We start from the raw sequence: 113,415 nt of genomic DNA, 5'->3' as shown, positions 1-113,415 counted from the left end.
GTTTTCGGCACGCCGGAGGGCGACGCCACCTTCAAAAGATACCGTCACGGCAATCCGCCCCGACTGCAGCCGTTTTCTACGAATCCCGATCATGAGACCATTCAAATGTCGAGCGAGACGCTCGTCGTCGGTCGCGTCGGCCGCGTCATCAACGATTTGGGCTAATTCATCAAGGACCAATCTGGCAACACCAGAACACCATTTTAGTTATCGTCACCGTTTTGGTGATTTGAGAATTGACCAAACACCATATTGGTGAGATTTTGTTTCCCGTGAAACAAACGGGGAACCCCTATGCGACGTCCTTCCTGCAATCGCCTTCCCGCCATCAGCCGCTCAGCTGCCGCTCAAGCAAAAGTCCCTGAATACATTGATACCGCGCTGGTGAAGCCGCGTTCGCCACTGTCTCCGAGCGAGACGGTCAAGCGCATGGCCGACGATATGCGCGCCGCGTCCTACCGTGAGGGCGGCATCACCGAAGACGATCTCGAGCGGCTCGGCTTCACCCGCGCGCAAATCAAAGCCCACGTAGCGGACGCTCGTGCGCTGGCGCATCAGCTCGCCGGACCGAGCCTGTAAGAGCGGCCCTTCCCTGATGAAGCGCCTTCAACGCAATCACTACATTGCGCTCGCGCTGCTCGAATACAGCCCATTCGAGCGGCACCCGCGCGGCGGCTGGCGGTTCGGCGCCAGGAGGATCACGAGCGAAATGGCCGACCGCCTGATCGCCGGCGGTCGCGCGGAAGTCGTGGGTGACAAACTGCAACTGACGAAGCCGGGATCTCGTGCATGACCGCGCAGATCACCGAGAAACGCCTGCTCGATGCAATCGCGCTCGTTTCCGAGGTGATCATCCTGCATGGGGAGAAATATGCGCCACTACTTGATCGCCTCGAGCAAGAGCTCGAGGCGATCAAACATTACGAGAGTCCCGTCAGCCGCGCTCGGCGTCATCTTGCACGACTGGATTCGACGCAGAGCATTTAATTCCGTTTGTTTGCTGTCCGTGGGATCAGTCTGGCGATAGTGGCCGGCCACGATCCCGCGCAGCCTTCGCCCGCGCTGTGACGACGTCGTTGCAAGCGATGCATCGGTTTTCGAACAGAAGGCGGTTGTCGTGGTCCTTTTTCCATCCGCTGAGCTTCTGACATTCCCGATCGATATGTTCATTGCTGAACAGAACGTAGCTGGTTGTGTGGGCGAATTTGTTGCGAATGTCTTTGATGGCCCGCAGATCGTCGTATGTTGTTTTGTCGATCAGTTCGAAAATGTATGCGATATCGATTTTCGCAGAGAATTGACTCAGTGGCCCGTAGCCATCGAATATCTTGGCGCGCATCGTATTAGACAAAGGGCGACACACAGCGGTTAGCATATCCTCAAGATTGGCTTCCAGGCCGCCGGCCATCATGAGGGCAAATGCACCATCCAAATGCTCGCCTAGGTATTGGATGGTCTCATCAGGCGTTGCCTCCTCGATCGGGAAGTCTTCATCGGAGAGATGATGATCATCTTCGCCCATAGATCAAAGCCTTAAAGAACAAGATTGCTGCTGACGAAAAAGACCTTCATGCGTAAGGCTGCAACCCGCGATGCTTGAGGCAAGCCAGCATTCGCTGGATCTGGACATCGTTTAATCCACCGATGACAACGTTTGCCGAGCGAACGTATTCAGGGGCGACGAAGTATTTCGGTCCCCAGAGCAGCTGCATCCGACTATTGAGCGACAATGCAAAACGTGTCGGCTTGTGAAGCCCCAGCGATTTGTATTCGTTCGATGGAATGATGAGATCGGCAGCGAAATGGCTGCTATCGAATTCACCGGTACCGTACGTACAAATGACGGCGCCGAGCTGTTCTTTTTGATTGATGCGGACGTCTAACACCAGTGAGGGGCGCGCGACCGGCCCGGGCGCGAGTCCGCTCTCCGGATAAAGACACCAGACAACATCATATTGCCGAGGGAGTGTGCTAAGCGGATATCCGATATGCCCCATATAGGGGCAATATCACGACTTCCGGTTGACTGAAATCCACTCACCACTTTTAAACAGGTCAGCACACTCCGCGTTAGCGGCATCGACTTGAGCCTGTGTGGGTTCGGAGTAATCGACTTTGTACTTTCCAACTGCCGGCGCGTCGGAGCCGACGGTCAACGTATCCGCCTTTTTAGACGGACTAACCCACTCGGAAATGTCGGCAACGGTAGCCTGAAGAAAAGCCATCAGAGCGGCCATGTCGCGTCTTTCAAGCGCATTTTCTGATTCTTGATTCTGCGCATTCGAGTTAAGGAAGTCTTACGCTAGCCGTAGATCCAGTTCGATCCAACAAGGGCGGCCTCTGATGTAAGACCCTGTATTACAATTATGACCCCGGTGTGCTGCTGTCGCAACAACACAAACGGGTTACTGTGACATGCGTCACATATGATCTCGCTTCATGGTTTCAACGCCAAAACTTTGCTGCCGTTCCTTGCAGCTTCGCAGACGAACAAGAGGCGAACCTGAATGGTCGGGGCGCGTCCAACAAAATGTCCAACACGAGAATTGCCGGAGCGTCAAGTAATTGATATTGCAAGGAAATTAAAGCCAATGATGCGCAATGGCGCTCCCTAGCGGAATCGAACCGCTCTCTCCACCGTGAAAGGGTGGCGTCCTAACCGATAGACGAAGGGAGCAAAACCCCCGGCAAATCAATACGTTAGACGTTAGACATGCCGTACTGGCCGTGACCTGCAACCGGCCGCGACGGGCGAACGTATAGTGGCGATTGGCCGGACGGGCAAGCGTTCAGAACGCTTTTCCCGGACTGCCCGCCCAGGCCACCTGCGGGAGATTACCTGCACGACAATCCGGCCTCGATCGAGGTCCAGAAACCGCAATGCAGCGGCACATGCGCATGGGCCCGCGAACCGCCCCCATGAATCAGGATGGCGGCGGCAAGCGCGATGACGATGGCGGGAACAATGAGTTTTCGGAGCGACATGGGCCTGCGCATCGAACCACATCGTGGCCTAACTAAGGCCTGCAGGCCGAGTTGATGTCTGGCAACGGCGCGCTAGCGATTGGTCACGCTCGCGACGTCCTGACGATCGGTCGGCTGCGCCGCCGCCACCGCTGGCTTCTGCTTGATGCAGGTGCTGCAGATCACGAGCTTGCGCGCCAACCGGTTGTCGGCATCCTCTTCCGAAAGTTGCGTCTCTGCCGCCGCCGGTGACGCATTCCGCGCATGGCGTCGCGGCTGCGGCTGATTGGGATCCTGCCCAGCGCCATCCCAGGCCAACGGACCTGTTCCCGGCGAGGGAGCCGTCATGCTGTATTGCTGCGAGTATTGCGCGCAGGCGCCGAGCGCGATCGGAAGAAACAGCACGGCGGCCTTGCGAGCCCAGTTCCTGAATGCAGACATGATCACACTCACACGCTATTCGTACCGCGACATCAGTTCTGCGAACTAAGAGCAGAACCGCTAAGAAATCGTTCACCCTGATTGTTCCGTCGCATCCAACCGCGACCGCATCAAGACGGGATTGAGGCACCAAGACGCTAATCCGGAGTAGTCCAACCATGCCAGGCATCAACGGTCGCTTCGACGGCAAGCGCGTGCTCGCCGATCTCAACGCGCTGCGCGCGATCGGCGCCTACAGGACTGGCGTGCACAAGCCGACTTTCTCGGAGCCGCATCTGCGCTCGCTGGACTGGCTTGCGACGCACCTGCCCGATGCCGGCCTCGCCGCGACGATTGACGGCATCGGCAACGTGTTTGGCATCAGCACGAAAGCGGGACCGAAGCTGCTCGCGGGCTCGCATCTCGAAAGTCAGAACCATGCGGGCTGGCTCGATGGGCCGCTCGGCGTGATCTATGCGCTCGAAGCCGCGCGCGTCATCAACAGCGATCCCGGCATCGACGGCGCGGTCGAGGTCGCAGCATGGTGCGACGAGGAAGGACATTTCGGCAGCTTCCTCGGCAGCCGGTCGTTCGCAGGCGCGGTGACCGAGGCCGACATCGATGCGGCACGCGACCGCTCCAGCGATCGCACAATGCGCCAGGCGTTGCACGATGCGGGCTTCGCCGGCCGCCCGCGCCTCAGCGCCGAACCTCGCCGCCATATCGGTTATCTCGAAGCGCATATCGAGCAAGGCGACACGCTGGAGAGCAGCCGGCTCAAGATCGGCGTCGTCACCTCCATCGTCGGCATCTGGCAATATCGCATCACGTTCACTGGCGAGCAGAACCATGCCGGCACCACACGAATGGCCGTGCGCAAGGATGCGGGCCTAGAGCTGGCGCGGTTCTGCATCGCGATCGACGACGGCTTCCCTGCCCTGTGCGGACCGCGCACGGTCTGGACCACCGGCCGCATCACGCTGGACCCGGGCGCGCCGAGCATCATTCCAGGCCACGCCGAGATGCTGTTCCAGATCCGCGACGACAATCCCGAGGTGATCGCGCGGCTCGAGGCGCATCTGCATCGTCTGGCAGAAGATGCCACCGCGCAGGGCCGCTGCGGCGTGAAGGTCGAGCGCATCCGCACCGGCGTGCCCGCGATGATGACGCCTGCCTTCCAGGACGCGATCGAGGCCGCGAGCGCCGCCTGCGCCGGCGGCAAATCAATCCGGATGCCGAGCGGCGCCGGCCATGACGCCCAGGTCCTCGCCACCATCATGCCGGCGGCGATGCTGTTCGTGCCGTCGATCGACGGCATCAGCCATCACTGGAGCGAGAACACCCACGACGCCGACATCGTGACGGGCGCCGAGGTGTTCGTCGAAACCTGCCGCCGCCTGCTGGCAAGTTAGAGTGTTTTCAAGCGAAGTGGACACCGGTCCGCGTGAAGAAAACGCGTCAAAACAAGAATCAAGAGCTTCGGTTCTGATTCAATCAGAACCGAAAGCGCTCTAGCCACCTTGCGAACGCCGCCCCGCGGCATTGTCGCCATCAGGTTGGGCCGCGCCGATTCCGGATCTCTGCGGAGCCAACGCATGTGAGCTCTGCGCGGTCCCTCTCCGCACGGTGAAGAACACGTACAACAAGCAGACGTCGATCAGGATCGTTGCGGCCATGACGCTGTAGGCCCACGGGCTTTCCACCAGCTTCACTTCGACCAACACGCGAGACAGTCCGAATCCGACGACCCACGCATCGAAGCTCATGCAGATCCGGCGAAACGTCTCGGCATCCAGCCGCCGGATCAGCCAGGCACCGAACGGTATGCCGACGGCAACGCAGGGAACGAGCACGAACAAGATGCTCCGGCTCTCTTCGATGAACAGACCGAGCTTGTAGTACGCGATCGCGGTCAAGCCGGACTCCGTCACCCGAACCAGCGCGAGGCCGGCCCGAAACTCGTCTTTGACCAGGCCCTGATTGTTGAAAAGGATCGCCAGCGGTGGTCCCGAGATGGTCGTGACCGAGTACAGGACACCGAGCGCCGTTCCAAACGGCAAACCGACGAGCCATCTCGACTGGATCGGCCTCCGCCAACCGGCCGCCTGCAGCAGGATCAGCGGCAGAATGATCGAGTAGGTGGCGAATTTGATCCAGCCGGGTTGCAGCGACGTCAGAGCAAAGGCGCCGACTGCAATGCCGGGCAGCATGCCGATGAGAATAGGCAGCACGCGCCGCCACACGGCCGGAACGCCGCTCAGGTTGATGCACAGAACATACAGGTTGACGAAGACTTCGACGATGACGACCGCAGGATTGAGAACGCGGTTGGTATAGAAGACAAGCGCGACCGGCACGGTGAGCGAGGAAAACCCGTAACCCAGCGCACCGTTCACAAAGGCCGCAAACAGGGCGATCACGGCAAGAACGATCACAGCAGAATCAATCGAAGACATCTTTGGCTTTTACCGGATCAGTCGCTTTGCCCGCGACATTATAGCCCATGGAAACAGGCGCGGTGCCGAAACTTGCCGCCGCCACGTCGTGCCACGGCCACGCGCCGTGAGGTTCGCCCGATCCACGGGTCGACGACCTCGTCATGCCGTGAGCCACCTTGTCGATGCACCCCCATCTCACTCCGACACGCCATCGCCGCGCGGCTTGCGACATCAAAGCGAACTGGCTGGACCGACTGATCGTCACTCGATCACGGTTCGGGTACTGGGCACTGCGCCTGGAACGCCGCAGGGGCGTTTTCGCCGTCAGGAACTGCCCGGCAGCCGGTCGCCGCCCTCAGCTTTCAGCCGATCGAGGCCCGCGCCGCGTTTTCGCCGGCAACCGTGGCATATTGGACACGAGAAGTGCGTCAGCCGAGCCGATTTCCCAGTTGCCCGATTTGCAATCCGCTGAACTTGCTGCCATTTCTTCGGTACGCATCGCTTTGGTGCCGTAAAAGGGGCCGACCGGCTCATGTTGTTGCTTGAGTCGCTTCCGACTGTGATTGGCGCCGCCGCCATCGCGCCCGCCCTGCTGGTGTTGTGGCTGGTGATTGCCGCCGACGAACGCCCCGGACCGCCGGTGCAGGTGTGGCTCGCCTTCGTGCTCGGCGCGGCGAGCATCTCGCTGCTCGGCCTGGCGCGAATTCCGTTCAATGCGCTGCTCGCCATTCCCGACAATCCCTGGGCGACCCAAGCGGTGCGCGCGCTGTTCGGCGTCGCAGCGCCGGAGGAGATCGTCAAGGTTCTCGTCATCGTCGTGATCTCGACGCGCCGACGCGCCTTCGCAGATCCAATGGATACGGTGGTCTATGGCGCGGCCGCGGGCCTCGGATTTGCGGCTTACGAGAACCTCGCCTACCTCGTCCAGCACAAGGACATGTGGCGGGCGCTCGCGGCGCTGCGCAGCGTGCTCACGGTGCCGTTCCACGGCGCCCTCGGCATCATCGCCGGCGCTTACCTTGCCATTGCGCGCTCCGGCGGCGCGCTTGGCGCCTACCGCGGCCACCGCGACTGGGCGCGCATCACCAACTGGACGCTGGTGCTGGTCGCGCCGGTTTTGCTGCACGCAGCGTTCGATTTTCCGCTGCTCGCGCTGCAGCGCATTCCTGATCTCAGCTCGACCACGCACCTGCTGCTTGGTTCGGCCAGCGTGCTGATCGGCTTCTCCTCGATCGGCTTCGCAATCCGCCTGGTGCGCCGCCTCGGCAGGCATCATTCCCCGCGCACCGACGTTGCGCGCGAGCGATTGAGCCAGTTGCGGCGGATGTGGGCACTGCTCTTGGTCGGCGGTGGCACCGGCTTTGCCGGGGTCGCCTTCCTGCTCACCTCGCTGCATCACTGGTACGTCAACCCCGAGCGCAATGCGTCGTTCATCCTGGTCCCGATCGGTTTCACCTCGATCCTGATCGGACTGGCGCTGCTGATCGCGACCACTGCCGTCTATTTCCTTGGCCGCAACCGGATGCGGACCGCCGCGGAGGGCTTTCCGTCGGCGCCGGGCCAGAGCTAGGATACGCCGCACGCTCGCAGACTTGGCCGTTGCAGACTTTTCGGTTGCCGATCTGGAGAGCGGCGATGACCCTATCCAACGATCTCGGCGGGATGGGCGATCGGCCTGCTGGTCGGCCTCAATCTGACGTTCGACGGGGCGACGCTGATAGGTATGGCGTTGGCGGCGCGCAACACCTGACGGCCAACTGGCTGCCCTCGCGGATTTGGGGGGTGACAGGCAAAAATCCCTGCGCTATAGAGCCGCCCATGATCACCGTCGCAACCAGCTATTTTTGGTACTTTAGCTACGACAGCTCGCTGGCGGCAGGAGGATCGCGCTCAATCTGAAGAATTGCAGCAAACGTCCAAAACAAGCCGCCAGACCTGGCGGCTTTTTTATGCCGGCAGGTCCGAAAAATCCAAAGGAGCCAGCCGTGTTGAGTACGACAGACGATCTTCGCATCAAGGAACTGAAAGAGCTGAGTACGCCCGAAGAGGTGATGCGGGAGGTCCCGCGCACCCTGACGGCGACCCGCGTCGTGATGGGCGCCCGCAACGCCATCCACGCGATCCTCAACGGCACCGATGACCGCCTGCTGGTCGTCGTCGGCCCTTGCTCCATCCACGATCCCGCGGCGGCCGTCGATTACGCCGAGCGTCTCGCGACCTTGCGCGAACAGTTCGCCGACCGCCTCGAGATCGTGATGCGGGTCTATTTCGAGAAGCCGCGCACCACCGTGGGCTGGAAGGGTCTGATCAACGACCCCGACCTCGATAACAGCTTCGACATCAACAAGGGCCTGCGACTTGCACGCAACGTGCTGTCGGCCGTGAACAATCTCGGCCTGCCGGCCGGCACCGAATTCCTCGATATGACGACGCCGCAATACATCGCCGATCTGGTCTCGTGGGCCGCGATCGGCGCGCGCACCACCGAGAGCCAGATCCATCGCGAGCTGGCGTCCGGCCTGTCCTGCCCGGTCGGCTTCAAGAACAGCACCGACGGTGGTGTGCGCATTGCGGCGGACGCGGTGAAATCAGCGTCGCACCCGCATCACTTCATGGCGGTCACCAAGGGCGGCCGTTCGGCGATCGCTGCGACCAGCGGCAACGAGGACTGCCACGTCATCCTGCGCGGCGGCCGGGCACCGAACTATGATGCAGCGAGCGTCGATGCGGCCGCCGCCGAGCTCGGCCACGCCGGTGTCGCGCCTCGGCTGATGATCGACACCAGCCACGCCAACAGCAGCAAGAAGCCGGAGAACCAGCCGCTGGTTGCCGCTGACATCGCCCAGCAGGTCGCAAGCGGCGAACAGCGCATCATCGGCGTGATGATCGAGAGCAACCTTGTCGCGGGACGCCAGGACGTCGTGCCGGGCAAGCCGCTGACCTACGGCCAGAGCATCACCGACGGCTGCATCGACCTCGCGACGACGGCTGACGTCTTGAAGCAGCTGGCCGATGCCGTCGACGCGAGGCGCAGCGTGCGGCGTGACGGTCTGCAGGAGCGTTCGGCCTGACGCGGCCGGACGGATTGAGCGCTTGCTAGCGGTGCGCACCAGATCGCGCTCCGCTAGCTCTCCGGGGCATTGGCGAGTTGGTACCCGTTCCAGCGCGAGGCGCACAATTGGGGTGCCATACGACGGGTTTAGGGTGTCTAATGGCCGCTGGGCTCTGGATCGGAAAAGGAGTTCCGAATGGGCGTAAACATCGAGCAGAAGAGCTACGAGATGCCCCCCGCAGGAGGGGATCAGTATAGCGCAATTTCTCACCGTTGCCGACATCGAGCGATCGGCTCGCTACTACGAAAAGGTTTTCGACGCACGCATTCTGAGCCTCGGAGACGGCAACGCGCCAGGGTACCTTCAGCTCGCAAATATCTGGATGATTTTGAACGTCGGGGGCGGACCCACACCGGACAAGCCGACGGTATCGCTCAGCGTTCCGGACCCGAACCACATCAACAGTTTCCTGAATATCCGCGTTGCGGACATTCAAGCCTGCTATCACCTATGGAAAGGTCGAGGAGCCGAGTTCATCACGGAGCCGTTGGAGAAGTACGGCGAGTGGCGCTGCTACATCCGTGATCCCGATGGCTATCTTATCGAGGTGGGACAGAGCACCACCCTCAAGTATGGCTAGCCGATCGCCCAGAGTGAGGATTTAGCGCTTTCGAACGGCGCAGGAGGGGGCGTAAAGCTTTGCCCCCACACCTTGTCGCGTGATGCCTGTGCCGCTCAGCGCAAATCCGGCACCGTGCCGGCGCTGCTGCTGGCCTAGCAGCCGCGGCAGATGCTCTTGATCTTCTTGTCGAGCGCAGCGTCTTCCTTGTTCGCCGTGCTGTTCGGATCGCTGATATTCTTCTCGTTGCCAACGTCGCCGCGGCGTGGCTGACGATGTCCGACCGGCGCCTCCGGCAGCGGCGCATTCTTCTGCATGGAGGACGAACCGCCCTGTTGCTGCGCCCATGCCTGGGACGTTCCAACCTGGGGCGCTCCAACCATCATCAGAGCCATCAACAAAACAGTCTTCCGCATCTCGCGTCTCCGCTTCTCAACCCTATTGCGCCCGTTCCGGCACCGCGACGGTAGCACAGTTGCGTCGCCCCTGCGCTGCGCAATCCTGAACCTTCCGTATATCGGCCATCGTGCCAAGGAGCCAGATTCCCGCCGCGACCAGCGCCACAAAGAAGCCGAACATCACAGCATTTTCCATGCTGCGGCTGCCCTCGTCGTCGGGCGGCTCCTGCCGTCCGTCCCCGGCCCCGCTCATCGCGGCTCACGGTTGCGGCGGGTAAAGATGAACGTCACCGCAATAATCGACGATACGGTACTGCCGTTCCAGCGGATCTTCACCTTCGCGGGAAGCCGGCTGCGACAAATAGGTCGGGCCGATCGGCGCCTTGCCGTAGCCGCCGGGGATGTCGAGCACGTAATCCGGCTGGCACAGTCCGGAGACGCGCCCGCGCAACGCCCGCATCAATTCCTGCCCGGCTTCGATCGTGGTGCGCAAATGCGCGGTGCCGGGTGCAAGGTCGCCGTGATGCAGATAATAGGGCTTGATCCGGCATTCGACGAAAGCGCGCATCAGCGCCGCGAGCGTCGCAGCATCGTCGTTGACGCCGCGCAGCAGGACGGACTGGCTCACCAACGGGATGCCGGCGTCGGCAAGGCGCGCGCAGGCGGCGCGGGCATTGGCGCCCAGCTCGCGCGGATGGTTGGCGTGGATCGCGATCCAGGTCGTCGCCCCCGCAACCCGCAGCGCCGCGATCATGTCCGAATTGATGCGTTCGGGATCGGCGATCGGTACACGGCTGTGTAGGCGGATGATCTTCACATGATCGATGCCGGCGAGATCGGCCATGATCTCGGACAGCCGGCGCGGCGACAGCATCAAGGGATCGCCGCCGGTCAGGATGACTTCCCAGACTTCTTGATGGGTACGGATGTACTCCAGTCCCGCGCGGTAGGCGTCGTCGGACAAGGCCGAGGCCTTGCCCGGCCCGACCATTTCGCGCCGGAAACAGAACCGGCAATAGACCGCGCAGACATGGACGAGCTTGAACAACACCCTGTCCGGATAGCGATGCACGATGCCTGCGACCGGCGAATGTGCATCGTCGCCGATCGGATCGGCGTTCTCGCCCGGCTGCTCCACGAGCTCGTCAGCGCTCGGGATGAACTGCCGCGCGATCGGGTCGTTGGCGTCGGCTGGATCGATCAGCGCCGCGAGCTCCGGCGTCACCGCGACCGCGTAGCGCGCAGCCACCTGTTCGAGCTCGGCGAGTGCTGCGACCGGCAGGAGGCCGGCATCGGCCAGCTCGCGCGGCTGGCGCAGCGTTGCCGCCAGTTTCGGATCGATCCTGTTCATGTCTCTCCTGCAGGCGGCGTCCAGACCACCTGGTCAACTCGTGGCGCGCCGCTCGCCAGCATCACCAGCCGGTCGAAGCCGAGCGCGACGCCGCTCGCCTCGGGCATCTGGCTGACGGCGGCAAGGAAATCGTCGTCGAGCGGATAGCGCTCGCCGTAGCGGCGGGCCTTCTCGTCCATCGCTACGGTGAAACGATGGCGCTGCTCGGCCGCGTCGGTCAACTCGCCAAAGCCGTTGGCAAGCTCGACCCCGCAGGCATAGACCTCGAACCGCTCGGCGACGCGAGGCTCGCCGGCCTTCGTGCGCGCCAGCGCGGCCTCGGGCGACGGGTATTCGAACAGCACCGTCAGGCGGCCCTGTCCGAGATTGGGCTCGACATGCTCGACCAGCACCTTGCTGAAGATGTCCGACCAGGTGTCGTCATCGGCGATCCGCACCCGCTCGCGCGCGGCCGACGCCAGCGCCGCGCGGTCGCCCTCGCCACCCGATATCGTCGCCAGCAGGTCGATGCCGGCGAAGCGCTCGAAACCTGCGGCAACCGTCAGCAGCTCCGGCTCGGCAAAGGGGTCGGCGATCTTGCCGCGGAAGGAAAACCGACCAATCCCGGTCGCCTGCGCGGCATGGGCGATCACGACGATCGTGTCGGCCATGATGGCGTCATAACCGGCATTGGCGCGATACCATTCCAGCATGGTGAATTCGGGCAGATGCAGGTCGCCGCGCTCGCGATCGCGGAACACCCGCGCGAACTCGTAGATCCTGGGCTCGCCGGCCGCGAGCAGCTTCTTGCAGGCGAACTCGGGAGAGGTGCGCAGATAGCGTGGCGCCGATGCGCCATCGGCCTGCCTGAGTTCGGTACGGGGGGCGTGCAGATGGGTCTCATTGCCCGGCGAGATCTGCAGGATGGCGGTCTCGACCTCGGCAAAGCCCTGCTCCTCGAACCAGGCCCGGAGCGCCCGCGTGATCGCGGTCCGCGCCTGCAGGAACGGCCTGCGGTCGGCGTAGCGCGACGGCGTCCACCAGGGCGATGGCTGGTCATGGGTTGTCATCGGCCGGCCGGCCCTGCGGATGCTGATTCAACATTAGCAAGCCACCGCCCCGAATGAAGAGCCGGGCGCAAATCCTTGATTCCATACAAATACATGGTCGGCACGGCCTTGGTCTCAGTGAAACGCGGCAAAGCGTGTCCCTTCTTGTCGAAAGAAGCCGGCATTGTCCATGTGCAGCCTCGGCTCAACCCGCGCAAGCAGCCCGAATTCGGGCGGCGGGAACGGCCGGCAAACTGCCGAATTCGGCCGCAAAAGGCTGGCATCTCAGGGACAAATCAGTATGTTGCAGCCCGAAATCGCCGCCACGGCCGAGGGGCTGCCGGTCCGGTTTGCGCCCCCGCTTCTCAAATTCAGGAAAACACCTTTGAAAGTCATCGCCAGTTCCATCCGCAAGGGCAACATCATCGAGCAGGATGGCAAGCTCTATGTGGTCCTCTCCGCCGAAAACATTCATCCCGGCAAGGGCACCCCCGTCAGCCAGATCGAAATGCGCCGCATCGGCGACGGCGTGAAGGTGTCGGAGCGCTACAAGACCACCGACCAGGTCGAGAAGGCCACCGTCGAGGACCACAATTACAACTACCTCTATGAAGACGCCGACGGCTTCCACTTCATGAACAACGACAACTACGACCAGGTCCAGGTCTCCAAGGAGATCGTCGGTTCGTCGTCGCCGTATTTGCAGGAGAACATGACCGTGAAGCTGTCGATGCACGACGGCAATCCGGTCGCGATCCAGCTGCCGCAGCGCGTGACGCTGGAAGTGGTGGAGACCGAGCCCGTGACCAAGGGGCAGACCGCCTCGTCGTCGTACAAGCCCGCGATGCTGTCCAACGGCATCCGCACCGGCGTGCCGCCGCACGTTGCCACCGGCACGCGCATCGTCGTCATGACCGAGGACGGCTCCTACGTCGAGCGCGCCAAGGATTAAGAGGAAGGATTGAGCAGAAGGATTGAGCGCCGAACGCGCGGTGGCAGTCGTGATGAATCATCACCGCGCATCAGGTTGTTGTTCAAGCTCAAATTTTCCGGAAAACTGCTACGCACTTTTCCGGAACTTGCTCTAATCTCTTGCGATCAGCCATGAATCGGGGAGTGCAGTGAACAGGAAGGTCGTCAGCTTCATCAGTTGCTGGCTGGCAGCCCTGCTCTTGCCTCCTCCCGGCGCTCATGCCGACGAATTCCGGACGCCCTCGATCTCGGCCATGCGGGTCGAATGGCGCTCCGTGCTCGACCAGCTCCGGCAAGAGATCACCACCCATCCGGCCATCGCCTCCAGCTTCACCTTCGCCGGACAACGCCGCGTCCCGGCCACCGATCCGCGGTCAACGCCCGCGCTGGTGCAGCTGAACGCGGTGACGTCACCGCTGTTCCCCGGCATTGCGCAGAGCCCGATCCCGGTGCTGCTGCCTTTCGACCCCGCAAGCTATCTCGACGCACGACAGAACGGCGCAGCGGCCGGCCTGTCGGTCGCACGCTACCAGGCCGACTTCCGCGCGGCCGATGTCTTCCATGCCGGCGCGTCCGGCTATGACGCGGTGTTCTCGCTCGACCCGGGTGCCGGCGACGGCATGCCGCCGCGGACGTTTGCAAAGCCGGTCGAGGTGCAGATCTCGGGCTCGATTCTGGTCTACGACCTCGCCGACCGGCTCGCCGGCAAGGGCGAGCCGGTCAAGACGCTGGCCGCGCAGTTTCCCGACCTGCGCCGCTTCATCCGCGAAGGCTACGTCCGCTACGCCTTCACCCGCTTCGGTATTCCCTATGTCGTCTCGATCCAGTGCCTCGACAGCGCGCCGCGGCCGAAGCGGCTGGCCTGCCGCGAGGCCTATCCGGTGGCCGAGCGCTTCCTGAAGGCGTTGCGCATCGCCGGCGGCCAACCGTCGCGGCCGCGCAGCGACATCACCTCCGGCATCGCCGAACGGCCGATGGTTCAATCGGCTGACTTCACCTACCGCCCGAGCGGCGACATCGTCGCGGGCAGCGGCGGCCGCAGGCAGCAAGGTGGCCACGCCGACTTCACGGTGTACTCGCAGATCCGCTTTCCGCTCGACAAGGCGCCGGCCTTCGCGCACTCGCAATCCTTCGCCAGGCGCAAGGCGGGCGCGACCGTCGACGAATATCCCTGGCAGGACAATTTCTGCGAGGCGCGCAGCTTCGAGGTCGGCCAATGCGCCAGCGGCTACGGCCATCAGGGCCAGGATATCAGGCCGGGCGCGTGTCCGGCCGACAGCAAGGACGGTTGCGATCCCAGGCAGCAGGCGGTCGTCGCGGTGCGCGACAGTATCGTGATCCGCTCGACGCAGCAGCAGGCCGCGACATTGCAGGTCAACACAAGCACCGAGCACGTCCGCTTCCGCTACATGCACATGAACCCGTCCGTGATGGATGCCGACGGCGTGCTCAACGGACGCCGCCTCAGCGAGGGCGAGAAGATCGGCGTGGTCTCCAACTATCTCGACCATCCCAACGGCACGTCACGGCACCTGCATTTCGACGTGCAGGTGTTCACGCGCGACGGCTGGCTCTGGGTCAATCCCTACACCACGCTGGTGTCGGCCTATGAGCGGCTGATCCGCGGCCGCGGCCGCGAGATCGGACCGGAGCCCGGACCTGCGGCCGCGGTGGCGCACGCCCTGCCCGACGACGTCGTGCATCGCATCGACACCCAGGAAGGCGGCGGCAATTAGGGCGAGCGACGCGGACACCGATTCGGGGCGCGCACTGCCAAAATATCGAAAACAACCCCATGCAAAGGTGCCGGCGGCTGCCGTCAGCAGGCACGACAACTTGACACGTCGGGCAACTCAGCGGCATATTCCATTATTCCGAAATCGTGCAAACGCCGCTCGCCCCCGGGGCCATGGCGCTCCGCGCCACATCGGTCGCGTCGTTGGTCCGCATGGTGAGCCGCGTCCGCCTATTTCTTCCAGGGCGTATCGCCGCGTGCCGCGGCATCGGCGAAGATGCCCTGCTCGTAGTCGATGAAAGCGCGGACCATTGCGCGATAGGCCGCTTCCGCAACCTTGGGCGACAGCCCGTCCGCTTCCGCAAGCGCCATCGCCTTCTTCACCACTGCCTCGGCGCGCTCCGGCGCTTCGACCTGCGCGGGGTTGGCCTTGAAGCGGGCGGCTTCATGGACGTAGCGGCCGCGCTCGGCCATCAGGCGCACGATCTCGCGGTCGAGCCGATCGATATTGCTGCGCACCTCGCCGAGCGTCTTGCAGCAGGCGCCGTTGTCGACGGTGGGACTGCCCCACAACGCCGGCGCGTTGGTCGCGGGTTCCTCGGCCCACGCCACCGCAGGGATCAGAAGTGTCAACAGAACCACCGGCAATCGCATCGAACGCCTCCCAGAAAGCCGAGCACGACGGGCGATTGTTAAGCCGACTTTATGCGCGGATGGAAGCCACGATGGCGGTGGAGCGACCGCGGCTCCCATTGCGAAGCTGATCGATGCGATCAGCCGATCTCCATTCCAGCCAACACTTCACTGACCTTCTTCTGGGCGTCCGCCGGCAACGGCAAGATCGGACGCGGAGGCTCGGCCGCACATATCCTCCTGAGATTCGCGATCGCGTAGGCGACCCGCACGCTCGAGAATGTCTTGAGCAACTGCCAGATCGGTTGCAGATGCGCGTCAAGCTGCCGCGCCCTGGCGGCATCTCCACTTGCCACAGCACGGACGATGTCAACGCAAACGCTGGGAAAAACTCCTGCGAGCACGCTGTACCAGGTCTCGCCACCCGCCAGCAGCGCCTCGGTGCAATTCCAGTCGGCACTGTAACCCAACGAAAAGCCGCTCGGTACGACGGCGCGCAATTCGGCGATATGGCCCGGCACTGCGGCAGCGTCCAGCGCGGGACTCTTCACGGCCACGATTCCCGCAACGTGACTCAAGCGGCCGACCAAGGCCGGCGTGAATCGAAAATGCGTCGTGCCCGGATTGTCGTAGATGCAGATCGGCAATCCGCTTTCACGCGCCACCGTTTGAAAGTGCTCGAAGACCTCGTCATCGGTCAGCGGCGTATAGGACACCGGCGCCAGCAGGCCTGCCGCCGCGCCGGCATCCCGCGCATCCTGCGCAAGCTTCACCGCATCATCGGTGCGCAGCGCGCCGACGCCGACCAGGAGCGGCGTCTTGCCATCGGCGAGCGCGGCAGCCACCTGCACGGCACGCCGTCGCTCGTCGCGGTTGAAATACGGATATGAGCCGGTGCTTCCGAGCAGCCCGATCGAATTCACCTTCGCCGCGATCAAGGGCTCCAGCAAGGCGCGAAGCGCTCCCGCGTCGACCTGCCCATCCCTGTTCGAGGGCGTGATCGGGAAGGCGGAAAGCCCCTTGAGATTGACCATCGGTTGCTCCTGTTTGGTGACCGCCGCACGAGCGGCGAAATCACATTGTGGGCGTCACCGCCGCGCCATCAATCACCGCGCCCAATTCTGCTTGCAAGGTCCAGTTTGCCACGGACTTCGCAGCAAACTGGTCCAGTGCGCGGCCGCGCCTGCGATCTTTGGAATTGGGCCGGCGTCGATCGGAATTGCCGGCGGCTATTCCAGCATCGTGGTCAGTTGCGCGCCTTCGTCCGCGACGAACACCGCGATCAGTTCCGCCGGCTCCGTGGTGCTGGCATTGGCCGAGACCATGTGGGTCGAGCCCGGCGGCTCGAAGAAGGACTGGCCGACCTTGAAGGTCTCGACCGGCCCCCCGCCGAGCTGGGAACGGATCTCGCCCTTGGTGATGTAGGCCGTCACCGTACCCGAATGGCGGTGCGGCGGCGTGAAGCCGCCGGGACCGTAGAACACGCGCACGACGGTGACACGCTTGCCCGGCACGTTGGGCAGCGCGTGCGAGGTGATGACCTCGACCTTGTCGAGCGGCGACGCCGCGTTGGCACTCGCACAGAGTGGTGCGATCACAGCGGCGATCGCATCTATCGGGGTCGGCAAGGCCTTGCCGATTACGAAAGCTGACGCCAGCCCCGCAATCACGGCCAGCCAGACCGCCCGCGGCGGCCGCGCGTATGAAACAGATGGTGTCATCGCTATCGAGGTCATCGGTCGTTCTCCCTGTCAATTGCTGTTTGTTCAGTCTCACGAAGCTGCCGCGGCCGCCCGCTGCCGGCGCGGCGGCGGCGTCCAGCGATAGGCGGCGCCGAACCGGTTCCAGACATTGATCGAAGCGATCGCCGAGGTCAGGTAGGTCAGTTCCTTTTCGGAGAATTCGGCGGCGGCCTCGGCATAGACTGCGTCGCTGACGCCGTTCGGCATGGTCGTCAGCGCTTCGGTCCAGGCCAGCGCCGCGCGCTCGCGCGCCGAGAATTGCGGCGCCTCGCGCCACACCACGACGAGGTTGAGCTTGTCGACGGGTACGCCGAGGCTCTCGCCCTGCATGATGTGATACTGCACGCAGAAGGCGCAGCCGTTGATCTGCGAGGCGCGCAGCTTGACCAGTTCGAGCAGCTGCTTGTCGAGACCGGCCTTCGCCGCGAACTGGCCGAGGTCACGCACGACGGCGAAGACATCGGGGGCGAGCTTCTCGAAGTCGGTATATTCCTTGCGGGCATGTGACATTGGCGCGGCCTCATGTTATCAGTGTACTGACATATTATCAGAGCTCTGATATGGAGCAAGACGCAGACATTCGCGAAGGCAACATGGCGGGAATGCAGAAACGAGGGAAATCCGGTGCCGCCGAGCGGCGGCAGGCGGGGAAAGCGGCGGCGCGCAAGGCAGCGATCGGGACAGGATCGGCCGCAGACGCCCCGCCCGCCTCCGCCGTCCCGCCGCCCGGCGAAGGCAAGCGCGGCGAACAGGGCTATCTCGCCTACCTGCTGCGTCAGGCGCATGCGGCCTCACGGCTGTCGATGGAGCGCGAGCTGGCGGGCCTCGGCGTCACCTCCCCGCAATTCGTCGTGCTGACAATGCTGAAGGCCTATCCGGGGCTCTCGGGCGCTGATCTGGCCCGGGTCGCGCTGCTGACGCCACAGACCGTGAGCGTGATCATCCGCAACCTCGAGCGCGACGGCGCGATCCGCAAGACACCGCATCCGGTCCACGGCCGGGTGCTGCAATGGACGCTGACCGGCCATGGAACCACGCTACTGGAGAAATGCCGGCATATCGCCCAGGCCCAGGAGCGCAGGCTCGCCACCGGCCTCGACGCCCGGTCGGAGCAGATCGTCCGGCAATGGCTGTCAAAAATCGCCACAGATTTGCAGGATAGTTAGTTCTTGCGGCGTCATGGCTTTTGGCCCACCCGGAAGGCGCCGCTAGACTGGGCGCATGAAACAGCCTGATTCTTTAAAATCCCCTGCCCGCCGCGCCGTGCTGAAGGCAACGCTCGCGGCAGGCGTGACGCTCGGCACTCCGCTCGGCGCGCTGGCGGCCGCGCCTGCGGGATTCGACCAATGGCGCGATAATTTTCGCGCCCGCGCATTGGCAAAGGGCATTTCGGAGGCGACCTGGAATCGCTGCATGGGACGGGTCGAGCCCGACATGAGCGTGTTCAAGCAGATGCGCAACCAGCCTGAATTCCATGAGCAGATCTGGCAGTACATCAACCGCCGCGTCTCGGACTGGCGGGTCATCCACGGCCGCGAGGCGCTGAAGAAGAACGAGGCGCTGTTCGCCCGGATCGAGCGCGACTTCGGCGTCGAGCGCGGCACGCTGCTCGCGCTGTGGGGCGTTGAATCAGCCTATGGCGATCCGCTGGTGCAGCAGAACCACATGACGCCGGTGTTTCCCTCGCTTGCGGCGCTCGCCTGGAACGAGCCGCGCCGCAAGGCCTATTGGGAAACCGAGCTGATCAACGCGATGAAGATCGTGCAGCGCGGCTGGAGCACGCCGGCCGAGATGAACGGCTCCTGGGCCGGCGCGATGGGCCATTCGCAGTGGATGCCGGAAGTCTGGCTCAATGTCGGCTTCGACTATGACGGCGACGGCAAGGTCTCGCCGTTCGGCCGCCCCGACGACGCGCTGGGTTCGACTGCGAAATATCTCGTCAATCGCGGCAAATGGCATCGTGGCGAGCACTGGGGCTACGAGGTCCGTGCGCCCGGCAGCGGTGCCGGCGGCAGCCGCACCTACGCGGCCTGGGCCAGCGCCGGGGTGACCCGCGCCGACGGCCAGCCATTTCCGCAGCCGAACGCGTCGGCGCAGCTCTGGATCCCGGTCGCGGGCGGCCCGGCCTTCCTGCTCGGCCCGAACTTCAATTCGGTGAAGAGCTACAATCCGTCGATGAACTATGCGCTGGCGATCTGCCATCTCGGCGACCGCTGTCTCGGCGGACCGCCTTTCATCCAGCCGTTCCCGGGCTCGGAGCGCGCGCTAACGCTCGCCGAGGTGCAGGAGATGCAGACGCGGCTGACCAAGGCCGGTTTCGACACCGGCGGCACCGACGGCCGCGTCGGCAACGACACCATGCAGGCGATCAAGGATTTCCAGACCAAGACAGGCCTGTTGCCCGCCGACGGATACGGCGGGCTCAAGGTGCTGGCGCGGTTACGTCAAGGCGGTTAGCCATCCACTGTCGTTGCGAGGAGCTCGCGACAAAATTGCGAAGCAATTTTGCGCTGAAGCGACGAAGCAATCTATCTGTCCGCTTGCGGCACCATGGATTGCTTCGCTTCGCTCGCAATGACGGAGACTATTTCGGCTGCCGCACCACGCCGCCGGCATTCATGCCGCCGTCGATCACGAGCTCGGTGCCGGTGACGTAACGCGATGCATCCGAGGCGAGATAGAGCACGCCCTGCGCGATCTCGATCGCCTGCCCGGCGCGGCCGAGCGGCGTTGCAAACCTTGCGCGCTCCTCCGGATCGATCGGAGCGTTCTGGCCGGCGCCCGTCGCGCCGGTCGGGATCTTGCCCCAGATCGGCGTGTCGATGATGCCGGGATGCACGGAGTTGACGCGGATGCCGTCGTTCACCTGCGCGCATTCCATCGCGATCGACTTGGCGAACAGCCGTACCGCGCCCTTGGTCGCGCTGTAGCCGGAGAGCGTCGCCGCACCGCGCAGGCCGGCCAGCGACGACATCATGATGATGGAGCCGGCGCCAGTTTTACGCATCAGCGGCAGCGAATGCTTCACCGACAGGAATACGCCGTCGATATTGATGGCGGTCTGCCGGCGCCAGTCTGCAAGCGACATCTCGACGATCGACGGCGCCCCGATGCCGATGCCTGCGTTGGAGACCATGATGTCGAGGCGGCCATAGCGCTTGCCGATCTCGGCGACGACCTCGATCCAGCGCTCCTCGCTGGTGACATCCTGCGGCAGGAAGACCACCTCGCGACCAGCCTTCTTGAGCCGCGCGGCGAGCTCAGGGCCCCTCAACTCGTCGATATCGGTCGCAATGACCGTCGCGCCTTCCTGCGCGAACAATTCGACGATGGCCTCGCCGATACCCGACGCGCCGCCGGTCACCAGCGCGACCTTGCCTTCAACCTGTCCTGCCATGTTCACTCCCGACGTTTCTTATCTGATCACCGCCGGGCCCTGATCCGGTACCGCGACGTCGAGCACACGGAATTGCACACGTTCGGTGCCTTGCCAACGGTCGACTGCAAGAGAGCCCGCCACGTGCAATTGCTGGCCGCGATTTTGCGTCAAGGCGCTGCCGAGCTTCTGTCCGACCGAGCGGAATGCGATACCGTTGACGATGGAACCGTCGCCGGACTTGAAGCGCAGTCGCAGATGCGCCTGCCCGACCTCGTCGGCATAGACCAGTTGATGCGACGGCAGCGCGATCACCGGCTCCGGATTGGCGGCACCGAACGGACCTGCGCGATTGAGCGTCGCGGCGAATTCCGGCGTCACCGCGCGCGCAGTGACTGCGCCATCGATGAGCAGCTCGTTCTCGTGGCGCGAGTTGGCGACGTCGGCGGCCAGCGCGCTCTCCATGTAGGCACGGAATTCGGCGAGCTTCTCCTTGCGTAGCGTGACGCCGGCGGCCATCGCGTGCCCGCCGCCTTTCATCAACAGACCGTCGTGCACCGCCTGCCGTACGGCCTTGCCGATATCGACCCCGCCGATCGAGCGGCCCGATCCGGTGCCGATGCCGCCCGGCTCGAGCGCGATCGCAAAGGCCGGCCGCGCGAACTTCTCCTTCAGCCGCGCTGCGACCAGCCCGACCACGCCGGGGTGCCAGCCTTCCGCCGCGGTGACGATGACAGCGCCTTTGTCTTCGAGCCCGAGCGAGGCCAGCGCCTCGGCTTCGGCCTGCGCCTCGGCCGCCTGCTCGATCACCCGCCGCTCGGCATTGAGGCGATCGAGCTCGGCCGCGATCCGCGCGGCCTCCGAGACATCGCCTTCGAGCAGCAGCCGCACGCCGAGATCGGCGCGCCCGATGCGGCCGCCGGCATTGATGCGCGGCCCCAGCATGAAGCCGAGATGCCAGGCCTCCGGCGGACCATTGAGCCGCGCCACATCCATCAGCGCGGTATGGCCGACATGGTCGCGGCGGCGCATCGCGATCAGGCCCTTGGCGACGAAGGCCCGGTTCAGCCCGATCAGCGGCGCGACGTCGGCGACGGTGCCGAGCGCGACGTGATGCAGCACGCTGAGCAGATCCGGCTCCGGCATCTCGCCCGTCCAGAAGCCGCGCTGGCGCAGCTCGCGGTTCACCGCGACCAATGTGACGAACACCAGGCCGACGGCCGCGAGGTGGCCGAGGCCCGAGAGATCGTCGGGCCGGTTCGGATTCACAAGCGCGTCGACCTCGGGCAACTCATCGCCGGTCTGGTGATGATCGATCACCACCACCGACATGCCGAGCTTCTTGGCTTCCGCCAGCGGCTCGATGCTGGTGGTGCCGCAGTCGACGGTGACGAGCAGCGTCGCGCCCTTCGCCGCCAGCGCACGGACGGCGTCGACGTTCGGCCCATAGCCCTCGAAGATGCGGTCGGGAATGTGGATCAGCGGGTCCAGCCCGCAATGGCGCAGATGCCAGGTCAGCAGCGCCGCCGAGGTCGCGCCATCGACGTCGTAGTCGCCGAAGATCGCGACCTTCTCGCCGCGCACAGCGGCATCCGCGATCCGCTTGGCCGCATGCTCCATCTCGGTGACGGTGTGCGGATCCGGCATCAGCTTGCGGATGGTCGGGTCGAGGAAGTCGGCAACCTCGTCGATCGCGACGTCGCGCCCGGCCAACACCCGCGCCAGCATTTCCGGCAGATTGTGCCGCTGTACGATCGCGAGCGCCCGCGCCGCCCCGCGCGCATCCAGCCGGTCGCGCCACAGCTTTCCGGTCAGCGACCGCGCCACGCCAAGGAACGCCTGTGGCGCCTCGACGGGCAGTGCGGATGCGTGCAGCGTCATGATTCCCTTCCGATCAAGCGGGAATCGTAGCGCCTCAGTGAATCCCAAGCCAGTTCTAGCAGCCCATCCGGGTGGCGATTTCCCCGAAATCCTTGGCCACAATGTCCCAGTTGCCGGTGGCCTCGAAATCGACTTTCTGCAACGGGCCGTATTCGGTCGGCCGTGCGACGAACGCCGTCTTCAGGCCGTGCTTCTGCGCGTGCTTCAGGTCGTAATTGTGCGCGGCCACCATCATCACCTGCTCCGGCGGCAGGCAGAGCAGCTTTGCCGCGCCGAGATAGGTTTCCGGATCGGGCTTGTAGTGCTCGAACAGTTCCGCCGACATCACGAGGTCCCAGGGCAGACCTGCGAACTTCGCCATGTTGGTGAGCAGCGCGACGTTGCCGTTCGACAGCGGCGAGATGATGAATTTCGTCTTCAGCCGGGTCAGGCCGGCGACGCTGTCGGGCCAGCCGTGCAGGCGATGCCAGCCCAGCGTCAGATGCTGCAAATCGGCCTCGGTGAGGCCCTTCACGTCGAACTGCGCGACCAGCTTCTCAAGTGAGCGCCGGTGCAGGACATCGAGGATGACGTAGCCGTTCTGCGGGTTCTTGCGCACCTCGTCCATTGAGGCCGTATAGACCGCACGCCAGCCGTCGACCAGCGCGGTCCAGTCGGCCTTGATGCCACGCGTCTCGCCCCATTTGGTGAAGTCGTTGATCAGGCTGGTGCGCCAGTCAACCACGGTTCCGAACACGTCGAACACCAGTGCCTTGACGCCGGAAAGATCGGACATGGGTGCCTCCCGCTTTTGTTGTTCTTATTTCTTAATCGTCATTCCGGGATGCGCCTATTGGCGCAGGCCCGGAATCCATACTCATTATCGTGGTTATGGATTCCGGGCACGCGCTTCGCGCGCCCCGGAATGACGACCACTGTTGGGCTCGTCTCAATCCAGGTGGAATTTCTCCAGCTGGCGGTGTTCGGCCTTGATGTAGCGCACGGTGCCGGTGACGGAGCGCATCACGACCGTCTCGGTCTCGATCACGTCCTTCTTGAACTTCACGCCAGTCAGCAGCGAGCCGGTGGTGACGCCGGTGGCGGCGAACAGGCAGTCGCCCTTGGCCATGTCCTCGATGCCGTAGATCATCTTCGGATCGAGCACACCCATCTTGTGCGCGCGCTCGCGCTTCTCCTCGGTGTCGAGGATCAGGCGGCATTGCATCTGGCCGCCGATGCAGCGCAGCGCGACCGCCGCCAGCACGCCTTCGGGCGCGCCGCCGGTGCCGATATACATGTCGACGCCGGTCTCGTCAGGCTTGGCGCAGTGAATGACGCCGGCGACGTCGCCGTCGGTGATCAGCTGCACGGCAGCACCGGTCGAGCGCACGCTGTTGATGATGTCGGCATGGCGCGGACGGTCGAGCACCAGCACATTGATGGCGGTGGGATCGACACCCTTCGCCTTGGCGAGCCGGCGGACGTTGTCGGCCGGCGGCGCGTCGAGCTCGATCACGTTCTTGGCGTAGCCCGGACCGATCGCGATCTTCTGCATGTAGACGTCGGGTGCGTGCAGCAGCGTGCCGCCATCGGCCATCGCCATGGTGGCGATCGAGCCCGGCATGTTCTTGGCGCACAGCGTGGTGCCTTCGAGCGGATCGACGGCGATGTCGACCTTGGGGCCGGCATTGAGGCCGACCTTCTCGCCGATGAACAGCATCGGCGCCTCGTCGCGCTCGCCCTCGCCGATCACGACCGTGCCCTCGATCGGCAGCTTGTTGAGCTCGCGCCGCATCGCGTCGACCGCGGCCTTGTCGGCGGCCTTCTCCTGGCCATGGCCGCGCAGCCGCGCGGCCGACACCGCCGCGCGCTCCGTCACGCGCACGATTTCGAGCGTCAGGATGCGCTCGAGCAGCATCTGCGGCGGAACGGAAATATGGGTCGACATCGGCGTACTCCTTAAAGCCTCGGGGACAGGCCAGCCTGCCCGCATCAATCGTCTCACGCCCGACCCGTTCAGGCCACGCGCTAGTTTTTCTCGATCCGGATCACCTGCGGCCGGCCGCTGATGACCTTGTCGCGCTGCACTGCGGCCAGCGCACGATGCACCGCATCCTCGCTGGTCGCATAGGTAATCAGAATGACCGGGACCGGTGAAGGTTTTTTGGCTGCACCGTTCACATCGACGCCATCCGGGTGCCGTTGCACGATGGACTCCAGAGATATCTTCTGTTCCGCGAGCCGGGTGGCGATTGTTGCGGCAGTGCCTGCAAGATCGCGCGCCATCAGGCGGATATAGTAGCCACCCTCGTGGCGTTCCATCGGCGCCTTGGTGGTGTCGCGCAACCGCTCCACCGGACGCCCGAACGGCTTGGCGCGGATGCCGCGGGCGACATCGGCGATGTCGGCGACCACGGCCGAGGCGGTCGCGCCGCCGCCGGCGCCGGGGCCCACCAGCGTGATCGGGGGAATCCCCTCGCCGTCGATCGCCACCGCGTTGGTGACGCCCATCACCTGCGCGATCGAGGATGATTTCGGCACCATGGTCGGATGCACGCGCTGCTCAATGCCCTTTGCCGTGCGCACGGCAACGCCGAGCAGTTTTACGCGGTAACCGAGTTCCGCGGCGGCCTTGAGGTCTTCCGGCGTGATCGAGGAGATGCCTTCGACATAGACCGCGCTTTCCGCGACCTTTGTTCCGAAGGCGAGGCTCGCCAGGATCGCCAGCTTCTGCGCGGTGTCGTGACCATCGACGTCGAATGACGGGTTGGCTTCGGCGTAGCCGAGCCGCTGGGCGTCCTTCAGGCATTCCTCGAACGACAAACCCTCCTGCTCCATCCGGGTCAGGATGTAGTTGCAGGTGCCGTTGAGGATGCCGTAGACGCGGTTGACGCTGGTGCCGGCGAGGCCCTCGCGCAGCGTCTTGATGACCGGGATCGCCGCACCGACCGCCGCCTCGAAATTCAGCGCGCCGCCGTGCTTCTCGGCGGCGGCGGCGAGCCGCAGCCCGTGCTTGGCGATCAGCGCCTTGTTGGCGGTCACGACCGACTTGCCGGCCTTCAGCGCGGTCTCGATCGCGGACAGCGCGGGATCGCCGGCGCCGCCCATCAACTCGACGAAGCAGTCGATATTGGGATCTTCGGCCAGCGCCTGCGGGCTCTTCGCCCAGGCGATGCCGCGCAGGTCGAGGCCGCGCTTCTTGGCTTTCGAGCGCGCCGTGACGGCGACGACGCGAATACCGCGGCCGCTGCGCTCGGCCAGCGCCCGTCCTTGCGTTTCGATGAGGCGGACGACATCGGCACCGACGGTGCCGAGCCCCGCTATGCCCACGTTCAGGGGTGCGACCATGGATTTAAGGGACCTGGAGATTAAGCAACCTGGAAGGATTAGCGTCGGTTGGCGAGAGGAACGACGTTGTGCAACGTTTCGATGCCGCTTTCAAGGAAGCGGCGCACGCCGCGCGCGGCCTGCCGGATGCGCTGCTCGTTCTCCACCATCGCGATGCGGACATAGCCTTCGCCATGCTCGCCGAAAGCAACGCCGGGCGACACCACGACGCCGGATTTCTCCACCATCAGGGTCGCGAACTGCATGCTGCCGACCGCCTCGAACGCCTTGGGCAGCGGCGCCCAGGCGAACATCGAGGCCTGCGGCGGCGGAATGTCCCAGCCGGCGCGGCCAAATGACTCAACCAGCGCATCGCGGCGCTTGCGGTAGGTGTCGCGCATCTCGCGGATGCAGTCGTCGGGACCGTTCAGCGCGGCGGTCGCCGCCACCTGGACCGGCGTGAAGGCGCCGTAATCGAGATAGGATTTGACCCGCGCAAGTGCCGCGATGATGCGCTCATTGCCGACCGCAAAGCCCATGCGCCAGCCGGCCATCGAGAACGTCTTCGACATCGAGGTGAATTCGACGGTGACGTCGATCGCGCCGGGCACCTGCAGCACCGACGGCGGCGGATTGCTCTCGTCGAAATAGACTTCGGCGTAGGCGAGATCGGACAGGATGAAGATGTCGTGCTTCTTCGCGAACGCGACCAGATCCTTGTAGAAGTCGAGGTCGGCGACATAGGCGGTCGGGTTCGACGGATAGCAGACGATCAGCGCGATCGGCTTCGGAATCGAATGCTGGATCGCCCGTTCGACCGCCTCGAAGAACTGCGGCGTCGGCTCCGATGGCACCGAGCGGATCACGCCGCCCGCCATCAGGAAGCCGAACGCATGGATCGGGTAGCTCGGATTCGGGCACAGCACGACGTCACCGGGCGCGGTGATCGCCTGCGCGACGTTGGCGAATCCCTCCTTCGAGCCGAGCGTCGCAACCACCTGGGTATCGGGGTTCAGCTTGACGCCGAAGCGGCGCGCATAATAGGCGGCCTGAGCCTTGCGCAGGCCGTTGATGCCACGGGAGGCCGAGTAGCGGTCGGTCCGCGGCTTGCCCAGCGTCTCCTTGAGCTTCTCGATGACGTGGGCCGGGGTCGGCAGGTCCGGGTTCCCCATCCCCATGTCGATGATGTCGGCCCCGGCATTGCGCGCGGCCGCCTTGGCCTGGTTGACCTTCTCAAAGACGTAAGGCGGCAGACGGCGAATGCGGTAAAAATCTTCCATGGGACCCTTGCTCCGACAACCGTGATGCCAGAATCGTCCCCCTTGGTCTGCTTGCGGAAGCCGGCTCGGCCTCTTACAGAAATCGCACTGAATCAATGACTTAGAGCGAATTCAGGCGCACGATCGGGGGGCTGCGGCCGGATCTGCGGTTGAATTGGGTTTCTTTTAGCACGGACGCCGGGCGGCGCCAGCGCTGATCGGCCAAACTGGCGCACTCACTTCCCGCTTTGGGCGGCCGTCGCGGCCTGTGCCTGTGCCTGTGCCTGGCGCTCACGCGCGGCAACCAGCTCCTGCTCGATCTTGGCCTGATCCGCCGGCTTGATCGTCGGATCGGCGCGGTCGGGCGGTAGGTCGTGGACCGGGAGGTAGCCGTTGGCGTCCTTTTGCCGCGCCGGCGCATCGGCCGGCATCGCCATATCGGCAATCGTGCTCGAGCACCCGCTCAGCGCCAGCATCGACGCGAGCAGCGCTGCGGCCGCGAGCCCCCTGTTCATTCGATCGATCGGCATGCGCCGAATTGTCCCCAACAAGCTAGCGCGCACGTCGCACATTGCCGACACGGGTCGCACTGGTACGAGCCTTGCAGCGTCCCCGCTGCATCTAATCCTGGCTTTAGACGTTTCAAACCATTGTCGCCCGAAACGCTTAAAGCGTGAACACCAAAAGCGACCCCTGAGGCTTCAATATGACGGAACAAAGATTTTTTTATCGCACCGCAACAGAGCGAAACATCGGCTTTTGACCGATTTTCGCTACCGCACCGCGCGATGACGCCCCCCTAACGACGCGATATTGTCCCTCAGATGAGCAACGTCAGTACCGACACCCAAGCCACCCCGAAATTCAACGCCGAAGCCTTCGCCATGAACATCGCCCGGGCGATGGAGAGCAGCGGCCAGGCGCTGGCGGCCTATCTCAAGCCGCGCCAGACCGGGGAAGTCCGCGACAAGCCGCCGAACGAGCTCGGTGAGGTCATCAAGACCTTCAGCGTGATCGCCGAATACTGGCTGGCCGACAAGGAACGCGCCTCCTTGTTGCAGATGCAGCTCGGCAAGGATTACCTCGATCTCTGGGGCTCGGCCGTGCGCCGCATGGCCGGCGAAGCCGACGCCAAGCCGGCGATCGCGCCGGCCCCGCGCGACAAGCGCTTCCAGGATCCGGAGTGGAAGTCGAATCAGTTCTTCGACTTCATCCTCCAGCTTTATCTGCTGACCGCGAAATGGGCGCAGCAGCTGGTCCACGACGCCGACGGGATCGATCCGCACACCCGCAAGAAGGCCGAATTCTACGTCCAGCAGATCACCAACGCGCTGGCGCCGTCGAATTTCGTGCTGACCAATCCGGAAGTGCTGCGCGCTACCGTAGAGACCAATGGCGACAATCTGGTCCGCGGCATGAAGATGCTGGCCGAGGATATCGAGGCCGGGCATGGCACGCTGCGGATCCGCCAGTCCGATTCGAGCAATCTCGAGGTCGGCATCAACATGGCGACGACGCCGGGCAAGGTGATCTACCAGAACGACCTGATGCAGCTGATCCAGTATTCGCCCGCGACGGAGAACGTGCTGCGCACGCCGCTCCTGATCGTGCCGCCATGGATCAACAAGTTCTACATCCTCGATCTGCGCCCTGAGAAATCCTACGTCAAATGGTGCGTCGACCAGGGCATCACGGTGTTCGTGATCTCGTGGGTCAATCCCGACAAGGAGCTCGGCAAGAAGACCTGGGCCGACTACATGGCCGAGGGCCCGCTCACCGCGATGGACGTGATCGAGAAGGTCACCGGCGAGTTGAAGGTGCACACCGCCGGCTATTGCGTCGGCGGCACCATGCTCGCCTCGACGCTGGCCTACCTAGCCGAGAAGCGCCGCCAGCGCGTGACGTCGGCGACGTTCTTTGCCGCGCAGGTCGACTTCACCCACGCCGGCGACCTCCTGGTGTTCGTCGACGAGGACCAGATCTCGGCGCTGGAACGCGACATGCAGGAATCCGGCGTGCTCGAAGGCAGCAAGATGGCGATGGCCTTCAACATGCTGCGCTCCAACGACCTGATCTGGTCGTATGTCGTGAACAATTATCTGAAGGGCCAATCGCCCTCCTCGTTCGACCTGCTGCACTGGAATTCGGACGCGACGCGGATGCCGTCGTCGAACCACTCCTACTATCTGCGCAACTGCTATCTGGAGAACCGGCTGTCGACCGGCACGATGGTGCTCGACAACACGCTGCTCGATCTGTCCAAGGTGAAGGTGCCGGTCTACAACCTCGCGGCACGCGAGGATCACATCGCGCCGGCGGAATCGGTGCTCTACGGTTCGCAGTTCTTCGGCGGCCCGGTGAAATATGTGCTGTCCGGCTCCGGCCATATCGCCGGCGTGGTCAATCCGCCGGCCTCGAAGAAGTACCAGTACTGGACCAACGACAACATCAAGGACATGAAGCTTGCCGACTGGCTGAAGGGCGCCGAGGAGCACAAGGGTTCGTGGTGGCCCGACTGGCGCGGGTGGCTGGAAAGCCATGATCCGGAGACGGTGCCGGCACGCATGGTGGGCTCGAACGGGGCGTCGGTGCTCGAGGACGCTCCGGGCAGCTATGTCCGCGTCCGCGCGTAGCGCGAGTTCTTCCACTCAGCTATAAACAGTTGGTCCCGACGGTCGGGAATCGAATTCACGTGAGGGGGAGACGATGACGCGCGAACTGTTCTGGCTGTCGCTGACGGTGATCCTGACCGGGCTGCTGTGGGTTCCCTACATCATCAACCGCTGCCAGGTGCGCGGCCTCTCCGGCGCCATGGGTAATCCCTCGCGCAACGACAAGCCGCACGCCGAATGGGCCAACCGGCTGATGTTTGCCCATGATAACGCGGTCGAGAACCTCGTGATCTTCGCGCCGCTGGTCTTGATCCTCAACGCGGCCGACTATTCCACCAAATGGACCGTGCTGGCCTGCGCCGTCTATTTCTGGGCCCGCGTCGCGCATCTGATCGTCTACACGCTCGGCCTGCCGGTGTTCCGCACCCTGGCCTTCACGGTCGGCTTCATCGCGCAGGCGGTGCTGGCGCTCGCGATCTTCAAGATCCTCTGAGCAACACATTAGCGCCGGCGGGGCGGTCACGGCCGCGCCGGCGCTATTCCTCGTCTTTCCGCACCACGATATGCAGCATCGTCGCGGGCGCCTCATCGAAGCTCTTGATCTCGCTGGTGTCGGACGAGACCTGGACCCACGCCCCTGACGACGCGTAGGTCGCCGCCAGCCAGTCGGCCGCGGGATAATTGTAGTAGCGACCGATGCTGTCGCGGCCATCGCCATGGCCGATCTTGTAGCTCGCGTAGAAGATGCCGCCGGGTTTCAGCGCGCGATGGATGCGGCCGAGGGTGCCGGCCAATTCGTCGCGCGGCACATGCAGCAGGCAGGCGCTGGCCCAGACGCCGTCATAGGCCCCACGATCCTCGAGCTCATCGAAAAGCATCGCCTCGACGGGATGGTTGATGCGCCGTGCCGCGACCTCAGCCATCTCGGGTGAACCGTCGGTCGCGCGCAGCACGAAGCCTTCGGCAAGCATGACCGCGGCATGATTGCCGGCGCCGCAGCCGAGTTCGAGGATCGCGCCGCCCGGTGGCAGCAGCTTGAGAAAGCCGATCAGCCGGGCGGACGGTGCTTTCGCCCACCCGGCATAGGCCTCGGCATTGCGCCGATAGAATTGCAGCGTGGCGTCGTCCACGATGCGCCCCTCGCCGTCAGTTGTCGGAAAGCCCGAGCATCAGCCGCATGTTCTGCACCGCGGCGCCCGAGGCGCCCTTGCCCAGATTGTCGAGCCGGGCGACCAGCACGGCCTGGCGGTGCTTGTCGCTGGCGAAGACATAGAGCTCGAGCTGGTTGGTCTCGTTGAGTGCTTCCGGCTCGATCTTGCCGCTCTTGCTGGCCTCGTTCTGCAGCGGCATCGCCGAGACGTATTTGCTGCCCGCGTACCACTTCGCCAGCACAGCCTGCAGGTCGGCGCCCGTCGGCTTGCCCGGCAGCGCGTCGAGCTGCAGCGGCACCGAGACCAGCATGCCCTGCCGGTAGTTGCCGACCGACGGGACGAAGAGCGGCCGCCGCGTCAGGTGCGAATAGAGCTGCATCTCCGGCACGTGCTTGTGCTCGAAGCCGAGCCCATAGAGATGGAAGGCCGGCGCCGAGCCGTCCTCGAAGCTCGAGATCATCGTCTTGCCGCCGCCCGAATAGCCGCTCACCGCGTTGATGGTGACGGGATAGTCGGCCGGGAGCAGGCCGCCGTCGACGAGCGGCCGCAGCAGCGCGATCGCACCGGTCGGATAGCAGCCGGGATTGGAGACCTTCGGCGCGTTGCGGATCTTGTCGGCCTGGTCGGGCGCGAGCTCCGCGAAGCCATAGGCCCAGTCGGGCGCGACCCGATACGCCGTCGACGCGTCGAGCACCTTCGGCGCCGAATTGCCCATCGTGTCGATCAGCGCGACGGTTTCCTTGGCGGCCTCGTCAGGCAGGCAGAGGATTACGAGATCCACCTCCTCCATCAGCGCGCGCTTGGCAGCGGCATCTTTCCGCTTGTCCTCGGCGATGTGCTTCACCGCGACGTCGCCGATCGCGTGCAGCCGCTCCTGGATGCCGAGGCCGGTGGTGCCGGACGCGCCGTCGACGAACACGGTGGCCTTGGTCGCACCGCTCTTGGTTTTCGGCTGGTTGGTGTCGGTGACGGTCATGGCATGGTCCTTTCGAGATCGTTCGTTTCGTTTAACACATCTGGCCGCGCCTGCGCCGCCAACCGGGACGGGCAGTTATCCCTGGATTGAGCGCACCCTCGCCCACGACAACAACCCCTGCTCATGGAAACAGCGCGATCTGCTCCAGCCCGGTGGTTTCAGGCAAGCCGAACATCAGGTTCATGTTCTGGATCGCCTGTCCGGCCGAACCCTTCACAAGATTATCGAGCGGCGAGAGCACGATGGCGCGGTTCTTGATCCGGTCGGCGACGACGCCGATCTGAACGTAATTCGAGCCGCGTACGTTCTGCGTCTGTGGCAGCACGCCCTTCTTCGTCACATAGACGAACGGCTCGTTGGCGTAGGCCTTTTCCAGCTCGGCGCGCAAATCGTCCGGCGTAGCCCCGTTGAGCTTGACATAGGACGTGCAGAACTCACCCCGCGCCATCGGAATGAGATGCGGGGTGAAGTTCACTGTCACAGCCGAGCCAGCGGCTGCGCCGATCTCCTGCTCGATCTCCGCCGAGTGCCGATGGCTTCCGATCGAATAGGGCGACAACCCTTCGCCGGCCTCGCTGAACAGCGTGTTCTGCTTCAGTCCGCGTCCGGCGCCGGTGACGCCGGACTTTGCGTCGATGACGATGTCGTCGACGTCAATCAGCTTTGCCTTCGCCAGCGGAACAAGCGCCAGCAGCACCGCCGTCGGATAGCAGCCGGGACAGGCCACCAGCCGTGCGGCCGTGACCTTCTCGCGGTAGAGTTCGGTCAGCCCATAGACGGCCTCGTCCTGCAATTCGAGCGCCCGGTGCTCGTGGCCGTACCATTGCGCGTAGCTGTCTTTGTTGCGCAGTCGGAAATCCGCGGACATATCGAGGATCTTGATCCTGGGATTGGCCTTCAGCACCGCGGCGATGATCTCCTGCGTCGTCCCGTGCGGCAGTCCGCAGAACACGGCATCGAGCCGCGTCCAGTCGACCTTTTCCCATTCCACGAGTTTTGGCAGGTCGAGCATGAAGAAGTGAGGAAACACCTCGCTCATCGCCTTGCCGGCATGGGTGTTGGCGGTAAGCGCGGTGATTTCGGCGTTCGGGTGCCGCGCCAGCAGGCGCACCGCGTCGGCGCCGGTGTAGCCGGACGCGCCCAAAATTCCGATTTTCTTCTTCGTCATTACTCGCTCCTCGGAAGCGTAGTCATCTCGGCCTGTGTCGTTGCGAAAGCCTGCGGGCGCACATCGCGCATCAAAGCCGCGATGTCCCGGGCACCGGCTTCGGCCTGCAATGCGAGCGTGTTGCCGACCGCCGCGAAATCGGTTTCAGACTTGTGCTGGTTCAGCTTGAAGCTGCCCTCCACCTCTTCCACCGTCATCTCAAAGCCCACGATGGCCTTCTTCATGCCTTCCAGCCGCGCGGCGGTCATCTTGCCCGACACCCACGGCTTTTTCGGCAGCAGCCGCTCCTCGAACTTGGCGCTCAGCACGTCGATCTGAACGGCAAGCTCTTCATCCGACAACGTCCGCACCGGCCCGGTCAGATGCACCGCCTGATAAAGCCAGGTCGGCACCTGATCGGGCGACACGTACCAGTCCGGCGACACATAGGCATCCGCGCCGTTGACGGCCAGCAGCCACGGGCTCCCGTTCGCCAGCTTTACCAGCGGATTGTGACGGGCAACATGAAACAGCGCCCGCGGCGTGCCGTCGGCGGCGTAGGTCAAATAGAACGGCAGCGCGGAGGCGATCGGCTTGCCGCCGTCGCACGCGCAGACGATGCCGAAACCGCGCGCTTCCGCGAATGCAAGGCTCGCGGCGCGGTCAGGCTTGAAAGGCGGTGGCGTATACATGGTCGAAGCTCCTGCATGACGAAGGAGCCGCCAGATCGAACCGCGTGTCTTTTTCAGGAGAGCGCCGCGGGATCGGATCCGGCGGCAGAGGCGATGGTCTTAAACGCGAGCGACCGCCCATACCGCGAGAATGCGGCGGCGGCGGGCGATGATGATGGTCGCGGCGTTGATCATAGGCGCGGCTATAAGGCCGCGCCCGTTTTGCGTCAAGGTTTGCTTTCGTCATTCCGGCGCGCGCGCCCTGCCCGCGAACCTCAGATGCGCAATTGCGCATCGGGGAATCCAGAGATTGCGGCGCGAGATTCCGGGTTCGATGCTACGCATCGCCCTCAGGTGCGCCATTGCGCACCGGGGAATGACGGACCTAAATGGCCGGATTCCACGGCGCCGGCACGACGCGGTAGCCGTTGCCGTCCTTGACCACATTGCCGAGGCCCGGGAACGGATAGTGGAAGCCCTGCACCTGAAGCCGCTCTGCGACCACCATGTCGTAGATCCGGCGGCGGGTCTTCTCCGCCACGTCGCCGTCCTGGTCGAAGAACGCATGCCAGCCGGGATTGGCCGCGAACAGGTTCGGATTGTTGGTGACGTCGGACTGGATGAAGACCTTGTCCGGACCCGAGGCCAGCACGTAGGAGGTATGGCCCGGCGTATGGCCGACGGTCTCGACCGAGGTCAGGCCCGGCGCGATCTCCTTGCCCCATTCATAGGGCGTGACCTTCTTCTTCAGGCCGGCCTCGAAGATGTTGCGGTTGTTCTTGAACAGGCCCGCCATGCGGCCGGTCGGCGCCCGGCTCATCTCACCGTCGTCCATCCAGAACTTCCATTCAGTCGCCGGCACCAGCACCTCGGCGTTCGGGAATGCCGGCGTGCCCTCGGCCGTCAGCAGGCCGTTCACGTGGTCGCCGTGAAAGTGCGAGATCACGACCATGTCGACATTCTTCGGATCGAAGCCGGCCGCGACGAAATTGTCGGCGAACAGGCCATTGGCCCCCTTCGTGCTGGCCTTCGCCAGCGCGCCGTTGCCGGTGTCGATCACAACCAGCTTGCCGCCGGTGTTGAGCACCAGCGGCGCGAACCAGATCGACACCATGTCGCGCGGCATGAACGCCTTCTCCAGCGCCGCGTTGACATCGTCCCGCTTCGCATTCGGGATGAAGGCATCTTCGAGCTTGAAGACGTTCTTGCCGTCAGACACCACGGTGACCAGGATGTCGCCAACCTTGTAGCGATAGAAGCTCGGCGCCTGCTTGTCGGCGGCGGGCGCTGCAGCGGCCGCGGGAACGGCAGGCAGCAACGGTGCGGCTGCGATACCGGCAGCACCTGCGAGAGCGTGACGTCGTGTCAGATCCATCGGATGTCCTCCCAGTGAAGAAATGATGCGCCCGGCGGAGCCGCGTCCGCTGTGGTGAGTTTTGCTCAGCGTTTTGACAGTCGCGTGAAACCGGCTGTGCGAGCAATTGTTCTTCCGCCTAACCCCTGCATCGCAGCGATATTCCTGACGTCGTTACACCACCCGCCACATCCACTCGACGACCTGGCCGATGACGTCGCCGAACAGCAGCAGTGCCGCCGACCAGACCAGCGCGGAGACGAAATTGGCGATCTGGAATTGCCAGTACGACATCTCGAAAATGCCGGCCGCAAGCGGCACCGAGGCACGCAGCGGGCCGAAGAAGCGGCCGATGAAGATGCTGGGCACGCCCCAGCGCTTCACGAAGGCCTCGCCGCGCGGCAGGATCTCCGGATAGCGCGACAGCGGCCACATCTGCGCGACCTGCTCCTTGTAGCGATAGCCGAACCAGTAGGAGACCCAGTCGCCGAGCGCGGCGCCGATGCCGCCCGCGATCCAGATCGGCCAGAAGCTGATCCCGCTGACGCCGATCAGGGCACCGATCGCAACCAGCGCGCCCCAGGCGGGCACCAGCAACGAGATGAAGGCGAGCGATTCAGCGAACGCCAGCAGCATGACGATCGGAGCGGCCCAGGCCTGGTGATGGCGGACGAATTCGGCCAGGGCCCGCGTAAAGTCTTCCATCTCGTCGAGTGCCCCTTCCGCTCCGTTGAAAACCGAATGAACCTTTGTGGCGGCACGCAGCCTAAGAACAGGTAAGCCAGCCCATTGCGTGACATCAAGTCACAAAGGCGGGGATCGAACGTGATTTCCCGTAAGGCCCCCGCGGTCCGGGCTGGCTGGCATCTCCCTCATAAGAAAAAGGAATCACTTGATGATCGGGTCACTGATGATGTGCGTGGGCGTTCTCGTCTTGCTGTTCGGAATGCTCGCGGGCATCGTTATGGGTATCCAGCACGACTTCACGTTGGGGCCGGCGCATGCGCATCTCAATCTCGTCGGCGGCGTGCTGCTGTTCCTGTTCGGCCTGTATTACCGGATGGTGCCGGCGGCGGGAGCCATGTTGCTCGCCAAAATCCAGGGCTGGCTGCATATCGTCGGCGGCATCCTGTTTCCGGCCGGCGTTGCCGCCGTGTTGCTGAAGGGTCCCTCGTTCGAGGCGGCGCCGATCGTGGGATCGCTGATGGTGGTCGCTGCCATGGCCCTGTTCACGGTCGTTGTATTCCGTACCTCGCGGGCGTAATCGCAGGCTCCTATCTACACAGGCGGCCGGGCCCTCACGGCGCGGCCGCCCCCATTTGGCAGCCCATCCGTGGCATAGTCAGAGCAACCGATTCGCTGCGCCGTGACTGGCGCGCCACTTGAAAAATCATGACCAAACCACTGAAATCAAACGCCAAAAGTAAATCTGCCGACGACCTGTTCGGAGCCCCGGAGCCGAAGGGACGCGCCCCGGCGAAGGCTGCTTCGCGGCCTACCGGAGGCGCCGAAGCCGGCTATACGGCGGCTGATATCGAGGTGCTGGAGGGGCTGGAACCGGTCCGCCGGCGCCCTGGCATGTATATCGGCGGCACCGACGAGAAGGCGCTGCACCACCTGTTCGCCGAGGTGATCGACAATTGCATGGACGAGGCGCTCGCCGGCCACGCCACCTTCATCGACGTCGAGATGACCACTGACGGCTTCCTGACCGTGACCGACAATGGCCGCGGCATTCCGGTCGACCCGCATCCGAAATTCCCGAAGAAGTCAGCGCTCGAAGTCATCATGTGCACGCTGCATTCGGGCGGCAAGTTCGACTCCAAGGTCTACGAGACCTCGGGCGGTCTGCACGGCGTCGGCGTCTCCGTGGTCAACGCCCTCTCCTCGCGGCTCGAGGTTGAGGTCGCGCGCAGCGGGCAGTTGCATCGCATGACGTTCGAGCGCGGCCATCCCAAAGGCAAGCTCGAAGACCTCGGCAAGGTCAACAACCGCCGCGGCACGCGGATCCGCTTCAAGCCGGACACCGACATTTTCGGCGCCAAGGCGGCCTTCAAGCCGCAGCGTCTGTTCAAGATGACGCGCTCGAAGGCCTATCTGTTCGGCGGCGTCGAGATTCGCTGGCACTGCGACCCGGAGCTGCTGAAAGGCGTCGAGGACGTTCCGGCGGAAGCCAAGTTTCACTTCCCCGGCGGCCTGAAGGACTATCTCGCCGCGGCGATCCACGCCGACACGCTGGTGCATCAGGATATCTTCTCCGGCAAATCCGGCCGCAGCGGCGCGCATGGTGCGTGCGAATGGGCGGTGGCCTGGACGGCCGATGCCGACGGCTTCCTGTCGTCCTACACCAACACGGTGCCGACGCCCGATGGCGGCACGCATGAATCGGGCCTGCGCAGCGCGCTGCTGCGCGGCTTGAAGGACCACGCCGAGCGCGCCGGTCAGGGCAAGCGCGCGGCCTCCATCACTTCGGAAGACGTGATGGTGGGCGCGGCCGTGATGCTCTCGGTGTTCGTGCGCGAGCCTGAATTCCAGGGCCAAACCAAAGACCGCCTCGCCACGGCCGAAGCGCAGCGCATCGTCGAACAGGCGATGAAGGATCCGTTCGACCACTGGCTGTCAGGCAATCCGAACCAGGCCAACCGGCTGCTCGACTTCGTGATCGATCGCGCCGAGGATCGGCTGCGCCGCCGCCAGGAAAAGGAAACCGCGCGCAAGACCGCCGGCAAGAAACTGCGCCTTCCCGGCAAGCTCGCGGATTGCTCGGATGCCGGCACCGAAGGCTCCGAACTCTTCATCGTCGAAGGCGACTCGGCCGGCGGCAGCGCCAAGCAGGCGCGCGATCGCAAGACGCAGGCCGTGCTGCCGCTGCGCGGCAAGATCCTCAACGTCGCGTCCGCCGGCAAGGACAAGCTGACCGCCAACGCGCAGCTCTCCGATCTCGTGCAGGCGATCGGCAGCGGCACGCTCGCGCACTATCGCGAAGAGGATCTGCGCTATCAGCGCATCATCATCATGACCGACGCCGACGTCGACGGCGCGCACATCGCATCGTTGCTGATCACCTTCTTCTACCGGCAGATGCCGCGGCTGATCGACGAGGGACATCTCTATCTCGCGGTGCCGCCGCTCTACAAATTGAAGCACGGCACCAAGTCGGTCTACGCCCGCGACGACGCGCACAAGGAAGAGCTGCTCAAGAGTGAATTCAACGCCAACGCCAAGGTCGAGGTGAATCGCTTCAAAGGCCTCGGCGAGATGATGCCGGCGCAGCTCAAGGAGACCACGATGGATCCGGCCAAGCGCACGCTGCTGCGCGTGGTGCTGCTTGCCGACGATCGCGAGGGCACCGCCGACTCGGTCGAGCGGCTGATGGGCACCAAGGCGGAAGCCCGCTTTGCCTTCATCTCCGACAAGGCCGAATTCGCGAGCGATGATCTGCTCGACGTCTGAGGCCCAACCGACTGATTTGAAATGACTTTCCGGCCGCCTCCAGATCGGGGCGGCCGTTTTCATTCGCCCTCTCGGAGAGTGCCTGCGGCTTCGTTTTCGGGCGGTTGTGTCTCACCCGCAACAGCATTTCCGACGGAACCACGTATAGTCCTGACATGAGTTTCGGGAATCAGTGCGATCGCGCCCCCGTCAGCGACCCGATCGAACGCTAAAGTCGAGGATTTGGATATGAAGAAGATTTTGCTCGCTCTGACCGCGGTTGCTGCGATGACGGGTTCCGCGTCGGCTGCCGATCTGGCCGCCCGCCCCTACACCAAGGCTCCGGCCCCGATCGCGGTCGCGCCGAGCTGGACCGGCTTCTACATCTTCGGCGGTGGCGGCGGCGGCGTCTGGGACGCTGACACCGGTGTCCAGTCGACCGTCACGGGCGCGCCGATCCTCGGCTTCAATCAGCGCCAGGGCGGCGATGGCTGGTACGGCACCGTCGGTGCTGGTTACGACTGGCAGACCGCCAACAGCTGGGTCCTCGGCGTGTTCGCTGACGGCCAGTTCGGCAGCCTGAAGGGCACGATCCAGGATCAGGGTCCGTTCGTCGCCGGCTCGATCAAGAATGACTACAGCTGGGCCGCCGGTGCGCGCCTCGGTTATCTGGTCGCTCCGAACGTTCTGTCCTACGTCAACGCCGGCTACTCCAGCTCGCACTGGAAGGGCACCACGCTGTTCAACACCGCGACCGCACTTCCCTCCGGCCTGCACACCAACGGCTTCGATCGCAGCGGCTGGTTCGTCGGCGGCGGCGTCGAGAACAACCTGAACATCTTCGGCATCACCGCGCCGGGCTGGTTCATGAAGACCGAGTACCGTGCTGCCTACTACGACAGCAAGAACATCTCGGAACTCGCCGACGTCACCAACATCTCGAACGGCCGCGACATCACCTTCAAGCCGCTCGTCCAGACCATCAGCACCTCGCTGGTCTATCGCTTCAACTGGACCGGTCCGGTTGTTGCCAAGTACTGATCCCTGCTGATCCAGCAGACGAAGAGCCCCGGCGTTGGCCGGGGCTTTTTTGTTGCCTGAACACACGTTAGAGAACAACCTCGCGCGTACGCCTCCTCGCGCAGGGCCGACCGACCGCGCCCGATCTGGTCAGCGCTCCGACGATCGGGCACTCTCTCCGCAGGTTCAAACCACAGCGGACAATAACAATGAGAAACGGACAGTTTGATCTCTCGGGCCGGGTCGCGATCGTCACCGGCGGCAATGGCGGCATCGGGCTTGGCATGGCGCGCGGCCTGGCGGACGCCGGCGCGGCGGTTGCCGTGGTTGGCCGCAACGAGGCGAAATCGAAGGCCGCCGTTGAGGATCTCGGCAAGCGCGGCGTCAAGGCGATCGCGGTGGCAACCGACGTCACCGACAAGGCCGCCGTCGCGGCGATGGTCGAGCGGGTCATCGGCGAGCTCGGCCGGATCGACATCCTCGTCAACAACGCGGGCATGAGCATCCGCAAGCCGCCGCACGAGCTCGAGCTCGACGAGTGGAGCAAGGTGATCGACACCAACCTCACCAGCGCTTTCCTGTGCTCGAAGGCAGCCTATCCGGCGCTCAAGGCCTCAGGCCACGGCAAGATCATCAATATCGGCTCGATGATGTCGATCTTCGGCGCGAGCTTCGCTGCGGCCTATGCCGCGAGCAAGGGCGGCATCGTGCAGTACACCCGCGCCTGCGCCAACGCGTGGGCCCCCGACAACATCCAGGTCAACGCCATCCTTCCGGGCTGGATCGACACCGATCTGACGAAGGGCGCGCGCCAGCAGGTCGCCGGCCTGCATGAGCGCGTGCTTGCGCGCACGCCGGCGGCCCGCTGGGGAGCGATCGACGACTTCTCAGGGATTGCCGTATTCCTGGCCTCGCCGGCGTCGGACTTCGTCACCGGCACCGCGATCCCCGTCGACGGCGGCTACTCAGTGATGGCCTGAAACACCGGATCCATGAAACACAGAAGCCCCGGCGTTGGCCGGGGCTCCTGCATCCTGTTCGCCTCAGTAGAGCTCAGTAACGCGCGATGACCGGCGCGTCGAACTTGTAGTTCATCCGCACCACCGCCCATTGGATGTCGCGCGGCTTGGCGTCGAACGTGTACGTGCCCGCAGCGGTCCCGGCGAGCTGATAGGTCTGACGCTCGAAGGCCGCGTAGTTGTATTCGACGCCGACCGTCCAGTTGCGGGTGATGCCGTATTCCCAGCCGGCGCCGACCGTCCAGCCGCTGGCCCAATGGGTCTGGCTGCCGGAGCCGGTTGCCGGCGGAAGGTTGTCGACGACGGACAGGCGGTTGTTCACGCCGGCATAGCCGCCCTTGAAATAGAGCAGATTGTTCTGGATCGCGTAGCCGGCACGACCGACGATCGTTGCCATGAAGTTCGAGCGCCAGCTGAATTGATCGTCGCGGGCGACGCCGAACACCGTGTTGGTGACGCGGCCGGAATTGTCGAGCCCGGAGAACGTGCCCTCGACGCCGAACACGAAGTTGTTGGCCTGCCAGTTGTAGCCGATCTGACCGCCACCCATGAATCCCGAGCCGCGTTGCCGAAAGCCCTGGCCGGGTGCGAGATCGCCGAACGCCGTCGTGTTTGCGCTGTTGACCCACTGCTCATTGGTCCAGGCGCCGCCGAGATGGCCGCCGAGGTAGAAGCCGGACCAGTTGTAGACCGTTTCCACATAGGCCGGCGCCTTGGTGTACGGACGGGCGGCAAGGTCGGCGGCCGATGCAGCGCCGACGCCGAGCGCCGTGGTCACGGTCAGCGCGGCAATGAATTTGGCATGAGCCATGGTGGCATCCCCAGATTGTCTGATGGGGACGAGCTTTCCCAGAGAGACCCTTACCAAAAGCAAACCGCGGGAACCGGCCGCGCAGAATCCGTGTCTGCCGGTTTCGAATCATGTCGGTCTGTTGCAATCACGCAACTTCTAAACGCTCCTTTAAGGAGCTGTTATCCTTGATAAATTCCTTCCCTGCGTGCGACGCCGGTCAACGCGCCGCCGGCGAGTGCACGTGCTCCGGCCGCACCCCGACCGCGACGAGACGCGCCGTCAGCCCTTGCAACCAGGGCATCGCGGTGATCAACCGCAACGCGAACGGCACCGGTTGATCGCCGCCCTTCAGCGCGGCGCTGATGAGGTTGTTCTGCGCGATCACCTGCATGCGTTGCGTCACCCGCACCGGGAATTCGCGGCGTCGCCGCACGGCATCGAGCTCGTCCTCCGACGGGCAGCCATTGACGAGCTTCGCCGCCAGGATGTTCGCGGTCGCGACCGCGTCCTGCACCGCGAGGTTGACGCCGACGCCGCCGATCGGCGACATCGCGTGCGCAGCGTCGCCGATACAGAGCAGGCCGGGACGGGTCCAGCGGGTCAGGCGATTGATCGCGACCGTGAGCAGCTTGACGTCGTCAAAACTCTTCACGTCGGCAATGCCGGCCTTGAGGATCGGCGCGAGCCGCAGCACGTCGTCGAGCAGCGCCGGCAATCCCCTCGCCTTCACATCCTCGTATTGTCCCTTGGCGATCACATAGGCACATTGCCAATAGTCGCCGCGATCGAACGTCACCATCATCTTGCCGTGGTCGATGCGGGCGAACAAATTCTCGGTCTCGTCCCGACGCCGCCCGACACGAAACCACAGCACGTCCATCGGCGCGCCGATCTCCTCGACGTCGAGGCCGGCGCGCTCGCGCACGATCGAATGGCGGCCGTCGCAGCCGATGGTGAGATCCGCCTCGATCTCGATGGGGCCATCAGGCGTCTTCACATGGACGCCCGCGACAGCGTCGCCGCGCCGGATCAGGTCGGTCGCCTCGGCGCTCATCAGCACCTTGAGCGAAGGGAAACGCTTGCCGCTCTCGCGCAGGAAATTGAGGAAGTCCCACTGCGGCATCATCGCGATGAAGGGGTATTTGACGCTGAGGCGGCTGAGGTCGGCGATCCGCACCGCGGTGCCGCCGAACATGCCGTCGAGCCTCTGGATGTCCTGGTGCGGCAGCTTGAGGAAGCCGTCGATCAGACCGAGCTCGTCCATCACCTGCAGGGTCGACGGATGCACGGTGTCGCCGCGGAAGTCGCGGAAGAAATCGGCGTGCTTCTCCAGCACCACGACATCGACCCCGGCGCGCGCGAGCAGATAGCCGAGCATCATGCCGGCCGGCCCGCCGCCCACGACGCAGCAGCGCACCTTCATCTGACGCGTTTTCGGCGCTGCCGGATTGCCTGCATCCATGATGCCTTCCCTACCGCTGCTTCGACCCTCAGGCCTCGATTGTAACGCGGATCGGACGACAAGGATGCAAGGCTATCGTCTGAACGTCTTGATTTCCGACACGCTGCCGTCGCGATAGGTCAGCTCCACCGAAACCGATTTGGTCTGCGGCGCGAGCTTCAGATAAGGCTGCGCGTCCGACGGGATTGCGCTCGGATCGCGCGAATTGCAGGCCGGCATCTTCAACACCTTGTCCGGCACCGCGGTGTCGATGCCAATCCGCACCTCGCGGATCGCGCAGCGATACGACATCAGGTGCGTGTAGTAGACGAGCAGCCCGTTGAACTCGCGGAACGACAGCCAGCTCGTCGCGGTCATGTCGAGGATCTTGCGCTGGTCGCGGATGAGCGCGGCGTCAGGATCGAACTTGATCGGGAACGGCCCCTGCATCTCGCCCTGCGTATCGACATAGCGAAGCTCGATCGTGGCCGCCGGCGCATCGGCCGGCAGCTCGATCGATGGATTGGGCATCCGCTTGCGCGTGCGCGGATCGAGCGTGTCCATGAAGCCGGTTTCGCGGAAGTCGCCGCTATCGCCGATCCGCCACGAGATGCCGAGGGTCGGATCGGCGATCGAGAACACGACGGTCCAGCCGCCATTGTGCCGCGAGAAGCTCGCGATCGGCGCGTTGATGGAATCCTCCTTCGGCAGCTTCGGCACCGAGACCGGCGGCAACGCGGCCACCTGCTGCGGCGGAGCGGACGGCTTGGCCGCCTCGGCCTGCGCCTTCGCGATCCCGTTGAGGAAGACGTCGTCGACCATCTGGTCGAAATAGACCGGGATCTGCTTGTGCTTCACGGTCTCCGCCATCTCGCTGACCAGACGCCGCGTACGCTGGGCGACCTGCACCAGGTTTTCACCGGGCTGCAGCAGCTCCCTGGCAAAGGTTCGCGTGAACACCGAATTGAGATTGGCGTCGTCGTTCGAGAGCCGGTCGAGCGCGGTCTGGCGCGGCCCCGCCGAAAACACCGAGAACACGCCTTCCGGCAACTGCGTCATCGGCGCGAGGCCACCGCCGCCGGCAACCGCGCGCGTGCCGGCGCGCTCGAACGGATTGTTGCGGCAGGCGTCGAACACCAGGATCGAGGTCCGCGCCTTCTTGTTCTGCAACCGCTCGATGATGCGGTCGGCGAGAACCGAGGCGTCGCGCACCAGTTCCTCCTGCCCTTCGGTGGCGGCCGGCACGTCGGTCGGCAGCAGGAAATTCTGGCCCGCGATCTCGAAGCCGTGACCAGCATAGAAGAAGAACGCGGTGTCGCCGGGTTCCACGGCGCGGTCGAAGGCGAGCAGCGTCTCGGAGAACGCCTGCCGGTTCAAATTCTCGGCCACCATGACGTTGAAACCGAGCTGCTTCAGCGTGTCGCCCATGGTGCGGGCGTCGTTCACCGCCTTCTGCAGCTTCGGCACGTTCCTGTAATCATTGTTGCCGATCACCAGCGCGACGCGCTTTTCAGCCTGGGCGGGCGCCGCCGACGCAACAAATGCGACCGCCAACAGGGTCGCTGAAAGTCTCGAAAGCCAGCTCTTCATCCCAATTCCCGCCTGCACGACAAGTGCGCCGCTCGTGCGACCGCCGCCTAATAGTCGGATCAGCCGTTTGGCCGGTTCAAGGCCGACGCCGGACGGCCGTCGTGACCGCCGCCTTGGCGACCCTCTCGGCCCCATGAGGCGTCCCGTCCGTCCTAGGTCAAGTTTCTTTTTACGGCCCGCATGATAGATTCCGACTTCCATCCGGCGCGAGCTCTCCGCACGTCCCAAGGGCATTCCAGGGGCTTTTCCGTGTACACATGGTCCACTGAGCAAGTCGATCCCCGCGATCGCTTCGACTATTGGCGCGAGGTGCGCGCCAAGGGGTTGTTCGGCGTCACCGCGGAACTCGAACCCGAGCACCGCCGCGACTTCTTCGGCGAGTTCTCGCTGCGCCAGCTCGGCGACGCCGGGCTGGTCGAGCTGCGGGCCTCGCCCTACCGCGTCGAACGGCGCGCCGGCGACATCGCCGACGCGCGCAGCGACAGCCTGTGCATCTACCAGCAGCTCGGCGGCGGCGGCTGGTTCGGCGGCGCGCAGCTCGACGAATTCGCGGTGCGCGACGGCATGTTCGCGACCAGCTATTCGGACCTGCCCTATCGCACAGCCCCGCTGCGCGACGACGGCTTCCACCTGCGCATCATCAAGATCCCGGTGGCGAACATCGTCCCGCCGGGTGCCGAGCTCGGCGAATTCGTCCCGCGGCCGGTGCAGGATGAGACCGCGCTGCGGCCATTGTTGGAATCCTGCTTCCGCGACCTCGTCGAAGGCCATGACGCCACTGCGGCGGACGCGGCCCCGATGGTGCAGGCGCTCGCCCATATCGCGCTGATCGAGCGCGGCATCATGCGGCCCAAGAGCCGGCTCGCGCAGCAGGCCCTGCGAAGCGCCCATCGGTCACTGGCCCGCCGCCTGATCCAGCGGCACCTCGCTGATGCTGCGCTGACGCCAACGCTGATCGCCGGCCTGCTCGGCATCTCGGTCCGTCACCTGCACATCCTGTTCGAGGAGACGGAGAAAACTTTCTCGGAGACCGTCACCGCGCTTCGGCTCGCGCAAAGCCGCCGCCTGCTCCGCGAGCGATCCGGGCAGACGATCGCCGAGGTGGCGTTTGCCTGCGGCTTCGAGAGCCTCGCGACGTTCTACCGTCTCTTCAATGCGTCCGAATCGATGACCCCGGGCGACTACCGGGCACGGGTGGCCTAAGCCCTCGATCCAGACCAGCCGGGACACCGGGCACTTGCGGGTTGCTAAAGCGCCTTGATGCCCGTAATCGGGATTCCCGGCGTCACGCGCCGTCTCTCGTCGTCCCTGGGATCCTGATGTCGAAGAAGATGATCAAGCCTGGACCTGACCTGCTGGCGCAGGTCAATCAGGCTTTTCTCGACTACGGCTATAGCGGGCTGTCGATGGTCGGGCTGGCCAAGGCCTGCGGCTTCACACAGCGCGCGCTGTATTACTATTTCAGCAACAAGGAAGAGGCGTTTCGCGCCGTCATCGCCTGGCGCCACGTCGAGGACGTGGCACTCGCGCTGGAGGCCGGCCAGTCCGTGCGGGCGAAGGGCGGCGGCGCGCTGGATATTTTCGCGACGATTCTCGACGTCCGCTACGGCGAGACGCGGCGCCGCCTCACCCATTCGCCGCACACCGTCGAGCTCAATGCCGAGGCCTTCAAGCGCTGCCGCGATTTGATGATCAAATCCGCCGTCTCGTTCCAGGCTGATCTGGAAAGACTGGTGATCGAGTTGCAGGCCGCACGGCTGCTGAAGCTGAACGGCGCGTTCAAACCGGTGCAGATCGCACAGGCCCTTGCGGACGGCGCGCGGGCCGTCAACCAGGCGCTGCCGCCGATCGCCCGCAACGACTTCTCGGCCCGCTACCGCCAGATGTGCGCGATGGTGCTCTACGGCTGCGCCGTGATGCCGAAGCGGAAATAATCCGCACGACGGCCCGCGCGCGCGACCGTCGCCGATCAGCAAGACCCTCCCAACTGTCGACCGTCAGGGACCGGCCGGACCATTTCGCCGGACGGTGGATAAGTTTTGACGCTTGTTAGCCATTTCATATTTTACACTACTATATGAAATGTACGATATTGCTCGCAAAAGACCTTTGGAGACGCCTCGAATGGCTGACATGGGACAAACGGACGACCCGGCCAATCGCGGCGCGATCCCGCGTCCTCCGAACCGAAGTGATCAGCCTGCGCGCATTGAGAAGATAATTTCCGGCGATTTCGCCAGAACCGCGCTGGCGCTTCGCCCCGGCTCGGCACAGCCAATTTCTTTACCGGCGACGCGCGCTCGGCGGCAGAGCGAGGGGTCATGCACGATGCGCACTAAGCTCGAGGACTACGGCACGGAATCGCCATCCGCAGGCCCGGCGTGCGCCCCTGGCTCCGATGCCCTGGACCAGCGCGTTGATCCGACTGCAGCCCTCGCGCTTGCGCGTCGGAGTTCTCGGACGACAAGCAATCGCGGCTGGGCGCCGTTGCTCGAAGCCTGCCTTGCCGATTTCAAGGAGGCCACCGAGGCCGGTGATACCGCGAGCATTCCTGCGCTGGTCAAGATCGTGGCGGAGCTCGCCTTGATCGAGCGCGGCGCGATCAGGCCGGGCAGCCGCCGCGCCCAGCAGGCGCTGCGCGTCGGCCGGCTCAGCCTCGCGCGCCGCCTGATCACGCGCCACCTCGCGAAGCCGGCGCTGTCGCCAGGAATGGTCGCCGAGATGCTCGGCGTCTCGGTCCGCTATCTGCACGTCCTGTTCGAAGCGACCGGGGCGAGCTTCTCGCAGACCGTCACCGCCGAGCGCCTGAACGAGAGCCGCAGGCTGCTTTGTGAAAAGCCGCCGCGGCCGATCGCCGACATCGCCCTCGCCTGCGGGTTCGGCAGCCTGGCCACTTTCTACCGGATCTTCAGCGCATCCGAAGGCCTGACACCGGGCGAATTCAGGGCCCGAAACAGCGTGCAGGCCCCCGTCCAGGCCGCGCCATCGGATACGGAGGTAGTGATTCATTTGACCGCCAAATGACGGAAACGACGGTTATTTTGGCGAAAACATTAAGCTTTTTCGGCTCTCCGGCTGGTTCCAAGATTGACTTTACCGCTTTCGCCCCTATGTTGCGGGCAACGCGGCCCTCGGATCGAAACGCGATTCGTCAGGTTTGCCGTCCGTCAGCGTTAGTCAGAGCCCCCGAGCTTTATAGAAAAGCGAGCCGTTTCGGGGCCGAACGCGACAGCCTTTTACCTGCGATGCCGAACGGCGGTTTCGACCAGAGGCTCAATGTCTTTTTCCAATCTAGGCCTGTCCGATAAGGTCCTCGCCGCAGTTGCGGCCACCGGTTACACCACCCCCACTCCCATCCAGGAACAGGCAATCCCGCACGTCCTCGCCCGGCGCGACGTGCTCGGCATTGCCCAGACCGGCACCGGCAAGACCGCTGCCTTCGTTCTCCCGATGCTCACTTTGCTCGAGAAGGGCCGCGCCCGGGCACGCATGCCGCGCACCCTGATCCTCGAGCCGACCCGCGAGCTTGCCGCGCAGGTCAAGGAGCAGTTCGACAAATACGGCGCCGGTCAGAAATTGAACGTGGCGCTGCTGATCGGCGGCGTCTCGTTCGGCGACCAGGACTCCAAGCTGATGCGCGGCGTCGACGTCCTGATCGCAACGCCCGGCCGCCTGCTCGACCACACCGAACGCGGCGGATTGCTGCTCACCGGCGTCGAGCTGCTGGTGATCGACGAAGCCGACCGCATGCTCGACATGGGTTTCATTCCCGACATCGAACGCATCTGCAAGCTCGTCCCGTTCACGCGGCAGACCCTGTTCTTCACCGCGACGATGCCGCCTGAGATCAGCCGCATCACCGAGGCCTTCCTGCACAATCCGGCCCGGATCGAAGTCTCAAAGCCCGCGACCACTGCCGTCACCGTCACGCAATTGCAGGTCCCGGCCGGTCGCGAAGCGCACGACAAGCGCGAGATCCTCCGCCGCCTGCTGCGCGACGCCAAGGACCTCAACAACGCGATCATCTTCTGCAATCGCAAGCGCGAAGTCGCCGTCCTTCACAAATCACTCCAGAAGCACGGCTTCAGTGTCGGCGCCCTGCACGGCGACATGGATCAGTCCGCCCGCACCGCGGCGCTGGATCAATTCCGCAAGGGTGAGATTCCGCTGCTCGTCGCCTCCGACGTCGCCGCTCGTGGCCTCGACATTCCCGCGGTGAGCCACGTCTTCAATTTCGACGTGCCGCACCACCCCGACGATTACGTCCACCGCATCGGCCGTACCGGCCGCGCCGGACGCACCGGTACCGCGATCTCCATCGTCACCTCGCTCGACAGCAAGTCGATGACTGCGATCGAGAAGCTGATCGGCCAGCCGATCCCGCGCGCCGAGGGCGACTACACCGTTAAGAGCGAGGCCTCCGACGAGGACGGTGCGCCGCGCCGCTCGCGCAGCCGCGAAGGTTCGCGCGACGGCGCCCGTGGCGGCCGCAAGCCGCGACGTGAGCGCGAGCCGCGTCAAGGCGAACGCGAAGCGCGTCACGGTGAGCCGCGTCAGGACCAGGAGCCCCGCCAGGAGCGTGCAGCCAAACCGGAGCGCGAACCCCGTCACGGCCGCGGCACCGCGCCCAGGGCCACCCCGTCGCACGTGCCGTCGATCGGGCGTGCCGAGCCATCGCGGCCGCAGCGCGAGGCGGACCATGAGCCCGCCGATCATTCGCACCTGCCCGCCTTCCTGCTGCGACCTGTGCGCGCACGCGCCTAAGGCCGGCTCCGATGCCGCCGCGCCAGCGGCGGCATTCCGCGGAATCTGTTTCGCCGCCGACCGACACCCACGCTGATTCCTCGCGTTTGAAGCAAATGCGCGCAGTTTTCGCCGCGCAATGGCGAGCAAGCGAAAAGCTTACGGAAAGCCGCGCGCGATCCGCGATGGGATCGCGTTCGTACGACATTAGTCGCGGCGAAATCCCCGTAGTTCCACTGTTTACTTTGCCTTCATTCTCGTCCCGTACCCTCGCGCAATAATTTAGTCATTGCTGCCGGGCATGACCGGCATTGCGTGCATTAAGGACGTAACAGTGGTCAAGCTGCTGGACGAACACGAACGTACGTTGGCCTTTGCCGAAGTCGCACTTGGTCAGATTCGCTCGCTTCGTCAGACCGCCGTGCCGCGCAACTACGAAATCTGGTACGTCTACGCGACCGGATACAACGCACCGCTCAACAAGGTCATCAACGAGACGCTGGCGCGCAGCGGCAAGCTCTCTGAATCCGATCTCGAGCAGATCTACGAAACCTATCTGTCGCACATCAAGACATCGGACCGTATCGACAAGGTCGGCGCACGCGTCATCGGTGAAATCGACGCCGTCATGCGGCTGATCACCGATGCGCTCGGCGTGTCCGCGACCTACGACGCGAGCCTCGTCGGCGCCAGCGACCGGCTCTCGACCGCGACCACCCGCGACCAGATCAAGACCATCGTCGAGGGGCTGGCCAAATCGACGCGCGAGATGCGCGAGACCAATCAGGCACTGGAGAACCGGCTCGCGCTGTCGAAGTCGGAGATCAGCGACCTGCAACACAGCCTCGAGGCGATCCGCGCCGAGAGCCTGACCGATCCGCTCACCGGCCTCGGCAACCGCAAATATTTCGACCGCTCGATCGACATGGCGGTGCAGGCTGCATTGGGCAGCGGCGAGCCGCTATCGCTCCTGATGTTCGACATCGATCACTTCAAGTCGTTCAACGATTCCTACGGCCATCTCACCGGCGACCAGGTGCTGCGGCTGGTGGCGCAGTCGCTGAAGCAGACCATCAAGGGCCAGGACATCACCGCCCGCTATGGCGGCGAAGAATTCGCGGTGGTGCTGCCGAACACCGCGCTGCGCCAGGCGCTGACGGTCGCCGACCACATCCGCCGTGCCGTGATGGCCAAGGAGCTGAAGAAAAAGTCGACCGGCGAGATCCTCGGCCGCGTCACGATCTCGGTTGGCGTCTCCATGCTGAAGCCGGCCGACGACACGGACTCGCTGATCGAGCGCGCCGACGCCTGCCTCTACGCCGCCAAGCGCGCCGGCCGCAACCGCGTGATCTGCGAAGCCGACCCGGAATACAGCGCCGAGACCCAGACCCAAGTGGCGTGACCGGTCCGCGTCTTTCTCCCCATCGTCATTGCGAGCGAAGCGAAGCAATCCATCTGCCCGCAAATGCGGATAGATGGATTGCTTCGTCGCTACGCTCCTCGCAATGACGTGGATAGAGCGGCGGCCTTAGGGTGAGGATTTTTTCTTCGGAGCGCGCCTGCTGGTCGTCTTGGCCGCTTTCTTCGCCGCTCTTTTGGTCGTTGCCCTCTTCCCCGCGCTCTTCTTCGCGGCGACCTTCTTCACCGGCGCCTTCGCCGTCCGCTCAGCCGATCGTTTCCTCGGCCGCTTGCGCAGCGCGGCGCGCTGGGCGGCGCCGAGCGCCGAGCGTGCCCAGACCGCAAGCTCCTCGGAATCATCGAACAGCCGCGCCGGCAGCTGCCAGTACGAGTTCACCGTGACGGTTTTTTCCCGCGTCGTGTACTGGAACGGCTTGGAGCCTTCGGCCTCGAACTGCGGAATGGTCTCCTCGTCGGCGCGGAAGTAGAGCCCGGCACGCAAGGCGAGCGCGAAGTTGGTGCCGTCAGCGGAGATGCCGTAGCCGGAGAACATCCGGCGCAGCGTGACCGGACCGAAATCGGCGAACAGGTTGGTCAGGAATTCGCGGTCCATGTGCCCACCCTTGTTCCAGCGCGGCCGAACGCGCCTGCCGCAGCCTGTTGGCAGCGCAGTATGGTCGACGACGGCGTCGACATGCAACGATGGTGGGTGTCGGATAACGCGCGAGCGCGATTGCGCACTCGCGAGGGCGCAGCAGCGATCAGACCGTGGCCGGCTTGAGCTGCACCGATTCGCCGCAACCGCAGGCGGAAACCTGGTTCGGGTTGTTGAACACGAACTGGGCCTGCATCCTGTCGGCCACGTAGTCCATCTCGGTGCCGAGCAGGAACAGCACGGCCTTCGGATCGACCAGGATCTTCACGCCCTTGTCCTCGACCACTTCGTCGGTCGGGCGGATCTCATGGGCGTATTCGACGGTGTAGGACTGCCCGGCGCAGCCGCCGTTCTTGATGCCGACGCGCAGGCCGACGATCTCGGAATCGGCGCGCTTGGTCAGCTCGGTGATCCGCTCCGCCGCGGCATCGGTCAGTCTCATGACCTGCGGGCGCGGGCGCTTCGGCTTGGCTGGGGTCGGTGAGGCTTGTGTCATGTCACTCATGTGGTCAGTCCCAGCGGCAAATCAATTGCCAGTTATTCCAAGGTTAAGCTCGATCCCCTAACGCATCACCACATATTGAGGACGAGGCGTGCCTCGTCCGACATCCGGTCCGGCGTCCAGGCCGGATCCCACACCAGATTGACGTTGACGACGCCGACGCCGGGAACGCTGGCAACCGCGTTCTCGACCATCTGCGGCAACTCGCCGGCGGCCGGGCAGTTCGGCGTGGTCAGCGTCATCAGGATGTCGACCGAGCGATCATCCTTGAGATCGACCTTGTAGATCAGGCCGAGCTCGTAGATGTCGGCCGGGATTTCCGGGTCGAACACCGTCTTCAGCGCCGCGACGATCTCGCCGCTCATGCGCTCGGTCTCTTCCGCCGGCAGCGCCGAGGTGGTTTCCATGGTGGCCGTCTTGACTTCGGCTGTATCGGTCATGCGAACAATTCCCGCGCCTTGATCAGCGCTTGCGCCAGATGGTCGACTTCTTCCCTTGTATTATACATCCCGAAGGATGCGCGGCAGGTGGCCGTGACGTTGAACCGCTCTAAAAGCGGCATCACGCAATGGGTGCCGGCGCGCACCGCAATGCCCTGCCGGTCGATCACGGTTGCGACATCGTGGGGGTGCGCCCCCTTCATCTCGAAGGAAATCACCGGGCCCTTGTTGCGGGCCGTGCCGATCACGCGAATCGAATTGATCTCGCGCAGGCGCTCCTGCGCGTAGCTGAGCAGCTCATGCTCATGCGCGGCGATGCGCTCCTTGCCGATCGAATTGACGTAGTCGATCGCAGCACCGAGCCCGATCGCCTCGACGATCGGCGGCGTACCGGCCTCGAACTTGTGCGGCGGATCGCCATAGGTGACCCAGTCCTTGGCCACTTCACGGATCATCTCGCCGCCGCCGTTGAACGGCCGCATCGCCACCAGATGCTCGTGCTTGGCATAGAGTGCGCCGATGCCGGTCGGCCCGTACACCTTGTGGCCGGTGAAGGCGTAGAAATCGCAATCGAGGTCCTGGACGTCGATCGGCAGGTGCACCGCGCCCTGCGCGCCATCGACCAGCACCGGAATGCCGCGGGCATGGGCGAGCCGGACCACCTCCTTGACCGGAACCAGGGTGCCGAGCGCGTTCGACATCTGGGTGATCGCGACGATCTTGGTGCGCGCCGTCAGGAGCTTCTCGAACTCCTCGATCAGGAAGTTGCCTTCGTCGTCGACCGGCGCCCACTTGATCACGGCACCATGGCGCTCCCTGAGGAAGTGCCACGGCACGATGTTGGAGTGGTGCTCCATGATCGAGAGGACGATCTCGTCGCCCTCCCCAATGTTCACCCCGCCCCAGGACGATGCCACCAAATTGATCGCCTCGGTGACGTTACGGGTGAAGACGATCTCTTCGCTGCGGCGGGCGTTGATGAACTGCGCGACCTTGCCGCGGGCGCCCTCATAGGCCTCCGTCGCCGCATTGGCGAGGTAATGCAGGCCGCGATGCACGTTGGCGTATTCGCTCTTGTAGGCCTCGGTCATGCGGTCGAGCACCGCATTCGGCTTCTGCGCCGAGGCCGCGTTGTCGAGATAGACCAGCGGCTTGCCGTAGATCTGCATGGCGAGCGCCGGGAAATCCTGCCGCACCAGAGCGACGTCGTAAGAACCGTTCGCGACCGCCTTGTGCATGCTCACGCCCTCGCCTGAAGCCAGCGCTGCGCGGTGGCAATTGCGACCTCGCGCAACGCGTCGCTGGCAATCGTCTCGATCGCCTCGCCGACGAAGGCCAGGATCAGAAGCGCCTGCGCTTCCTTCTCCGGCAGTCCGCGGGCGCGCATGTAGAACAGCAGGCTCTCGTCGAGCGCACCGGTGGTCGCACCGTGACCGCAGGTGACGTCGTCGGCGAAGATTTCGAGCTCCGGCTTGTTGTCGGCTTCCGCGTCGTCGGACAGCAGCAGCGCGCGGGTCATCATCTTGGCGTCGGTCTTCTGCGCGTCCGGACGGACGATGATGCGGCCCTGGAACACGGAATGGGCACGGTCATCGACGACGGCACGGAAGATCTCGCGGCTCGCGCAGTGCGGCACCGCGTGATCCATGAACAGCGTGGTGTCGGCGTGCTGCTTGCCGTTGATCAGGTTGACGCCGTTGGTCTCGACATTGGAGCCTTCGCCGGCGCAGGTGACCGTCAGCTGATAGCGGCTGACATGACCGCCCGAGGTCAGGCCGAACGTGTTGAAATGGGCGTGCGCGCCGAGCGAAACCGTCGCCGAGGAAATGTTGAACGCGTCGATGGAATCCTCGACCAGCCTGACATGATCGAGCCGCGCATTGTCGCCGATCGCGACAATCAGCCCGTCATGGGTCTGGTAGGCCTTGGCGCCCTCGCCGGCGAGATAGCTCTCCACCAGCGTCACGCCGGTATCGCGGCCGAGCCGGAGCAGCGAGCGCGTGAACATCGCAGCCGGCGTCACGCCAGAGGCGACGTGGACGATGTGCAGCGGCTGGGTCAGCACCGTGCCATTGGCAACGTCGATGACGACGCCATCGGTCGCCATCGCGCCGTTCAGCGCGAGCATGGGGTTGGAGGTGTCGGTCGCAAAGGCCTGCGCGGAAAGCGCGCCATCGCCGGCGTCGAGCACCTCGCGCAGCGGGCGGATGCTCAGCCCCTTATCGAGATCGCCGAGATCGGACAGATCGGGCACGAACGCGCCATCGACCAGCACCAGGCGGCGCACGCCGTCGATCGCCCGCAGCTTGACGGCAGCAGCGGCGCGATTCAGTGCCGCTGCATCCGGCGCAGGGGCCAGCGGCAGCACCTCGCGCATCAGTGCGCGCAGGTCGGTGTATTTCCAGTCCTCGATCCGGCGATGCGGCAGGCCAAGGCGCTCATAGGCCTCGAATGCCTCGCGGCGCTGATCGGCGATCTTGCCCTTGCCCGGCAGACGGTCGCGCACGACGGCGAATGCATCGCCCAGCGCGCGTCCGGTCTCGGTTTTTGCAACAACGTTCATCTGAGAACCCGCATTTATCAGGCAGCGTCTTCGAACTGCGCGTAACCGGACTCTTCCAGCTCTAGCGCAAGCTCCTTGCCGCCGCTCTTCACCACCCGGCCCTTCGACATTACGTGCACGACGTCGGGCACGATGTAGTTGAGCAGCCGCTGATAGTGGGTGATGACGACCATCGCGCGCTCCGGCGAGCGCAAGGCGTTGACGCCGTCGGCTGCAATCCGCAGCGCGTCGATGTCGAGGCCGGAATCCATTTCGTCGAGAATGCAGACGGCCGGCTCGAACAGCGCCATCTGCAGGATCTCATTGCGCTTCTTCTCGCCGCCGGAGAAGCCGACATTGACGCCGCGCTTCAGCATGTCCTGCGGAATGTTGAGCGACTTGGCGACCTCGCGGACCTTCCTGAGGAACGCCGGCGACGAGATCTCCTCCTCGCCCCGCGCCTTGCGCTGGGCGTTGAGCGCCGCATGCACGAAATTCCAGGTGGTCACGCCGGGGATTTCCACCGGATACTGGAACGCCAGGAACACGCCCTTGGCGGCGCGCTCGTTGGGCGCCATCTCCAAGAGGTCCTGGCCCTTGAACAGGATTTGCCCGCCGGTGACTTCATAGCCGGGCTTGCCGGCGATGACGTGGGAGAGCGTCGACTTGCCGGAACCGTTCGGCCCCATGATCGCGTGCACCTCGCCCGGGTTCACCGTGAGCGACAGTCCGTGGAGGATCTCGCGCTCCTCGACACGAACCTGCAGATCTTTCACTTCAAGCAGAGACATCTGATTTTTCCTGAGCATCATCCGCAAGGCGCGTCGGCCGCGCCCTCAAGCGGGATGGATTAGCCAACCGAACCTTCAAGGCTGATCGAGATCAGCTTCTGCGCTTCCACCGCGAACTCCATCGGCAGTTGCTGCAGCACGTCCTTCACGAAGCCGTTGACGACGAGGCCGACGGCTTCTTCCTGCGAGAGCCCGCGCTGGATGCAGTAGAACAGCACGTCCTCGGAAATCTTCGACGTCGTCGCCTCATGCTCGAACGTCGCCGACGAGTTCTTGGCCTCGACATAAGGCACGGTGTGCGCGCCGCATTTGTCGCCGATCAGGAGCGAGTCGCAGGCGGTGTAGTTGCGCGCGCCGGTGGCTTTGCGGTGCGCGCTGACGAGCCCGCGATAGGTGTTCTGCGACCTGCCGGCGGCGATGCCCTTGGAGATGATCCGGCTCGACGTGTTCTTGCCGAGGTGGATCATCTTGGTGCCGCTATCGACCTGCTGGTAGCCGTTCGAGATCGCGATCGAGTAGAACTCGCCGCTCGAATTGTCGCCGCGCAGGATGCAGCTCGGATACTTCCAGGTGATCGCAGATCCCGTCTCGACCTGGGTCCAGGAGATCTTGGAGTTCTTGCCGCGGCAGTCGCCACGCTTGGTGACGAAGTTATAGATGCCGCCCTTGCCCTCGGAATTGCCGGGGTACCAGTTCTGCACCGTCGAATACTTGATCTCGGCGTCATCGAGCGTGACGAGCTCGACCACGGCGGCGTGCAGCTGGTTCTCGTCGCGCTGCGGCGCGGTGCAGCCTTCGAGATAGGAAACGTAGGAGCCCTTGTCGGCGATGATCAGCGTGCGCTCGAACTGGCCGGTGTTGCGCTCGTTGATGCGGAAATAGGTCGACAGCTCCATCGGGCAGCGCACGCCCGGCGGCACGTAGACGAACGAGCCGTCGGAGAACACCGCCGAGTTCAGCGTTGCGAAGTAATTGTCCGAGGTCGGCACCACGGTGCCGAGATATTTCTGCACGAGCTCCGGATGCTCGCGGATCGCCTCCGAGATCGGCATGAAGATCACGCCGGCAGCCTTCAGCTCCTTCTGGAAGGTGGTCGCGACCGAAACCGAATCGAACACGGCGTCGACTGCGATCTTGCGGCTCGGCGACGGCGGTCCGCCGGGCGGCGGCTCGACGCCTTCGAGGATTGCGACCTCACGCAGCGGAATGCCGAGCTTCTCGTAGGTCTTGAGGATTTCCGGATCGATCTCGTCGATCGAGGACAGCGTCTTCTTCGGCTTCGGCGCCGAGTAATAGTAGATGTCCTGGTAATCGATCTTCGGATAGTCGACGCGCGCCCAGGTCGGCTCGGTCATGGTCAGCCAGCGGCGATACGCCTCGAGGCGCCATTCCAGCATCCAGGCCGGTTCATTCTTCTTTGCGGAGATGAAGCGGACGGTATCTTCCGACAGCCCCTTCGGGGCCTTGTCGGACTCGATCTGAGTCTCAAACCCATATCGATACTGGTCGACGTCGATGCGCCGGACGCGCTCGACCGTCTCTTGTACAGCAGGCATTCAATCCTCCGCTCGCGGTTTCAAGGACCGCGGTGGATCTCAACTTCAGAAAAATCGCTTACGATGCTTTGAACACGAAATCACTGGCTTAGAACAGTTCAAGCTGTGTTTCGTCGTTCCCCCTTAACTAGGGTATCGGCGAGCTTTCGCCAAGCCTTGAGGGCGAAATCCACGTCTGTCTCCGTGGTAGACCAGCCAAGACTGAGCCGCACCGCTCCTTGGGACACCTCTGAACGGTATCCCATTGCCTCCAACACGTGAGACGGCTGGACCTTGCCCGACGAGCAGGCGGAACCGGAGGACACCGCGACCCCGGCCAGGTCGAATCCGATAACCGCCGTCTCGGCCTTCATGCCGGGCGCGGTGAACAAGACGGTATTCGGCAACCGCTTGACGTCATCGGAGAAGATCAGCATGTCCGGCGTCTGCCGGAGCCCGTGCTCGAGCCTGTCACGCAATCCCCTGACGCGGGCGGCGTCGGCCTTCAGCGCCACCATCGCGGCCTTCGCGGCCGCGCCAAAGCCTGCGATCCCAGCGACGTTCTCAGTCCCTGCCCGCCGCCCGAGCTCCTGCCCGCCGCCGCGCAGGAACGCCTCCAGTCCTTCAACGCGTTCGGCGAGCACCAGTGCGCCTGCGCCCTTCGGTCCACCGATCTTGTGCGCCGACAGCGTCACGAGATCGGCCTGGGTCGAGGCGAGATCGAACAAGATCTTTCCGAACGCCTGGATCGCATCGACGTGCAGCAGGCCACCGGCTGCATGGACGATCTCGGCGACGTCAGCCACCGGCTGAATGGCGCCGGTCTCGTTGTTCGCTAGCATCACCGAGACCAAAGCGGGCGCACCGTCAGCCAGCAGCGCGCGCAGATGATCGAGATCGATCACGCCGGCGCGCGTGACATTGGTTGCGAAGGTCGCCTCACGCGCAAACCGCCCGCCCGCGAGGACGGACGCATGCTCGATCGCGGACACCAACAGCCGCCCGACCGGCGCGCCCGCACCGCGGCGCAATCCCGGCGTCAATGCGAGCGCATTGGCTTCGGTCCCGCCGGAGAGAAACACGACGTCCTGCGGCCGGCCGCCGACCGCCGTGGCCACCGCATTGCGGGCATCCTCGACCAGCCGGCGCGCGCGGCGTCCCTCGCTGTGCACCGAGGACGGGTTGCCGCTCAATTCCCATGCAGAAGCCATCGCCGCCTTCGCCTCCTGGCGAAGCGGCGTGGTGGCATTCCAGTCGAGATAGACGCGATCGGCCATCGAGCTTGTCCGCGGCAACCACCGTGGTTGCGGCCTTCCACTGCGACATAGCGACAGTCGGGCAGCGAGACCAGATCAGAGTCACTGGCGCGAGAGATTTTTCACGCTCGCCGGGAGTCCCGTCGTGTTGCCAGGCAAGACATCGGCCTGCGCACCGAGCGCGATAGCAATATGACAAATCAAAACTTCAGGTAGCCAGCGAACAAATCAACGCGTCGATCCGGATCGCCGCCGACGCGCCGGCTACGCGCGCGTCACGGCGCGGATTAGCCTCCGCCAAGCGGCACAATTTCCTTGATTTTTGCCCCTTGCGTCATGCTAGAAGGCCTTCCAGCGTGCCGCCCGGCGGTGCCTGCGCCCGATTTCATCATGAGCCGCTCTGCTCGCGCCCGTCGCCGAAGATGGCTCCAACCGGTTGATTGATCGACGTCAATCAAGGGAACGCGTCAATCAAGGGAACACAATGCCTGAAGTCATTTTCACCGGCCCTGCTGGCCGTCTCGAGGGCCGCTACCATCCGGCCAAGCAGAAGAACGCGCCGATTGCGATGATCCTGCATCCGCATCCGCAGTTCCACGGCACGATGAACCACCAGATTGTCTACCAGTGCTACTACGCGTTCGCGCATCGCGGCTTCTCGGTGCTGCGCTTCAACTTCCGTGGCGTCGGCCGCAGCCAGGGCTCGTTCGATCATGGCACCGGCGAGTTGTCCGATGCCGCGAGCGCGCTCGACTGGGCGCAGGCGATCAATCCCGAGGCGCGCGCCTGCTGGGTCGCCGGCTTCTCGTTCGGCGCATGGATCGGCATGCAGCTTTTGATGCGCCGGCCGGAGGTCGAGGGCTTCATCTCGATCGCGCCGCCCGCCAATCTCTACGACTTCTCGTTCCTCGCGCCCTGCCCGTCGTCGGGCCTGATCGTGCACGGCGACAAGGATGCCGTGGTGCCGCCCAAGGACGTCAATACGCTGGTCGAGAAGCTGAAGACGCAGAAGGGCATCGTGATCGACCAGCAGGTCATCCCCGGCGCCAACCATTTCTTCGACGGCAAGCTCGAGCCGCTGATGGAAACGGTGACCGGCTATCTCGACATGCGTCTCGCCAACGTGCGCTGACGCCGCCGACCTTGTAGCCCGCATGAGCGAAGCGACATGCGGGTCGCAACGGCGCAGACCCCGGATATCGCTTCGCTCATCCGGGCTACGACCTACTCCGGCGCGAATTTTAGCGCGGCGATGCCGACCAAGACCAGCGCGATCCCGGCGACCTTCATCGGGTTCACGGCTTCGTTGAACAACAGCACGCCCATGATCAGCGTGCCGACCGCGCCGATGCCGGTCCACACCGTGTAGGCGACGCCGACGCCGAGCACCTGCAACGCGCGCCCAAGCAGGAACACGAACGCGGCGAGCAGCGCCAGCGAGACCAGCGTCCAGCCGAGGCGCGTATAGCCTTCGGCATATTTCATCGAGATGGCCCAGCCGACGTCGAGAAGACCGGCGACGATCAGCGCGATCCAGGCAATGGAGTGCGACATGGCTTAGGCGGCAAGCTTCAGCATGTGCGCGCGGTGGCCGACCAGGAACGCGTGTAGCAGCGCGGGATATTCAGGCGAAACCGCGCTGCGCACGCTCGGCCGCTGCGCCAGCGCACTGCGCCAGGCGCGAAGCTTTGGCGTGTGGGCGAAAACTGCCAGATCGGTCAGCTGATCGAACAGATCGAAATAGCGGAAGACCGGCGCGAACACCGCATCCACCAGGCTGAACCTGTCGCCCGCGAAGAACGGACCCGCGTCGAGCGCAACCTCGACGCGCGCGAATTTTGCGGTGACCGCCTGCCGCTTGCTCTCGAAGGTCGCGGCATCGGTCGCGGTCTCGAGCCCCCAGAGGTCGCCGAGAACGGCCGAGCCGAACTCCATCCAGGCGCGATGCTCGGCGCGGCTGAGCGCATCCTGCGGATGCAGCTTGGCGCCGCCTTGCGTCTCCTCGATGTACTCGCAGATCACGTTGCTCTCGAACAGCGCGACCTCTCTGCCGTCGTCGCCGGTCACGACCAGCACCGGCACCTTGCCGAGCGGCGAGATCTTCAGGAACCAGTCCGGCTTGTTGGCGAGATCGATGTCGATCCGCTCGAACGGCACACCCTTCTCATGCAGCGCGATCACGGCGCGTTGCACATAGGGGCAGAGCTTGTGGCTGATCAGTTTCAGGGCGGCCATGACGAAACCTCGCGTTCAATGCAACTGCATCGAATTAAATGCAGCGGCATGGAACTGTCAAGGTAGATGCATTTGCATCTAAATCACGGTCGCGCGATGATGCCCCCGGTCATCGGGATCGGCACCCCCGTGGTGGCGGGGTAGCTCAGCGGCAGCCCCTTCATGCCGCGCGCGGCAAGGAAGCCGAAGGCCTGCGCCTCGATCGCATCCGCCGCCCAGCCGAGCGCCTCGGCGGGCTCGACGATTGCCGGCGCCAGGCGCTCGCGCAGCATCCGCATCATGGTGAGGTTGGAGGCACCGCCGCCGCAGATGATCCAGCTCTTCGGGCGTTTCGGCAGCAGCGGCACCACGCGGGCGATCGCAGCCGCCGTGAAAGCGGTCAGCGTCGCCGCGCCATCGGCCGGCGCCACGGCACCGAGCTTCAGGCCGGCAAAGTGGTTGCGGTCGAGCGATTTCGGCGGCGGAACCGAGAAGAACGGCAGCCTGAGCGCCTGGGCGATCCAGGCTTCGGCCGGTTTGCCCAGCGCGGCGAACTTGCCGGCAGTGTCGAACGGCTGATGCATCTGGCGGAACATGAAATCGTCGAGCAGCGCGTTCCCGGGCCCGGTGTCGCAGGCGATCAACGTATCGGCACCGTCGATATAGGTGATGTTGGAGACGCCGCCGATATTGACCACGACGATCGGCCCCTCGCGGTTCAGCGATTGCGCCAGCGCCCGATGGTAGACCGGCACGAGCGGCGCGCCCTGCCCGCCGGCCTCGACGTCGGCGGCACGGAAATCATGCATCACCGGGATGTGGATCGCTTTGGCGAGCGCCAGGGCATCGCCGATCTGCACCGTCAACTTCCGCTCCGGGCGATGCAGCACGGTCTGGCCATGGAACCCCACGATGTCGATGTCCTGGGCGGAGATCCGGGTCTGTGACGTGAAGCTGGCGACCGCCTCGGCATGGGCTGTCGTGACGGCCTGCTCGGCCTGCCGCAGGATCCCCGGCCGGGCATCGCGCCGCGACAGATGAACGGCCTCGGTCAGCGCCTGGCGCAGCAGGCTGCGCTCGCTGTCGGTATAGGGTCGATAGCCCGTAGGTCCGAAGGCCTTGATCTGTCGGCCATCGGTCTCGATCAGTGCCACGTCGACCCCGTCGAGCGAGGTCCCGCTCATCAGACCGAGTGCCGTTAACATCATCTTGGAAGCGCCCCAGCCGGGAACCCCCGGCTTGTCTCAAACAAGTACATCCTATAATGCCACTGCGCGTCCGCCTGCGGCAGCCTCAAGCGTCAGGGTTCCGCAAATAGATGCAAAAACCGTAAAACAAGAATGATCTGGCTCGCCGACAAATGACTGCATTTAAATCGGATTTCCTGAACACTCTACAGGAACGCGGCTTCGTCCACCAGTGCTCCGATTTCGAGGGCCTCGACGCGCTTGCCGCGAAGGGCGAGGCGACCGCCTATGTCGGCTACGACTGCACCGCGCCGTCGCTGCACATCGGCAACTTCCTCACCATGATGATGCTGTACTGGCTGCAACAGAGTGGCAACAAGCCGATAACATTGATGGGCGGCGGCACCACGATGGTCGGCGACCCCTCCGGCAAGGACGAGACGCGCGCGATGCGCACCGTCGCGGAGATTGAATCCAACAAGGCGAGCATCCGCGGCGTGTTCGCCAAGGTGCTGCGCTATGGCGACGGGCCTTCCGACGCCATCATGCTCGACAACGCCGAGTGGCTGACCAAGCTGAACTGGATCGAGATGCTGCGCGACATCGGCCGGCACTTCTCGGTCAACCGCATGCTGACGATGGACTCGGTGCGGCTCCGGCTCGAGCGCGAGCAGGAGATGAGCTTCATCGAATTCAACTACATGGTCTGCCAGGCCTACGACTTCGTCGAGCTGTCGCGCCGTGCCGGCTGCCGGCTGCAGATGGGCGGCTCCGATCAGTGGGGCAACATCGTCAACGGCGTCGATCTCGGCCGCCGCATGGGCTCGCCGCAACTGTACGCGCTGACCACGCCGCTGCTGACCACCGCCTCCGGCGACAAGATGGGCAAGACCGCCAAGGGCGCGGTGTGGCTCAACGCCGACCAGTTCTCGCCGTACGACTTCTGGCAGTACTGGCGCAACGTCGAGGACGCCGACGTCGTCAAATTCCTCAAGCTGTTCACGATCCTGCCGATGAGCGAGATCGGCAAGCTTGCCGCGCTCGGCGGCAGCGAGATCAACGAGGCCAAGAAGGTGCTGGCGACCGAGGCAACCGCCCTGCTCCATGGCCGCGATGCGGCGAACGAGGCTGCCGAGACCGCGCGCCGCACCTTCGAGGAAGGCGCGCTGGCGGAAACCTTGCCGACGGTGGAAATTCCGCGCGGCGAGTTCGAGGCCGGCATCGGCGTGCTCGCTGCCTTCGTCAAGGCCGAGCTCGTCGCGTCCAACGGCGAAGCACGCCGGCAGATCAAGGGCGGCGGCCTGCGCGTCAACGACGTGGCCGTCACTGACGAGAAGATGCTGCTGACGCCGGCCAATCTGACGCCGGAAGGCGTGGTCAAATTGTCGCTCGGCAAGAAGCGCCACGTCCTGCTGAGGCCTGCATAGGCGCATTCGTATTTGTCGGTTGCAGGGGGTGCCGAAAGCGCGCTCCCTCCTCTTCGATGGACCAGAACACGCCGCCGAACGACACGCTTGCAACGCCGGCGAAACAGTCGCGCGTCGCACTGAACGTGCTTGCGCTCTGCTTCGTGCTGTCGGTGCTCGGACGCGGCCTTAGCGACAGCTTCACTGTCTTTCTCAAACCGATCTCGGAAAATTTCGGCTGGGACCGCGCCTCGGTCGTGTCGGTCTATTCGCTGACCTGGCTCGCCAGCGGCCTCACTGCGCCCCTGGTCGGGCGCCTGTTCGATCGCTCGGGTCCGCGCGTGGTCTACGCGCTCGGCCTGTCGCTGCTCGGTTGCGCATTCCTGATCGCCTCACGCGCGCAAACGCTCTGGCAATTCCAGCTCAGCGTCGGCCTCTGCGTCGGCTTCGGCACCGCGCTGATCGGCAACGTCTCGAACTCGATCCTGCTCGGCCGCTGGTTCGGACCAAAGCTGCCGACCGCGATGGCGGTGATGTATTCGGCGACTGGCGCCGGCCTCCTCGTTCTGCTGCCGCTGTCACAGGTGCTGATCGACCGGATCGGCTGGCGCGAGGCCTATCAGGTGTTCGGCGTCAGTGCGCTCTGCCTGCTTGTCCCGCTCGTCTTCCTGCCGTGGCGGTTGCTCGCCGGCGGCGCGCCGCACATCGTCAGGAAGGCGCAGGCCGGCCTTGCCGAGGAAGGCTGGACGTTGCTTGCCGCGATGCGCCACCACGCCTTCTGGGCGCTGTTCTCCACTTTCTTCTTCACGGCGGTCGCGATGTATGCGCTGACGGCGCAGATCGTCGCCTACTTGATCGATGTCGGCTTCCCGCCGCTCCAGGCCGCGACCGCCTGGGGCTTCTCCGGCGTCGCGCTGTTCGTCGGCATGCTCGGCGTGTCCACGCTCGACGGCATCATCGGCCGCCGTCCCAGCGTGCTGTTCAGCTACGGCGTGTCGATCCTCGGCATCATCCTGCTCTGGCTGTTGCAGTGGTATCCGAACTACTGGCTGCTGACCGGATTTGTGATCTGTTTCGGCAGCATGATCGGCTCGCGCGGCCCGCTGATCACCGCGACCGCGCTGAAAATCTTCCGCGGCGAGCGCGTCGGCACGATCTACGGCACCATCATGATCGGCAGCGGCCTCGGCTCGGCGCTCGGCTCCTGGGGCGGTGGCCTGCTCCACGACTGGGCCCACAGCTACAATCCGCTGATCGCCTTCGCGCTCGTCAATGTCGTGCTCGGCCTGATCCCGTTTTTGGTGGTGCCGGCGCTGCGGCGCTGAGTCGAGGGCTCATGAATTTGGCACGTCGACGGCCCCTCCCCACAGGCACATGGGGAGAGGCCGAAGGCTACGATGTCTTTCGCTCAGTCGATGTCGCGGCAATCGTCGCCGCGGTGATCGCGACCGCAGGAGCCGCGGTCATGGGCTTCCTCCCGGCCATCGCCGGTGCCTGGCGTGAACGACACGCCACGCAGCGCCTCGCCGGAGTTCGCGGTCCGCAGCGTGACGAAGCGCTCGCCGGCCGGCAGCGTCGCAGCGGAAAGCTTGTCCGTGATCATCACGAGCTTGTTCGGATCGGCACCCTGGTCGCCGCTGCCGCTCACCGTGGAGGTGATCGCCCAGATCGACACGCTGCCGTCGCGGTTGACCCGGCCGGTAATGTTGCGCAGGCCGTCGGTCGCCGGTGACCACGGCTTGCCGGTCGCGGCGTTGTTGCCGGTCGGATAGCCCTGCACCGTGTAGGGCACACCGAGGTCAAGTCCCGCCTGCAAGGTGTAGGCCTGCTTCCACGCGCCGGCCGTGCTGTCGAACACCCACTTCTGCAATCCGGCTGATGTCTGCGCCTTGGCAGCGGTATAGCCGTTCGATGTCGGGTCGAATGTCGCGGTGCCGTTGCCTTCGTCGGCGACGTAGAGCGTGTGCGCGTCGGCGAACCAGATGCCGAACGGGAACGAGGTTGTGCTTTTGAGCGCAGTCGGGAAACCGCTCAGCACGCACATGTTATACGGCGTGACGCCCTGCCCCGCCAACTTCGAGCCATCGTAGAAGATCTGCGTCGTCGGCAGCGATGCAGACGGAGCCGGCACGCCGACGCCGTTCGGGCACGCCTTCGGACTGCCGTTGGCGGCGTTGCCGGTGGTGTCGATGAAGTAGACGGTGTTGATGCCGTTACCGCCGCTGCCCTTGGTCGTGTAGATCACGTTGTTGAACACGGTGAGGCCGCGGAAATTGGTGTCCTTGCCGATCTTGTCGGCCTTTTGGCCGAGTTCGGTGATGTTGAAGCTGCCGAGCGGGAAAGGTCCGCCCGGATCTGCCTGGCGAGCGAGCGGCACGTCGGCCTCTCGCGCGATCTGCATGCCGGCGCCTGCGATGACCCCGGCGGGCTGCGGGTTGCCGCCGTTGCCCGCGTTGCCGGCGGTGTAGAACACGCCGGCACCATGCCGATCGTTGAACACCGCAGCGCGGCCGTTGTTGCCGCTATAGCCGTTCACCTTGGTGAAGTGGAAGCGACCGTTCTCATCGACTTCAGCGACCAGACGATAATAGGTGCCGGGCACCGGATTGGTCGAATCGATGACGTCGGGGGTGTTGGAGTTCGACACGTCGATGGCGCCGATCGGAGCGAGATAGCCCATGAAGGTCACGCTGCGATGATCGAGCGACAGATTGAGCGCCAGCTCGGATTTTGACGAGAAGCTGGTGACCATCTGGTCCTTGGTTTGGGACACGCCGCGCTGAGCACTGTTCGGCACCTCAAGCGACTGCACGTGTCTGCCGTCGAGACGCAGCTCGTCGAGCAGGATCTTCGCGGTCAGGCCGAACGAGCCGTCGACGCCGTCGTTGTTGAACACGGTCGGATAAGTGCCGTCCGCCGTGGCGGTCACGCAATTGGGCGACACACAATTCGGCGGCAACTGGGTCACGCCGGGCGTGATGGTGACGGCGTTGTTGACGAACACCGCACGGCTTAACAACAGATGACCCGGCCGGAAATGAACGTCGTCGCCGTCGGCGTGCGCAAGACTGCTGGCGAGCGCCGTGGAGGCGAGCAGCGTCAGCGCAACAACCGGCCGAGACAGCGGAAGCCCCACAGGCGGGCGCAATCCTTTGGCGATCATTGCTTTTCTCCCAATGTAAGATCTTCTCAGAAAACGAGGGCGCATAGCCGCCCGCGATGTCGGCGGTCGGCGCGCGCAATCTGCGGGCGGACTGTTACGGGCGTGCGACAATCGACCGCATGTCCACTGCGGCATCTCACTCGTCACGATGGATGATCCGGTCAGCTAGGTCCGGCGATCTCGTCCGGGCCGTCGGCTGAAGCCGAGGGAATGAACCGACGCGCTAATTGTTCGTCGTCGGCAGATCGTTCGGCCCGTACTGCTTGAACTCGAAGATCTTGCGCGTCAGGCCCGGCGCCAGCGCCGAGATCGGGTTGACGCGCAGCACCGGCTGGTTGGGCGTGCCGACCACTTCATAGGTCACGCCGATCAGGCCTTCATTGCTGCCGGCGCCGAGGAAAATCCCGAAGAACGGTATCTGGCCGAACATGTTGTTCAAGCCGTACATCGGAATGAAGGTGCCGTTCATCCGCACCTGGTTGCCGACATAATCGATGCTGCCTTCGATGGTCGCGCCGATGCTCGGTCCCTTGACCACGCCGTTGCGGATCGAAAGCTGGCCGCTCTGGCGTGTGAACTCGGCGCGCAACGCGTCGAACCCGATGCCGTTCTGGGTGCTGACCGGCCCGCCGGCGACGGCGCGGTCGAGCTGGGTTTCACCCTTCACCGAGAAGCCGGTGATATTGATGAGTCCTTCCCTCGGGCTCGGCTCGGGGATCGGCGGCTCCATCGCCAGCGTGAGCTGGCCGCCGACCACCTTCGAATAGGTGTCGATGAAGCGCAGGAACGCGCCTGCATCGCCGGTCTGCAGATAGATCACCTCGCGGCCCTGCTGGCGACCGCGCATATCGACGCTGACGGGAGTGGCTTGGCCGCCGACCTTGCCGCTCAGCGTGAACGCCTTGAAGAACCCGTTGCGGCGCGAGATCTTGGCGTCGACAGCGCGCAGCGCCTCGCCGTTGAAACCGGCCACCGCGCCGAGCTTCAGGTCGACATCGAAATCGGTGGTCTTGGCCTTGCTCTTGGGATCGCTGTCACGGCCGGAGATCGCCGACTTCAGAAATCCGCGGCCATCGAACACGTCGCCGCGCATCGTCACCTTGATGACGCCGTCGGGACCTCGATCGGCCCGCAGCGATGTCTTGTCGCCGTCCGACGGCGCATAGGTCGGGAAGTTCGCATTCATGAGATCGCCGTTCTGGTCGACCTCGAGCGCGCCCTTGATCGAGACACCGCTGCCTTCGATCGAGATATCCTCGAACCGCGTCGACTGCCCTTTCGGCACCACATTGAAGGTCGCCTTGCCGCCCCTGCCCTGCGCCTTGACCCATCCGGGCAAAATGTTGTCGAGCTTGAGCTGGGTCAGGTCGGCCTCGACGCCCATCTTGGTGGTGGGATTGTCGCCGCTGCCGATCTTGCCGCTCAGCTTGATCGGGATCGCGCCTGACACTGCGGGGCCGAGATCAAGCCCGAGCCGGGCGCGGCTCGCGTCGTCGAGCGTCGCCTGCAGCTTGACGTCGGCATCGCCATCAGCCGGCTTGCGGTAATCGAGCGAGGCCGCCTGTCCGTTGATCTTGACGTCGCCCTTGACCTGGAAGCCGGCGTTGCTCGCAATCACCTTCAGCGTGTTGGCCTCGAGCTTCTGGTTCATCACCAGCTTGTCGACGGCAACGCCGGAGATGTCGGCGGTGACGGAATATTGCGTGTCGGCCTTGGTCAGCCCGCCCGTCACCGGCATGCCGAGATTGATCGTGGCCGTGACGTTGCCCTTGCTGGCATTGGGATCGATCGGTGGACCTGAGAGATCGCTGAGCCGGTCGGATGCGAGGATTTCGGCGGCAGCCGGCACCGGACAGTCGACCCGGAACTTGACCTTCGACGGCGACGGCTTCGGGGCCATGTCCGGCACCTCGAAGCTGAAATCCGACAGCGTGATCTTGCGGCCTGCCGGCGTGTCGGCGATGCCCTGGTTGATGGTCACGGTCGCGGTGCGGCCGGTCACCCTGGCCTTCAGATCCGCATCATGCACCGCAGGCATCTTGTCCACCGGACGCACCGTGACACCCGAAGCGACGATGTTGACCGAGAGGCCGTCATCCGGGATCGGCGGTCCCTTGCGCGACAGATTATGCACCGGCGAGTTGACGCCGACATCGATGCGCTGGAGCGTGCCGCGGTCGATCCGCTCGAGCACCCAATCGCGCACCTCGGGCACGATGATGATCGGCCACATCCGCTTCAGGGCCGAGGCCGACATCGGCGTGCCGGCAAAGCCGAGTTGCAACCGCGGCTCGCCCGAATAGTCGATGCTGCCGGTGCCGGCGACCCCGATCTCGCCATTGCTGATATCGGCCTGAGTCAACAGCACCCGCTTCTTCTCAGTGTCGAACCGGAAACCGATGTTGATGCGATTGAAGATCAGCGGCGGTTCGTCCTTGTCGGCGCCGGCCAGCACGATGGTGCCCCCGGACAGGCCCGCCTGCCAGTCGGTGACGTTGTCGTTCGGCGGCTCGAGATGGCCGAGCAGCGTGATGCGGTTGGCGCCCGAGACGATCTTGATCGGCGCCAGCAACACGCGGCGGCCCGAATCCCATTCGACGCTCATCTCGGCCGAATCGACCGGCATCGGGTAGTCGGGCGTGTCGGTGTCGATGATGTTGCCGGCGCCGACATTGAGCTTGCCGCGAAAATAGGTCGGCAGGCCGTCGCGGCCGAGTTCGCCCCTCATCTCGCCCGACAGCGGCAGGTCGGCGGTGTAGGTGAGGTCCTTGGTCCTCATCGCGAGCAGAATGTTCCGCGTGGAAACCTTGTCCGCCTTGATGTCGACCGAGCGCACGCCGTTCTGCTGCGGTCCAATCAGCACGCGCACCGACCAGGGCTTTGCGCCGTCTTCGCCGAAGCTGAGCGCAACCCCGCCGCCGCTCGGGCGCCGCAGGCTCAGGCTGATATTCTCAAAGCTCCATTTGTTGCCGCGCTGCTGGTCGTCGACGACGAGATTGCCGTTCTTCAGGCCGATCTCGTTGAGGTTCTGACCGTCGAGACCGGTCAGGCTGAGGCTGTCGAGCCAGTCGAGGCCGGCGAGCAGCCCGCTCTGGGCCGAATCGGGTGCGGTGGCCGAGGGGCCGGGGGCAACCGGAGGCAAGGCAACCGGCGGCGGCGGTGCAGCGGTCGACGGCCGCGGGAATGTCGGCGGCAACCCCGCCTCGCGCTTGGATGCAACGCCGGTGGCGAGCGGTTTTGCGGTGTCGCCGGCGGACACGGTGACATTGCCGTCCGGCGTGATGCGCACCGACAGTTCCGCATCGACCAGATTGAGGCTCTCCGCCCGCAACTGGCCCATCAGCAAGGCCGTTCCGGACAAGCGCACTTCGGCTTTCGGCGCGCTGGCGACGACCGCATGGTCGCGGTCGCGGACGATGATGTCACGGATGCGCACCGCGATCCTGACGCGGCCGGCGCGCTCGATCTGCGTCCCGCCGACCTCGACCGTGTTGCCGTGGCCGATATTCTCCTCTATCGCCGCCGCCAGCCATGGCGTCGCCAAATCGAGATTGATCGGACCGGCGCCGAGCCGCCACCACAATGCGCCGAAGCAGGTCGCGAACAGCACGACCAGCACGACGAGGACCAGTCCGATGCGACGGATCCAGCGTTCGCGCTTCAGCCAGCGCTGCATGCCGGAGCAGAAATCGGTGAAACGATGCAGGTTGGTGTTGGAACGCGACAGCAATTGCCGCGCACGGTCGCCCGCCGCCTCATCCTGCTCGTCCCACGCGCCGTCGTCTTCCCATTGCGAGAAGTCAGTCCCGGCGCGCGAATTTGGACCTTGCGGCGACGTGTTCCTTGCCATTGCCTCTCGGTGCTGACGGCGAAGCTGATCGCCGCCATCGGGGCGCCCGTCGACTGTTATCGAGCGCTCCCTTGCCGGCATCGCCGCCTATCCTCGCCTAATCATGTTACTCGCCGATGGCCCTCGGAACGGACCAAACCAATCAATCGAAAGCCAATTCAGCAAGCGGACGGGTAATGCGTCGAATTCCTTGTCACCATACTCCGTGGCCATCAAACTTGCCCAGCGGCCGATGCGAATCCGGCCGCTGCGAATGAGACCCGCAATACCCCAATGGTTGATCTTCGGAAAGCGACGAAAGGAAGGCGTATGTCCAAGAAAACGCGCAAGAAATCCTCCAACACAACCGGAAAGCGGGTCGCAACAAAAGTTGCGCGCGCCGCAGGCGCAAGCACTGGGAAGTCCGCGACGAAAACCCGCACAACGGTTGCGAAGAAGGCAGCGGCCAAAACCGCAAAGACCAAGAGCGCAGCGGGTGTTCCTAGCAAAGCCTCGCACAAGGCCGCATCGAAACCGTTAAAGCCGAAGGCGGCCGCAACCGTGACCAAGTCGTCCGCCGTCACACTCACTGAGGGCGCCGCGGCGCCCGGCTTCGACCTGCCGCGCGACGGCGGAGGCAGCGTTTCACTGAGGGATTTTGCAGGCAAGAAGCTGGTGCTGTTCTTCTATCCCCGCGCCGATACCCCCGGCTGCACAAGGGAGGCGATCGACTTCACCCGGCTCAAGGACGAGTTCGCGGCTTCAGGGGCCGAGGTGGTCGGCATTTCCGCCGATACGGTTAAGGCGCAGGAGTCATTTCGAATCAAACACCAGCTGTCGGTGCCGCTGGTCTCGGATCCTGCCCATCAGATGCTGGAGGCGTATGGCGCCTGGGGCGAAAAATCCATGTATGGCAGGACCTTCATGGGGATTATTCGCACCACGGTTCTGGTCGATTCCGGTGGAAAAGTTGCCCGCATCTGGCGCCACGTGAAGGTCGACGGCCATGCCGAGGCGGTATTGGAGGCCGCCCGATCGCTCTGACGGACGGGTTCCGTTTCCTGAAAATTAACCATGGCGAGCTCAAATCGGCCCCGCAAATTAGCCGTACGGAGCTTGGTCCGACCGGCCGCGGGAGTACCGATGTCGAGCCGGTCCGGTCATCACCAGAAACACCATCATCCTCAGGACCATGGCCGGACGCCGGCACGCCGTCCGGTCGCGCAGCAAGCAGCGGCGGCGGCTTCCGGCGAGGGCTATACGCTGGTCCATGCCGGCAAGCAGGTCCGGTTCGGACCGGTGGTGTTCTGGATCGCGGTCGGCACCGTGGTCCTGCTCGGCATGTGGTCGGCGGCGACTGCGACCTATTTCGCGTTCCGTGACGACGTCCTGACCCGGCTGATCGCACGCCAGGCCGAGATGCAATACGCCTATGAGGACCGCATCTCGGAGCTGCGCTCCAAGGTCGACCGCACCACCAGCCGCCAGCTGCTCGACCAGGAGCAGTTCGACCAGAAGCTCGACCAGATCATGAAGCGGCAGTCGGCGCTGGAATCGCGCGCCACCGCGCTCGGCGCAATGCCCGATGCGACCACTACAGGATCGATCAAGCCGCAGGGCCGCGCCGACGCCGCGCCGTCATCCGGCACGCCAAAGCCCTCCCCGATCAGCGACACCGTGATCTTCGTGGCGCCGCCGGATCGCGAGGCGCGGCTGGAATCGCGCGCGCCGCTGATCGCCAAGGCGCAGCCGAACCAGTTCGCCAAGGCCCAGGGCGTCGACAACGTCCTGGTCCGCCTGCAGACCTCGCTCGACCAGGTCGAGCGGCGCCAGGTCGCAGCGCTCTCCTCGGTCGAGGACGGCATCGAATCGCGGGTGCGCCGGATGCGCGGCGTGATCTCCGATCTCGGCCTCAACATGGCGCAACTCGAAGCCGCGACGCCGCGCTCCGGCATGGGCGGCCCCTATGTGCCGGTAAAGCTCGCGCCAGATGCCGGCGCGTTCGAGCGCCAGCTCTACCGCATCAACATCAACCGCGCGCAGATGCAGCGCTTGAACCAGACGCTCGCGCTGGTGCCTTACCGCAAGCCCGTGGTCGGCGAGGTCGAATTCACCAGCGGCTTCGGCGTGCGCTCCGATCCGTTCCTCGGCCGTCCGGCAATGCACACCGGGCTCGACTTCCGCGCCGCGCAGGGCGATCCGGTGCGCGTCACCGCCAACGGCAAGGTGGTGTCGGCGGGCTGGGCCGGTGGCTACGGCCGCATGGTCGAGGTCGATCACGGCAATGGCCTCTCGACCCGCTACGGCCATCTCTCCGAGATCGGCGTCAAGGTCGGTGAGTACGTCAAGATCGGCCAGGTGATCGGCGCTGTCGGCTCGACCGGCCGTTCCACCGGTCCGCATCTGCACTACGAAACCCGCATCGACGGCGAAGCGGTCGATCCGCAGAAATTCCTCCGCGCCGGCGTCCGGCTCAGCGCAGGCTAAAGCCTCCAATCACGCGGCACGTTCTGAAACCGGCGCTGGCCCAAGCCTGCGCCGGTTTTGTCTTGCCGGATTAGCGGCGGCCACCGCCGCCCATGCCGCCGGGCGGCCCGCCGCCACCGAATCCGCCGCCGGGCCCGAATGGGCCACCGCCGCCACCACCGGGGCCGAATGGTCCGCCGGGCGAGCCGAAGCCGCCCGGACCCGGGCCGGTCGTTCCGCCATTCAGAGGATCAGGCGCAGGACCGCCACCACCAGGCGGCGCGCCACCGGGCGCACCGGACGGCCCGCCAGGGCCGCCACTTGGCCCGCTACCACCGGGGCCGCCACCACCAGGCGCGCCGCGCCCGCCTGGTCCGGACCCATGTCCCGGCCCGGAGCCGCCGCCGGAGCCGCGGCCCGGCGTGCCGGGGCTCTTCACCGTCGAGCCCGGGAATTTGGTGACCGATTGCACCGACTCGACGCGCAGCTCGCGCGTCCCCGACAGCTGCGCATTGACGACCACGCGCGTATCAGCCGCCGGCGAAAAGCGCGAGTGATCGCGCGCGACGAAACCGGAGCCGAGCTGCAGGTCATTGCCGACCCGCCGCACATAGGCCTCGATCAACAGCCGCTTGGCGCCGGTGAGATCGGAGAAGTCGTCGGCGCGGCTGCGCGAGACCTGCATCACGCCCTGCGTGACATGGCCTTCGGCCTGCACGCGCTGACCGGCCAAAGCCGCATCGACGCCGCTGAGCTTGAGCTCGCCGATCCGCAAGCTACCCGCGCGATCGCGCTCGAGCGGTCCCGCGACACGCATCGCAGCGTCATGGCGCTCCTGCACCAGGCTTGCGACGACCACACCGTCGGTGCGGCGCAGCCCGAACACGGCGACATGCGCGCCGACCTTCAGCCAGCCCTCGCGGCCGCTCCAGGCGACCTTCTGGCCGAGCACCGTCAGCTCGCCCGATTTCATCTGCTCGACCGGCCCGGTCACTTCGCTCGCCACGTCGATCCGCTTGGTCGACAGCGAGCCGCCGGCATCGCGCTCCGCCACCACGCGCGCGAGCTGCCCGATCCGCAGCGCCTTTGCGTTCGCCGCCTCGCCGTCGATCCGGACTGGCACGTCGGCCGCATAGGCGACGCGCTCACCGTTGACGTAGATCGAGCCGAACCGCTGGATCACGCCGACAATGCCGGTGCCACCGATGCCCTGGTCGGAGCCGGTGATGCCGGTGCCGCCGATGCCCTGATCGTTGCCGCGCTTCTTGACTTGCGCGCCCGCGAGCGACGTTCCGGCCAGCCAGAAGCCGATCAGCAGCGCGCGACGGGAAATAACAGGCGGGCCTTTCATGCCGCACCGCCTTCGTCGGCATCGTCATCAACCGGGCCGTCGGGGCCCTCGCGATAGATGTAGATGCCGAAATTCCAGCGGTAGTCGCCGCCCTTGTCCTTGGCCAAGGCGCGGTTGGCCTCGCGGTTGGCGACCTTCAGCGCCTCCATCGCGAGCTCGCGCGAGCGCCCCTCGAGCCGTTTTGCCAGTTTGGCCGACAGTCCGTCGTAATGCACCGCGCGTTCGAGGAAACGCGGCGTCGCCGACGACACGTTCATCTCGGCGGCCGCGACGTGGTCATGCAGGTTGCGGCCGAGATAATGCCATTTGCGGTCGTCGTCGCCATGCGGGACGAAGGCCTCCTCGACCAGCATGATCTCGTCGTCGTCATTGATGGTCACGAGCTTGCGGTCGAGCCATTCGTCGAGCACGGCGCGCGGCCTCACGTCCTTGGTGATCGATTCGACCAGCGTCTCGAACGACGGCGCGCCGCCATCGGCGGTGCGCGGCAACGGCAGCGGATCGCCCTTCATGTCGGTGAATTCGGGCGCGGCCAGCCAGCGCGCGATGATCGCGCTGGTGCGCGACAATGTCGCCGGCACCGCATTGACCGGCGCGCCCGCTCCGCGCAACCGCGCGACCTCCTTGCGGTGGATGCCGGTCAGCAGGCTGACGCGGCTGTCGGTCTGCTCCTTGCCCTCGAGCGCGAAGTCGTGTTCGGCGACGTTGACATAGAGCTCGCGCAACAGCTGGGTCAGCGCCGGAAATGTCATGCCGCCGCGCACGCAAAGCCGCACCAGCGGGCGCAGCATTCGCGCCAGTGGCGAGTGCAGCTTCGCGGCAGTGATCGGCGCAGCCGATCCCGGCTTCGGCTTCGGGGGCTTGGCATTCATGCCTAACTTTTAGCCGCCCGCCGCGTGGGACACAATCCCACCGTTTCGCCCACCTCGCTTGACGTGTGACATTTTCCCACTTATGGGAAACAAAAGTAACCTCCGGACACGGCGCGGCCTGCGGGCGCCGATATCCCTACGGACCGCTCCATGACGCCTGCCCGATTCGACCTTGCGATCGCGGAAGCCTGCCGGATCGCCCAGGTTCCCTACGAGGAGTTCGTGTCGACGGTGATGGCGGGCGGCTATCCCTGCCTGCCGGGCGTGGCGCCCGGTTCGCCGCGCCGCTTCGGCGAGACCGACCTGCTGGCGCTGTACATCTATGGCCGCCTGCTCGCCTTCGGCTTCGGCGGCCTGCGCGCCGGCGAATATGCCTGCCGCGCGCATGCCGGCCTCACCGCCGAGCCGCGCGCGAACTCGATCTCGATCGCGCTGACTGCGGATGGCGGCAAGCGCGTCGTCATCGAGGAGGATTTGCAGCGGCCCGCGGCCGCGATGCTGCCCGAGCGGATCCATTTCGACATCCCCGCCATCCGCCGCCAGTTGCAGCCATCGACGACGGGCAGCACGGCCGAGCCGGCCTGACACCTCGCTAGCACTCCCGACCTGCTTGCCTCGCACCATCACGGCGCGATCGCGCCGGCATGCGATCCGATGCCTCCTGTCAAAAAAGTTATCCACCGCCACACGTGGGACATAATCCCACATTTTAGTCCAATGCCATTGACGTGTGAAATCTTCCCACGTATCCAGAATCCATTCAGCAGGGAATCCGACACAATGTCTCTTCGTTCGGCCCACGAACCCGGTTCGTCTTGCGAACCCAGTTCGTATCGCGAACCCGGTCGGTTCGCCGCCACCACACTCCGTTTCACGCCGCAGGCAGGCTTCTGCTTCGCGCCGCAGGCGCCTTGCGGCCCGATCGAGCCGGTGTTTCCGGCGCTGCTGCGCTCGCTGGTGTTCGCCGCCGCGCTGGCGCTGCCGTTCGTCGTCGCCCTGTTCGTCGCATGATCCGGATCGAGCCGCCCATGATTGGTCTCAACGCGCCGGCCCGGCGTCCGTCGGTTCTCCACATCTTCAAGGTCTACTACCCCGACCTGTTCGGCGGCACGCTGACCGTGATCCGCGACATCTGCGGCTCCCTGAAGGACACGTTCGACGCCGCCGTGCTGGTCTGCTCGCGCGCAGGCGGCGAGCGGCAGATCGTGGTCAATGACGTTGCGGTCGAGCGCGTGCATTCGTTCGGCGACGTGCTGTCGCTGCCGGCGGCGCCGACCTATCCGTGGCGGCTGTGGCGCCGCATCGCCGAGCACGATCTGCTCGCGCTGCACGCCCCCTTCCCGCTCGCCGACCTGGTGTTCGCGCTCGGGCTCGGCCGCGCGCGTCCACTGGTGGTGCACTGGCATGCCGATATCGTCTCGCACGCGGCCTTGCGCTTTCTGGTCGAGCCGATGATGCGGCGGACCTTGCGCCGTGCCGCCGCGATCATCGTCTCCGACCCGGTGCTGGTCGAAACCACGCCGCTGCTGCAGGAATTTGCCGACAAGTGCCACGCCGTTCCGTTCGGCGTCGATGTCGAGAAGTATGACCGGCCCGCCGCGCAAGCCGACGACGTCAACGCCCGCGGCCGCCTCGTCCTCGCCTGCGGCCGGCTGGTGCCCTACAAGGGTTTTGACGTGCTGGTGCGCGCCGCCCACGCCCGCAATTTCGAGGTCTGGATCGTCGGCGAGGGCCGTGAGCGCGAGCATCTCGAGCAGTTGATCCGCGACTACGGCTTGCAGGATCGCGTCCGCCTGCTCGGCTCGGTGTCCGAGAGCGAACGCGTCAAGCTGATGCGCATCGCCGACGTCTTCGTGATGCCGTCGGTGACCAATGCCGAGACCTTCGGGTTGGCGCAGCTCGAGGCGATGGCGGCGAGCCGTCCGATCGTCAACACCGCGCTCGACACCGGCGTTCCGCATGTCGCCCGCGACGGTCTCGAGGCCATCACCGTGCCGCCCGGCGATCCCACAGCCCTCGCCGACGCGATCGAGACGCTGATCAACGATCCCGGGCGGCGCCGCCGCATGGGCCAGGCCGCGCGCCATCGCGCGATCACGAAATACTCGACATCAGCCTTCAAGGAGGGGGTGGAGACGGTGTACCGCAAGGTCGTCACTGAAGAGGCCGCCGCAAAGGACGCAGGGTCGTCAGCCCCAGCCCCGCGCCCCCGAACGGCCGGTCTCGTCGGCGCGATCCAGATCGCGGCAGCGCTGGCCTGGTCAGACGTTCGCCATCGCTACGTCCGCTCCCTCCTTGGACCCTTCTGGATGTCGATCCAGATGGCGATCATGGTGGCCGTGCTCGGCTCGGTCATCGGCCATCTCTCCAACGCCAGCGCGGTGGCGCGGCTGCCGATGCTGGCGGCGAGCCTCACCGCCTGGACCTTCCTCAACAGCGTCGTGCTCGACGCCACCACCGCGCTGCAGGGCTCGGCCAGCCTGATCAAGGATCGCGCGCTGCCGCCGGTGATCTTCCTGCTGCAATGTACCTTCCGCCAGGCGCTGTTCGCGGCTCACAACGCGGTCGTGCCGCTGATCCTGTGGCTCGCGCTGACGCCGCGGGATGTCGGCGGCGCGATCGCCGCCCTGCCGGGCCTCGTCCTGTTCGTCATCTGCACGCTCGGCGTCAGCCTCGTGCTCGGCGCGCTGGCGACGCGCTACCGCGACATCAAGCCGATCATCGAGTCCTCGCTGACGCTGGCCTTCCTGGCCTCGCCGATCATCTGGACGCCTGAGATGATCGATCGCGGCTCTACCGTGATGCGGCTCAATCCGCTGACCCATCTGTTCGCGGTCTGGCGCGACCCGCTGGCATCGGGCCATGTCGCGACGACGAGCGTGATCTACGTGCTGGCCTGCCTTGCCGCGCTCGCGATCGCGGCGACCGTGACGGTCGCTCAATTGCGCAAAGCGGCATTCTGGATCTAGCACATGGCAAGCATCGACCTCCGCGACGTCTGTCTCGATTATCCGCTGTACGGCGCTTACGATTTTTCGCTGAAGCGCCGCCTGCTCGGCCGCCTGTTTCGTCAGGCCAGCGAGATGCGCACCATCCGTGCGGTGGACAACATCTCGATCGAGGCGAAGGCCGGCGCCCGCATCGGCCTCGCCGGGCCGAATGGCTCCGGCAAGTCCACTCTGCTGCGGCTGATCGCCGGCGTGTTTCCGGCAACCAGCGGCGAGATGCAGATTTCCGGCAACATCGTGCCACTGCTTGGCCTCGGCGCCGGCGTCAACCTCGATTTCGTCGCCGCCGACAACATCAACCTGCTGCTGCGGATCTCCGGCCGCAAGCCGACGCCGGCGATCCTGGACGAGATCTGGGCGTTCACTGAGCTGGAAGAACGTATGCAGCGGCTGCCGCTGCGGATGTTCTCGTCGGGCATGCTGATGCGCGTGCTGTTTGCGACCGCGACCGCGTTTCCCGCCGACATCCTGCTGCTCGACGAATGGCTCAGCGTGGTCGACGAGAATTTCTCGGCCAAGGCCGAGCAGCGGCTGCGCAAGATGGTCGAGGCCGCGGCGATCGTGATCATCGCCTCGCACGACCAGGGGCTGCTGCGCCGGACCTGCAACCGCATCATCAATCTCGATCACGGCCGCATCACCAGAACCGTTGCGCTGGATCCGCCTATCCCGCATCACCTCAAGCTCAGAGAAATAACCGCATGACAAAGATCCTGGTCGTCAGCGAGGCGCTCGGCGAACCCAACCACAAGCGCGGCATCTTCCATTTCACGCGCGAACTGATCCGCTCGCTGGCCGGCGACGGCCACGAGCTGACGCTGTTGGTCGAGACCACGCGCCGCTATCGCAAGCTGCGCCAACGCCAGCAGCGCACCAGGCTGCTGCCCGACGGGTCGCGGCTGATCGAATTGCTCGCGCTCTATCGTTTCCTCGACGAGGCCGACATGAATGCGCCTGTGATGCGCAGCAGCGGCGGTCTGCGCCGAACCGTCGACTGGTTCCGCGGCAAGCTGCGCGCGGCGACCTCGCTGGAATTCGCGGTCAGCTTCCTACGCGCGCTCCATCTGCTGCCCGCCGGCGTCAGCCTGATCGAGAACCACGCCGACGGCCTCGAATACATCCCGACCGATTTGCGTCATCTCAGGCTGTTCGGCGACTTCCTGCTCGAGCCCGGCTTCTACAGCTATCAGGACACCTCGGCACTGCTGCGGCTGCCGCCGCCGCGGGTCGATGCGCGCGGCTATGACGTCATCCTCGTCGACACGCCGACGCGGGTCGCGATCCAGCGCAAGCGCGGCGCCAAGGTAATCTGCGTGGTGCACGACCTGCTGCCGCTCACCGACCTCAAGCTCAGCGACGTCGCAACCCGGCTGTTCCTGTCGCGGCTGTTCACCAGCCTGCAACAGGCCGACGAGCTCGCCTTCGTTTCGAATTACAGCCTGGGCCGCTTCCGCGCTTTGCTGCCGCAGTTCGCGCATCTGCCGGCGCGGGTGGTCTATCCCCGCACCAGGTTCGATGCACAGGCGCTGCCGGCAGCTTGTGCGCCGAGCGGACGGCCATACTTCGTCGTGATCGTCTCCGCCGAGCCGCGCAAGAACCTCGCCGCGGTCATCCGCGCCTTCCGCAAATTGCCCCAGGCCGATCTCGTCGTGATCGGCTACACCGGCGCGCCCAGCCTGACCCGCAATGCGCCACCCAATGTCCGCTTTTCCGGCTATGTCGAGGAATACGAGAAGGCCGCCCTGATTGCCGATTCCCATGGCCTGATCATGCCGAGCCTCGCCGAAGGCTTCGGCGTCCCGATCATCGAGGCGCTGGCCGTCAACACGCCAGTGCTGTGCTCCGACATTGCCGTGTTCCGCGAAGTCGCCGGCGAGCTCGCCGATTATTTCGACCCGTTCTCGATCGAGTCCATCAGCGCCTCGGTCACCCGGGTTCTGGCCGAGCAAGAGCAATGGCGCGACCGGATCCGCGAGTGCCGGACCGAGCTCGCCGAGCGCTTCGGCCACCACACCCAGGCGCGCGACCTGCTGTCGCATCGGCCGGCCCCCGATGTCGCGACCGCCGCGGCGGCGCTCACCGCCGCGATGGCGACCTTCAACGGCGCGACCGCGCACAGTGTGTGACGGGTCATGAGCACCGATTCCGACTCCATCCGTCTCGCCATCGCGCCGGTCCTGCACTGGCGGGATCGCGTCCGCGCCTGGCCTGGTTCGGCTGCCTATGCCCGCGCGACCAATATTCTGATCGCACTCGCAGCGGCGTCGCTGCCGTGGTCGACGACCGCGCTCGCCGTCTTCATGCTGCTGTGGCTGGTCGCCGTGATCCCGACCTTCGACTGGGAGCAGTTCATTCTCGACCTGGCGCAGCCGGCCTTTGCATTGCCGGTCGCGCTGGTCGCGCTCGCGGTGCTCGGCCTGGCCTGGTCGGAAGCCGGCTGGACTGAGCGGCTGCAAGGCATCAAGCCGCTCGGCAAGCTATTGCTGCTGCCGTTCCTGCTCGGCTACTTCCAGCGCTCGCAGCGCGGGCTTTGGGTGTTCCTGGCTTTCCTGGTGTCATGCACGCTGCTGATGATGCTGTCCTGGATCGTGCTGGCGCTGCCGCAGCTCAAGCTCGCGCACACCGCCTCCGACGGCGTGCCGGTCAAGAACTACCTCGACCAGAGCCAGGAATTCGTGCTGTGCGCCTTCGCACTGATGCTGCCGGCGTTGACCGCGCTGCGGGCCCGGCAATGGCGCATCGCGGCCGGCACCCTCGCGTTGATCCTGCTGTTCGTCGCCAACATGTTCTACGTCGTCTCGGCGCGGACCGCGCTGGTCACCATGCCGGTCTTGCTGGTCGTGTTCGCCTCGCTGCATTTGTCCCGCCGCGCCACGCGGCTGCTGTTCGCCGCTGTCGCGCTGGCGAGCCTGCTGGTGTGGACGACGTCGCCCTATCTGCGCCAACGCATCGCCGACGTCGGCGTCGAGTATCGCGCGCACGATACCTCAGGGATCGCCTCCACCGCGCAGCGCCTGACCTATTGGCGCAAATCAGTGAAGTTCATCACCGAGGCGCCGCTCATCGGGCACGGCACCGGCGCGATCAGGCACCTGTTCACGCTGGATGCGACAGGACAAACCGGCCTCGAGGCCGAGGTGATCAACAACCCGCACAACCAGACCTTCAATGTCGCGATCCAGTGGGGGCTCATTGGCGTGCTGCTGCTGTACGCGATGTGGATAGGCCACATCCGCCTGTTCGCCGGCCGCGATCTCGTGACCTGGATCGGCCTCGCAATCGTCGTGCAGAACATCACGAGCTCGCTGCTGAACTCGCATCTGTCCGATTTTCACGAGGGCTGGATGTACGTGATCGGCGTCGGCGTCGCCGGCGGCATGGCGCTGCGCGCCCGCCGGAGAAGATCTTGGCGGACACCTGTGGTGCGCCGCCGCGCTAATACCGCGCAACATATTCGGTGTCGTCCCGGCGAAGGCCGGGACCCATAACCACCGATGCTGCTTGTCGCGCAACGCTGGAACGACAAGTCCCGTTTACAACGACCGCCGCGGCGTATGGGTCCCGGCCTTCGCCGGGACGACGGTGGTGTTGCGATACAAGCAGTGCCTCCCATGACCGCCTACCGCGTCGCGTCGTGCCCGACCTCTCCCGTGATGACGTCGCCGAACAGCTCCCACGCTTCGCCGTTGAATCGCATCAACTGCATCTGCTCGATCGGGTAGTAATCGTCGGGCGAGGTGTTGACCATGATGCCCGGCAGCATCAGGTCGGAGTGGAAGTCCTTCAGGCTGGCCGCCTGCTTCATGACGTTCTCGCGCGTGAGATTGTCGCCGCATTGCTTCAGCACCTGCATCATCGCCTCCGACTGCACATAGCCGTAGACGTTGTTGAAATTGGCCTTGTCCCCGTCGGGATAGTATTTGTCCATGAAGCCGCGCCACTTCACGACCGCGGGGTCCTTGTCCCAGGTTGGGTCGGTCGGATCCTTCAGGTACTGGGTCGAGATGATGCCTTTGGCATATTCGAGCCCCGCCGGCTTCAGCACCGAGGCGACCGTGGTCGCGGTGTTGGCGAGGAAGAACTTCGGCTTCCAGCCGAGCTCGCCCACCTTGCGGATCGCCTGCGCCGATCCCTTCGGCGCCGCCCAGGAGAAGAAGATGTCGGCGCCGGAATCGTGCAGCGCGACGATCTGCGAATCGATCGAGGGATCGGAGACCTCGTAGGACTTGTCGGCGATGATCATGTTAGCCTTATCGCCGAGGCCGTCCTTCAGGCCCTTGAACTGATCCTTGCCGGCGTCGTCATTCTGCCAGAACACTGCGATCTTGCTGTCGGGGAATTTGTCGCGAATGTATTTCGCATAGATGCGCCCCTCGCTCTGGTAGTTGGGCTGAAAGCCCATCGTCCAGGGGAAGTTCTTGGGATCGCCGAACTTGGTGCCGCCGGAGGCGACGAACAATTGCGGCACCTTCTTGGCATTCATGTACTTCATGATTGCCGAATTCGACGGCGTGCCGAGCGCCTGGAAGATCAGCAGCACCTCGTCGCTCTCGACCAGCTTGCGCGCCTGTTCGATCGCCTTCGGCGGCGAATAGGCGTCGTCGTAGCTGATGAAGTTGATCTTGCGCCCATTGATGCCGCCCTGCTCGTTGATCATCCGGAAGAACGCAGCCTCGGTCTTGCCGATCACGCCGTAGGACGACGCCGGGCCGCTATACGGCATGATATTGCCGATCTTGATTTCGCCATCACTTGCGCCGGGGTCGTATTTCTTCTGCGCTGTCGCCGAGGTCGTGATCAATGCGACACTTGCGAAGGCCACGATCGTGCCAATATATCCGAGACGAGCCCGCATCATTTTCTCCCCGATTTTTGTCGTAGTTTTGACGGCAAGTCTCGCAAGAGACGCATGTGCTGGCAAGCGCTGGGTTTTTCCGTTGGGCGAAACGGCATTGTTGCCTGGCGCTATTTATGATTGAAGTCGATCTGGGGATCACGAGTCGAGGCGTTCTGATTGCGTAAACCGGACATTCGTACCGGTCCGCGGCATCCGCGTATTGCGGCCGCGGGCTATGAGATCACGCGCCGCCTCAGCGAACGTGCGTTGGCGAAGCGTGGCCTGCACAAGGCCAATGGCGAGTTCGCGCAGCGCACGATCGCCTCGATCCGCGAAAGGCTACAGCGCGGCGAGACCGTCTACATCGCCGGCCTCGCCTGCCCCGGCACGCACAACACCGGCGTCGCACTGGTCGAGGTCACCCAGAAGGACGGACCGCGCCTGATCGTCAACAACGAGGAAGAGCGCTTTTCCGGAAACAAGCACACCAATGAGTTTCCGCAACACGCGCTCGACGACATGCGCAAGGTGTTGCAACGGACGGGCCGCGACATCGGCGACATCGCGGCCTTCGTCACGACGTGGGACTATCCGGCGCTGATCGCGATGCTGATCCGCACCTCATTCGAGGAAGCGCCGGCCAGCTTCAAATTGCTGCGCGCGCCGGTCGCGCCCGCGATCAAGCTGCGGCACATGGACCAGGTGCGGCGCATCTCGCGCAAGCTCGGCAACATGTACGGGCTCGGAGAACAGCTGCCGCTGATCTGCATGCCACATCACGACAATCATGCCTGGTACTCGTTCACGGCCTCGCCCTTCGCCGACACGGGCGAGCGTGTCGCGATTGCGGTGCTCGACGGCACCGGCGACGTCGGTTCAATTTCGCTCTATGTCGCCGAGAACGGCGAGATGAAGCGGCTCTATTGCAATGAGAGCCTGTTCGACTCGCTCGGTGCTTTCTACACAGTGATCTCGTCGAGCCAGGGCGGCTGGACCTGGCTCTCCAGCGAGGGCCGCTACATGGGCGCTGCCGCCTGGGGCGACATGAACCGCGCTACCAATCCCTATTACCAGCGCCTGAAGGCGGTGCTGCAGCTCGGGCCCAACGGCAGCGTGCGGCTCAATCGCGCGATGGCCAATTGGTATGCCGATCCCGCCGACAATCCCTATCATCAGCCGCTGATCGATATTCTCGGCCCGCCGCTGCGGCCCGAGCAGCTCTGGAATCCCGACGCCGTGCTGCGCGTCGAGGACATCAATCACCGCCCCGACACCAAGGACCGCGTCGACAAGGCGGCCGCCACGCAATTGGTGCTCGAGGACGCGATGATCCATGTCATCGATCATCTCCTCCGCATCACCGGTACCGACCGCCTGGTGCTGACCGGCGGTGTGGCGCTGAACGCGGTCGGCAATATGCGGCTGCTCGAGCACTTTGACGAAGCGTGGTTCGAACGCGTGCAGCAGCGGAAGACCCGGTTGCATATGTGGGTGCCGCCGGTGCCCGGCGATCCCGGCGTGCCGATCGGCGCGGCCTGGCTGTTCGCGCATATGGCGGGCGCTGTGCGCGGCGCGCCGCTGTCGCACGCCTTCTATTGCGGCCTGCCGCCTTCGAACGCCGACATCACCGCGGCGCTGCGCGCCGACGACGTCGCCTCCACCGAGATCGGCAATGTCGCGACATCGGAAGGGCGCGATGCGGTTGCCGATCTGATGGCTGGCATGGTGGCGCAAGGCGGCGTGATCGCGATCTATCAGGGCGCGGCTGAAACCGGTCCGCGCGCGCTCGGCCATCGCTCGATCCTCGCCAACCCCTGCGACCCCGAGGTCCGCGAGCGGCTCAACGAGCGCGTCAAATATCGCGAGGCGATCCGGCCACTGGCGCCAATGGCGACGCTGCAGGCCGCGCGCAACTATTTCGAACTCGAAGACGGCGCGTCCGACGCCGACTACAACGCCTACAACTACATGGTGCTCACGGCGCATTCGAAGCCGGAGGCACGCGCGAAGATTCCCGCCGTGGTGCATGCCGACGGCACCGGCCGCATCCAGATCGTGCGCGAGGCCGACGATCCCCTCACCTATGCCTATCTGAAGGCGCTCGGGCGCCATATCGGCGTCGAGATGTCGGTCAACACGTCGTTTAACGTCGCGGGCCCGATCGCGCAGACGCCGGCACAGGCGATGGACACGCTGCGCCGCTCCAGGGGGCTCGATGCCGTGGTGCTGGTCGCCGACGACGGCACCGCCTACGCGGCCTGGCACGGCGGCGAGCGCGACAGCGGCCGCTTCACCGGCTGGTATGCGGCGTGGAAGCAGGCGCGCGGCTGAACCAGGTCAGCACGCGCCCGTCGATCAGGAGCAGCGCGCTGGCGATCACGAGCGCACCGATCACTTCGCGCGGCGCGACCGGCTCGCCGAGCACGAGATATCCGAGCAGCATCGCGGTAACCGGGAGCAGCAGTGTCACCAGCATCACATTGGTCGCGCCGGAGCGCTGCAGGATCTGGAAGAACACGATATAGGCCAGCGCCGTCGACAGCACCGCGAGCCCGAGCACGGCAAGCCAGGTGGTCAGATGCGGCATCGGCAGCAGCCAGGGTCGTTCGGCCACGCCGGCGACGACGGCCATCATCACGCTGGAGGCCATCATCTGGAATGTCGCCGTGCCCAAGGGCGGCACGCGCTGCGGCAGCCGCCGCCCGACCAGCGCCGCGATGCCATAGCTGAACGCGCCCGCGAGGCAGAGCAGGATGCCGATGCCCTGCCTGCTCTCGAAGCCGAGCGCATCACCATGCAGGATCGCGACCCCGATCAGCCCGACCACCACGCCCGCCACGCGGCGCGCCTGCAGCCGCTCCTCGCCGGCCACGGCCATCACGACCACCGCAAACAGCGGCGTCGTCGCATTGAGGATCGAGGCCAGCCCGCTCGGAATGTAGGTCTGTCCGAACACGATCAGCGAGAACGGCAGCGCGTTGTTGAACAGCCCCATCGCGGCGAACGGCGCCCAGCCGGACAGGCCGCGCGGGAATTCGATCTTCCGCGCCCGCAGCAGCGGCAGCAGGATGAGCGCGCCGAGCACGACGCGCAGCAGCACCAGGGTCAACGGCGGCAATTCGCGCAGGATGACGCCGTTGAAGAAGAACGAGCCGCCCCAGAGCACCGACAGAAAGAGAAGCAGCCCCCAGTCGCGGCGATCGATCCTGTTGTCGGCGGAAGGCATGGCGGGCACTCATCTGCGCAGGCGCCGATGCCTAGCCGGGCGCGGCGGCGCTGGCCACCCGATTTCCGTGAATGGCGGCTCTGCCTATTTCGGCCGCGACACGATCTCGATCATCTGGCCTTCGTCGCCGTCGGGCGCATGGGCCCTCGCCTTGTCGTAGGCGGTGAGCGCGGCGCGGCTGACGGGCACGCCGGGCAGCAGCGTCTCGGCGAGCCGCACGGCGTAGTCGGCATCCTTGTGGCGCAGCGCCGCCGTGAACGATGCGCCGGAGAAATTGCGGTCGATCATCCGCTTGCTGTGGCGGATGATCTGCGGGCTCGCGATCGCACCGCTCGCCAGCGCCTCGGCCACCAATTGCATGTTGAGGCCGGCCTGCTCGGCGATCGCGACGCCCTCGGCGAGACTTGCGATCTGCACCGCGCCGATCAGATTGTTGATCAGCTTGAACACGGTGCCGGTACCGACCGCGCCGAAATGGCGGATCGTGCTGCCGATCGGCGCGAGGAACGGTTGCGCCCGTTCGAGATCGGCCGGATCAGCCCCCACCAGCAGCGTCAGCTTGCCGGCAGCTGCCGCCTCGGGGAGCCCGGTGACGGGACAATCGATGTAGATCAGGCCGCGGCTGTTGAGCTCCCGCGCCATGTCCAGCGTATGCCGGTACGAGACCGTCGAGCACTCGATCGCGAGCGTGCCGGCCTTCATGGTGGCGGCGGCGCCGTCTTTGGTCAGCCAGACCGCGCGCGATGCCTCGTCGTCGGCGACCATGGTCACGACGGCATCGGCATCGATCGCGGCATCCTCCGGCGAGGTCGCCCAGACGGCGCCGCGCGCGATCAGATCCTCGGCCTTGGCCTTGCTCCGGTTCCACACCGCAACGGTGAAACCGGCATCGAGATAACGGCCGGCCATGCCGTGGCCCATGCGTCCCAATCCGATGAAAGCGACGCGCGTCATGGGCTAATCCACATCCTCGACGGAGCCGGGCCCGGTGCCGAACGCACGCTGCGCCAGGGTCGCCGCCATGAATTCATCGAGATCGCCGTCGAGCACCCCCGACGTATCGGAGGTCTGCACGCCGGTGCGCAGATCCTTCACCATCTGGTAGGGCTGCAAGACGTAGGAGCGGATCTGGTGACCCCAGCCAATGTCGGTCTTGGCGGCCTGATCGGCAGCGGCCTGTTCCTCGCGCTTCTTCAGCTCGATCTCGTAGAGCCGCGCGCGCAGCATGTCCCAGGCCTGTGCCCGGTTCTTGTGCTGGGAGCGTCCGGCCTGGCAGACCACCGCGATGCCGGTCGGAATGTGCGTCAGGCGCACCGCCGACTCGGTCTTGTTGACGTGCTGACCGCCGGCGCCGCCCGACCGCATCGTGTCGGTGCGGACATCGGACTCCTTGATCTCGATCTTGATCGAGTCGTCGATGACAGGGAAAATCTGCACCGACGAAAACGACGTGTGCCGCCGCGCGTTGGAATCGAACGGCGAGATGCGCACCAGGCGATGCACGCCGGCCTCCGTCTTCAGCCAGCCATAGGCATTGTGGCCGGAGATCTGGATGGTGGCCGATTTGATGCCGGCCTCTTCACCCTGCTGCTCCTCGAGGAACTCGATCTTGAAGCCGTGCTTCTCCGCCCAGCGCGTGTACATGCGCAGCAGCATCTGCGCCCAGTCCTGGCTCTCGGTGCCGCCGGCGCCGGCATGGACTTCGAGATAGGAATCGAACTTGTCGGCCTCGCCCGAGAGCAGCGCTTCCAGCTCGCGCCGGGCGACCTCCTTCTTGAGGTCCTTCAGTGCCTTCTCGGCCTCGGCGACCACGGCCGCGTCGTTCTCGGCTTCGCCGAGCTCGATCATGCCGATATTGTCTTCGAGCTCGCGCTCGACCTTGCCGATGCCCGACAGCGCGTCCTCCAGCGAGGTGCGCTCCTGCATCAGCCGTTGGGCCTTCTGCGGATCGTTCCAGAGATTGGGGTCTTCAGCGAGCTTGTTCAGCTCAGCGAGGCGTGCCGTCGATTGTTCGACGTCAAAGATGCCTCCTCAGCAGCCCGACTGACTGCTTGATCTCTTCAACAAGGCGTTCGATTTCCGCGCGCATGGTCTTTCAGGTGTTGGTGAAAAAGCTTGCCGGGGATGTAACGACCGGCGCGGCAAAGCGCAATCGGCTTGGCCACGCTATCCCGGCGATTCGGCCGAAACGACCGCTAATACAGCCCCCCGGTTCCCGGCCGCATGAAGAAGCCGCCGTCGGGCTGTCCGCCACTCTGCGACGGCTGCGGACCAGGTGCTGGGCCGCGGCCGTCGGCATCGGCGACACCGATGACCGAGTAGTTGTCCGGCGGCGCGGTGCCCGGCTTGAAGGCTTCGAGGATGGTGTTGCCGCCATCGCCCGGGCCGGCGCGCATGCCGGTCTTGGCGTCGACGCGGATCAGCTTGATGCCGGCCGGCACCTTGAACGGGGTCGGTGGCTTGTCGGCGAGCGCAAGCTTGAGGAAGTCGCGGGCGATGGGAGCTGCCACATGACCGCCAGTGGCGGTGCGGCCGAGATTGCGCGGCTTGTCGTAACCCATGTAAACGCCGACCGCGAGATCCGGCGAGAAGCCGACGAACCAGACATCCTTCTCATCATTCGTGGTGCCGGTCTTGCCGGCGATCGGCTTGCCGACCTCCTTGACGACGGTCGCGGTGCCGCGCTGGACCACGCCTTCCATCATCTCGGTGATCTGGTAGGCGGTCATCGGATCGAGCACCTGCTCGCGGCGGTCGACGAGCTGCGGTTCCGGCTGGCTCTTCCAGCCGCCCGGCGCGTCGCAGCCGCGGCATTCGCGGCTGTCGTGCTTGAAGATGGTGTGGCCGTAGCGATCCTGGATGCGATCGATCAGCGTCGGCTTCACGCGACGGCCGCCATTGGCGAACATCGAATACGCCGTGACCATACGCATCACCGTCGTTTCGCCGGCACCCAGCGCATACGACAGATAGTTCGGCAGTTCGTCATAGACGCCGAAGCGTTTGGCGTACTCGCCGACCAGCGGCATGCCGATGTCCTGCGCAAGCCGCACCGTCACGGTGTTGAGCGAGCGCTGCAGCGCGTTGCGCAGCGTGGTCGGGCCGTAATACTTGCCGGACGAATAGTTTTCCGGACGCCACACGCCGGCGCCCTGCCCCTGATCGATCTCGATCGGCGCATCGATCACCGTGGTCGACGGCGTGTAGCCATTGTCCAGCGCCGACGAATACACGATCGGCTTGAACGACGATCCGGGCTGCCGGTAGGCCTGCGTCGCGCGGTTGAACTGGCTCTGGTCGAACGAGAAGCCGCCGACCATCGCGAGCACGCGGCCGGTCCACGGATCCATCGCCACCATGGCGCCGGACACTTCAGGCAATTGCCGCAGGCGATACTGGCCCTCGACCGCACTGCCGTCCTTGGTCACCAGCGGGTCGGCATAGATCACGTCGCCCGGCTGCAGCACCTGCGAAACCGCCGTCGGCGCCTTGCCCTTGCTCTTGGCCCAGCGCACGCCGTCCATCGTGATGATGCCGGTCTGCCGTTCCTTGCTGACCGCGCCGCCGAGCTCGCGGCCCGGCTGGAAGCCGATCCGCGCCGACTGATCACTGGTCTCCAGCACGACTGCCATCCGCCACGGCGAGATGTCGGAGAGCGATTTGACATCGGCCAGCTTGACGCCCCAGTCGCCGGAGACGTCGAGCTTGTGCACCGCCCCGCGCCAGCCCTGCGCTTCATCGTAATTGACGAGGCCCGCGACCATGGTCTTGCGCGCCATCACCTGGATCTTGGGATCCAGCGTGGTGCGGACCGACAGGCCGCCCTCATAGAGCTTCTTTTCGCCGTAGCGCTCGAAGATGTCGCGGCGGACTTCCTCGGCGAAATATTCGCCGGCGAAGATGTGCGCGCCGTTCGAGCGACTGGTGACGTTGAGCGGGTCCTTGCGCGCCTTGTCGGCGTCGGCCTGCTTGATCCAGCCGTTCTCCAGCAGGCGATCGATCACATAGTTGCGCCGCTCGATCGCACGGTCACGGTTGCGCACCGGATGCAGCGCGGCCGGCGCCTTCGGCAGCGAGGCCAGATAGGACGCTTCCGCGATCGTCAGCTCGTTGACCGACTTGTCGAAGTAGACCAGCGACGCCGCCGCGATGCCGTAGGCGCCGAGCCCGAGATAGATTTCGTTCAGGTAGAGCTCGAGGATGCGATCCTTGGAATAGGCGCGCTCGATGCGCATCGCCAGCAAGGCTTCCTTGATCTTGCGCGCGAACGAGACCTCGTTGGTCAGCAGGAAGTTCTTCGCGACCTGCTGGGTGATGGTCGAGGCGCCCTGTGGGCGACGGTTGGAGCCGTAGTTCTGCGCATAGACGATCGCAGCGCGCGCCATGCCCTGATAGTCGATGCCGCCATGCTCGTAGAAGTTCTTGTCTTCGGCGGCGAGGAACGCGTTGATCACGAGCTTCGGCACCGCCTGGATCGGCAGATACAGCCGGCGCTCCTTGGAGTATTCGCCGAGCAGCGCGCCGTCGGCGGCGTGCACGCGGGTCATCACCGGCGGCTCGTAGTCCTGGAGCTGCGAATAGTCGGGCAGATCCTTGGAGAAATGCCAGATGGCGCCGGCGACGGCGGCGACACCGACCAGGAACACGACGGTTCCGGCGGCGAACAAGAAACCCATGAACCGCACGAGCAGGCGCATTATCGACGTTCCGTTCCTACCCTCCGGCGCTCAATCGTCAGAAGCGCCTGTCCAAAAGTGCGAAGCCTCACATAACGGAGGCCTTTACATCGAGGCCTTTGCATTGAGACCCTTACTTCAAAGCCTTGGCCCAGCGAGCCGCCTTGCGCACGCGAATAAACAAAAGCCGCCGGACAATATGGTCGATTCTGCGGACCTGCGGTCCCTTGTCTATAGCGTCGCCGCTGTGGCCAAACTAGGGCTTCCGGGCCACGGCCCGGGCTTTTCAGACGGCCAATTTCACTTTGCCGGTCCGGCGGTTGCCAGCCGTTTGGCGAAGAACGTGTCGATCGCCTGGACCATCGATCCGACGGCCTTGTTGCGCCAGTTCTCGGAGACCAGATGCTCGAGGTCGCCCTTGTTGGAGACATAGCCTATCTCGACCAGAACCGACGGCACGTCGGGCGCCTTCAGCACCCGGAAGCCGGCCGATTTCAGCGGATGCTTGTGCATCCGCACCGTGGACTTCATCTCGTCCATCAGCAGGCGGGCGAAGCGGTTGGAGAAGGTCTTGGTCTCGCGTTGCGCGAGGTCGATCAGGATGTCGGCGACCTCGGTCGGCTCGTCGGTCAGGTTCACGCCGGCGATCGCGTCGGCCTTGTTTTCCGCTTCCGCCAGCCGTTCGGCCTCGGCGTCGGAAGCCTTGTCCGACACGGTGTAGATCGTGGCGCCCTGGGCGTCGCCCTCGCGGCGCGGCAAGGCATCGGCATGGATCGAGACAAACAGTGCCGCGGATTGCGAGCGGGCGATCTTCACCCGGTCGTTGAGCGGGATGAAGGTGTCGTCAGACCGGGTCATGACCACGCGATATTTGCCCGACTTCTCGATCCGATCGCGCAAAGCGAGGCCAAAGCCCAGCACCAGGCTCTTCTCGGTCTGGTCGCCGGACTGGGTGCCGTTGTCGATGCCGCCGTGCCCCGGATCGATCACGATCAGCGGACGCGAGTCGGTGGTCGCAACCGGCGGCAATGCCGCCGTGGTGACGGCGGGGATGCTTGCCGTGTTGCCTTCGGAGATCGCGGGCTTCAATTCGGGCCGGCTCTCCGGCGCGAGCGACTGCACGAAGCTGGTGCGATCAACCTGCTCAAAGTCGAGCACCAGCCGCGGCGGCTGGCCATTGGCCGCATCGAGCACATAGGAATTGGCGATCTTCACCGGGCCGGTCATGTCGAACACGATCCGCGAGCCGCCCGGCATCACGAGGCCATAGCGGAACGCCTTCACCAATCCCCGCGCCGCCGCGCCGGTGCCGGCAGCGAGCTGGAAACTGACCTGCGGGATATCGACCACGACACGGTAGGGGTCGGCCAACGGGAAAGCCCGAAACTCGATCTTGCGGTCGAGATCGAGGATGAATCGGGTCTGCTTGTCGTCGCCGGCGAGCCTGGCGCCGGATGCGACCGGGAAATTCGGAGCGTTAGCGGCAGAAGCAGTGGCGGCCGGCTGGCTGTCCTTTGGTCCCTCGGCCGCGCTCGGGGCGCTGGCCACGGCAAGTGCCAATGCTGCAGCGCACAACAGCCCGCATCCCAAGAAAACAAGGTGTTTTGCGCGGTTCTCCACCCGATTCGGAGCCTCCCAGCTGCTTCTTACCGCATTAGAACCGCACGGTTAATCGCAGGCTAATGACGCGCCGGTGAAAAGAACCGAGTGTTGCGGCGGCGTGACGCTTCCCTTGCACGCGACGGGCAATCCACGTATGTACGGAGTTGCTGACGGCTAGTACTCCCGGTTGTGTCACGTTCAGCCTCTTGGTGCAGCGGTGGAACCTTCCAAGTCGAAGATCCCGCCGTGTTTTTCCGGTCCCTCCCCAGCCAGCGCCGCGCGCGGCTGACACGGAGAGGCGGATTCAAGCCCGAGCGGCGTCCGGTCCCAGACACACTCCCTCGCCAGAGGGACGGTTTGAGACACGGCGTAACCGATTATCCGGCCCCTTGGGGCCTCGATATGCGATGGCCGGCAGGCGCTTCGGCGCCAGACGGGGCCTTCAGCAAAAGATACGGCGGTCAATTTCGCCGCCAACATGTTTAGACGGGCCGACGCTTAATGCGCCAGACTGCATTGCCGACCAGGATCCCCCCAATGATCGCGCTGACGCGAGGTGAAAACTTCGCCCGTCGCATCGTCCCGGTGGGTTCCCGTCCGGCGCTGCGCCGCGAGACGCGTTTTGGCCTTCCCCTCACCCCCGAATCAGGTGGACCGTCGCGTCACCGGGCGGCGCAGTTTGCGCGCGCCTTGATCCGCGCCCGCCGCCGTCAAGAGCCCCAAAATGCCCAACAAGATGTTGATCGATGCCACCCACCCGGAAGAGACCCGGGTCGTTGTGGTCCGCGGCAATCGCGTCGAAGAGTTTGATTTCGAGACCGCCCAGCGCAAACAACTGCGCGGCAACATTTACCTCGCCAAGGTCACGCGCGTAGAGCCGTCGCTGCAGGCTGCCTTCATCGAGTATGGCGGCAACCGACACGGCTTCCTGGCCTTCAGCGAAATCCATCCCGACTACTACCAGATCCCGGTCGCCGACCGTCAGGCGCTGATCGAAGCCGACGAGCGCGCCCATCGCGAGGCCGAGGAAGAGCACGAGAACCGCGGCCATCGCCGCCGGTCGCGCCATCGCAATGCCCGCCGCCGCGGCCATGGTGACCGTGTCCAGAGCGAGGTGATCGAGGGTGCGGGCGACGCGCAGGCGCAGCCGGCAGCCGAGGCTCACGAACATTCCGTCGATAGCGGGCATCATGAACATGATGCCGGGCATCACGAGCACGGCGTGGTCGCCCATGAGGGTCACGAGCATGATGCGCATGATCATGCGCATCACGACGACCATCACCACGATCATGAGCATGAGCATCACCATGACCATGGTCACGACGATCATGGCCACGATGATCACGATCATCACCATGACCATGATCATGCGCACGATCACGACCACGCCCCCGTAACGAGCCAGGCGCCGGCCGCCGACGCGCCGTCCGATCCCGTTGTCGCGGTGGTCGAGGCCTCCGTTGCGTCAGCCGCGCCGGAATTCGTCGAGACCGCCGAGGTCAATCATGAGCCCGAGCGGGCCCGTGAGGAACAGGTCGCGGAAAACGCCGCGCATGCCGACGACGCACCGCATGGGGCTGCCGATGAAGTCCACGCCGCGGCCGATGAGCACGGCGTCGCCGACTACGCAACGCCTGCGGACGGAGCTGCGGCCGAGGCCCGTCATGGCGACGATGCCGGCGAAGACGATGACGAGGATGACGGCGAGGAAGGCGAGGAAGAGGATGTCGTCGAGTCCGTCGGCGGCGACGATGTGCTCGAGGAGGTTCCGGAGCGCGCGTTCCGCCCGCGTCGCCAGTACAAGATCCAGGAAGTGATCAAGCGCCGGCAGGTGATGCTGGTGCAGGTCGTCAAGGAAGAGCGCGGCAACAAGGGCGCCGCGCTGACCACCTATCTGTCGCTCGCCGGCCGCTACGCCGTGCTGATGCCCAACACCGCGCGTGGCGGCGGCATCAGCCGCAAGATCACCTCGGCTCAGGATCGCTCGCGGCTGAAGGAAGTGGTGCAGGACCTCGACGTGCCCGAGGGCATGGGGATCATCCTGCGCACCGCAGGCGCCTCCCGCAGCAAGCCGGAAATCAAGCGCGACTTCGAGTACCTGATCCGGATGTGGGAAACGGTGCGCGACCTGACCTTGAAGTCGCAGGCGCCGACCCTGGTCTACGAGGAAGGTTCGCTGATCAAGCGCTCGCTGCGCGACCTCTACAACAAGGAGATCGACGAGATCCAGGTGGCGGGCGAAGCCGGCTACCGCGAAGCGCGCGACTTCATGAAGATGCTGATGCCGGCCAACGTGCGCGCGGTGAAGCAATATCGCGACGGCCAGCCGCTGTTCTCGCGCATGGGCGTCGAAAGCCAGCTCGACGCGATGTTCTCGCCGACCGTGCAGTTGCGCTCCGGCGGCTACATCGTGATCAACCAGACCGAGGCGCTGGTCTCGATCGACGTCAACTCCGGCCGCGCCACGCGCGAGCACCATATCGAGGACACCGCGCTCAAGACCAATCTGGAAGCCGCGGAAGAAGTCGCGCGTCAATTGCGTCTGCGCGATCTCGCGGGCCTGATCGTCATCGACTTCATCGACATGGACGAGAAGCGCAACAACCGCGCGGTCGAGCGCAAGCTGTCCGACTGTTTGCGCCAGGACCGTGCCCGGATCCAGGTCGGCCGCATCTCGCATTTCGGCCTCCTGGAAATGTCGCGCCAGCGCATCCGCGCCAGCGTGCTGGAGAGCTCGACCGAGCCCTGCCCGCAATGCGGCGGCAGCGGTCACGTCCGTTCGGTCTCGTCGGTCGCGTTGCAGCTGCTGCGCGGCATCGAGGAGATCCTGATGAAGGGCGCGACCCACAATCTGGTGGTCCGCACCCGCACCGACGTCGCGCTCTACGTGCTCAATCACAAGCGCGGCCATCTGCGCGACCTCGAGGACTCCTTCCGCGTCTCGCTGTCGATCGTCGCCGACGCCACGGTGCACGGCCAGCAATCCTACATCATCGATCGCGGCGAGCAGGTGCATACGCTCGAAGCCGCCAAGGCGCTGCTTGCTGCACAAGCTGCCGCTGCGCCGGCGCAGGCCGATGAGCCGGATGACGAGGAAGAACTGTTCGAATACGAGGCCGAGATCGAGACCGACGAGACCGAAGGCCTCGTCGACGACCGGGCGGCCGGCGAGGAATCGGGCGCCGCTGAGGGCGACAGCGACGGCCAGCGCCGCAAGCGCCGCCGCCGGCGTCGCGGCCGTGGTGGCGCCAACGAGCCGCGTGACGGCGCTCCGCAGCCGCGCGAGGACGGCGATCTGATGCATGTCATGCCCGATGGCACCGAGGCGGTTGCCGCCACGGATGCCGAAGGCGACGAGGATGAAGGCGGCGAAGCGCAGGGCGCGGCCGGCGACGACCAGGCCGGCAACGGCGATCGGCGTCCGCGACGCCGCGGACGTCGTGGCGGCCGCCGGCGGCGCGGCACTGGCGGACCGGAAGACGGTCTCGCCGGATCGATCTCCGATGAGTTGAGCCCCGCGGCCGCCCCCGAGGCCACCGATGCGGTCGCCGATTTCGACAGCCACGATGCGGAGCCGGCCCCCTCGCTCGCGCAGCCCGAGCTGTTTGCCCCGCCGACGGAATGGCAGCCGATCGAGGCCGCACCGGTTGAGGCGATTGCAGCACCCGAGCCCGAGCCTGTCGTGGCGCCTGCCGCCGAGGACACGGCGGACGCCGACCGCGCCCAGCGGCGGCGCTCGACGGTGCGTGAAAAGGTCAGCTTCGCGTCAAGCCCGCAGCCCGAGGCCGCGGCGCCGGCTCAGAGCCCGGCGGAGGAACCTGCCCCTGAACCCGCGGCCGCTGCCCCGCAGTCCGCACCGGACGCTGCCACGGCCGAGGCTCCGGCCCGCAAGGGCTGGTGGTCGCGCCGTTTCGGCGGCGGCAACTAGCACCACCTGAAAGTCAAAACGCCCGGTTCACGCCGGGCGTTTTTATTGGACAGGCCATCCGTTCGTCAGACGCCGGCGTGACGGAGCCGGACGGAGACGGATCCCGATGCAAAGCGCGATCGTTCTTGGCGGCGGCATGGTGGGCGTCAGCACGGCGCTACACCTGCAACGCCGCGGCTGGTCGGTGACGCTCGTCGATCGCAAGGAACCGGGCCGCGAGACCAGCTACGGCAATGCCGGCATCATCCAGAGCGAGGCGGTGCGGCCGTATCCGATGCCGCGCGATCCGGCCACGCTTGCCAGGATCGCGATGGGACGCACCAACGACGTGCGCTACCGTCTGGCCTCGTTGCCCCGGCACGCCGGTCCGCTGCTGCGCTATTGGTGGAACTCGACGCCCGAGCGGCACCGCGAAGCCACCATCGCCTGGGCGCGCCTGATCGCCTACGCCACGGCAGAGCATGACACGCTGATCCGCGATGCGCATGCCGATAATCTGATCCGCCGCGCCGGCTATCGCCTGCTGCATCGCGACCCGGCGGCACTGGAGCAGGCGATCGCGGTCGCCGAAGAGAACCAGCGTGACTTCGGCGTGCAGTTTCGCGTGCTTGACGGCAGCGAGCTCGCCAAGGCCGAGCCCTTGCTGCGCGACGACTTGCCCGGCGCCATTCACTGGCTTGGGCCGTGGACCGTGTCGGACCCCGGCGGCCTCGTCTCGGCCTATGCCGGATTGTTCGAGCGTCTCGGTGGCACGCTGCTGCGCGGCGACGCGCAGACGCTGACCGAGACCACAGCCGGCTGGTCGGTCGACACGACCGGCGGCCGGATCGATGCCGCCCACGTCGTGGTCACGCTCGGGCCGTGGTCACCGCAATTGCTGCGCAAGTTCGGCTACCGGATCCCGCTGGTGCGCAAGCGCGGCTACCATATGCATTACCAGGGCGGCCGCTCGCTCGACCTGCCGCTGGTCGACACCGCGAATGGCTATGCTATGGCGCCGATGGCCAAGGGGATCCGCATCACGACCGGCGCGGAGCTGACCAGCCCCGATGCGCCGGCGACGCCGATCCAGCTTGGCCATGCCGAAGCGGCCGCACGCGAGCTGATCGAGATCGGCAGCCGTGTCGAGCCCGAGCCCTGGTTCGGCACCCGCCCCTGCACCACCGACATGCTGCCGATACTCGGGCCGGCGCCGCGCCATCGCGGGCTGTGGGTGAATTTCGGTCACGGCCATCAGGGCTTTACGCTCGGCCCGGCGACGGCGCGGGTGCTGGCCGAAACGATGAACGGCGAGGCATCCTCCGTGGACACCTCGCCGTATCGGCTGGATCGGTTCTGACGTCGAAAGAAGATCAATCCGTCGTCAGCGCGGTCTCCAGGTCGGTCGGGTCGATCTGCCGGGCGAGATTGGCATTGAGCTTGTCGCGATCGAGCTCGCCCTCCCACCAGGCGACGATCACGCAAGCGACGCCGTTACCGCACAGATTGGTCAGCGCGCGGCACTCGCTCATGAACTTGTCGATGCCGAGTACGATCGCCATGCCCGGCACCAGCCGCGGATCGACCACGGCAAGCGTTGCCGCCAGCGTGATGAAGCCCGCGCCGGTGATCCCGGAGGCGCCCTTCGAGGTCAGCATCGCCACCACCAGGATCGTGAGCTGCTGGCTGAACGAGAGGTCGTAGCCCAGCGCCTGCGCGATGAACAACGTCGCCAGCGTCATGTAGATGTTGGTGCCGTCGAGGTTGAACGAATAACCCGTGGGCACCACGAGGCCGACCACCGACTTCGAGCAGCCGAGACGCTCGAGCTTCTCCATCAACGACGGCAGCGCGCTCTCGGAGGACGAGGTGCCGAGCACGATCAGGAGCTCGTCCTTGATGTAGGCCAGGAACCTGAAGATCGAGAACCCGGCGATCCGCGCGATGATGCCGAGCACCACGAGGACGAACAGGGCTGCGGTCAGATAGAAGGTCGCGATCAGCCCCATCAGGTTGAGGATGGCGCCGGTGCCGAACTTGCCGATGGTGAAGGCCATCGCGCCGAACGCACCGATCGGCGCCGCCCGCATCACGATCGAGATCACGCCGAACACCGCATGCGCGGCGTCGTCGATGAACGAGCGGATGGTGTGGCCGCGCTCGCCGAGGCCCATGATCGCAAAGCCGAACAGCACCGAGAACAGCAGCACCTGCAGGATCTCGCCCTGCGCGAAGGCGCCGACCACGGTGTCCGGAATGATGTGCAGCACGAAGTCGACGCTCTTCTGCGCTTCCGCCTGCTTGGCATAGCCGGCAACCGCCTGGGCGCTCGCCGCCGCGCCACCGAAGCCCGCACCCGGCTTCACGATATTGCCGACGAGCAAGCCGATCACCAGCGCGAAAGTCGAGACGACCTCGAAATAGACCAGCGCCTTGACGCCGATGCGGCCGACCTTCTTGGCGTCCTGGATATGGGCAATGCCCGAGACCACCGTGCAGAAGATGATCGGCGCGATCACCATCTTGATCAGCTTGATGAAGCCGTCGCCGAGCGCCTTGATCCACTCGTTGGTGGCAATGCCGGGCCACAACCAGCCAACCAGCGCGCCGAGCACGATCGCGATCAGAACCTGGACATAGAGAATCTTGTACCACGGCTTGCCACCGGCAGACGCCGGTGAAGCCGTGGCAACGGTTGCCGTTGCCATGTGTCACTCCCCCTCAGAAATGGCGGAAATAGCCAAGATCAACTTGGCCGTTCGAGTCAAACTGGAACTGTTTGCGCCCTGCCGCTTATCCGCGACGATCTGCCGCGCACCACGCGGCCGCGATCACGGCGCCGGATGCGAAATCGATCTGTCTGACAAGACGGAAAGCTCTCGAACTTCGCGGGCTATTTAAGCCAATGCGCGATCCGCGCAACTGCTTCCTGCATCTCCGCCGCAGAGCGCGCATAGGAAAATCGGATGAAGGCACGGCCGTGGATCGGGTCGAAATCGACGCCCGGGGTCGCTGCGACATGCGCCTTCTCGAGCATCTCGCTGGCGAACGCGAAACTGTCGGAGGTGAAGTCGGAGACATCGGTGTAAAGATAGAATGCGCCGTCGGCCGGCAGGAACTTGGTCAGCCCGGCCTTGGGCAAGCCTTCGATCAGGATGCGGCGATTCTCCTGATAGCCGCGCTTGATCGCCTCCATCTCCTCGCGGCCCTCGAACGCCGCCTCGGCGGCGATCTGCGACAAGGTCGGCACCGAGATCGACAAATTCTGCTGCAGCCGCTCCATCGGCCGCACCAGCACGTCGGGCACCACCATCCAGCCGACGCGCCAGCCGGTCATGCAGAAGTACTTCGAGAACGAGTTGATGACGAGCGCGTTCGGCGACAGCTCCGCCGCCGTCACCGCCGGAAACGCGTAGTCGAGGCCGTGATAGATCTCGTCGGAGATGAAGCGGATGCCCGCGCTGTCGGCGGCGGCCATCAGGCTCGACAGCGCCTCGCGCGACATCATCGTGCCGGTCGGATTCGCAGGGCTGCCGACCAGCACGCCCTTCAGCGGCGCCTTGCGATGGGCGGCCAGCAGCGCCTCCCCGGTCAGCGCGTGGCGGGTGTCGCCGGAGGTCTCGATCAGCACGGGCTCGCAGCCGAGCGCGGTCAAGATGTGCCGGTAAGGCGGATAGCCCGGCACGGTGACGGCGACCCGGTCGCCCGGCTCGAACATCGCAAGAAACGCCAGGATGAACCCGCCCGACGAGCCCGTGGTGACGATGATGCGCTCCGCATCGACCGCGCAGCCATACGTGTCGCGGTAATGCCGGGCGATGCGCGCGCGCAATGAGGGGATGCCGAGCGCTGACGTGTAGTCGATCCGGCCGCCGGCAAGGGCGGCCTGTGCGGCCGCGATCGCCGGCTTCGGCGCGCCCTCGGCGGGCTGCCCCACCTCCATGTGGATGACATGGCCGCCGGCGGCCTCGATTCGCGCCGCCGCGGCCATCACGTCCATCACCATGAACGGCGGAACATCGCTCCGGCCGGACGCCGTCAAAAGGCTGCTCACACGGTCTCTCGCTGTCGCTTCAGGCATGGATTTCTGCTATTGCACGGCCGCTGCCGAATTCGGGTTCCGATACCGGCTGCCGCCCCAGACTGGCCGCATTCGGTGGCTCCTTATAACGCTTTCAGGCCAAGTGAATACCCGGTTCGCGTGAAGAAGAACTGCAAAAACAACAGACTGTGCCACGCGCCTGATCCGGTCGGGTCGGGAACCGGACTTTGCCGCGGCGCGGCCAGCCATCGCCGATAGATCGCCCATGCTGTTCCGCCTCACGCTGCGCACCAAGACCTCCAAGCTGACCGCATTGCTCACCGCGGTTGCGCTCGCCGTCGGCCCCGTCGTCCCTGCGCGCGCCCAGCAGAAGGGCCCGCCGGTGCTGCGCGACACCGAGTCCGAGCAGTTGCTGCGCGAATATACAAGGCCGATCCTGCGCGCCGCGGGTCTGGAGAAGCAGAACATCCAGATTGTGATCATCAACGACGGTTCGTTCAACGCCTTCGTCGCCGACGGCCGTCGCATCTTCGTCAATTACGGCGCGCTGCTGCAGTCGGAGACCCCGAACCAGATCATCGGCGTGCTGGCGCATGAAACGGGCCATCTGGCCGGCGGCCATCTCGCCAAGATGCGCGAGCAGCTTGCGCAGGCGCAGACCCAAATGATCATCGCGATGCTGCTCGGCGTCGGTGCGCTGGCCGCAGGCGCTGCGGGCGGCGGCGTTGGAAACGGCCTCTCCAGCGCTGGAGCTGCCGCAATCTCGGCGCCGCAGTCGGTCATTCAGCGCACGCTGCTCTCCTACCAGCGCCAGCAGGAGGAAAACGCCGACCGCGCCGGCGTCAAGTTCCTGAACGCGACCGGCCAGTCGGCCAAGGGCATGTACGAGACGTTCAAGCGCTTCACCGACGAGAGCCTGTTCGCCGCGCGCGGCGCCGACCCCTATCTGCAGTCGCACCCAATGCCGGTCGATCGTGTCTCGGCGCTGGCGGATCTGGCGCGCTCGAGCCCCTATTGGGACAAGAAGGACGATCCGGCGCTGCAGCTGCGTCACGACATGATGCGCGCCAAGATCTCGGGCTTCATGGAACGGCAGGACACGGTCTATCGCCGTTATCCGCTGTCCAACACCAGCATGCCGGCGCGCTATGCCCGCGCGATCACCACCTATCTGCACGGCGACCTGCGTTCGGCGATCGCGCAGATCGACGGCTTGATCCAGGTCCAGCCCAACAATCCCTATTTCTACGAATTGCGCGGCCAGGCATTGCTCGAAGGCGGTCGGCCCGCCGAGGCCATCGCGCCGCTGCGCCGCGCGGTGCAGCTCTCCGGCAATTCGCCATTGATCGAGATGCTGCTCGGCCAGGCCCTGGTCGCCTCCGACAACAAGGGCTACACCGACGACGCGATCAACATGCTGCGCAACGCCGTGGCGCGCGAGCCGGAGGCGCCGATAGGCTATACCCAGCTCGCGATGGCGTATGGCCGCAAGGGCGACTATGCCCAGGCCGACCTTGCCTCGGCGCAGGCCGCCTATCTCCGTGGCGACAACAAGACGGCCCGCGAACTGGCGTCGCGCGCCAAGACGCGGTTTGCGATCGGCACGCCCGGCTGGGTCAAAGCTGACGACATTGTGAGCGCCAAGCCGATGCCGGGTCAGAAAAACAACTAGAAATAAACCGTAGTTCCATACAACGATCACCGAAACCGGCCCACGGCCCTGCCGTATTTCGGGTCACCTCGAACAAGGATTTTGCCATGCCAGCGCTTCGTTTTCTCGCCCCTGCCCTGCTCGCGCTCGGCATTTGCGCCGCGCCGCTGACTGCGTCCGCGCAGAGCTTCAACGACACCCAGCGCGGCGACATCGAGACCATCGTGCGCAACTACCTGATCGCGCACCCCGAGGTGCTCGAAGAGGCGATGAACGAGCTCAGCAAGCGGCAGGCCGCCGCCGAAGCCGAGAAGCATGAGCAGAGCGTCGCCAAGAACGCCGACACGATCTTCAACTCGCCGCGCGGCGTCATGATCGGCAACAAGGACGGCGACGTCACCTTCGTCGAGTTCTTCGATTACAATTGCGGCTACTGCAAGCGCGCGATGTCCGACATGCTCGACCTGATGAAGTCGGATCCGAAGCTGAAGGTCGTGCTGAAGGAATTCCCGGTGCTGAGCCAGGGCTCAGTCGAGGCCGCGCAGGTCGCGGTCGCCGTGCGCATGCAGGATCCGACCGGCAAGAAGTATCTCGAGTTTCACCAGAAGCTCCTCGGCGGCCGCGGCGCCGCCGACAAGGCGCGCGCGCTGGCAGTCGCCAAGGAAGTCGGTCTCGACATGACCAAGCTCGAGAAGGACATCGCCAGCCCCGAGGTGAAGGCGACCATCGAGGAGAACTTCCGCCTCGCCGAATCCATGGGTATGAACGGCACCCCGAGCTACGTGATCGGCAAGCAGGTCGTGATCGGCGCGGTCGGCGTCGATGGTCTCAAGGAGAAGATCGGCATTGCCCGCTGCGGCAAGGCGACCTGCTGATCGTCGCTTCACCAGCGCTCATCCATTCAGCAAAATCCGGCTGCCCTGGCAGCCGGATTTTTAGTTTGCGGCACCGAACCGCTTTCGCGCTGGCTGCAACCAAGGGGCATCACCAACAACGGAAGCCGCGCGCCATGCCACTGGCCCCGCCAACACTTGCCCCGCCAACCCTTGGCTACGATCTCACGCTGCTGAAGACGGCGCCACAGCGTGGCACCGACCACGATCACGGCTGGTGCTACGGCCTGCCGCCGGGCATTCGCACCGAGCAATGGCCGCTCAGTCCCCACGACGGCTTTCCGATGCAGCACTGCTTCACGCTGCGCGTCCCGGCGCAGTACCGCGCCAAGGGTGATGCCTATGTCGCGCTCGCCATGTTCGCCGATCAGCAATATGACGAACCCGACGAGATCGACGCGGTGGCGCAATATCTCGCGGCAGAGACCGTCGCGCGTCCATCCGATCCCAATCTGCTGCCATACCTCGCCTATCGGCAGAACCGTCATCCGATGGAGTTTCGGATGAAGGACATCATCGACCACAATTTCGCGGCGATCTGGCTCACCGAGACCGAGTTCGCCGGACCGCTCTGCCGGCCGCCGGACCTTGCCGACAATCCGCTGCTGGAAGCCAACTCGCAGCCGCGCTGGCTCGTGAAAGGCGCGGCACGCACCGCGTTCGACGTCAATGTCGGCCGCACCCACACCGACGCTCTGAAGAAGACATACTGGTACCGTCTGTTCGGCGGCATCCCCGCGACCGGACACCACGCCTACGGCATCGCGCTTGCGCCGCGCGACGACGATCCCAATGTCGGCAAGCCGCCGCGCGATCATCTGCTGCACAAGGGCGAGCTCGGCGACTACATCGCGCCTTACGGCGAGCAAGGCAGCGCACGCGGTCTCGAGCGGTTGCACGGCCGCAACCATCTCGGCGGCACGATGTTTCCGAACCAGTGGACACCAAAATACAGCGCGACCTATCTCGAGATCGAGGAACATTTCGGCGGTTTCAATTTCGGCGGCGGCAACGGCCAGCTCGATCTTGCAAGCATGGAGTTCGACTGGGCCTGCGGTTGAAGCGCAAATTGTTCATCGCGCATTCACACAAGAAACAAACCGCGGGGAACCGCAAATCAACAGGAACATCACACATCCTCTCCCGTTGTCGGCGCGGGCAATGCTGAATAACGAGGAGGAATATGATGATGAACCGCTTTCTGATTTCGGTTGCTACGGCGGCTTTGATCGCTGGTACCGGATTCGCGAATGCACAGGGCGCAGGCGGCGCCAACAAGGAGACCGGGGCCGGCGGTGGCGCGACCGTGCAGCACTCTGCACCGTCCGGTGGCGCATCGTCGGGCACCATGCAGCGCGATACGGGCGGCATGAAGGGCTCCGAGCACTCCACGACCGGCGAGTCTTCTTCAGGCATGAAGGATGACCAGTCGGGCATGAAGGGCGCCGAGTCCGAAATGTCCGGCCCCGCCACCAAGGGTGCACAGGAGAACACGCAGAAGTCGAAGAGCATGAGCTCGGAGAACGATGCGACCAAGGGCGCCAAGGACAGCCCGAAGGACATGAAGGCCGAAGGCCGCGACAAGAGCGGCACCATGAAGGCCGAGGAGCATGACAAGAGCGGCAAGATGAACAACGCCGCCGAGAGCCGCGACAAGAGCGGCGCCACCACCAACCAGAACGCTCAGACCAAGAGCCCGAGCGATACCAACCGCGCCCAGACCAACGACACCAGCCGCACCCAGACCACGACGGGCAACGCGGCGACGTCGGCCACCGCGGCGCCGCCGGCCGAGAAGCGCACCCAGATCTCGACCGCGATCAGGTCGGAGCACGTCACCGAAGTCACCAATGTGAACTTCAACGTATCGGTGGGCACCCGCGTCCCGACCGACGTGCACTTCTACCCGGTGCCGGAGCGCGTCGTGACGATCTATCCGCAGTGGCGCGGTTACGAGTTCATCCTGGTCCACGGCCGCTACATCATCGTGCAGCCGGAGACCCACGAGATCGTCTACATCATCGAGGGCTGACCTCTGCCTCGGCGTGAGGGTGCCTTGACGGGCCCTCGCCTCGATCTCAACCCCGCCCCCTCAGGGGCGGGGTTTTGCATGCGGCTGCAGCCCATAGTCGCCAGTGGATGGCTGGCGGGAGCACAGCCGAGGCGCGCCCACCTCCGGATTTGGTTAATCAGCAATTTCCATAGGTTACGCCAGCTATCTAACAGGCCGGAGGAAGCTGTTGAAGCGGTTCCGATTTCACCTAAAGACTTCCCCTGCGGCCGGTTGTTACCTATAACCCGGCCCACTTTCCCTTCGCCGGAACCCCTGGAAATGGCTGCTGCCGGAACGATCTATGTGCTGAACGGCCCGAACCTCAACCTGTTGGGGACGCGCGAGCCGGAGACGTATGGCCATGCCACCCTCGCCGACGTCGAGAAGCTGTGCGCGGACACCGCGCGGCAGTTCGGGTTGACCGCCGATTGCCGGCAGTCCAACCGCGAGGGCGAACTGATCGACTTCATCCATGAGGCCCACGCCAAGAAGGCGGTCGGCATCATCATCAACGCCGGCGGCTACTCCCATACCTCGATCGCGCTGCATGACGCGCTGGTTGCGGTTAAGATCCCGGCCGTCGAGGTCCATGTCAGCAACATCCACGCCCGCGAGAGCTTCCGGGACCATTCGTTCACTGCTAAAGCCGCCTTCGCGTCGCTTTGCGGCTTCGGCATCGACGGCTACCGGCTTGCGATCATCGGCCTCGCCACCAGGATCGGTGCGAAGGCAAAGACTTAATCGTCAATCCTGACGTTCCCCGTCACCTGATAGAGATTTCGGATCAAACAACATGGCGCGCCAGCCAGACGACAAATCAGCCGTAAAGTCCAAGAACGACTCCAAGAACGACGCCCGGAGCGACGACAGCGTCCTCATCCGCGAGCTCGCGCTGCTGCTTGCCGAGACCAACCTCACCGAGATCGAGATCGAGCGCGCCGGCCTGCGTGTCCGGGTCGCACGCAACATCAGCATCGCCGCCTCCGTGCCGTCAGCCGTGCATGCAGTCGCCGCGCCGGTGGCAGTGCCGGCTGCCGCCGCTGCCGCCACCGACATGGCAAAGCACCCGGGTGTCGTGCCCTCGCCGATGGTCGGCACCGCCTATTGGGCTCCGGAACCCGGCGCCAAGCCGTTCATTGAAGTCGGCACCAAGGTCGCGGCTGGCCAGACGCTTCTGATCATCGAGGCGATGAAGACGATGAACCAGATCCCGTCGCCGCGCGCGGGCACCGTGACGCAGATCCTCATCGAGGACGGCCAGCCGGTCGAATTCGGCGAGCCGCTCGTCATCATTGAATAGCTTCCGTCAACGTCAGGCGCTGCGATGTTCGACAAGATCCTCATAGCCAATCGCGGCGAGATCGCGCTTCGCGTGCTCCGGGCGTGCAAGGAGCTCGGCATCGCCACCGTCGCGGTGCATTCCACCGCCGACGCCGACGCCATGCATGTGCGGCTCGCCGACGAGAGCGTCTGCATCGGGCCGCCGCCGTCGAAGGATTCCTATCTCAACATCCCGGCGCTGCTGGCCGCCTGCGAGATCACCGGCGCCGACGCCGTGCATCCCGGCTACGGCTTCCTGTCCGAGAATGCGCGCTTCGCCGAGATCCTCGCCGATCACAATCTGGGCTTCATCGGACCGAAGGCCGAGCACATCCGCCTGATGGGCGACAAGATCGAGGCCAAGAAGACCGCCAAGCGCCTCGGCATTCCCGTGGTGCCCGGCTCGGACGGCGCGGTGACGGCGGACGACGACGCCATGACGATCGCCAGGGAGATCGGCTTCCCGGTGCTGGTGAAGGCGGCAGCCGGCGGCGGCGGCCGCGGCATGAAGGTCGCCCACACCGAGGCCGACCTTGCGCTGGCGCTCACGACCGCGGCCAACGAAGCCAAGTCGGCGTTCGGCGACGCGTCGGTCTATCTGGAGAAATACCTGCAGAAGCCGCGCCACATCGAGATCCAGATTCTCGGCGACGGCCGCGGCGGCGCCATCCATCTCGGCGAGCGCGACTGCTCGCTGCAGCGCCGTCATCAGAAGGTCTGGGAGGAAGGCCCCTCTCCCGTGCTCGCGGCGGCCGCTCGCGCCAGGATCGGCGAGACCTGCGCCAAGGCGATGCGGGACATGAAGTATCTCGGGGTCGGCACCATCGAATTCCTCTACGAGGACGGCGAGTTCTATTTCATCGAAATGAACACGCGCATCCAGGTCGAGCATCCCGTCACCGAAAGCATCACGGATATCGATCTGGTGCTCGAGCAGATCCGGATTGCGGCCGGCGGCGAGCTTCCGGCCAAGCAGAGCGACATCGCGATCATCGGCCACGCCATCGAGTGCCGCATCAACGCGGAGAACCCGCAGACCTTCCGTCCCTCGCCCGGACGGATCACGCAATTCCATGCGCCGGGCGGCCTCGGCGTGCGGATCGATTCCGCCGTCTATCAGGGCTACGTGATTCCGCCCTATTACGACTCGCTGGTCGGCAAGCTGATCGTGCACGGCAAGACCCGCGGCGAGTGCCTGATGCGGCTGCGCCGGGCGCTGGACGAGATGGTGGTCGACGGCATCGAGACGACATTGCCGCTGTTCCGCGCGCTGGTGCGCGAGCCCGACATCATCGAGGGCGACTACCACATCCACTGGCTGGAGCAGTACCTCGCCGGCCAGCCATCCGACACCCCGAAATAGTTTGGAACCCGGTGGAACCCAAAGCCCAGTTCAAACGTACTATGGGTTATTGGCTTTCCACGGGGACGCATTGAATCCCACTCCTGCGAAGAGACCGTCGTGACACAAGTTTCACGACGCCGGTCCACGCTACAGATCCTGCTGCTTTCGGCGGGATTTTTCGTGCTGGTCGCGATCAGCGTGGCGTCCGTCCTGCTGGTCAACAAGGCACGCGAGGACAATGCCCTGGTGGTCCATACGGTCGAGGTCGAGAGCCAGGTCGCCAACCTGCTGCTTGACATCAGGCGCGCCGAGAGCGCGACCAGGGCCTATCTGCTGACATCCGCACCACAATACCTGTCCGAATATCAGGCCGCGGCGGCAGGACTCCCGGCCGCGCTCGGTCATCTCCAGATGATGACCGTCGACAATCCGACGCAGGTCGCCAATGCCGCGAAGCTGAAGGCCGCCGTCGAGCAGCGCCTCGCCGAATTCGCCCTCGGCGTCGAGCGCGTCAAGAACAACGACGTCGCCACCAGCGTCGACATCCTGCGCAAGGGCACATCGACCGATGCGGTCGAGGCGATCGCCCGGATCGGCCGCGACATGCGCGCCGAGGAGGATCGCCTGCTGGCGGTGCGCACCGCGACCGCGGACCGGACCCAGGTGCTCGCCTCCTCCGTCACCATAGCCGGCTCCTGCATGGTGCTGGCGCTCGCCGCCCTCTCTCTCGTGCTGCTGCGGCAATCCTCGCGGGCGCGCGACGAGGCCGAGGCCAGGCTGCGTGACAACTACGTCAATCTCGAAACCATCGTCGACGAGCGCACCGCCGACCTGCGCGAGGCCAACGAGGAAATCCAGCGCTTCGCCTATATCGTCAGCCACGACCTCCGCTCGCCGCTGGTCAACATCATGGGCTTCACCAGCGAGCTGGAGGAATTGCGCGGCGACATCTTCAGACGCATCGCCACGCTCAACCGCACCGCATCGCTGGCGCCGGCGATGGAAGATGCGACCGACGTGGCCGAGCCCGAGCTCCAAGGCTCCGACAAGCAGCTATCCGACGATTTCAACGAATCGCTCGGCTTCATCAAATCCTCGATCGCCAAGATGGACCGCCTGATCAGCGCCATCCTCAATCTCACCCGCGAGGGCCGCCGCGAGTTCAAGCCGGAGCGGATCGATCTCCGCGAGCTGATCGACAGCATCGTCAAGACGGTCGCGCATCAGGCGGCCGAGGCCAATGCGACCGTCGAGATCGGCGCTTTGCCTGATATCGTCAGCGACCGCCTCGCGCTGGAGCAGATTTTCTCCAACCTGATCGACAATGCACTCAAGTACCTCAAGGACGGCGTCCCCGGCGAGATCGCGATCGACGGGCGCACCAAGCTGGGCTTTGCGATCTTCGAGGTCACGGACAATGGCCGCGGCATCGATCCGAAGGACCACCAGCGCATCTTCGATCTGTTCCGCCGTGCCGGAACCCAGGACAAGCCCGGCCAGGGCATCGGGCTTGCCCATGTCCGCGCACTTGTGCGCAGACTGGGCGGCACCATGTCGGTAGCATCGGAACTTCACAACGGCAGCACGTTCACCATCACGCTGCCTATCAAATGGTCAGGCAAGAACTCAGGCAAGAACCGGGATAGGGAATCATGAGCGATCCAGTCACCATCATCATGATCGAGGACGACGAGGGCCATGCCCGCCTGATTGAGCGGAATATCCGGCGCTCAGGTGTCAACAATGAGATCGTCCCGTTCACCAACGGTACAGAGGCCGTGAACTACCTGTTCGGCAAGGATGGCAGCGCGGTCGAGCGCAAGAACCAGGCCCTGCTCATCCTGCTTGATCTCAATCTGCCTGACATGACCGGCATCGACATTCTGAAGCGGGTCAAGGAGAACAAGCATCTCAAGGCGACGCCGGTGGTCGTGCTGACCACCACCGACGACTCCCAGGAGATCAAGCGTTGCTACGAACTCGGTTGCAACGTCTACATCACCAAGCCGGTGAACTACGAAAGCTTTGCCAACGCCATTCGCCAGCTTGGCCTGTTCTTTTCCGTGATTCAGGTGCCGCCAGCTTCGATATGACCAACGCAACGCCGACACTGCTCTATATCGACGACGACGCGGCGCTGGCGCGCCTGGTCGAACGCGGGCTGACGCGCGCGGGCTACAAGGTCGTGCACGCTGCGAGCGGCCAGGAAGGCCTCGACCGGCTCGCCCAGGGCGGCATCGACGTCGTTGCGCTCGACCAGTACATGCCCGGCCTCGACGGGCTTGAGACGCTGGAGCAGATCCTAAAGATCGCGGACGCGCCGCCGGTGGTGTTCGTCACCGCCTCGCAGGATTCGGCGATCGCCGTCACCGCGCTGAAGGCCGGCGCGGCGGACTACCTGGTCAAGGACGTCAGGGGCGAATTCATCCCCCTGCTCCAGGTCGCGGTGAACGGTGCGATCCGGCGCGCCGCGATCCAGAAGGCGCGCGACGAGGCCGAGGCCGAGGTGCACGCTTCACGCGACCGCTACGCCGCGCTCGCCGCCGAGCGCGAGGTTCTGCTGCGCGAGGTCAACCATCGCGTCGGCAATTCGCTGCAGATCATTGCCTCGCTGCTGCATCTGCAAGCCAATTCCGCGAGCCAGCAGGACGTCAAGGCGGCGCTCACCAATGCGATGGGTCGCGTCGCCGCCGTCGCACAGGTGCATCGCCGTCTCTACACCTCGCACGACTTCAAGACGGTGATGCTCAACCAGTATCTCGAGGCGCTGCTCGAGGATCTCAGGCGATCGGCCGAAGGCAACAAGATGTCGCGGCTGACGCTGAAGGCCGACCCGGTCGAGATCGATCCCGACCGTGCGGTCGCGATCGGGATCATCGTCAACGAGCTGGTGATGAACGCCGTGAAATACGCCTATCCCGACAGCGCCGGCCCGATCCATGTCGAGTTGAAGCCACGGGCGGACGAATTGCAGCTTGCGATCAGCGATGAAGGCGTGGGCTTCTCCGACAAGGCCGATCCGCGCGGCACCGGCATGGGCCAGCGCATCGTCGCGGCGATGGCCGTCAAGCTCGACGCCAGCGTCGAGCGCGACCCCAGCCAAAAGGGCACCCGCTTCGTGGTGCGGTTCTCCCGCGTCACCCCCGCGCCGGCGAAATCGGCAAGCGTCACCGCCAGTTAGGCCGCCGCCGACGGACTGATCGAATTCTCGCGCTGGCGTTAACGGCCGCGTCACCCTGTTGTTCGATCGCAGCCGCCTGCCCTGACCGGGTTAAGACAAATCTGGGCATTGCTTGCCATGCTTTTCCCCCAGCTTGGCAGGAACGGCACGATGTTCGAGCGCAGGGTGGTTTTTGGAAAGAAGCAGGCGACCGCGGGTGATCCTAGGGAGCCCTTGCGTCCGGCACCGGGTGCCGACGGCGCGGCACCCGCCTTTCACAGGAGGCAGTGGGAAGATCCGCGGATCGGGCCGATGCTGCGCGATGCGGGGTTCGTGCCCGACGACGGAGCCAGCATCGTGCCGGCGGCGGACAATCGCCTTGCTGTGTTTGCCGCGGCCAACCAACGGCTGCAGGAGCGCACCGAGAGTTTCAACCGTGACATGACGGAGCGCCACGGCCACTGCCATGCGTTGCCGTTCCTGGTCATCGACCACAAGATCTGGGACGGGCCGCATGGCGCGTTTCTCTACGCGCAGCTGGATCTGATCGGCTACGACGAGTGGAACGTGATCATGCTGGCGGAGGATCAGCAGACCACGGAAGCATGCGGCCTGGCGGGCCATCCCGGCTTCCTTCCGGCGGTGACACAGCTCATGACCGAGCATGTGATCGCGTGGGAGGCGAGGCACAACGCCTTGCTCAAGGAATTCGGAATTACCGCGAGCGGCGGCCACCACGTCCCGCACGAGCAATATGAAATGGAAAAGGACGCGCTGCGCCGGGATATCATCGACAAGGCCGGCCGGATGAAGCTGCGCATCATCGACGACCTTCTGAGCAAGAGCTAAACCCTCAATCAGGCCGATCGCGGTGCCGCCGCATGCGATGCGGACGGCAATCCTGGCATGGCGCGCCGAAGATCACCTGCGACGGATAGGGCCGCGCGGAGTGATACGGCGTCGAGCCGAACAGACCCGCTGCGCCGAAGCCCGCGCTGAAGGGATCGGCTGCAAAGCTCCCCGGAAACGCACCGTTGCTGCGGAAATCGCGATCGTCGTTCCTGCCGTCGAAATATGCACCGCCGGTGCTGCCGTAACGCAGCGGCCGTTGCGGCGCCAAGTCATGAGACAGGTTCTGGGCCGAGGCAGCGGCCGTGCCGAGCGCGATGGCAGCGCAGGCGATCAATGCTCTGATAGCGGTCATGGCCAAGGCCTTCATTGCGGAATGGTCCCCCAATCACCCTTCCAGGCGATCAGGCGTCCCTTGCCGAATTGCAGATAGAGCCCGTCGCTGCGCCGCGACAGCACGCTGCCCCTGACGTTGGGCAGCGCGACGAACAATTCATTGCCCGGCGTGCCGCGGACATAGTTCAGGGGAACGCCGAGCGACTGGCTGGCCTGGTCGGCGCTCATGCCGAAGGCGAGCGGAATGCTGTTGGGTGGCCGCTGCTGCGCGCGGGCTGTGCCGGCCGGCGCACCGAGCGCGATGACGAGAGTAACGACGAACAGTGTGACGAACCGCTGCATGACCGACCTCATGGCACTGCCGCCGCGAGCGTGCCGGCCGGCGTCCAGCCGCCACCGAGCGCCTGGAACAGGCTGCTCGCCGCCAGCAGCTTGTTGAGCCGCACCGTCACGAGGTTGAGTTCAGCCGTGAACAGCGTCTGCTGTGTCTGCAGCACCGTGATGAGATTGACCGTGCCGCCGCGCAGCTGCGTCTCGGAAACCTCGAACGCCTTGCGCGAGCTCGCCACCACGTCGGACTGCAGCCGCTCCTGCAGCGTGTACTTCTGCAACGCGATCAGCGCCTTCTCGACATCGGCGAAGGCCGACAGCACCGCCTTGCGATAGGCCTGCAGGTTTTGCAATTGCTGGCCCTTGGCGAGCTTGAACTGGCTCTCCAGCAGGAAGCCGTCGAACAGCGGCTGGGTCAGCCCGGCGGCGAGCGTGTAGTACCAGGCGCCCGGCGCAAACAGCGAGGCGAGCGCCGCGCTCTGGAAGCCCGTGGTGCCGGTCAGCTGGATCTGCGGAAAGAACGCCGCGCGCGCCGCATCGACGCTGAAATTGGAGGCCGCGAGCTGCGCCTCGGCCTGGCGGACGTCAGGCCGCTGGTAGAGCAGTTCCGACGGCATCCCCGGCGTGATGCGCGGCACCGAGATCTGCGTGGTGCTGCCGCCGCGCACCGCGAAATCAGCCGGCGCGCGCGCCACCAGCAGCGCGAGCGCTGCGGTGTTCTGCCCCAGCGTCACCTCGAGCGGCGGGATCGCCGCGCGCTGCGTAGCGACCAGCGCCTCCTGCTGCGACAGGTCGAGCTGCGAGGCGGTGCCGCCGGCGAACTGCGATTTGATCAAAGCCAGGATGCGCTCGGCCGCCGCAAGATTGCGCCGGGTGGCCTTGATCTGGTCCTGCGCCGCCAGCACCTGGAAATAGGTGTTGGCCACCGTCGCCATCGTGGTCAGCGCGACCACTTCGCGATTGTAGCGGGCAACCGTCGCGCTCTCTTCCGACGCCGACAGCGTCGCGCGGTTCTTGCCCCAGAAATCGACGATGTAGCTCGCGCTGAGCCCCAGACTGTACTGCGAGAACGTCCCGCTGCTCCCGCCGAGCAATGAACTCGATCCCGTCGCGACCTTCTGACGCTCGGCATTCGCCGATCCCGAGATCGACGGCAGCAGCGCGGCGCCGGACACGCCAGCCTGCGCGTCGGCCTGCACGATCTGGGCGATCGCCACCGCGATATCGAGATTGTATTGCTGCGCGGATTCCATCAGCCCGGTCAGCTCGGGCGAGTGGAAGCCGCGCCACCAGGCGAGCGCCGGAACGGCGGCGTCGGCATCGCCCTTGGCCGCGGCGCGATAGCTTGCCGGCACTTCGAGACTGAGCTCGGGCTTCTCCACCCCGGGAATGCAGCCGGTCAGGCCAAGGCTCAGACCAAGGCTGAGGCCGCCGAACGCGGCCACG

The 113,415-nt window shown here is 65.0% G+C and carries 104 protein-coding genes, 1 tRNA gene and 1 pseudogene (2 of these 106 running past the window's edge); 49 read left to right on the top strand and 57 right to left on the bottom strand.

All coding sequences use genetic code 11. The annotated features are described in order from the left end of the window. The 4 genes from ACE103_RS20095 to ACE103_RS20080 form a co-directional block, all read left to right on the top strand. On the top strand, nucleotides 1–165 hold the final stretch of the coding sequence (locus ACE103_RS20095) for a LexA family protein (protein WP_375780844.1). Its footprint begins 465 nt before the window's first position; 165 of the gene's 630 nt are visible here — the last part of the coding sequence; its start codon lies beyond the left edge, outside the window; its stop codon occupies nucleotides 163–165. Nucleotides 166–429: 264 nt separating this feature from the next. Further along, nucleotides 430–579 carry a hypothetical protein gene (locus ACE103_RS20090; protein ID WP_375780843.1) on the top strand — a complete coding sequence of 50 codons (150 nt, stop codon included), beginning with the start codon at nucleotides 430–432 and terminating at the stop codon, nucleotides 577–579. Nucleotides 580–595: 16 nt separating this feature from the next. Continuing rightward, complete coding sequence (locus ACE103_RS20085; RefSeq protein ID WP_375780842.1) at nucleotides 596–793, top strand: hypothetical protein; 198 nt, start codon at nucleotides 596–598, stop codon at nucleotides 791–793. Then, on the top strand, nucleotides 790–987 hold the full coding sequence (locus ACE103_RS20080; RefSeq protein ID WP_375780841.1) for a hypothetical protein: 198 nt from the start codon (nucleotides 790–792) through the stop codon (nucleotides 985–987). Before ACE103_RS20085 ends, ACE103_RS20080 begins: the two co-directional genes overlap by 4 nt. Nucleotides 988–1,012: 25 nt before the next feature. Here ACE103_RS20080 and ACE103_RS20075 read toward each other — a convergent pair whose 3' ends face one another. The 5 genes from ACE103_RS20075 to ACE103_RS20055 form a co-directional block, all read right to left on the bottom strand. After that, entirely contained in the window at nucleotides 1,013–1,522 is a 510-nt protein-coding gene (locus ACE103_RS20075) for a hypothetical protein (RefSeq protein ID WP_375780840.1), read from the bottom strand. 46 nt (nucleotides 1,523–1,568) lie between these two features. Next, a complete protein-coding gene (locus ACE103_RS20070) occupies nucleotides 1,569–1,997 on the bottom strand; it encodes a hypothetical protein (RefSeq protein WP_375780839.1) in 429 nt (142 codons plus the stop codon). A gap of 12 nt (nucleotides 1,998–2,009) precedes the next feature. Then, the gene (locus tag ACE103_RS20065; RefSeq protein ID WP_375780838.1) at nucleotides 2,010–2,237 is read right to left on the bottom strand and encodes a hypothetical protein; all 228 of its coding nucleotides are present in this window, start codon (nucleotides 2,235–2,237) and stop codon (nucleotides 2,010–2,012) included. A gap of 365 nt (nucleotides 2,238–2,602) precedes the next feature. After that, nucleotides 2,603–2,677 (bottom strand) — tRNA-Glu (locus ACE103_RS20060). A 380-nt stretch (nucleotides 2,678–3,057) separates the two neighbouring features. Next, nucleotides 3,058–3,405, bottom strand: a complete 348-nt coding sequence (locus ACE103_RS20055) for a hypothetical protein (RefSeq protein ID WP_375780837.1) — start codon at nucleotides 3,403–3,405, stop codon at nucleotides 3,058–3,060. 158 nt (nucleotides 3,406–3,563) lie between these two features. On the opposite strand from ACE103_RS20055, the gene ACE103_RS20050 reads away from it, so the two are divergent. After that, complete coding sequence (locus ACE103_RS20050; RefSeq protein ID WP_375780836.1) at nucleotides 3,564–4,796, top strand: Zn-dependent hydrolase; 1,233 nt, start codon at nucleotides 3,564–3,566, stop codon at nucleotides 4,794–4,796. 99 nt (nucleotides 4,797–4,895) lie between these two features. On the opposite strand, the gene ACE103_RS20045 is transcribed toward ACE103_RS20050, so the two are convergent. Beyond that, nucleotides 4,896–5,840, bottom strand: coding sequence for a sulfite exporter TauE/SafE family protein (locus tag ACE103_RS20045; protein ID WP_375780835.1), 945 nt, complete (start codon nucleotides 5,838–5,840; stop codon nucleotides 4,896–4,898). Nucleotides 5,841–6,354: 514 nt separating this feature from the next. Between ACE103_RS20045 and ACE103_RS20040 the strand changes: the two genes are divergently transcribed. From ACE103_RS20040 to ACE103_RS20025, 4 genes and pseudogenes are all read left to right on the top strand, one after another. Further along, nucleotides 6,355–7,392, top strand: a complete 1,038-nt coding sequence (locus ACE103_RS20040; RefSeq protein ID WP_375780834.1) for a PrsW family glutamic-type intramembrane protease — start codon at nucleotides 6,355–6,357, stop codon at nucleotides 7,390–7,392. 84 nt (nucleotides 7,393–7,476) lie between these two features. Beyond that, a pseudogene (locus ACE103_RS20035) lies at nucleotides 7,477–7,572 on the top strand (HdeD family acid-resistance protein); the annotation flags it as partial. A 235-nt stretch (nucleotides 7,573–7,807) separates the two neighbouring features. Beyond that, nucleotides 7,808–8,893 (top strand): 3-deoxy-7-phosphoheptulonate synthase, encoded by a 1,086-nt coding sequence (locus tag ACE103_RS20030; protein ID WP_375780833.1) that lies wholly within the window; start codon nucleotides 7,808–7,810, stop codon nucleotides 8,891–8,893. Nucleotides 8,894–9,122: 229 nt separating this feature from the next. Beyond that, nucleotides 9,123–9,515 (top strand): VOC family protein, encoded by a 393-nt coding sequence (locus tag ACE103_RS20025; RefSeq protein ID WP_375781147.1) that lies wholly within the window; start codon nucleotides 9,123–9,125, stop codon nucleotides 9,513–9,515. Nucleotides 9,516–9,649: 134 nt separating this feature from the next. Here ACE103_RS20025 and ACE103_RS20020 read toward each other — a convergent pair whose 3' ends face one another. The 4 genes from ACE103_RS20020 to epmA all read right to left on the bottom strand — a co-directional run bounded on the left by ACE103_RS20020 (nucleotide 9,650) and on the right by epmA (nucleotide 12,292). Further along, nucleotides 9,650–9,910: a hypothetical protein gene (locus tag ACE103_RS20020; RefSeq protein WP_092113899.1), complete on the bottom strand. Its 261-nt coding sequence runs from the start codon at nucleotides 9,908–9,910 to the stop codon at nucleotides 9,650–9,652. A gap of 22 nt (nucleotides 9,911–9,932) precedes the next feature. Further along, the gene (locus ACE103_RS20015) at nucleotides 9,933–10,088 is read right to left on the bottom strand and encodes a hypothetical protein (RefSeq protein ID WP_375780832.1); all 156 of its coding nucleotides are present in this window, start codon (nucleotides 10,086–10,088) and stop codon (nucleotides 9,933–9,935) included. 63 nt (nucleotides 10,089–10,151) lie between these two features. After that, nucleotides 10,152–11,243 (bottom strand): lysine-2,3-aminomutase-like protein, encoded by a 1,092-nt coding sequence (locus ACE103_RS20010; RefSeq protein ID WP_375780831.1) that lies wholly within the window; start codon nucleotides 11,241–11,243, stop codon nucleotides 10,152–10,154. Further along, entirely contained in the window at nucleotides 11,240–12,292 is a 1,053-nt protein-coding gene (gene epmA, locus ACE103_RS20005; protein WP_375780830.1) for an EF-P lysine aminoacylase EpmA, read from the bottom strand. Before epmA ends, ACE103_RS20010 begins: the two co-directional genes overlap by 4 nt. 364 nt (nucleotides 12,293–12,656) lie before the next feature. Between epmA and efp the strand changes: the two genes are divergently transcribed. Both efp and ACE103_RS19995 read left to right on the top strand, forming a co-directional pair. Then, entirely contained in the window at nucleotides 12,657–13,223 is a 567-nt protein-coding gene (gene efp / locus ACE103_RS20000; protein ID WP_223967813.1) for an elongation factor P, read from the top strand. 169 nt (nucleotides 13,224–13,392) lie between these two features. Further along, nucleotides 13,393–14,979, top strand: a complete 1,587-nt coding sequence (locus ACE103_RS19995) for a M23 family peptidase (RefSeq protein ID WP_375780829.1) — start codon at nucleotides 13,393–13,395, stop codon at nucleotides 14,977–14,979. A 230-nt stretch (nucleotides 14,980–15,209) separates the two neighbouring features. Here ACE103_RS19995 and ACE103_RS19990 read toward each other — a convergent pair whose 3' ends face one another. The 4 genes from ACE103_RS19990 to ACE103_RS19975 all read right to left on the bottom strand — a co-directional run bounded on the left by ACE103_RS19990 (nucleotide 15,210) and on the right by ACE103_RS19975 (nucleotide 17,863). Beyond that, complete coding sequence (locus tag ACE103_RS19990; protein WP_212317442.1) at nucleotides 15,210–15,632, bottom strand: chorismate mutase; 423 nt, start codon at nucleotides 15,630–15,632, stop codon at nucleotides 15,210–15,212. A gap of 119 nt (nucleotides 15,633–15,751) precedes the next feature. Beyond that, nucleotides 15,752–16,645 (bottom strand): dihydrodipicolinate synthase family protein, encoded by an 894-nt coding sequence (locus tag ACE103_RS19985; protein WP_375780828.1) that lies wholly within the window; start codon nucleotides 16,643–16,645, stop codon nucleotides 15,752–15,754. Nucleotides 16,646–16,840: 195 nt separating this feature from the next. After that, nucleotides 16,841–17,347, bottom strand: a complete 507-nt coding sequence (locus ACE103_RS19980; protein WP_375780827.1) for a cupin domain-containing protein — start codon at nucleotides 17,345–17,347, stop codon at nucleotides 16,841–16,843. A gap of 36 nt (nucleotides 17,348–17,383) precedes the next feature. Next, a complete protein-coding gene (locus ACE103_RS19975; protein ID WP_223967818.1) occupies nucleotides 17,384–17,863 on the bottom strand; it encodes a carboxymuconolactone decarboxylase family protein in 480 nt (159 codons plus the stop codon). Between the two features lie 83 nt (nucleotides 17,864–17,946). On the opposite strand from ACE103_RS19975, the gene ACE103_RS19970 reads away from it, so the two are divergent. Both ACE103_RS19970 and ACE103_RS19965 read left to right on the top strand, forming a co-directional pair. After that, a complete protein-coding gene (locus tag ACE103_RS19970) occupies nucleotides 17,947–18,519 on the top strand; it encodes a MarR family winged helix-turn-helix transcriptional regulator (RefSeq protein ID WP_375780826.1) in 573 nt (190 codons plus the stop codon). Between the two features lie 55 nt (nucleotides 18,520–18,574). Beyond that, nucleotides 18,575–19,810 carry a lytic murein transglycosylase gene (locus tag ACE103_RS19965; protein ID WP_375780825.1) on the top strand — a complete coding sequence of 412 codons (1,236 nt, stop codon included), beginning with the start codon at nucleotides 18,575–18,577 and terminating at the stop codon, nucleotides 19,808–19,810. A gap of 127 nt (nucleotides 19,811–19,937) precedes the next feature. Here the strand turns inward: ACE103_RS19965 and ACE103_RS19960 are convergent, their stop codons facing one another. From ACE103_RS19960 to ACE103_RS19930, 7 genes are all read right to left on the bottom strand, one after another. Continuing rightward, a complete protein-coding gene (locus ACE103_RS19960) occupies nucleotides 19,938–20,750 on the bottom strand; it encodes an SDR family NAD(P)-dependent oxidoreductase (protein ID WP_375780824.1) in 813 nt (270 codons plus the stop codon). Between the two features lie 18 nt (nucleotides 20,751–20,768). Then, on the bottom strand, nucleotides 20,769–22,610 hold the full coding sequence (recJ, locus tag ACE103_RS19955) for a single-stranded-DNA-specific exonuclease RecJ (RefSeq protein WP_375780823.1): 1,842 nt from the start codon (nucleotides 22,608–22,610) through the stop codon (nucleotides 20,769–20,771). A gap of 55 nt (nucleotides 22,611–22,665) precedes the next feature. After that, complete coding sequence (locus tag ACE103_RS19950) at nucleotides 22,666–23,385, bottom strand: haloacid dehalogenase type II (RefSeq protein WP_375780822.1); 720 nt, start codon at nucleotides 23,383–23,385, stop codon at nucleotides 22,666–22,668. Nucleotides 23,386–23,538: 153 nt separating this feature from the next. Continuing rightward, nucleotides 23,539–24,537 carry a class II fructose-bisphosphatase gene (glpX, locus tag ACE103_RS19945; protein ID WP_097672244.1) on the bottom strand — a complete coding sequence of 333 codons (999 nt, stop codon included), beginning with the start codon at nucleotides 24,535–24,537 and terminating at the stop codon, nucleotides 23,539–23,541. A gap of 80 nt (nucleotides 24,538–24,617) precedes the next feature. Then, nucleotides 24,618–25,937, bottom strand: a complete 1,320-nt coding sequence (locus ACE103_RS19940) for a homoserine dehydrogenase (protein WP_173643386.1) — start codon at nucleotides 25,935–25,937, stop codon at nucleotides 24,618–24,620. 38 nt (nucleotides 25,938–25,975) lie between these two features. After that, nucleotides 25,976–27,196, bottom strand: a complete 1,221-nt coding sequence (locus ACE103_RS19935; protein WP_375780821.1) for an LL-diaminopimelate aminotransferase — start codon at nucleotides 27,194–27,196, stop codon at nucleotides 25,976–25,978. Nucleotides 27,197–27,411: 215 nt separating this feature from the next. Then, nucleotides 27,412–27,705 (bottom strand): hypothetical protein, encoded by a 294-nt coding sequence (locus tag ACE103_RS19930; protein WP_375780820.1) that lies wholly within the window; start codon nucleotides 27,703–27,705, stop codon nucleotides 27,412–27,414. Between the two features lie 294 nt (nucleotides 27,706–27,999). On the opposite strand from ACE103_RS19930, the gene ACE103_RS19925 reads away from it, so the two are divergent. Continuing rightward, on the top strand, nucleotides 28,000–29,808 hold the full coding sequence (locus ACE103_RS19925; RefSeq protein WP_375780819.1) for a PHA/PHB synthase family protein: 1,809 nt from the start codon (nucleotides 28,000–28,002) through the stop codon (nucleotides 29,806–29,808). Nucleotides 29,809–29,881: 73 nt separating this feature from the next. Then, nucleotides 29,882–30,280 (top strand): MAPEG family protein, encoded by a 399-nt coding sequence (locus ACE103_RS19920; RefSeq protein WP_375780818.1) that lies wholly within the window; start codon nucleotides 29,882–29,884, stop codon nucleotides 30,278–30,280. Nucleotides 30,281–30,323: 43 nt separating this feature from the next. On the opposite strand, the gene ACE103_RS19915 is transcribed toward ACE103_RS19920, so the two are convergent. The 6 genes from ACE103_RS19915 to ACE103_RS19890 form a co-directional block, all read right to left on the bottom strand. After that, nucleotides 30,324–30,917, bottom strand: a complete 594-nt coding sequence (locus ACE103_RS19915; protein WP_375780817.1) for a class I SAM-dependent methyltransferase — start codon at nucleotides 30,915–30,917, stop codon at nucleotides 30,324–30,326. 16 nt (nucleotides 30,918–30,933) lie between these two features. Next, a complete protein-coding gene (argC, locus tag ACE103_RS19910; RefSeq protein WP_375780816.1) occupies nucleotides 30,934–31,914 on the bottom strand; it encodes an N-acetyl-gamma-glutamyl-phosphate reductase in 981 nt (326 codons plus the stop codon). A gap of 121 nt (nucleotides 31,915–32,035) precedes the next feature. Further along, a complete protein-coding gene (gene argC / locus ACE103_RS19905) occupies nucleotides 32,036–33,082 on the bottom strand; it encodes an N-acetyl-gamma-glutamyl-phosphate reductase (protein ID WP_375780815.1) in 1,047 nt (348 codons plus the stop codon). Next, entirely contained in the window at nucleotides 33,082–33,753 is a 672-nt protein-coding gene (locus ACE103_RS19900; RefSeq protein WP_375780814.1) for an FMN-binding negative transcriptional regulator, read from the bottom strand. Before ACE103_RS19900 ends, argC (ACE103_RS19905) begins: the two co-directional genes overlap by 1 nt. A 364-nt stretch (nucleotides 33,754–34,117) precedes the next feature. Next, nucleotides 34,118–35,107 carry an MBL fold metallo-hydrolase gene (locus ACE103_RS19895; protein ID WP_375780813.1) on the bottom strand — a complete coding sequence of 330 codons (990 nt, stop codon included), beginning with the start codon at nucleotides 35,105–35,107 and terminating at the stop codon, nucleotides 34,118–34,120. Nucleotides 35,108–35,260: 153 nt separating this feature from the next. Beyond that, complete coding sequence (locus tag ACE103_RS19890; protein WP_223967834.1) at nucleotides 35,261–35,791, bottom strand: DedA family protein; 531 nt, start codon at nucleotides 35,789–35,791, stop codon at nucleotides 35,261–35,263. A gap of 190 nt (nucleotides 35,792–35,981) precedes the next feature. Between ACE103_RS19890 and ACE103_RS19885 the strand changes: the two genes are divergently transcribed. From ACE103_RS19885 to ACE103_RS19870, 4 genes are all read left to right on the top strand, one after another. Next, complete coding sequence (locus ACE103_RS19885) at nucleotides 35,982–36,350, top strand: hypothetical protein (protein ID WP_375780812.1); 369 nt, start codon at nucleotides 35,982–35,984, stop codon at nucleotides 36,348–36,350. A gap of 128 nt (nucleotides 36,351–36,478) precedes the next feature. Next, nucleotides 36,479–38,539 carry a DNA topoisomerase IV subunit B gene (gene parE, locus ACE103_RS19880; RefSeq protein ID WP_375780811.1) on the top strand — a complete coding sequence of 687 codons (2,061 nt, stop codon included), beginning with the start codon at nucleotides 36,479–36,481 and terminating at the stop codon, nucleotides 38,537–38,539. Between the two features lie 228 nt (nucleotides 38,540–38,767). After that, a complete protein-coding gene (locus ACE103_RS19875; protein ID WP_223967837.1) occupies nucleotides 38,768–39,559 on the top strand; it encodes an outer membrane protein in 792 nt (263 codons plus the stop codon). 188 nt (nucleotides 39,560–39,747) lie between these two features. Further along, the gene (locus ACE103_RS19870; protein WP_375780810.1) at nucleotides 39,748–40,518 is read left to right on the top strand and encodes a glucose 1-dehydrogenase; all 771 of its coding nucleotides are present in this window, start codon (nucleotides 39,748–39,750) and stop codon (nucleotides 40,516–40,518) included. 73 nt (nucleotides 40,519–40,591) lie between these two features. On the opposite strand, the gene ACE103_RS19865 is transcribed toward ACE103_RS19870, so the two are convergent. The 3 genes from ACE103_RS19865 to ACE103_RS19855 form a co-directional block, all read right to left on the bottom strand. Next, complete coding sequence (locus tag ACE103_RS19865; RefSeq protein ID WP_375780809.1) at nucleotides 40,592–41,368, bottom strand: outer membrane protein; 777 nt, start codon at nucleotides 41,366–41,368, stop codon at nucleotides 40,592–40,594. Nucleotides 41,369–41,567: 199 nt separating this feature from the next. Next, nucleotides 41,568–42,812: an FAD-dependent oxidoreductase gene (locus ACE103_RS19860; RefSeq protein WP_375780808.1), complete on the bottom strand. Its 1,245-nt coding sequence runs from the start codon at nucleotides 42,810–42,812 to the stop codon at nucleotides 41,568–41,570. Between the two features lie 72 nt (nucleotides 42,813–42,884). Beyond that, a complete protein-coding gene (locus ACE103_RS19855) occupies nucleotides 42,885–44,381 on the bottom strand; it encodes a caspase domain-containing protein (RefSeq protein ID WP_375780807.1) in 1,497 nt (498 codons plus the stop codon). A 249-nt stretch (nucleotides 44,382–44,630) separates the two neighbouring features. Between ACE103_RS19855 and ACE103_RS19850 the strand changes: the two genes are divergently transcribed. From ACE103_RS19850 to ACE103_RS19830, 5 genes are all read left to right on the top strand, one after another. After that, on the top strand, nucleotides 44,631–45,584 hold the full coding sequence (locus ACE103_RS19850; protein ID WP_375780806.1) for a helix-turn-helix transcriptional regulator: 954 nt from the start codon (nucleotides 44,631–44,633) through the stop codon (nucleotides 45,582–45,584). A gap of 116 nt (nucleotides 45,585–45,700) precedes the next feature. Beyond that, nucleotides 45,701–46,315, top strand: coding sequence for a TetR/AcrR family transcriptional regulator (locus ACE103_RS19845; protein WP_375780805.1), 615 nt, complete (start codon nucleotides 45,701–45,703; stop codon nucleotides 46,313–46,315). Between the two features lie 190 nt (nucleotides 46,316–46,505). Continuing rightward, nucleotides 46,506–47,405 carry a helix-turn-helix transcriptional regulator gene (locus tag ACE103_RS19840; protein WP_375780804.1) on the top strand — a complete coding sequence of 300 codons (900 nt, stop codon included), beginning with the start codon at nucleotides 46,506–46,508 and terminating at the stop codon, nucleotides 47,403–47,405. A 252-nt stretch (nucleotides 47,406–47,657) separates the two neighbouring features. Next, nucleotides 47,658–49,145, top strand: coding sequence for a DEAD/DEAH box helicase (locus tag ACE103_RS19835; protein WP_375780803.1), 1,488 nt, complete (start codon nucleotides 47,658–47,660; stop codon nucleotides 49,143–49,145). 313 nt (nucleotides 49,146–49,458) lie between these two features. Beyond that, a complete protein-coding gene (locus tag ACE103_RS19830) occupies nucleotides 49,459–50,526 on the top strand; it encodes a GGDEF domain-containing protein (protein ID WP_375780802.1) in 1,068 nt (355 codons plus the stop codon). Between the two features lie 126 nt (nucleotides 50,527–50,652). Here ACE103_RS19830 and ACE103_RS19825 read toward each other — a convergent pair whose 3' ends face one another. From ACE103_RS19825 to ACE103_RS19790, 8 genes are all read right to left on the bottom strand, one after another. Then, nucleotides 50,653–51,135 (bottom strand): TfoX/Sxy family protein, encoded by a 483-nt coding sequence (locus ACE103_RS19825; RefSeq protein ID WP_375780801.1) that lies wholly within the window; start codon nucleotides 51,133–51,135, stop codon nucleotides 50,653–50,655. A gap of 148 nt (nucleotides 51,136–51,283) precedes the next feature. Further along, entirely contained in the window at nucleotides 51,284–51,673 is a 390-nt protein-coding gene (locus tag ACE103_RS19820; RefSeq protein ID WP_018271449.1) for an iron-sulfur cluster assembly accessory protein, read from the bottom strand. A 74-nt stretch (nucleotides 51,674–51,747) separates the two neighbouring features. Next, nucleotides 51,748–52,119: an SUF system Fe-S cluster assembly protein gene (locus tag ACE103_RS19815; protein WP_028342143.1), complete on the bottom strand. Its 372-nt coding sequence runs from the start codon at nucleotides 52,117–52,119 to the stop codon at nucleotides 51,748–51,750. Then, nucleotides 52,116–53,363, bottom strand: coding sequence for a cysteine desulfurase (locus ACE103_RS19810; protein WP_375780800.1), 1,248 nt, complete (start codon nucleotides 53,361–53,363; stop codon nucleotides 52,116–52,118). The genes ACE103_RS19815 and ACE103_RS19810 overlap by 4 nt, the downstream gene beginning before the upstream one ends. Further along, on the bottom strand, nucleotides 53,360–54,682 hold the full coding sequence (sufD, locus tag ACE103_RS19805; protein WP_375780799.1) for a Fe-S cluster assembly protein SufD: 1,323 nt from the start codon (nucleotides 54,680–54,682) through the stop codon (nucleotides 53,360–53,362). Before sufD ends, ACE103_RS19810 begins: the two co-directional genes overlap by 4 nt. Nucleotides 54,683–54,699: 17 nt before the next feature. Next, nucleotides 54,700–55,452: a Fe-S cluster assembly ATPase SufC gene (gene sufC / locus ACE103_RS19800; RefSeq protein WP_375780798.1), complete on the bottom strand. Its 753-nt coding sequence runs from the start codon at nucleotides 55,450–55,452 to the stop codon at nucleotides 54,700–54,702. Nucleotides 55,453–55,511: 59 nt separating this feature from the next. Next, nucleotides 55,512–57,008 (bottom strand): Fe-S cluster assembly protein SufB, encoded by a 1,497-nt coding sequence (sufB, locus tag ACE103_RS19795; protein WP_223967851.1) that lies wholly within the window; start codon nucleotides 57,006–57,008, stop codon nucleotides 55,512–55,514. Between the two features lie 98 nt (nucleotides 57,009–57,106). Beyond that, a complete protein-coding gene (locus tag ACE103_RS19790; protein WP_375780797.1) occupies nucleotides 57,107–58,264 on the bottom strand; it encodes a cysteine desulfurase family protein in 1,158 nt (385 codons plus the stop codon). A gap of 463 nt (nucleotides 58,265–58,727) precedes the next feature. Here ACE103_RS19790 and ACE103_RS19785 point away from each other — a divergent pair, with 463 nt between their 5' ends. Then, entirely contained in the window at nucleotides 58,728–59,375 is a 648-nt protein-coding gene (locus ACE103_RS19785) for an alpha/beta hydrolase (RefSeq protein WP_016843213.1), read from the top strand. A 92-nt stretch (nucleotides 59,376–59,467) separates the two neighbouring features. Here ACE103_RS19785 and ACE103_RS19780 read toward each other — a convergent pair whose 3' ends face one another. From ACE103_RS19780 to ACE103_RS19770, 3 genes are all read right to left on the bottom strand, one after another. Next, on the bottom strand, nucleotides 59,468–59,797 hold the full coding sequence (locus ACE103_RS19780; protein ID WP_375780796.1) for a DMT family transporter: 330 nt from the start codon (nucleotides 59,795–59,797) through the stop codon (nucleotides 59,468–59,470). A gap of 3 nt (nucleotides 59,798–59,800) precedes the next feature. Further along, nucleotides 59,801–60,478, bottom strand: coding sequence for a glutathione S-transferase family protein (locus tag ACE103_RS19775; RefSeq protein ID WP_375780795.1), 678 nt, complete (start codon nucleotides 60,476–60,478; stop codon nucleotides 59,801–59,803). Nucleotides 60,479–60,561: 83 nt separating this feature from the next. After that, nucleotides 60,562–61,665, bottom strand: coding sequence for an anhydro-N-acetylmuramic acid kinase (locus ACE103_RS19770; protein WP_375780794.1), 1,104 nt, complete (start codon nucleotides 61,663–61,665; stop codon nucleotides 60,562–60,564). A gap of 152 nt (nucleotides 61,666–61,817) precedes the next feature. Between ACE103_RS19770 and tyrS the strand changes: the two genes are divergently transcribed. Both tyrS and ACE103_RS19760 read left to right on the top strand, forming a co-directional pair. Further along, entirely contained in the window at nucleotides 61,818–63,071 is a 1,254-nt protein-coding gene (gene tyrS, locus ACE103_RS19765; RefSeq protein WP_375780793.1) for a tyrosine--tRNA ligase, read from the top strand. 56 nt (nucleotides 63,072–63,127) lie between these two features. Continuing rightward, nucleotides 63,128–64,375 carry an MFS transporter gene (locus tag ACE103_RS19760; protein ID WP_375780792.1) on the top strand — a complete coding sequence of 416 codons (1,248 nt, stop codon included), beginning with the start codon at nucleotides 63,128–63,130 and terminating at the stop codon, nucleotides 64,373–64,375. Between the two features lie 83 nt (nucleotides 64,376–64,458). On the opposite strand, the gene ACE103_RS19755 is transcribed toward ACE103_RS19760, so the two are convergent. Together ACE103_RS19755 and ACE103_RS19750 are read right to left on the bottom strand one after the other, a co-directional pair. Then, nucleotides 64,459–66,213, bottom strand: a complete 1,755-nt coding sequence (locus ACE103_RS19755; RefSeq protein WP_375780791.1) for a hypothetical protein — start codon at nucleotides 66,211–66,213, stop codon at nucleotides 64,459–64,461. A 223-nt stretch (nucleotides 66,214–66,436) separates the two neighbouring features. Then, a complete protein-coding gene (locus ACE103_RS19750; protein ID WP_375780790.1) occupies nucleotides 66,437–70,144 on the bottom strand; it encodes a DUF3971 domain-containing protein in 3,708 nt (1,235 codons plus the stop codon). Nucleotides 70,145–70,372: 228 nt separating this feature from the next. On the opposite strand from ACE103_RS19750, the gene ACE103_RS19745 reads away from it, so the two are divergent. Continuing rightward, nucleotides 70,373–71,086: a peroxiredoxin gene (locus tag ACE103_RS19745; RefSeq protein WP_375780789.1), complete on the top strand. Its 714-nt coding sequence runs from the start codon at nucleotides 70,373–70,375 to the stop codon at nucleotides 71,084–71,086. A 99-nt stretch (nucleotides 71,087–71,185) separates the two neighbouring features. Next, a complete protein-coding gene (locus ACE103_RS19740; protein ID WP_375780788.1) occupies nucleotides 71,186–72,529 on the top strand; it encodes a peptidoglycan DD-metalloendopeptidase family protein in 1,344 nt (447 codons plus the stop codon). Between the two features lie 70 nt (nucleotides 72,530–72,599). Here the strand turns inward: ACE103_RS19740 and ACE103_RS19735 are convergent, their stop codons facing one another. Both ACE103_RS19735 and ACE103_RS19730 read right to left on the bottom strand, forming a co-directional pair. Beyond that, on the bottom strand, nucleotides 72,600–73,859 hold the full coding sequence (locus tag ACE103_RS19735; protein WP_375780787.1) for a DUF5666 domain-containing protein: 1,260 nt from the start codon (nucleotides 73,857–73,859) through the stop codon (nucleotides 72,600–72,602). Further along, a complete protein-coding gene (locus ACE103_RS19730) occupies nucleotides 73,856–74,731 on the bottom strand; it encodes a DUF6502 family protein (protein WP_375780786.1) in 876 nt (291 codons plus the stop codon). Before ACE103_RS19730 ends, ACE103_RS19735 begins: the two co-directional genes overlap by 4 nt. Before the next feature lie 150 nt (nucleotides 74,732–74,881). Between ACE103_RS19730 and ACE103_RS19725 the strand changes: the two genes are divergently transcribed. From ACE103_RS19725 to ACE103_RS19700, 6 genes are all read left to right on the top strand, one after another. Continuing rightward, a complete protein-coding gene (locus ACE103_RS19725; RefSeq protein WP_375780785.1) occupies nucleotides 74,882–75,316 on the top strand; it encodes a hypothetical protein in 435 nt (144 codons plus the stop codon). Nucleotides 75,317–75,511: 195 nt separating this feature from the next. Then, nucleotides 75,512–75,742, top strand: coding sequence for a hypothetical protein (locus ACE103_RS19720; protein ID WP_375780784.1), 231 nt, complete (start codon nucleotides 75,512–75,514; stop codon nucleotides 75,740–75,742). A 17-nt stretch (nucleotides 75,743–75,759) separates the two neighbouring features. Further along, nucleotides 75,760–77,700, top strand: coding sequence for a glycosyltransferase (locus ACE103_RS19715; protein WP_375780783.1), 1,941 nt, complete (start codon nucleotides 75,760–75,762; stop codon nucleotides 77,698–77,700). Nucleotides 77,701–77,703: 3 nt separating this feature from the next. After that, nucleotides 77,704–78,444, top strand: a complete 741-nt coding sequence (locus ACE103_RS19710) for an ABC transporter ATP-binding protein (RefSeq protein ID WP_375780782.1) — start codon at nucleotides 77,704–77,706, stop codon at nucleotides 78,442–78,444. Next, nucleotides 78,441–79,865, top strand: coding sequence for a glycosyltransferase family 4 protein (locus ACE103_RS19705; protein WP_375780781.1), 1,425 nt, complete (start codon nucleotides 78,441–78,443; stop codon nucleotides 79,863–79,865). Before ACE103_RS19710 ends, ACE103_RS19705 begins: the two co-directional genes overlap by 4 nt. 6 nt (nucleotides 79,866–79,871) lie before the next feature. After that, a complete protein-coding gene (locus ACE103_RS19700; RefSeq protein WP_375780780.1) occupies nucleotides 79,872–81,227 on the top strand; it encodes an O-antigen ligase family protein in 1,356 nt (451 codons plus the stop codon). Between the two features lie 131 nt (nucleotides 81,228–81,358). Here the strand turns inward: ACE103_RS19700 and ACE103_RS19695 are convergent, their stop codons facing one another. Then, nucleotides 81,359–82,594: an ABC transporter substrate-binding protein gene (locus tag ACE103_RS19695; RefSeq protein WP_375780779.1), complete on the bottom strand. Its 1,236-nt coding sequence runs from the start codon at nucleotides 82,592–82,594 to the stop codon at nucleotides 81,359–81,361. Nucleotides 82,595–82,753: 159 nt separating this feature from the next. Between ACE103_RS19695 and ACE103_RS19690 the strand changes: the two genes are divergently transcribed. Then, on the top strand, nucleotides 82,754–84,907 hold the full coding sequence (locus tag ACE103_RS19690; RefSeq protein ID WP_375780778.1) for a carbamoyltransferase C-terminal domain-containing protein: 2,154 nt from the start codon (nucleotides 82,754–82,756) through the stop codon (nucleotides 84,905–84,907). On the opposite strand, the gene ACE103_RS19685 is transcribed toward ACE103_RS19690, so the two are convergent. The 6 genes from ACE103_RS19685 to ACE103_RS19660 form a co-directional block, all read right to left on the bottom strand. Continuing rightward, complete coding sequence (locus ACE103_RS19685; RefSeq protein ID WP_375780777.1) at nucleotides 84,867–85,802, bottom strand: DMT family transporter; 936 nt, start codon at nucleotides 85,800–85,802, stop codon at nucleotides 84,867–84,869. The two genes, ACE103_RS19690 and ACE103_RS19685, sit on opposite strands and share 41 nt — an antisense overlap. Nucleotides 85,803–85,886: 84 nt before the next feature. Then, the gene (locus ACE103_RS19680; protein WP_375780776.1) at nucleotides 85,887–86,756 is read right to left on the bottom strand and encodes an NAD(P)-dependent oxidoreductase; all 870 of its coding nucleotides are present in this window, start codon (nucleotides 86,754–86,756) and stop codon (nucleotides 85,887–85,889) included. Between the two features lie 3 nt (nucleotides 86,757–86,759). Further along, nucleotides 86,760–87,891 (bottom strand): peptide chain release factor 2 gene (prfB, locus tag ACE103_RS19675; RefSeq protein WP_097675329.1). Its coding sequence is split into 2 segments (ribosomal slippage): nucleotides 86,760–87,821 and nucleotides 87,823–87,891, totalling 1,131 coding nucleotides; the frame shifts between segments, so codons are not numbered across the junction. A gap of 106 nt (nucleotides 87,892–87,997) precedes the next feature. Beyond that, on the bottom strand, nucleotides 87,998–90,499 hold the full coding sequence (locus ACE103_RS19670) for a penicillin-binding protein 1A (RefSeq protein WP_223967878.1): 2,502 nt from the start codon (nucleotides 90,497–90,499) through the stop codon (nucleotides 87,998–88,000). Nucleotides 90,500–90,778: 279 nt separating this feature from the next. Next, nucleotides 90,779–92,098, bottom strand: coding sequence for an N-acetylmuramoyl-L-alanine amidase (locus ACE103_RS19665; RefSeq protein WP_375780775.1), 1,320 nt, complete (start codon nucleotides 92,096–92,098; stop codon nucleotides 90,779–90,781). 616 nt (nucleotides 92,099–92,714) lie between these two features. After that, a complete protein-coding gene (locus ACE103_RS19660; protein WP_375780774.1) occupies nucleotides 92,715–93,464 on the bottom strand; it encodes a hypothetical protein in 750 nt (249 codons plus the stop codon). A 63-nt stretch (nucleotides 93,465–93,527) separates the two neighbouring features. On the opposite strand from ACE103_RS19660, the gene ACE103_RS19655 reads away from it, so the two are divergent. Next, on the top strand, nucleotides 93,528–96,011 hold the full coding sequence (locus tag ACE103_RS19655) for an Rne/Rng family ribonuclease (protein WP_375780773.1): 2,484 nt from the start codon (nucleotides 93,528–93,530) through the stop codon (nucleotides 96,009–96,011). Nucleotides 96,012–96,117: 106 nt separating this feature from the next. Continuing rightward, a complete protein-coding gene (locus tag ACE103_RS19650) occupies nucleotides 96,118–97,350 on the top strand; it encodes an NAD(P)/FAD-dependent oxidoreductase (RefSeq protein WP_375780772.1) in 1,233 nt (410 codons plus the stop codon). A gap of 13 nt (nucleotides 97,351–97,363) precedes the next feature. Here the strand turns inward: ACE103_RS19650 and ACE103_RS19645 are convergent, their stop codons facing one another. Together ACE103_RS19645 and ACE103_RS19640 are read right to left on the bottom strand one after the other, a co-directional pair. Further along, a complete protein-coding gene (locus ACE103_RS19645; protein WP_223967882.1) occupies nucleotides 97,364–98,698 on the bottom strand; it encodes a dicarboxylate/amino acid:cation symporter in 1,335 nt (444 codons plus the stop codon). A 185-nt stretch (nucleotides 98,699–98,883) separates the two neighbouring features. Further along, on the bottom strand, nucleotides 98,884–100,071 hold the full coding sequence (locus ACE103_RS19640) for a pyridoxal phosphate-dependent aminotransferase (RefSeq protein WP_375780771.1): 1,188 nt from the start codon (nucleotides 100,069–100,071) through the stop codon (nucleotides 98,884–98,886). Between the two features lie 226 nt (nucleotides 100,072–100,297). Here ACE103_RS19640 and ACE103_RS19635 point away from each other — a divergent pair, with 226 nt between their 5' ends. The 11 genes from ACE103_RS19635 to ACE103_RS19585 all read left to right on the top strand — a co-directional run bounded on the left by ACE103_RS19635 (nucleotide 100,298) and on the right by ACE103_RS19585 (nucleotide 111,303). Further along, nucleotides 100,298–101,704 carry a M48 family metalloprotease gene (locus ACE103_RS19635; RefSeq protein WP_375780770.1) on the top strand — a complete coding sequence of 469 codons (1,407 nt, stop codon included), beginning with the start codon at nucleotides 100,298–100,300 and terminating at the stop codon, nucleotides 101,702–101,704. A gap of 86 nt (nucleotides 101,705–101,790) precedes the next feature. Continuing rightward, nucleotides 101,791–102,558 (top strand): DsbA family protein, encoded by a 768-nt coding sequence (locus tag ACE103_RS19630; RefSeq protein WP_375780769.1) that lies wholly within the window; start codon nucleotides 101,791–101,793, stop codon nucleotides 102,556–102,558. A 134-nt stretch (nucleotides 102,559–102,692) separates the two neighbouring features. Further along, nucleotides 102,693–103,637: a hypothetical protein gene (locus ACE103_RS19625; protein WP_375780768.1), complete on the top strand. Its 945-nt coding sequence runs from the start codon at nucleotides 102,693–102,695 to the stop codon at nucleotides 103,635–103,637. A 128-nt stretch (nucleotides 103,638–103,765) separates the two neighbouring features. Further along, nucleotides 103,766–104,608: a DUF1236 domain-containing protein gene (locus ACE103_RS19620; RefSeq protein ID WP_375780767.1), complete on the top strand. Its 843-nt coding sequence runs from the start codon at nucleotides 103,766–103,768 to the stop codon at nucleotides 104,606–104,608. Nucleotides 104,609–104,908: 300 nt separating this feature from the next. Further along, nucleotides 104,909–105,370, top strand: coding sequence for a type II 3-dehydroquinate dehydratase (gene aroQ, locus ACE103_RS19615; protein WP_342711091.1), 462 nt, complete (start codon nucleotides 104,909–104,911; stop codon nucleotides 105,368–105,370). A gap of 52 nt (nucleotides 105,371–105,422) precedes the next feature. Beyond that, on the top strand, nucleotides 105,423–105,929 hold the full coding sequence (gene accB, locus ACE103_RS19610) for an acetyl-CoA carboxylase biotin carboxyl carrier protein (RefSeq protein ID WP_375780766.1): 507 nt from the start codon (nucleotides 105,423–105,425) through the stop codon (nucleotides 105,927–105,929). Between the two features lie 24 nt (nucleotides 105,930–105,953). Further along, a complete protein-coding gene (accC, locus tag ACE103_RS19605; RefSeq protein WP_375780765.1) occupies nucleotides 105,954–107,312 on the top strand; it encodes an acetyl-CoA carboxylase biotin carboxylase subunit in 1,359 nt (452 codons plus the stop codon). 99 nt (nucleotides 107,313–107,411) lie between these two features. Next, nucleotides 107,412–108,950 (top strand): CHASE3 domain-containing protein, encoded by a 1,539-nt coding sequence (locus tag ACE103_RS19600; RefSeq protein ID WP_375780764.1) that lies wholly within the window; start codon nucleotides 107,412–107,414, stop codon nucleotides 108,948–108,950. Beyond that, nucleotides 108,947–109,387, top strand: coding sequence for a response regulator (locus tag ACE103_RS19595; protein ID WP_223967892.1), 441 nt, complete (start codon nucleotides 108,947–108,949; stop codon nucleotides 109,385–109,387). Before ACE103_RS19600 ends, ACE103_RS19595 begins: the two co-directional genes overlap by 4 nt. Further along, complete coding sequence (locus ACE103_RS19590) at nucleotides 109,384–110,475, top strand: sensor histidine kinase (RefSeq protein WP_375780763.1); 1,092 nt, start codon at nucleotides 109,384–109,386, stop codon at nucleotides 110,473–110,475. Before ACE103_RS19595 ends, ACE103_RS19590 begins: the two co-directional genes overlap by 4 nt. Nucleotides 110,476–110,625: 150 nt before the next feature. Then, the gene (locus tag ACE103_RS19585) at nucleotides 110,626–111,303 is read left to right on the top strand and encodes a hypothetical protein (protein ID WP_375780762.1); all 678 of its coding nucleotides are present in this window, start codon (nucleotides 110,626–110,628) and stop codon (nucleotides 111,301–111,303) included. A gap of 4 nt (nucleotides 111,304–111,307) precedes the next feature. Here the strand turns inward: ACE103_RS19585 and ACE103_RS19580 are convergent, their stop codons facing one another. The 3 genes in view from ACE103_RS19580 to ACE103_RS19570 are tightly spaced (at most 11 nt apart) and all read right to left on the bottom strand, a layout consistent with a single transcriptional unit that may run on beyond the window. Continuing rightward, entirely contained in the window at nucleotides 111,308–111,658 is a 351-nt protein-coding gene (locus ACE103_RS19580; protein WP_375780761.1) for a BA14K family protein, read from the bottom strand. Between the two features lie 11 nt (nucleotides 111,659–111,669). Then, a complete protein-coding gene (locus ACE103_RS19575; protein ID WP_375780760.1) occupies nucleotides 111,670–111,981 on the bottom strand; it encodes a hypothetical protein in 312 nt (103 codons plus the stop codon). A gap of 8 nt (nucleotides 111,982–111,989) precedes the next feature. Beyond that, nucleotides 111,990–113,415: the 3' portion of an efflux transporter outer membrane subunit gene (locus ACE103_RS19570; protein ID WP_375780759.1), read on the bottom strand. Its footprint extends 62 nt past the window's final position; 1,426 of the gene's 1,488 nt are visible here — the last part of the coding sequence; its start codon lies beyond the right edge, outside the window — the gene reads right to left on this strand; it ends in the stop codon at nucleotides 111,990–111,992.

It is taken from the genome of Bradyrhizobium sp. ma5 (assembly GCF_042258955.1).
Classification (GTDB): Bacteria; Pseudomonadota; Alphaproteobacteria; order Rhizobiales; family Xanthobacteraceae; genus Bradyrhizobium.
Note: the sequence above shows the minus strand (reverse complement) of the source record. Positions and strands in the feature narration are given on the sequence as shown.

Bases quoted from the DNA above. Each gene is read 5' to 3' on its own strand.
- ACE103_RS19695 (WP_375780779.1), bottom strand. From the start codon at position 82,594: ATGCGGGCTCGTCTCGGATATATTGGCACGATCGTGGCCTTCGCAAGT.
- ACE103_RS20055 (WP_375780837.1), bottom strand. From the start codon at position 3,405: ATGTCTGCATTCAGGAACTGGGCTCGCAAGGCCGCCGTGCTGTTTCTT.
- ACE103_RS19705 (WP_375780781.1), top strand. From the start codon at position 78,441: ATGACAAAGATCCTGGTCGTCAGCGAGGCGCTCGGCGAACCCAACCAC.
- ACE103_RS19815 (WP_028342143.1), bottom strand. From the start codon at position 52,119: ATGACCGATACAGCCGAAGTCAAGACGGCCACCATGGAAACCACCTCG.
- ACE103_RS19890 (WP_223967834.1), bottom strand. From the start codon at position 35,791: ATGGAAGACTTTACGCGGGCCCTGGCCGAATTCGTCCGCCATCACCAG.
- ACE103_RS19970 (WP_375780826.1), top strand. From the start codon at position 17,947: ATGGCGGGAATGCAGAAACGAGGGAAATCCGGTGCCGCCGAGCGGCGG.
- ACE103_RS19630 (WP_375780769.1), top strand. From the start codon at position 101,791: ATGCCAGCGCTTCGTTTTCTCGCCCCTGCCCTGCTCGCGCTCGGCATT.
- ACE103_RS19590 (WP_375780763.1), top strand. From the start codon at position 109,384: ATGACCAACGCAACGCCGACACTGCTCTATATCGACGACGACGCGGCG.
- ACE103_RS19820 (WP_018271449.1), bottom strand. From the start codon at position 51,673: ATGACACAAGCCTCACCGACCCCAGCCAAGCCGAAGCGCCCGCGCCCG.
- glpX (WP_097672244.1), bottom strand. From the start codon at position 24,537: ATGTCGACCCATATTTCCGTTCCGCCGCAGATGCTGCTCGAGCGCATC.
- ACE103_RS19845 (WP_375780805.1), top strand. From the start codon at position 45,701: ATGTCGAAGAAGATGATCAAGCCTGGACCTGACCTGCTGGCGCAGGTC.
- ACE103_RS19825 (WP_375780801.1), bottom strand. From the start codon at position 51,135: ATGGACCGCGAATTCCTGACCAACCTGTTCGCCGATTTCGGTCCGGTC.
- ACE103_RS20050 (WP_375780836.1), top strand. From the start codon at position 3,564: ATGCCAGGCATCAACGGTCGCTTCGACGGCAAGCGCGTGCTCGCCGAT.
- ACE103_RS19985 (WP_375780828.1), bottom strand. From the start codon at position 16,645: ATGGTCAATCTCAAGGGGCTTTCCGCCTTCCCGATCACGCCCTCGAAC.
- ACE103_RS19745 (WP_375780789.1), top strand. From the start codon at position 70,373: ATGTCCAAGAAAACGCGCAAGAAATCCTCCAACACAACCGGAAAGCGG.
- ACE103_RS19790 (WP_375780797.1), bottom strand. From the start codon at position 58,264: ATGGCCGATCGCGTCTATCTCGACTGGAATGCCACCACGCCGCTTCGC.
- ACE103_RS20045 (WP_375780835.1), bottom strand. From the start codon at position 5,840: ATGTCTTCGATTGATTCTGCTGTGATCGTTCTTGCCGTGATCGCCCTG.
- ACE103_RS19580 (WP_375780761.1), bottom strand. From the start codon at position 111,658: ATGACCGCTATCAGAGCATTGATCGCCTGCGCTGCCATCGCGCTCGGC.
- ACE103_RS19875 (WP_223967837.1), top strand. From the start codon at position 38,768: ATGAAGAAGATTTTGCTCGCTCTGACCGCGGTTGCTGCGATGACGGGT.
- ACE103_RS19885 (WP_375780812.1), top strand. From the start codon at position 35,982: ATGATCGGGTCACTGATGATGTGCGTGGGCGTTCTCGTCTTGCTGTTC.
- ACE103_RS19715 (WP_375780783.1), top strand. From the start codon at position 75,760: ATGATTGGTCTCAACGCGCCGGCCCGGCGTCCGTCGGTTCTCCACATC.
- ACE103_RS20015 (WP_375780832.1), bottom strand. From the start codon at position 10,088: ATGGAAAATGCTGTGATGTTCGGCTTCTTTGTGGCGCTGGTCGCGGCG.
- accB (WP_375780766.1), top strand. From the start codon at position 105,423: ATGGCGCGCCAGCCAGACGACAAATCAGCCGTAAAGTCCAAGAACGAC.
- ACE103_RS19640 (WP_375780771.1), bottom strand. From the start codon at position 100,071: ATGCCTGAAGCGACAGCGAGAGACCGTGTGAGCAGCCTTTTGACGGCG.
- ACE103_RS20065 (WP_375780838.1), bottom strand. From the start codon at position 2,237: ATGGCCGCTCTGATGGCTTTTCTTCAGGCTACCGTTGCCGACATTTCC.
- ACE103_RS19785 (WP_016843213.1), top strand. From the start codon at position 58,728: ATGCCTGAAGTCATTTTCACCGGCCCTGCTGGCCGTCTCGAGGGCCGC.
- epmA (WP_375780830.1), bottom strand. From the start codon at position 12,292: ATGACAACCCATGACCAGCCATCGCCCTGGTGGACGCCGTCGCGCTAC.
- ACE103_RS20070 (WP_375780839.1), bottom strand. From the start codon at position 1,997: ATGGGGCATATCGGATATCCGCTTAGCACACTCCCTCGGCAATATGAT.
- sufC (WP_375780798.1), bottom strand. From the start codon at position 55,452: ATGTCTCTGCTTGAAGTGAAAGATCTGCAGGTTCGTGTCGAGGAGCGC.
- ACE103_RS19710 (WP_375780782.1), top strand. From the start codon at position 77,704: ATGGCAAGCATCGACCTCCGCGACGTCTGTCTCGATTATCCGCTGTAC.
- ACE103_RS19960 (WP_375780824.1), bottom strand. From the start codon at position 20,750: ATGGCAGGACAGGTTGAAGGCAAGGTCGCGCTGGTGACCGGCGGCGCG.
- ACE103_RS19775 (WP_375780795.1), bottom strand. From the start codon at position 60,478: ATGGCCGCCCTGAAACTGATCAGCCACAAGCTCTGCCCCTATGTGCAA.
- ACE103_RS19940 (WP_173643386.1), bottom strand. From the start codon at position 25,937: ATGGTCGCACCCCTGAACGTGGGCATAGCGGGGCTCGGCACCGTCGGT.
- ACE103_RS19635 (WP_375780770.1), top strand. From the start codon at position 100,298: ATGCTGTTCCGCCTCACGCTGCGCACCAAGACCTCCAAGCTGACCGCA.
- ACE103_RS19700 (WP_375780780.1), top strand. From the start codon at position 79,872: ATGAGCACCGATTCCGACTCCATCCGTCTCGCCATCGCGCCGGTCCTG.
- recJ (WP_375780823.1), bottom strand. From the start codon at position 22,610: ATGACGCTGCACGCATCCGCACTGCCCGTCGAGGCGCCACAGGCGTTC.
- ACE103_RS19650 (WP_375780772.1), top strand. From the start codon at position 96,118: ATGCAAAGCGCGATCGTTCTTGGCGGCGGCATGGTGGGCGTCAGCACG.
- ACE103_RS19680 (WP_375780776.1), bottom strand. From the start codon at position 86,756: ATGACGCGCGTCGCTTTCATCGGATTGGGACGCATGGGCCACGGCATG.
- ACE103_RS19750 (WP_375780790.1), bottom strand. From the start codon at position 70,144: ATGCCGGCAAGGGAGCGCTCGATAACAGTCGACGGGCGCCCCGATGGC.
- ACE103_RS19645 (WP_223967882.1), bottom strand. From the start codon at position 98,698: ATGGCAACGGCAACCGTTGCCACGGCTTCACCGGCGTCTGCCGGTGGC.
- ACE103_RS19760 (WP_375780792.1), top strand. From the start codon at position 63,128: ATGGACCAGAACACGCCGCCGAACGACACGCTTGCAACGCCGGCGAAA.
- ACE103_RS19780 (WP_375780796.1), bottom strand. From the start codon at position 59,797: ATGTCGCACTCCATTGCCTGGATCGCGCTGATCGTCGCCGGTCTTCTC.
- ACE103_RS19770 (WP_375780794.1), bottom strand. From the start codon at position 61,665: ATGATGTTAACGGCACTCGGTCTGATGAGCGGGACCTCGCTCGACGGG.
- ACE103_RS19860 (WP_375780808.1), bottom strand. From the start codon at position 42,812: ATGGATGCAGGCAATCCGGCAGCGCCGAAAACGCGTCAGATGAAGGTG.
- ACE103_RS19950 (WP_375780822.1), bottom strand. From the start codon at position 23,385: ATGTCCGATCTTTCCGGCGTCAAGGCACTGGTGTTCGACGTGTTCGGA.
- accC (WP_375780765.1), top strand. From the start codon at position 105,954: ATGTTCGACAAGATCCTCATAGCCAATCGCGGCGAGATCGCGCTTCGC.
- ACE103_RS19685 (WP_375780777.1), bottom strand. From the start codon at position 85,802: ATGCCTTCCGCCGACAACAGGATCGATCGCCGCGACTGGGGGCTGCTT.
- ACE103_RS19575 (WP_375780760.1), bottom strand. From the start codon at position 111,981: ATGCAGCGGTTCGTCACACTGTTCGTCGTTACTCTCGTCATCGCGCTC.
- ACE103_RS19720 (WP_375780784.1), top strand. From the start codon at position 75,512: ATGTCTCTTCGTTCGGCCCACGAACCCGGTTCGTCTTGCGAACCCAGT.
- ACE103_RS19670 (WP_223967878.1), bottom strand. From the start codon at position 90,499: ATGCGCCTGCTCGTGCGGTTCATGGGTTTCTTGTTCGCCGCCGGAACC.
- ACE103_RS19755 (WP_375780791.1), bottom strand. From the start codon at position 66,213: ATGATCGCCAAAGGATTGCGCCCGCCTGTGGGGCTTCCGCTGTCTCGG.
- ACE103_RS19585 (WP_375780762.1), top strand. From the start codon at position 110,626: ATGTTCGAGCGCAGGGTGGTTTTTGGAAAGAAGCAGGCGACCGCGGGT.
- ACE103_RS19870 (WP_375780810.1), top strand. From the start codon at position 39,748: ATGAGAAACGGACAGTTTGATCTCTCGGGCCGGGTCGCGATCGTCACC.
- tyrS (WP_375780793.1), top strand. From the start codon at position 61,818: ATGACTGCATTTAAATCGGATTTCCTGAACACTCTACAGGAACGCGGC.
- ACE103_RS19740 (WP_375780788.1), top strand. From the start codon at position 71,186: ATGTCGAGCCGGTCCGGTCATCACCAGAAACACCATCATCCTCAGGAC.
- ACE103_RS19965 (WP_375780825.1), top strand. From the start codon at position 18,575: ATGAAACAGCCTGATTCTTTAAAATCCCCTGCCCGCCGCGCCGTGCTG.
- ACE103_RS19900 (WP_375780814.1), bottom strand. From the start codon at position 33,753: ATGTATACGCCACCGCCTTTCAAGCCTGACCGCGCCGCGAGCCTTGCA.
- ACE103_RS20020 (WP_092113899.1), bottom strand. From the start codon at position 9,910: ATGCGGAAGACTGTTTTGTTGATGGCTCTGATGATGGTTGGAGCGCCC.
- ACE103_RS19625 (WP_375780768.1), top strand. From the start codon at position 102,693: ATGCCACTGGCCCCGCCAACACTTGCCCCGCCAACCCTTGGCTACGAT.
- ACE103_RS19920 (WP_375780818.1), top strand. From the start codon at position 29,882: ATGACGCGCGAACTGTTCTGGCTGTCGCTGACGGTGATCCTGACCGGG.
- ACE103_RS19620 (WP_375780767.1), top strand. From the start codon at position 103,766: ATGAACCGCTTTCTGATTTCGGTTGCTACGGCGGCTTTGATCGCTGGT.
- ACE103_RS19840 (WP_375780804.1), top strand. From the start codon at position 46,506: ATGGCTGACATGGGACAAACGGACGACCCGGCCAATCGCGGCGCGATC.
- ACE103_RS19735 (WP_375780787.1), bottom strand. From the start codon at position 73,859: ATGAAAGGCCCGCCTGTTATTTCCCGTCGCGCGCTGCTGATCGGCTTC.
- ACE103_RS19975 (WP_223967818.1), bottom strand. From the start codon at position 17,863: ATGTCACATGCCCGCAAGGAATATACCGACTTCGAGAAGCTCGCCCCC.
- ACE103_RS19925 (WP_375780819.1), top strand. From the start codon at position 28,000: ATGAGCAACGTCAGTACCGACACCCAAGCCACCCCGAAATTCAACGCC.
- ACE103_RS19725 (WP_375780785.1), top strand. From the start codon at position 74,882: ATGACGCCTGCCCGATTCGACCTTGCGATCGCGGAAGCCTGCCGGATC.
- ACE103_RS20085 (WP_375780842.1), top strand. From the start codon at position 596: ATGAAGCGCCTTCAACGCAATCACTACATTGCGCTCGCGCTGCTCGAA.
- ACE103_RS20080 (WP_375780841.1), top strand. From the start codon at position 790: ATGACCGCGCAGATCACCGAGAAACGCCTGCTCGATGCAATCGCGCTC.
- parE (WP_375780811.1), top strand. From the start codon at position 36,479: ATGACCAAACCACTGAAATCAAACGCCAAAAGTAAATCTGCCGACGAC.
- ACE103_RS19980 (WP_375780827.1), bottom strand. From the start codon at position 17,347: ATGACCTCGATAGCGATGACACCATCTGTTTCATACGCGCGGCCGCCG.
- ACE103_RS19865 (WP_375780809.1), bottom strand. From the start codon at position 41,368: ATGGCTCATGCCAAATTCATTGCCGCGCTGACCGTGACCACGGCGCTC.
- ACE103_RS19595 (WP_223967892.1), top strand. From the start codon at position 108,947: ATGAGCGATCCAGTCACCATCATCATGATCGAGGACGACGAGGGCCAT.
- sufB (WP_223967851.1), bottom strand. From the start codon at position 57,008: ATGCCTGCTGTACAAGAGACGGTCGAGCGCGTCCGGCGCATCGACGTC.
- ACE103_RS19930 (WP_375780820.1), bottom strand. From the start codon at position 27,705: ATGCCGATCGATCGAATGAACAGGGGGCTCGCGGCCGCAGCGCTGCTC.
- ACE103_RS20090 (WP_375780843.1), top strand. From the start codon at position 430: ATGGCCGACGATATGCGCGCCGCGTCCTACCGTGAGGGCGGCATCACC.
- ACE103_RS19895 (WP_375780813.1), bottom strand. From the start codon at position 35,107: ATGGATCTGACACGACGTCACGCTCTCGCAGGTGCTGCCGGTATCGCA.
- ACE103_RS19730 (WP_375780786.1), bottom strand. From the start codon at position 74,731: ATGAATGCCAAGCCCCCGAAGCCGAAGCCGGGATCGGCTGCGCCGATC.
- ACE103_RS20075 (WP_375780840.1), bottom strand. From the start codon at position 1,522: ATGGGCGAAGATGATCATCATCTCTCCGATGAAGACTTCCCGATCGAG.
- ACE103_RS20010 (WP_375780831.1), bottom strand. From the start codon at position 11,243: ATGAACAGGATCGATCCGAAACTGGCGGCAACGCTGCGCCAGCCGCGC.
- ACE103_RS19990 (WP_212317442.1), bottom strand. From the start codon at position 15,632: ATGCGATTGCCGGTGGTTCTGTTGACACTTCTGATCCCTGCGGTGGCG.
- ACE103_RS19935 (WP_375780821.1), bottom strand. From the start codon at position 27,196: ATGGAAGATTTTTACCGCATTCGCCGTCTGCCGCCTTACGTCTTTGAG.
- argC (WP_375780816.1), bottom strand. From the start codon at position 31,914: ATGACCGTCACCGACACCAACCAGCCGAAAACCAAGAGCGGTGCGACC.
- ACE103_RS19855 (WP_375780807.1), bottom strand. From the start codon at position 44,381: ATGAAGAGCTGGCTTTCGAGACTTTCAGCGACCCTGTTGGCGGTCGCA.
- aroQ (WP_342711091.1), top strand. From the start codon at position 104,909: ATGGCTGCTGCCGGAACGATCTATGTGCTGAACGGCCCGAACCTCAAC.
- ACE103_RS19835 (WP_375780803.1), top strand. From the start codon at position 47,658: ATGTCTTTTTCCAATCTAGGCCTGTCCGATAAGGTCCTCGCCGCAGTT.
- argC (WP_375780815.1), bottom strand. From the start codon at position 33,082: ATGACGAAGAAGAAAATCGGAATTTTGGGCGCGTCCGGCTACACCGGC.
- sufD (WP_375780799.1), bottom strand. From the start codon at position 54,682: ATGAACGTTGTTGCAAAAACCGAGACCGGACGCGCGCTGGGCGATGCA.
- ACE103_RS20040 (WP_375780834.1), top strand. From the start codon at position 6,355: ATGTTGTTGCTTGAGTCGCTTCCGACTGTGATTGGCGCCGCCGCCATC.